111 protein-coding genes, 3 pseudogenes and 1 riboswitch (1 of these 115 cut by a window edge) are annotated in these 112,727 nt (G+C 64.1%); of the genes and pseudogenes, 62 read left to right on the top strand and 52 right to left on the bottom strand.

Going from position 1 to position 112,727, the window contains the following annotated elements; genetic code table 11:
- Positions 1–93: 93 nt before the first annotated feature.
- From ACS5PJ_RS17930 to ACS5PJ_RS17875, 12 genes are all read right to left on the bottom strand, one after another.
- On the bottom strand, positions 94–618 hold the full coding sequence (locus ACS5PJ_RS17930) for a GNAT family N-acetyltransferase (protein WP_439436211.1): 525 nt from the start codon (positions 616–618) through the stop codon (positions 94–96).
- Positions 619–654: 36 nt separating this feature from the next.
- Positions 655–1,068 (bottom strand): Hpt domain-containing protein, encoded by a 414-nt coding sequence (locus ACS5PJ_RS17925; RefSeq protein ID WP_354146462.1) that lies wholly within the window; start codon positions 1,066–1,068, stop codon positions 655–657.
- Positions 1,069–1,101: 33 nt separating this feature from the next.
- The gene (locus ACS5PJ_RS17920) at positions 1,102–1,923 is read right to left on the bottom strand and encodes a GAF and ANTAR domain-containing protein (protein WP_439436210.1); all 822 of its coding nucleotides are present in this window, start codon (positions 1,921–1,923) and stop codon (positions 1,102–1,104) included.
- Between the two features lie 147 nt (positions 1,924–2,070).
- On the bottom strand, positions 2,071–3,003 hold the full coding sequence (locus tag ACS5PJ_RS17915) for an ADP-dependent NAD(P)H-hydrate dehydratase (RefSeq protein WP_439436256.1): 933 nt from the start codon (positions 3,001–3,003) through the stop codon (positions 2,071–2,073).
- Positions 2,981–3,757: a histidine phosphatase family protein gene (locus ACS5PJ_RS17910; RefSeq protein ID WP_439436209.1), complete on the bottom strand. Its 777-nt coding sequence runs from the start codon at positions 3,755–3,757 to the stop codon at positions 2,981–2,983. Before ACS5PJ_RS17910 ends, ACS5PJ_RS17915 begins: the two co-directional genes overlap by 23 nt.
- A gap of 128 nt (positions 3,758–3,885) precedes the next feature.
- Entirely contained in the window at positions 3,886–4,992 is a 1,107-nt protein-coding gene (locus ACS5PJ_RS17905) for an LCP family protein (protein ID WP_439436208.1), read from the bottom strand.
- A 134-nt stretch (positions 4,993–5,126) separates the two neighbouring features.
- The gene (locus ACS5PJ_RS17900; protein WP_439436207.1) at positions 5,127–5,792 is read right to left on the bottom strand and encodes an arsenate reductase/protein-tyrosine-phosphatase family protein; all 666 of its coding nucleotides are present in this window, start codon (positions 5,790–5,792) and stop codon (positions 5,127–5,129) included.
- A gap of 188 nt (positions 5,793–5,980) precedes the next feature.
- Positions 5,981–6,454: a GNAT family N-acetyltransferase gene (locus tag ACS5PJ_RS17895; RefSeq protein WP_439436206.1), complete on the bottom strand. Its 474-nt coding sequence runs from the start codon at positions 6,452–6,454 to the stop codon at positions 5,981–5,983.
- 83 nt (positions 6,455–6,537) lie between these two features.
- A complete protein-coding gene (locus tag ACS5PJ_RS17890) occupies positions 6,538–7,164 on the bottom strand; it encodes a DUF305 domain-containing protein (RefSeq protein ID WP_439436205.1) in 627 nt (208 codons plus the stop codon).
- A 61-nt stretch (positions 7,165–7,225) separates the two neighbouring features.
- A complete protein-coding gene (locus tag ACS5PJ_RS17885; RefSeq protein WP_439436204.1) occupies positions 7,226–7,693 on the bottom strand; it encodes a hypothetical protein in 468 nt (155 codons plus the stop codon).
- A gap of 80 nt (positions 7,694–7,773) precedes the next feature.
- Complete coding sequence (locus tag ACS5PJ_RS17880; RefSeq protein WP_439436203.1) at positions 7,774–10,032, bottom strand: heavy metal translocating P-type ATPase; 2,259 nt, start codon at positions 10,030–10,032, stop codon at positions 7,774–7,776.
- Positions 10,029–10,241, bottom strand: a complete 213-nt coding sequence (locus ACS5PJ_RS17875; RefSeq protein WP_439436202.1) for a hypothetical protein — start codon at positions 10,239–10,241, stop codon at positions 10,029–10,031. The genes ACS5PJ_RS17880 and ACS5PJ_RS17875 overlap by 4 nt, the downstream gene beginning before the upstream one ends.
- A gap of 281 nt (positions 10,242–10,522) precedes the next feature.
- On the opposite strand from ACS5PJ_RS17875, the gene ACS5PJ_RS17870 reads away from it, so the two are divergent.
- Genes ACS5PJ_RS17870 through ACS5PJ_RS17860 form a run of 3 tightly spaced genes read left to right on the top strand, consistent with a single transcriptional unit; the run spans position 10,523 to position 12,696 of the window.
- Entirely contained in the window at positions 10,523–11,191 is a 669-nt protein-coding gene (locus tag ACS5PJ_RS17870) for a PAS and ANTAR domain-containing protein (RefSeq protein ID WP_439436201.1), read from the top strand.
- Between the two features lie 12 nt (positions 11,192–11,203).
- Entirely contained in the window at positions 11,204–11,578 is a 375-nt protein-coding gene (locus ACS5PJ_RS17865; protein ID WP_439436200.1) for an ArsR/SmtB family transcription factor, read from the top strand.
- Positions 11,575–12,696: a cation diffusion facilitator family transporter gene (locus tag ACS5PJ_RS17860; protein WP_439436199.1), complete on the top strand. Its 1,122-nt coding sequence runs from the start codon at positions 11,575–11,577 to the stop codon at positions 12,694–12,696. The genes ACS5PJ_RS17865 and ACS5PJ_RS17860 overlap by 4 nt, the downstream gene beginning before the upstream one ends.
- On the opposite strand, the gene ACS5PJ_RS17855 is transcribed toward ACS5PJ_RS17860, so the two are convergent.
- Entirely contained in the window at positions 12,693–12,917 is a 225-nt protein-coding gene (locus ACS5PJ_RS17855) for a PLDc N-terminal domain-containing protein (RefSeq protein WP_439436198.1), read from the bottom strand. The genes ACS5PJ_RS17860 and ACS5PJ_RS17855 overlap by 4 nt on opposite strands.
- A 180-nt stretch (positions 12,918–13,097) precedes the next feature.
- Here ACS5PJ_RS17855 and ACS5PJ_RS17850 point away from each other — a divergent pair, with 180 nt between their 5' ends.
- From ACS5PJ_RS17850 to purU, 10 genes are all read left to right on the top strand, one after another.
- Complete coding sequence (locus ACS5PJ_RS17850) at positions 13,098–13,799, top strand: SMI1/KNR4 family protein (protein ID WP_439436197.1); 702 nt, start codon at positions 13,098–13,100, stop codon at positions 13,797–13,799.
- A 384-nt stretch (positions 13,800–14,183) separates the two neighbouring features.
- Positions 14,184–14,281: riboswitch (glycine riboswitch) on the top strand.
- 160 nt (positions 14,282–14,441) lie between these two features.
- Positions 14,442–17,294, top strand: coding sequence for an aminomethyl-transferring glycine dehydrogenase (gene gcvP / locus ACS5PJ_RS17845; protein WP_439436196.1), 2,853 nt, complete (start codon positions 14,442–14,444; stop codon positions 17,292–17,294).
- Between the two features lie 11 nt (positions 17,295–17,305).
- Positions 17,306–18,418, top strand: coding sequence for a glycine cleavage system aminomethyltransferase GcvT (gcvT, locus tag ACS5PJ_RS17840; protein ID WP_439436195.1), 1,113 nt, complete (start codon positions 17,306–17,308; stop codon positions 18,416–18,418).
- Positions 18,419–18,645: 227 nt separating this feature from the next.
- Entirely contained in the window at positions 18,646–19,029 is a 384-nt protein-coding gene (gcvH, locus tag ACS5PJ_RS17835) for a glycine cleavage system protein GcvH (RefSeq protein ID WP_354146446.1), read from the top strand.
- Positions 19,026–20,336, top strand: coding sequence for a serine hydroxymethyltransferase (glyA, locus tag ACS5PJ_RS17830; protein WP_439436194.1), 1,311 nt, complete (start codon positions 19,026–19,028; stop codon positions 20,334–20,336). Before gcvH ends, glyA begins: the two co-directional genes overlap by 4 nt.
- A gap of 209 nt (positions 20,337–20,545) precedes the next feature.
- Positions 20,546–21,943 carry an L-serine ammonia-lyase gene (locus tag ACS5PJ_RS17825; RefSeq protein ID WP_439436193.1) on the top strand — a complete coding sequence of 466 codons (1,398 nt, stop codon included), beginning with the start codon at positions 20,546–20,548 and terminating at the stop codon, positions 21,941–21,943.
- Between the two features lie 31 nt (positions 21,944–21,974).
- On the top strand, positions 21,975–22,985 hold the full coding sequence (lipA, locus tag ACS5PJ_RS17820; protein WP_439436192.1) for a lipoyl synthase: 1,011 nt from the start codon (positions 21,975–21,977) through the stop codon (positions 22,983–22,985).
- A 37-nt stretch (positions 22,986–23,022) separates the two neighbouring features.
- The gene (locus ACS5PJ_RS17815) at positions 23,023–23,874 is read left to right on the top strand and encodes a methylenetetrahydrofolate reductase (RefSeq protein WP_439436191.1); all 852 of its coding nucleotides are present in this window, start codon (positions 23,023–23,025) and stop codon (positions 23,872–23,874) included.
- Complete coding sequence (gene cycA / locus ACS5PJ_RS17810) at positions 23,864–25,342, top strand: D-serine/D-alanine/glycine transporter (protein ID WP_439436190.1); 1,479 nt, start codon at positions 23,864–23,866, stop codon at positions 25,340–25,342. The genes ACS5PJ_RS17815 and cycA overlap by 11 nt, the downstream gene beginning before the upstream one ends.
- Complete coding sequence (gene purU / locus ACS5PJ_RS17805; RefSeq protein WP_439436189.1) at positions 25,343–26,197, top strand: formyltetrahydrofolate deformylase; 855 nt, start codon at positions 25,343–25,345, stop codon at positions 26,195–26,197.
- A 112-nt stretch (positions 26,198–26,309) separates the two neighbouring features.
- On the opposite strand, the gene ACS5PJ_RS17800 is transcribed toward purU, so the two are convergent.
- The 4 genes from ACS5PJ_RS17800 to ACS5PJ_RS17785 all read right to left on the bottom strand — a co-directional run bounded on the left by ACS5PJ_RS17800 (position 26,310) and on the right by ACS5PJ_RS17785 (position 28,635).
- The gene (locus ACS5PJ_RS17800) at positions 26,310–27,137 is read right to left on the bottom strand and encodes an ANTAR domain-containing protein (protein WP_439436188.1); all 828 of its coding nucleotides are present in this window, start codon (positions 27,135–27,137) and stop codon (positions 26,310–26,312) included.
- 108 nt (positions 27,138–27,245) lie between these two features.
- Positions 27,246–27,626: a VOC family protein gene (locus tag ACS5PJ_RS17795; protein ID WP_439436187.1), complete on the bottom strand. Its 381-nt coding sequence runs from the start codon at positions 27,624–27,626 to the stop codon at positions 27,246–27,248.
- Positions 27,627–27,652: 26 nt separating this feature from the next.
- Complete coding sequence (locus tag ACS5PJ_RS17790; protein WP_439436186.1) at positions 27,653–28,387, bottom strand: GAF and ANTAR domain-containing protein; 735 nt, start codon at positions 28,385–28,387, stop codon at positions 27,653–27,655.
- Positions 28,388–28,395: 8 nt separating this feature from the next.
- Positions 28,396–28,635: a hypothetical protein gene (locus ACS5PJ_RS17785; RefSeq protein WP_439436185.1), complete on the bottom strand. Its 240-nt coding sequence runs from the start codon at positions 28,633–28,635 to the stop codon at positions 28,396–28,398.
- Between the two features lie 327 nt (positions 28,636–28,962).
- Here ACS5PJ_RS17785 and ACS5PJ_RS17780 point away from each other — a divergent pair, with 327 nt between their 5' ends.
- Positions 28,963–30,330 (top strand): phenylacetate--CoA ligase family protein, encoded by a 1,368-nt coding sequence (locus ACS5PJ_RS17780; RefSeq protein WP_439436255.1) that lies wholly within the window; start codon positions 28,963–28,965, stop codon positions 30,328–30,330.
- A gap of 339 nt (positions 30,331–30,669) precedes the next feature.
- On the opposite strand, the gene rbsD is transcribed toward ACS5PJ_RS17780, so the two are convergent.
- Positions 30,670–31,053: a D-ribose pyranase gene (gene rbsD / locus ACS5PJ_RS17775; RefSeq protein ID WP_439436184.1), complete on the bottom strand. Its 384-nt coding sequence runs from the start codon at positions 31,051–31,053 to the stop codon at positions 30,670–30,672.
- Positions 31,050–31,991: a ribokinase gene (locus ACS5PJ_RS17770; RefSeq protein ID WP_439436183.1), complete on the bottom strand. Its 942-nt coding sequence runs from the start codon at positions 31,989–31,991 to the stop codon at positions 31,050–31,052. The genes rbsD and ACS5PJ_RS17770 overlap by 4 nt, the downstream gene beginning before the upstream one ends.
- A 212-nt stretch (positions 31,992–32,203) precedes the next feature.
- Between ACS5PJ_RS17770 and ACS5PJ_RS17765 the strand changes: the two genes are divergently transcribed.
- From ACS5PJ_RS17765 to ACS5PJ_RS17720, 10 genes are all read left to right on the top strand, one after another.
- Positions 32,204–33,220 (top strand): zinc-dependent alcohol dehydrogenase family protein, encoded by a 1,017-nt coding sequence (locus ACS5PJ_RS17765; RefSeq protein WP_439436182.1) that lies wholly within the window; start codon positions 32,204–32,206, stop codon positions 33,218–33,220.
- A gap of 53 nt (positions 33,221–33,273) precedes the next feature.
- Positions 33,274–33,924: a DUF2291 family protein gene (locus ACS5PJ_RS17760; RefSeq protein WP_439436181.1), complete on the top strand. Its 651-nt coding sequence runs from the start codon at positions 33,274–33,276 to the stop codon at positions 33,922–33,924.
- The gene (locus tag ACS5PJ_RS17755; RefSeq protein ID WP_439436180.1) at positions 33,921–35,459 is read left to right on the top strand and encodes a sugar ABC transporter ATP-binding protein; all 1,539 of its coding nucleotides are present in this window, start codon (positions 33,921–33,923) and stop codon (positions 35,457–35,459) included. The genes ACS5PJ_RS17760 and ACS5PJ_RS17755 overlap by 4 nt, the downstream gene beginning before the upstream one ends.
- 2 nt (positions 35,460–35,461) lie before the next feature.
- On the top strand, positions 35,462–36,580 hold the full coding sequence (locus ACS5PJ_RS17750; RefSeq protein WP_439436179.1) for an ABC transporter permease: 1,119 nt from the start codon (positions 35,462–35,464) through the stop codon (positions 36,578–36,580).
- Between the two features lie 48 nt (positions 36,581–36,628).
- Entirely contained in the window at positions 36,629–37,615 is a 987-nt protein-coding gene (locus ACS5PJ_RS17745) for a D-ribose ABC transporter substrate-binding protein (protein ID WP_439436178.1), read from the top strand.
- Positions 37,616–37,745: 130 nt separating this feature from the next.
- Positions 37,746–39,479 carry a dihydroxyacetone kinase family protein gene (locus ACS5PJ_RS17740; protein ID WP_439436177.1) on the top strand — a complete coding sequence of 578 codons (1,734 nt, stop codon included), beginning with the start codon at positions 37,746–37,748 and terminating at the stop codon, positions 39,477–39,479.
- Positions 39,472–39,942 (top strand): ribose-5-phosphate isomerase, encoded by a 471-nt coding sequence (locus ACS5PJ_RS17735; RefSeq protein ID WP_439436176.1) that lies wholly within the window; start codon positions 39,472–39,474, stop codon positions 39,940–39,942. The genes ACS5PJ_RS17740 and ACS5PJ_RS17735 overlap by 8 nt, the downstream gene beginning before the upstream one ends.
- 30 nt (positions 39,943–39,972) lie before the next feature.
- Positions 39,973–40,761 carry a triose-phosphate isomerase family protein gene (locus ACS5PJ_RS17730; protein WP_439436175.1) on the top strand — a complete coding sequence of 263 codons (789 nt, stop codon included), beginning with the start codon at positions 39,973–39,975 and terminating at the stop codon, positions 40,759–40,761.
- Positions 40,762–40,803: 42 nt separating this feature from the next.
- Positions 40,804–41,673, top strand: a complete 870-nt coding sequence (locus ACS5PJ_RS17725) for a DeoR/GlpR family DNA-binding transcription regulator (protein WP_439436174.1) — start codon at positions 40,804–40,806, stop codon at positions 41,671–41,673.
- On the top strand, positions 41,670–42,713 hold the full coding sequence (locus ACS5PJ_RS17720; protein ID WP_439436173.1) for an NAD(P)-dependent alcohol dehydrogenase: 1,044 nt from the start codon (positions 41,670–41,672) through the stop codon (positions 42,711–42,713). The genes ACS5PJ_RS17725 and ACS5PJ_RS17720 overlap by 4 nt, the downstream gene beginning before the upstream one ends.
- Here ACS5PJ_RS17720 and ACS5PJ_RS17715 read toward each other — a convergent pair.
- Both ACS5PJ_RS17715 and ACS5PJ_RS17710 read right to left on the bottom strand, forming a co-directional pair.
- Positions 42,700–43,170 (bottom strand): hypothetical protein, encoded by a 471-nt coding sequence (locus ACS5PJ_RS17715; protein ID WP_439436172.1) that lies wholly within the window; start codon positions 43,168–43,170, stop codon positions 42,700–42,702. The genes ACS5PJ_RS17720 and ACS5PJ_RS17715 overlap by 14 nt on opposite strands.
- Complete coding sequence (locus ACS5PJ_RS17710; RefSeq protein WP_439436171.1) at positions 43,170–43,427, bottom strand: hypothetical protein; 258 nt, start codon at positions 43,425–43,427, stop codon at positions 43,170–43,172. Before ACS5PJ_RS17710 ends, ACS5PJ_RS17715 begins: the two co-directional genes overlap by 1 nt.
- A gap of 591 nt (positions 43,428–44,018) precedes the next feature.
- On the opposite strand from ACS5PJ_RS17710, the gene paaA reads away from it, so the two are divergent.
- From paaA to galU, 7 genes are read left to right on the top strand one after another with little or no spacing between them, the layout of a single operon-like run.
- Entirely contained in the window at positions 44,019–44,993 is a 975-nt protein-coding gene (gene paaA / locus ACS5PJ_RS17705) for a 1,2-phenylacetyl-CoA epoxidase subunit PaaA (protein ID WP_439436170.1), read from the top strand.
- Positions 44,990–45,304, top strand: a complete 315-nt coding sequence (paaB, locus tag ACS5PJ_RS17700; protein ID WP_439436169.1) for a 1,2-phenylacetyl-CoA epoxidase subunit PaaB — start codon at positions 44,990–44,992, stop codon at positions 45,302–45,304. Before paaA ends, paaB begins: the two co-directional genes overlap by 4 nt.
- On the top strand, positions 45,301–46,176 hold the full coding sequence (gene paaC, locus ACS5PJ_RS17695; protein ID WP_439436168.1) for a 1,2-phenylacetyl-CoA epoxidase subunit PaaC: 876 nt from the start codon (positions 45,301–45,303) through the stop codon (positions 46,174–46,176). The genes paaB and paaC overlap by 4 nt, the downstream gene beginning before the upstream one ends.
- Entirely contained in the window at positions 46,173–46,703 is a 531-nt protein-coding gene (paaD, locus tag ACS5PJ_RS17690; RefSeq protein WP_439436167.1) for a 1,2-phenylacetyl-CoA epoxidase subunit PaaD, read from the top strand. The genes paaC and paaD overlap by 4 nt, the downstream gene beginning before the upstream one ends.
- An 11-nt stretch (positions 46,704–46,714) precedes the next feature.
- Positions 46,715–47,941, top strand: a complete 1,227-nt coding sequence (gene paaE, locus ACS5PJ_RS17685) for a 1,2-phenylacetyl-CoA epoxidase subunit PaaE (protein ID WP_439436166.1) — start codon at positions 46,715–46,717, stop codon at positions 47,939–47,941.
- Between the two features lie 32 nt (positions 47,942–47,973).
- Positions 47,974–48,753: an enoyl-CoA hydratase/isomerase family protein gene (locus ACS5PJ_RS17680; RefSeq protein WP_439436165.1), complete on the top strand. Its 780-nt coding sequence runs from the start codon at positions 47,974–47,976 to the stop codon at positions 48,751–48,753.
- 36 nt (positions 48,754–48,789) lie between these two features.
- Entirely contained in the window at positions 48,790–49,680 is an 891-nt protein-coding gene (gene galU / locus ACS5PJ_RS17675) for a UTP--glucose-1-phosphate uridylyltransferase GalU (protein WP_439436164.1), read from the top strand.
- Between the two features lie 21 nt (positions 49,681–49,701).
- Here the strand turns inward: galU and ACS5PJ_RS17670 are convergent, their stop codons facing one another.
- From ACS5PJ_RS17670 to ACS5PJ_RS17645, 6 genes are all read right to left on the bottom strand, one after another.
- Positions 49,702–50,148, bottom strand: coding sequence for a VanZ family protein (locus ACS5PJ_RS17670; protein ID WP_439436163.1), 447 nt, complete (start codon positions 50,146–50,148; stop codon positions 49,702–49,704).
- A gap of 251 nt (positions 50,149–50,399) precedes the next feature.
- On the bottom strand, positions 50,400–50,978 hold the full coding sequence (locus ACS5PJ_RS17665) for an LPXTG cell wall anchor domain-containing protein (protein ID WP_439436162.1): 579 nt from the start codon (positions 50,976–50,978) through the stop codon (positions 50,400–50,402).
- A gap of 171 nt (positions 50,979–51,149) precedes the next feature.
- Positions 51,150–52,343 carry a DUF4012 domain-containing protein gene (locus tag ACS5PJ_RS17660; RefSeq protein WP_439436161.1) on the bottom strand — a complete coding sequence of 398 codons (1,194 nt, stop codon included), beginning with the start codon at positions 52,341–52,343 and terminating at the stop codon, positions 51,150–51,152.
- Positions 52,344–53,059: 716 nt separating this feature from the next.
- Complete coding sequence (locus ACS5PJ_RS17655) at positions 53,060–54,484, bottom strand: sugar transferase (RefSeq protein WP_439436254.1); 1,425 nt, start codon at positions 54,482–54,484, stop codon at positions 53,060–53,062.
- Between the two features lie 239 nt (positions 54,485–54,723).
- Positions 54,724–55,947 (bottom strand): flippase, encoded by a 1,224-nt coding sequence (locus tag ACS5PJ_RS17650; protein ID WP_439436160.1) that lies wholly within the window; start codon positions 55,945–55,947, stop codon positions 54,724–54,726.
- 144 nt (positions 55,948–56,091) lie between these two features.
- Positions 56,092–56,316, bottom strand: coding sequence for a DapH/DapD/GlmU-related protein (locus ACS5PJ_RS17645; RefSeq protein WP_439436159.1), 225 nt, complete (start codon positions 56,314–56,316; stop codon positions 56,092–56,094).
- Positions 56,317–56,391: 75 nt separating this feature from the next.
- Between ACS5PJ_RS17645 and ACS5PJ_RS17640 the strand changes: the two genes are divergently transcribed.
- Positions 56,392–56,676, top strand: a complete 285-nt coding sequence (locus ACS5PJ_RS17640) for a hypothetical protein (RefSeq protein ID WP_439436158.1) — start codon at positions 56,392–56,394, stop codon at positions 56,674–56,676.
- Positions 56,677–56,789: 113 nt separating this feature from the next.
- On the opposite strand, the gene ACS5PJ_RS17635 is transcribed toward ACS5PJ_RS17640, so the two are convergent.
- The 8 genes and pseudogenes from ACS5PJ_RS17635 to ACS5PJ_RS17600 all read right to left on the bottom strand — a co-directional run bounded on the left by ACS5PJ_RS17635 (position 56,790) and on the right by ACS5PJ_RS17600 (position 65,363).
- Complete coding sequence (locus tag ACS5PJ_RS17635; protein ID WP_439436157.1) at positions 56,790–57,899, bottom strand: glycosyltransferase family 4 protein; 1,110 nt, start codon at positions 57,897–57,899, stop codon at positions 56,790–56,792.
- Entirely contained in the window at positions 57,896–59,095 is a 1,200-nt protein-coding gene (locus tag ACS5PJ_RS17630; RefSeq protein ID WP_439436156.1) for a glycosyltransferase family protein, read from the bottom strand. The genes ACS5PJ_RS17635 and ACS5PJ_RS17630 overlap by 4 nt, the downstream gene beginning before the upstream one ends.
- A gap of 70 nt (positions 59,096–59,165) precedes the next feature.
- Positions 59,166–60,239, bottom strand: coding sequence for a glycosyltransferase (locus ACS5PJ_RS17625; RefSeq protein ID WP_439436155.1), 1,074 nt, complete (start codon positions 60,237–60,239; stop codon positions 59,166–59,168).
- Positions 60,236–61,429, bottom strand: a complete 1,194-nt coding sequence (locus tag ACS5PJ_RS17620) for an O-antigen polymerase (RefSeq protein WP_439436154.1) — start codon at positions 61,427–61,429, stop codon at positions 60,236–60,238. The genes ACS5PJ_RS17625 and ACS5PJ_RS17620 overlap by 4 nt, the downstream gene beginning before the upstream one ends.
- Before the next feature lie 198 nt (positions 61,430–61,627).
- On the bottom strand, positions 61,628–63,169 hold the full coding sequence (locus ACS5PJ_RS17615; RefSeq protein WP_439436153.1) for a tyrosine-protein kinase domain-containing protein: 1,542 nt from the start codon (positions 63,167–63,169) through the stop codon (positions 61,628–61,630).
- A 929-nt stretch (positions 63,170–64,098) separates the two neighbouring features.
- A pseudogene (locus ACS5PJ_RS17610) lies at positions 64,099–64,454 on the bottom strand (transposase); the annotation flags it as partial.
- A 52-nt stretch (positions 64,455–64,506) separates the two neighbouring features.
- Positions 64,507–64,740 carry a hypothetical protein gene (locus ACS5PJ_RS17605; protein WP_439436260.1) on the bottom strand — a complete coding sequence of 78 codons (234 nt, stop codon included), beginning with the start codon at positions 64,738–64,740 and terminating at the stop codon, positions 64,507–64,509.
- A 146-nt stretch (positions 64,741–64,886) separates the two neighbouring features.
- A complete protein-coding gene (locus ACS5PJ_RS17600; protein ID WP_439436152.1) occupies positions 64,887–65,363 on the bottom strand; it encodes an Lrp/AsnC family transcriptional regulator in 477 nt (158 codons plus the stop codon).
- 148 nt (positions 65,364–65,511) lie between these two features.
- Here ACS5PJ_RS17600 and ACS5PJ_RS17595 point away from each other — a divergent pair, with 148 nt between their 5' ends.
- The 11 genes from ACS5PJ_RS17595 (at position 65,512) to ACS5PJ_RS17545 (ending at position 77,837) form a co-directional block, all read left to right on the top strand.
- On the top strand, positions 65,512–66,729 hold the full coding sequence (locus ACS5PJ_RS17595; protein WP_439436151.1) for a thiamine pyrophosphate-dependent dehydrogenase E1 component subunit alpha: 1,218 nt from the start codon (positions 65,512–65,514) through the stop codon (positions 66,727–66,729).
- Positions 66,726–67,832, top strand: coding sequence for an alpha-ketoacid dehydrogenase subunit beta (locus ACS5PJ_RS17590; RefSeq protein ID WP_439436150.1), 1,107 nt, complete (start codon positions 66,726–66,728; stop codon positions 67,830–67,832). The genes ACS5PJ_RS17595 and ACS5PJ_RS17590 overlap by 4 nt, the downstream gene beginning before the upstream one ends.
- 2 nt (positions 67,833–67,834) lie before the next feature.
- Positions 67,835–69,268, top strand: coding sequence for a dihydrolipoamide acetyltransferase family protein (locus ACS5PJ_RS17585; RefSeq protein WP_439436149.1), 1,434 nt, complete (start codon positions 67,835–67,837; stop codon positions 69,266–69,268).
- Positions 69,269–69,712: 444 nt separating this feature from the next.
- Positions 69,713–70,951 carry an IS30 family transposase gene (locus ACS5PJ_RS17580; RefSeq protein ID WP_439436253.1) on the top strand — a complete coding sequence of 413 codons (1,239 nt, stop codon included), beginning with the start codon at positions 69,713–69,715 and terminating at the stop codon, positions 70,949–70,951.
- 308 nt (positions 70,952–71,259) lie between these two features.
- Complete coding sequence (locus ACS5PJ_RS17575; protein ID WP_439436148.1) at positions 71,260–72,348, top strand: IS110 family RNA-guided transposase; 1,089 nt, start codon at positions 71,260–71,262, stop codon at positions 72,346–72,348.
- Between the two features lie 897 nt (positions 72,349–73,245).
- A complete protein-coding gene (locus tag ACS5PJ_RS17570; RefSeq protein WP_439436147.1) occupies positions 73,246–73,821 on the top strand; it encodes a WxL domain-containing protein in 576 nt (191 codons plus the stop codon).
- 168 nt (positions 73,822–73,989) lie between these two features.
- Complete coding sequence (locus ACS5PJ_RS17565; protein ID WP_439436146.1) at positions 73,990–75,006, top strand: DUF916 domain-containing protein; 1,017 nt, start codon at positions 73,990–73,992, stop codon at positions 75,004–75,006.
- 361 nt (positions 75,007–75,367) lie between these two features.
- The gene (locus ACS5PJ_RS17560; RefSeq protein WP_439436252.1) at positions 75,368–76,105 is read left to right on the top strand and encodes an EAL domain-containing protein; all 738 of its coding nucleotides are present in this window, start codon (positions 75,368–75,370) and stop codon (positions 76,103–76,105) included.
- 243 nt (positions 76,106–76,348) lie between these two features.
- The gene (locus tag ACS5PJ_RS17555) at positions 76,349–76,654 is read left to right on the top strand and encodes a hypothetical protein (RefSeq protein ID WP_439436145.1); all 306 of its coding nucleotides are present in this window, start codon (positions 76,349–76,351) and stop codon (positions 76,652–76,654) included.
- 47 nt (positions 76,655–76,701) lie between these two features.
- Positions 76,702–77,148: a hypothetical protein gene (locus ACS5PJ_RS17550; RefSeq protein WP_439436144.1), complete on the top strand. Its 447-nt coding sequence runs from the start codon at positions 76,702–76,704 to the stop codon at positions 77,146–77,148.
- A 227-nt stretch (positions 77,149–77,375) separates the two neighbouring features.
- Positions 77,376–77,837: a M23 family metallopeptidase gene (locus ACS5PJ_RS17545; RefSeq protein ID WP_439436143.1), complete on the top strand. Its 462-nt coding sequence runs from the start codon at positions 77,376–77,378 to the stop codon at positions 77,835–77,837.
- Between the two features lie 516 nt (positions 77,838–78,353).
- On the opposite strand, the gene ACS5PJ_RS17540 is transcribed toward ACS5PJ_RS17545, so the two are convergent.
- A complete protein-coding gene (locus ACS5PJ_RS17540; protein WP_439436142.1) occupies positions 78,354–79,022 on the bottom strand; it encodes an ArsR/SmtB family transcription factor in 669 nt (222 codons plus the stop codon).
- Here ACS5PJ_RS17540 and ACS5PJ_RS17535 point away from each other — a divergent pair.
- Complete coding sequence (locus tag ACS5PJ_RS17535) at positions 79,021–79,344, top strand: YegP family protein (protein WP_439436141.1); 324 nt, start codon at positions 79,021–79,023, stop codon at positions 79,342–79,344. The genes ACS5PJ_RS17540 and ACS5PJ_RS17535 overlap by 2 nt on opposite strands.
- Before the next feature lie 169 nt (positions 79,345–79,513).
- Here the strand turns inward: ACS5PJ_RS17535 and ACS5PJ_RS17530 are convergent.
- Positions 79,514–79,795 (bottom strand): annotated as a pseudogene (locus ACS5PJ_RS17530) (diguanylate cyclase domain-containing protein); the annotation flags it as partial.
- A 596-nt stretch (positions 79,796–80,391) separates the two neighbouring features.
- Here ACS5PJ_RS17530 and ACS5PJ_RS17525 point away from each other — a divergent pair.
- From ACS5PJ_RS17525 to ACS5PJ_RS17505, 5 genes are all read left to right on the top strand, one after another.
- On the top strand, positions 80,392–81,159 hold the full coding sequence (locus tag ACS5PJ_RS17525) for an EAL domain-containing protein (protein WP_439436140.1): 768 nt from the start codon (positions 80,392–80,394) through the stop codon (positions 81,157–81,159).
- Positions 81,160–81,273: 114 nt separating this feature from the next.
- On the top strand, positions 81,274–83,724 hold the full coding sequence (locus tag ACS5PJ_RS17520) for a sensor domain-containing protein (protein WP_439436139.1): 2,451 nt from the start codon (positions 81,274–81,276) through the stop codon (positions 83,722–83,724).
- Positions 83,725–84,259: 535 nt separating this feature from the next.
- Positions 84,260–84,676, top strand: a complete 417-nt coding sequence (locus ACS5PJ_RS17515) for a DUF7793 family protein (RefSeq protein ID WP_439436138.1) — start codon at positions 84,260–84,262, stop codon at positions 84,674–84,676.
- A gap of 327 nt (positions 84,677–85,003) precedes the next feature.
- A complete protein-coding gene (locus ACS5PJ_RS17510; RefSeq protein WP_439436137.1) occupies positions 85,004–86,332 on the top strand; it encodes a sensor domain-containing phosphodiesterase in 1,329 nt (442 codons plus the stop codon).
- A gap of 653 nt (positions 86,333–86,985) precedes the next feature.
- Complete coding sequence (locus tag ACS5PJ_RS17505; RefSeq protein ID WP_439436136.1) at positions 86,986–88,170, top strand: acyltransferase family protein; 1,185 nt, start codon at positions 86,986–86,988, stop codon at positions 88,168–88,170.
- Between the two features lie 40 nt (positions 88,171–88,210).
- Here the strand turns inward: ACS5PJ_RS17505 and ACS5PJ_RS17500 are convergent, their stop codons facing one another.
- The 4 genes from ACS5PJ_RS17500 to ACS5PJ_RS17485 form a co-directional block, all read right to left on the bottom strand.
- On the bottom strand, positions 88,211–89,185 hold the full coding sequence (locus ACS5PJ_RS17500; protein ID WP_439436135.1) for a hypothetical protein: 975 nt from the start codon (positions 89,183–89,185) through the stop codon (positions 88,211–88,213).
- Between the two features lie 87 nt (positions 89,186–89,272).
- Complete coding sequence (locus ACS5PJ_RS17495; protein ID WP_439436134.1) at positions 89,273–91,249, bottom strand: APC family permease; 1,977 nt, start codon at positions 91,247–91,249, stop codon at positions 89,273–89,275.
- Between the two features lie 150 nt (positions 91,250–91,399).
- Positions 91,400–91,654, bottom strand: a complete 255-nt coding sequence (locus tag ACS5PJ_RS17490) for an ester cyclase (RefSeq protein ID WP_439436251.1) — start codon at positions 91,652–91,654, stop codon at positions 91,400–91,402.
- A gap of 20 nt (positions 91,655–91,674) precedes the next feature.
- Complete coding sequence (locus ACS5PJ_RS17485; protein ID WP_439436133.1) at positions 91,675–91,824, bottom strand: hypothetical protein; 150 nt, start codon at positions 91,822–91,824, stop codon at positions 91,675–91,677.
- Between the two features lie 280 nt (positions 91,825–92,104).
- Between ACS5PJ_RS17485 and ACS5PJ_RS17480 the strand changes: the two genes are divergently transcribed.
- Positions 92,105–92,536 carry an SRPBCC family protein gene (locus ACS5PJ_RS17480; protein WP_439436132.1) on the top strand — a complete coding sequence of 144 codons (432 nt, stop codon included), beginning with the start codon at positions 92,105–92,107 and terminating at the stop codon, positions 92,534–92,536.
- Positions 92,537–92,553: 17 nt separating this feature from the next.
- On the opposite strand, the gene ACS5PJ_RS17475 is transcribed toward ACS5PJ_RS17480, so the two are convergent.
- A complete protein-coding gene (locus ACS5PJ_RS17475; RefSeq protein WP_439436131.1) occupies positions 92,554–92,694 on the bottom strand; it encodes a hypothetical protein in 141 nt (46 codons plus the stop codon).
- Positions 92,695–92,768: 74 nt separating this feature from the next.
- Between ACS5PJ_RS17475 and ACS5PJ_RS17470 the strand changes: the two genes are divergently transcribed.
- From ACS5PJ_RS17470 to ACS5PJ_RS17455, 4 genes are all read left to right on the top strand, one after another.
- Complete coding sequence (locus tag ACS5PJ_RS17470; RefSeq protein ID WP_439436130.1) at positions 92,769–93,629, top strand: SGNH/GDSL hydrolase family protein; 861 nt, start codon at positions 92,769–92,771, stop codon at positions 93,627–93,629.
- A 79-nt stretch (positions 93,630–93,708) separates the two neighbouring features.
- Positions 93,709–94,524 (top strand): MBL fold metallo-hydrolase, encoded by an 816-nt coding sequence (locus tag ACS5PJ_RS17465; protein ID WP_439436129.1) that lies wholly within the window; start codon positions 93,709–93,711, stop codon positions 94,522–94,524.
- A gap of 26 nt (positions 94,525–94,550) precedes the next feature.
- Positions 94,551–95,294 (top strand): ABC transporter ATP-binding protein, encoded by a 744-nt coding sequence (locus ACS5PJ_RS17460; protein WP_439436128.1) that lies wholly within the window; start codon positions 94,551–94,553, stop codon positions 95,292–95,294.
- 5 nt (positions 95,295–95,299) lie between these two features.
- Positions 95,300–96,076, top strand: a complete 777-nt coding sequence (locus tag ACS5PJ_RS17455; RefSeq protein ID WP_439436127.1) for an ABC transporter permease — start codon at positions 95,300–95,302, stop codon at positions 96,074–96,076.
- Positions 96,077–96,143: 67 nt separating this feature from the next.
- Here the strand turns inward: ACS5PJ_RS17455 and ACS5PJ_RS17450 are convergent, their stop codons facing one another.
- From ACS5PJ_RS17450 to ACS5PJ_RS17425, 6 genes are all read right to left on the bottom strand, one after another.
- Positions 96,144–96,449 (bottom strand): hypothetical protein, encoded by a 306-nt coding sequence (locus ACS5PJ_RS17450; protein WP_439436126.1) that lies wholly within the window; start codon positions 96,447–96,449, stop codon positions 96,144–96,146.
- A gap of 559 nt (positions 96,450–97,008) precedes the next feature.
- Positions 97,009–97,458 carry an SRPBCC family protein gene (locus tag ACS5PJ_RS17445; protein WP_439436125.1) on the bottom strand — a complete coding sequence of 150 codons (450 nt, stop codon included), beginning with the start codon at positions 97,456–97,458 and terminating at the stop codon, positions 97,009–97,011.
- A 41-nt stretch (positions 97,459–97,499) separates the two neighbouring features.
- Positions 97,500–99,968 carry a putative bifunctional diguanylate cyclase/phosphodiesterase gene (locus tag ACS5PJ_RS17440; RefSeq protein WP_439436124.1) on the bottom strand — a complete coding sequence of 823 codons (2,469 nt, stop codon included), beginning with the start codon at positions 99,966–99,968 and terminating at the stop codon, positions 97,500–97,502.
- A 93-nt stretch (positions 99,969–100,061) separates the two neighbouring features.
- A complete protein-coding gene (locus ACS5PJ_RS17435) occupies positions 100,062–101,297 on the bottom strand; it encodes a multidrug effflux MFS transporter (RefSeq protein ID WP_439436123.1) in 1,236 nt (411 codons plus the stop codon).
- A 17-nt stretch (positions 101,298–101,314) separates the two neighbouring features.
- Positions 101,315–102,205 carry a hypothetical protein gene (locus ACS5PJ_RS17430; protein WP_439436122.1) on the bottom strand — a complete coding sequence of 297 codons (891 nt, stop codon included), beginning with the start codon at positions 102,203–102,205 and terminating at the stop codon, positions 101,315–101,317.
- Complete coding sequence (locus ACS5PJ_RS17425) at positions 102,165–103,196, bottom strand: type IV toxin-antitoxin system AbiEi family antitoxin (RefSeq protein WP_439436121.1); 1,032 nt, start codon at positions 103,194–103,196, stop codon at positions 102,165–102,167. Before ACS5PJ_RS17425 ends, ACS5PJ_RS17430 begins: the two co-directional genes overlap by 41 nt.
- Positions 103,197–103,298: 102 nt before the next feature.
- On the opposite strand from ACS5PJ_RS17425, the gene ACS5PJ_RS17420 reads away from it, so the two are divergent.
- The 5 genes from ACS5PJ_RS17420 (at position 103,299) to ACS5PJ_RS17400 (ending at position 107,904) form a co-directional block, all read left to right on the top strand.
- Positions 103,299–103,907, top strand: coding sequence for a TetR/AcrR family transcriptional regulator (locus ACS5PJ_RS17420; protein ID WP_439436120.1), 609 nt, complete (start codon positions 103,299–103,301; stop codon positions 103,905–103,907).
- Between the two features lie 13 nt (positions 103,908–103,920).
- Positions 103,921–105,165: a glycosyltransferase gene (locus ACS5PJ_RS17415; protein ID WP_439436119.1), complete on the top strand. Its 1,245-nt coding sequence runs from the start codon at positions 103,921–103,923 to the stop codon at positions 105,163–105,165.
- Between the two features lie 63 nt (positions 105,166–105,228).
- Positions 105,229–106,050: a hypothetical protein gene (locus tag ACS5PJ_RS17410; protein ID WP_439436118.1), complete on the top strand. Its 822-nt coding sequence runs from the start codon at positions 105,229–105,231 to the stop codon at positions 106,048–106,050.
- Between the two features lie 79 nt (positions 106,051–106,129).
- Positions 106,130–106,267 (top strand): hypothetical protein, encoded by a 138-nt coding sequence (locus ACS5PJ_RS17405; RefSeq protein ID WP_439436117.1) that lies wholly within the window; start codon positions 106,130–106,132, stop codon positions 106,265–106,267.
- 200 nt (positions 106,268–106,467) lie between these two features.
- Positions 106,468–107,904 carry a MinD/ParA family ATP-binding protein gene (locus tag ACS5PJ_RS17400; RefSeq protein ID WP_439436116.1) on the top strand — a complete coding sequence of 479 codons (1,437 nt, stop codon included), beginning with the start codon at positions 106,468–106,470 and terminating at the stop codon, positions 107,902–107,904.
- Here ACS5PJ_RS17400 and ACS5PJ_RS17395 read toward each other — a convergent pair.
- On the bottom strand, positions 107,901–108,071 hold the full coding sequence (locus tag ACS5PJ_RS17395) for a hypothetical protein (RefSeq protein ID WP_439436115.1): 171 nt from the start codon (positions 108,069–108,071) through the stop codon (positions 107,901–107,903). The genes ACS5PJ_RS17400 and ACS5PJ_RS17395 overlap by 4 nt on opposite strands.
- Before the next feature lie 239 nt (positions 108,072–108,310).
- Between ACS5PJ_RS17395 and ACS5PJ_RS17390 the strand changes: the two genes are divergently transcribed.
- Positions 108,311–109,345: a metallophosphoesterase gene (locus ACS5PJ_RS17390; protein WP_439436114.1), complete on the top strand. Its 1,035-nt coding sequence runs from the start codon at positions 108,311–108,313 to the stop codon at positions 109,343–109,345.
- Positions 109,346–109,353: 8 nt separating this feature from the next.
- On the opposite strand, the gene ACS5PJ_RS17385 is transcribed toward ACS5PJ_RS17390, so the two are convergent.
- From ACS5PJ_RS17385 to ACS5PJ_RS17375, 3 genes are all read right to left on the bottom strand, one after another.
- A complete protein-coding gene (locus ACS5PJ_RS17385) occupies positions 109,354–110,109 on the bottom strand; it encodes an SDR family oxidoreductase (RefSeq protein ID WP_439436113.1) in 756 nt (251 codons plus the stop codon).
- A 10-nt stretch (positions 110,110–110,119) separates the two neighbouring features.
- The gene (locus tag ACS5PJ_RS17380) at positions 110,120–110,872 is read right to left on the bottom strand and encodes a GAF domain-containing protein (RefSeq protein ID WP_439436112.1); all 753 of its coding nucleotides are present in this window, start codon (positions 110,870–110,872) and stop codon (positions 110,120–110,122) included.
- A 104-nt stretch (positions 110,873–110,976) separates the two neighbouring features.
- Entirely contained in the window at positions 110,977–111,300 is a 324-nt protein-coding gene (locus ACS5PJ_RS17375) for a hypothetical protein (RefSeq protein ID WP_439436111.1), read from the bottom strand.
- Between the two features lie 171 nt (positions 111,301–111,471).
- On the opposite strand from ACS5PJ_RS17375, the pseudogene ACS5PJ_RS17370 reads away from it, so the two are divergent.
- Positions 111,472–112,245 (top strand): annotated as a pseudogene (locus ACS5PJ_RS17370) (universal stress protein); the annotation flags it as partial.
- A 163-nt stretch (positions 112,246–112,408) separates the two neighbouring features.
- Positions 112,409–112,727, top strand: the start of a protein-coding gene (locus ACS5PJ_RS17365; protein WP_500690907.1) for a sensor histidine kinase. The gene runs 1,169 nt beyond the window's last position; only the first 319 of its 1,488 coding nucleotides appear in the window; the start codon lies at positions 112,409–112,411; its stop codon lies off the right edge, out of view.

The following is a 112,727-nucleotide window of genomic DNA, read 5'->3' as shown; positions in this document are numbered from 1 at the left end:
CAAGGTTAGGCTTACCTAAAGGTAGGTTACCGAGATTCGGGAATTAAGCAACTTTAGTGTGCGCTAATTGATTTGTGTGACATCTTCAGCCGGTTACCCCTTGGCCGGCTCCACCCAGTAGCGGCGTTTGCCGTTGCGTGTGTCCTCGTAGTGGCCGCCGTTCTTTTCGATGGTCGCCCGGGAACCGGCATTGTCCTCATCGCAGGTCACCAGGACGCGGGAGATTCCCAGGTCCCGGGCGATCGGCAGGGCCGCGGCCAGCGCGGCGGACGCGTGGCCGCGGCGCCTCGCGGAGGGCCGCACGCTGTAGCCGATGTGTCCGCCCTGTTCGAGGAGGAATTCGTTCAGCCGGTGCCTGATGGCCAGCGAGCCAAGGAACGTCCCGCCCTCCACGATCCACAGGTAGGTGCACGGCACGAGCTCCGGTTTCCGCGGGCTCTCCGGCAGCGCGTCGTTGACGAGGGTGTCAACGAAGCGGCGGAACGCCCTGGCATCTTTGAGCTCGTCCAATGGCCAGCCGTCTGCTCCCGCGCCGTCCTGCCGGGCGCCGTCGAATTCCGCGGCCCCTTCCAGCCATGAGGAATGGAAACGTACGTCGGGAGCTATCAGGAGAGGCATGACAAAAGCGTATTCGAAGGCTCCGCGTTTCTGCGCCTAATGCTTGCCTTTGCGGGGCTGAAGGTAGTCCAGCAGGAGATACGTGGTCTGTCTGGAGCACTTCGTGATCGGGCGCAGGTGCTCTGTCGCCAGTCTGGGAAGGACCGTGCCGGGTTCGTTGTCCCGTGTTTCGTCGCGGAGGGACAGTTCCAGGTCGAAGGCAAGTCCAGCCAGGCGCTCCGCACCCACCATCTGGCTGGAGGTCTTGAGGCTGAGGACCGCATCCAGGGCACCGGTCAGGTCACCGGTGGTCAGGGCCATGCGGAGTTTCTCGATCCTCTGGGGCAGGGCCGCGATGAAGTTCTGCACGAACACCTTCCAGACCCCTTCATCGTCGTCGAGCTCTTCGCGCAGCCGGCTGAGCACGGACGAATCAAGGAGGGGCGCGACGTTGCCGTCATTCTGCGTCATGGCCGTCCTTCCCAGAAGGCCCCAGTTGCTGCTTCATCCCTTGAAATGGGTGGCGGGAGGTCCGCCTGGAAGGTCCTTCAGAATGGTGTCCGCGACCACCCGGGCCTTGACGTTCCGGTGGCTGGACGCCCTGGCAAGGATGTTGAAGGCATCCTCGTACGAGCAGCGGTTCTGCCCCATGATGACCCCGCACGCGACGTCGATCGAGGTGCGGCCCTCCATGGCCGCGCGCAATTGGCCGGCCGTGGTGAGGGCTGCCCTGATCTCTGTCGCCATCCGGAAACTCCTGCCGGCAAGGTGGCTGAAGGCCATGACGTCGGCCAGGACGGCAGGGGTAAAGCGGTTGGCATCCCCGGCCAGAAGCGTCAACGCCGCGGAGCATCCGGGCTCCAGCGCCAGCGGAACAGAGACCGCGGACCGGTACCCGGCGTCACTGAACGGCGCCTGGAATCCGGGCCACCGCGGATCCCGGGAATAGTTGTTGGCGATGATGGCCAGCCGCCCGGTCATGGCCTGGGAGACGGGGCCGACCCCATGGCTTTGATCCCACCTGGCGAGGCTGGCCGCGCCATCGGTGGTCCCCACCGTCAGCGGTGTCAGTCCTGGGCGGGCCACTGACAGGGCACAGTCCAGGGCCGGCCCGGCACCCCGTGCGAGGGCAGCAACTGCGGACGAGGCCAGAAGACGCAGCGATTCGTATTCACTGTCGGCCCGGAAGTCCAGCAGGAACTCCGGGCCCTGGGGGCCGGGATCGATCCACGGCTCGCGGATGCCCCCATGGGGCTGGACGTGGCCGGACTGGCCGCCGGTCCCGGTCCGCTGGCGGGAACGGACCGTGCCTTGTTCCGAAATCATGGGCCGCCCCCCGAAAGTCGTGGTGCGCAGGATTACCGCACTGTTCCATGAACGCTACGGCGCAGGGGAGAAGCAGGGCATGCGTAGCGTGTACTCGACTTTCAAGGGGGCGACACTTGGAATCCGACAGCGTGGCGCAGTCGAAAATCAGGTATTCAGTTCCAGCATCAGGGCGGGCAGCTGGTCGGCCAGTTCGCGGGCCAGGAACCCCAGCGGGCCCAGCCGGCTCGCCAGCCTGTCGGCGGCGGCCGCGTGGAGGTGGCTGCCCCAGCAGGCGGCCTGCGCATCGGTGGTGCCCCGGGCGCGGAGACCCGCGATGGCTCCGGCCAGCACGTCGCCGCTGCCCGAGGTCCCCAGCCCGCCATAGCCCGTGGTGATCTCCCACAGCGAGGTGTCTTTAGGGCCGTCGCCGCCTGCGCCGGAGCCCGCGGCCTCGCCGCCGGGCGGCCTGGCGACGAGGCCCTGGCAGCTCACCACGGCCTGGTAGCGGCGGGCGACCTCAACGACGTCGGCCCTCAGGTCAGCGACGTCCCGCCCCAGCAATACCCCGGCCTCCGTGGGGTTCGGCGTCAGGATCAGCCGGCCCCGCCACGGGTCCAGCCGGTCCTCCAGCTTCGGCAGGCAGCCCAGGGCGAAGGCGTCCAGGACGATCGCGGCGTGGCCGGAAACGGATCCGTCCCGCAGCAGGGCGGCCAGCAGTTCCCCGGTGAGATCGAGGTCGTCCAGGCCCGGCCCGACCAGCAGGGCGTCACACTTCCCCAGGTCTGCGGAAAGCCGGTCCAGCCCGTCCGGTCCCAACGAGCCCTGGGGGTTCTCCGGAAGTCCCGTCACGCCGGCTTCGGGCAGCGCCACGGCCAGCTGCACGGCCACCGATTCCGGAACGGCCATGACCAGCTTCCCTGCACCGGCGCGGAGGGCTGCGGTTCCGGCCAGCAGGACAGCCCCCGGGGTTGACCGGGCGCCGCCGATCACCAGGACGGAGCCGCGGGAGTACTTGTCCTCCCCGGGGGCAGGCAGCGGCCAGGAGCGCAGCAGCGACGGGGTGACCGGGGTGGCGTCACTGGGGATGGACACTGGCATCTCCGGCATGCTCGGTGACCTCCACGCCCTGCTCCCTCAGGTGGCTGGCCACGTTGAAGCTGTCCAGTTTCCACGGGCCGGCGCCGTGGGGGCGTACGTACCTGGTGATGGAGGCGTTGAGGATGGTGGTTCCGGCGGCGAGATCCAGGAGCTCCTGCTCGCTCATCCCTTCGAGCACATACCGGCAGAGCAGGATCAGCGCATCGTGGCAGACCAGCATGACGCGGTGGCCGGTGTCGAGGCCGTTCAGTTCGCTGAGCACCGATCGCAGCCGCAGCACCACGTCCGCCCACGATTCGCCCCCGGGCGGCCGGTAGTAGAACTTGCCCAGCCACCGCCGTCGTTCGGCTTCTTCGGGCAGGCGCTGCTCCACGCCGAACCGGGTGAGCATGTCCAGGACGCCGAGTTCACGGTCCCGCAGCCGTTCATCCGTCCGTACGGTGACCGGCCAGCCGGCCGTTTCCACGGCGATCTCAGCCGTCTGGCGGGCGCGGACATACGGGGACGACACCACGGCGTCGGGCCTTAACTCCTCGGCGATCCCGGCCAGTGCCCTGCCGAGCGCCAGGGCCTGGTCCTGCCCGGTGGTGGACAGCGTGACGTCGGCATCGCGGGCGGGCACCGGAATCACCTCGACGCCGGCCAACGACGCCTCCGTGGCTGCCACATTTCCCTGGCTTTCGCCGTGCCGGATCAGGATGAGCTCCACCGCGCCGGGTGCCCGGACAGCCTGTGTCATGCCATCGTTTTCCATCAGCGTCCATCCCGTCGTCCACTTTCCGCGTCCCGGCTGCATGCCGGATGCGCGGGCATCACTAGGGCGTTACCCACATCTGCGGGCAAAATAACGGACGACGGCGGCACCCGCCCCGGGAGCGCGGCTTACGGCACAGCGTACTGTCCGATGGTTCCGTCCCGCAGTGCGGCTCCCACGGCGTTGATGCCGCCGTAGTCAGGGAACACCACGGACTGTCCGGCGGCGAAGCCTGTCCCTGCGGTGGGCAGGGTCATGGTGCCGATGGCGTTCACGTCTAGGTTCCGCAGGCTGTAGGCCAGGATGGCAACCTGCACGGGATCGAAACCCTTGTCCACGGTGAGGCAGCACGCCGCGAACCCTGCGAGGGAGCGGACGGCATTGACATCGTTCAGCGCGCCGCCGGCGGTCAGCTTGGCCAGGATGGCCCGGAGCATGATCCGCTGGTTCTGGACCCGCTGGAAGTCGCCGTCGGCAAACGCGTAGCGCTCGCGGCTGAACTCCAGCGCGGCCTGGCCGTCCAGGTGGTTCACGCCGCCGGAGAACACATGCCCGGTATCGTGCGTGGACTGGAAGGGGAAGGGCACGTTCACGTCGATCCCGCCCAGCCCGTCGGTGAGGGCCCTGAAGCCGTTGAAGTCCAGCATCAGGGTGTGGTCGACGTGGATGCCAAGCAACGACTCCACTGTCTGCGCTGTCAGGTCGATGCCGCCGATTTCCAGGGCCGCGTTGACTTTCGAACCGCCGTAGCCGGGGATTTCCACCCACAGGTCACGCATGATCGAGATGACGTAGAGGGTGCGGCGGTCGGCGGGAACATGAACCACCATGAGCACGTCCGAGCGGTGGTCCTGCGACTCACCGGTCGCTGCGGTGTGGGCCGCCTGGTCCCGCGCGTTGTCCCGGCTGTCGCTGCCGATCACCAGGATGTTCATCGTCCCGGCCGGAAGCTCCGGGATCGGTTCGGGCGGCGGCGGAGCCACCGGTGCCGGCGGGGGCGTCGTCTCCGACGGGGTGGGCGTGGCGGTGGCCGTGTCAGAGGGACTGGGCGCCGGGGCCGCAACCTCCGCCGTCGGACGCGTGAAGATCAGGGCGGACACCGCGACGACGGCCACGAGCACCGCGGCCAGCACCAGCGCGACGATCTGCCGGCGTTTCAGGCCGGCAGGTGCCGTGGGATCGGGACCAGACCGTCCTGGACCGATGGGATCATGACCGCCCGGGGTGCTCACCATGACTTAGTGTCCGCCCACGGGACGGGTCGTGGCTACATCATGGACTGTGTCGTTTCCGCAACGTTTCCACAAGAATGACGACGGCGGACGCACGGGCCCGGTGGGCCGGCTCGCCGGGGAAGCAGGCGGGGAAATCAGGCCGGGAGGTTCACGCGGGCGTGGCGCAGAACGGACACGATAGCGGGGGCCAGTTCGTCTTCCATCTGGCGGTAGACATCGGGGCTGCGCCGGTAGGGGTCGATGATGTCGTTCTCCGAGGAATCGGCGGGCAGCGACAGGTGGCGGACGGACGCTGCCCGGGCGGGGAGCCCCCGCCAGAAGGCGGTGTTGGCACTGAGGGGATCGCCGCCGTCGGCCGCTGCAGGACGTTGCGCGGCACTGTCCGCTGCAGTGCCCGCTGCAGTGTCTGCACGGTCGTCCAGGACGTCGAGCATGCGCGCGAATTCGCGGATGGTGAAGGTGCGTTTGAGCAGGGAGGCGTCCAGCTGGAGGACCTCGCCGCGGTGGCCGGAGGTCATGGTGAGCACCAGGTCCACGCCGCGCAGGATCTTGCTGGTCAGCTGCCGGGACACGAAGCCGTCCGGGTTCCCGCCGTAGGTGCGGACGATGTCGCCGGACAGCGGCTGCATGGGGTCGCCCACCATGGCCCGGGTTCCGGCGCTGGTCACCACGAACCCGCCGGGCATCACCTGGTCCAGCCCTGCCTGCAGCAGCCGTTCGGCCACGGGGGAGCGGCAGATGTTGCCGGTGCAGACGGTCAGGATCCTCACTGGTGCGGGGGCAGATGCGGTGGATGCCACGGAGCTTCTCTTTCCAGCCGGGACGGCCGACCGGTGCGGCCAGACGTATCTTTCAACTTAACACGCCTCAACACGCCCGGCGCCCCACACCCTCCCCCCAACCCCGACCCTCTGGCACTTCCTGTCGCCTTTTCCCTGACGCTCTGGCAGGTCCTGTCGGCTCTTTCGGGACGCTCTGGCAGGTCCTGTCAGAGCCGGAGTTCCATGAAGACGCTGTTCGGATCCGGTACGTAGTCGGCAAAGGGCGGGCAGGGGGTGAATCCGTTCCGGGCATAAAGCCGCCGTGCGGGAGCGAAGTAGTCCTCGGTCCCCGTCTCGAGATAGATGTGCGCGAAGTTGCCGCCTCGAGCTTCCTCGAGGATGTGGTTGAGCATGAGGGTGGCGACGCCGCGTCCGCGCGCACCTGCTGCGGTGCGCATGGACTTGATCTCGCCGAGTTTGCCTGCACGTTGAGGGGAATCGAGCAGCTTGAGGGCGCCGCATCCCAGAAGTTCGCCGTCCTCCCGGGCCGTCCAGAAGGTGATGGACGGTCCGGACAGCGCCGAAGGGTCCAGCGCGTGCACACTTTCGGCCGGCGAAGTGGCAAACATATCTGCCAGATGCTCGCTCAGGAGTTGGTAAACGTCCTCGCGGGGAGGGTGGTCACGGTCGATGATTATCACCCCCAGAAATTTACCCGACCCTCTCGCGGGTAGTGCCAGAGGGTCGGGCAAAAGGGACAGGAAGTGCCAGAGAGTGGTGGGGGTCAGAGGCCGGCGAGCAGCGCCTTCATCTCCACGATCTCCGCTTCCTGCGAGGTGACGATGTGCCGGCAGAGTTCAATGGCTTCCGGGTACTTGCCGGCCGAGATCTCCTGCTGTGCCATGGTGATGGCGCCCTCGTGGTGGCCGATCATCTGGGTGAGGAACAGCCGGACAGCTTCCGTGCCGGAGGCTGACTTGAGCTTGGCGATGCCCTCCGGATCCACCATGCCGCCCATCGAGTGCCCGGGCATGGCGGTGCCGCCCATCATGCCGGTGGGCTGGTTCCAGGTCTTCAGCCAGCCAGTCATCGTCTTGATTTCAGGTGCCTGGGCGTCCTTGATCCTGGTGGCGAGGCTGGTGACGTCGGCCGGGATGCCGGGTTTGGCCAGCATGATGTCGCTCATCTCCACCGCCTGGGCGTGATGCGGGATCATCATCTGGGCGAACATGATGTCGGCCTGGTTATGGTCGGCGTTGGCGTCCGGCATCATGCTGGCCATGGGGCTTGAGCTGCCGTGCATGCCGGGCATGGTGTTCCCGCCGGGGGTGGAGCCGGCCGCGCAGCCGGCAAGGCCGAGCGACGCCGTCAGGGCAGCGGCGATCGAGATGTTGCGAATCTTGGTGTTCATCGAAGGTCCTTCAAAACGTAGGGGACTGTGCCATGGGTGGTTCGTGGTGGCGCAGTCCGGTCTACGTCCGGCTGATGGACAATTCGCAGGGCGTTGGGCTGGGTGGAGTGAAGGCTTCCGCTCTGGCCAGGCCGCTGGGTGTTTCCGCGACGGAGCGGAAGGAACCGCTGGTCTCGTGAGGAGGGAAGACCGTGAGTGAGCTTGTATTCGCGGACGGGACGCAGGCCCCGCCGGACTCCTGGAGATCCGGGCAGGAGCCCGCGCAGGAGTCGGAGACGAAGGAAGGTGCGGTGACCGCGCCAGCCCCGGAATGCTCGGAATGGCCGGTGTGCTCGGAATGGCCCGCATGGGCCGAAGCGTCCGCATGCGCCGCATGCCCGCCGGCACCCTGGTGCACCCGATCCACCGACGCGGCCGCCGCATGGTTGCCGCCGGAGCCGTGCACGCCATGGTTCCCGGTCATCACGTGCATGCCGAGGATTCCGGCGATGATTGCCAGGAGCCCAGTGATCAGGGCGCCCCGCTGCAAGAGCGTCCGGGAAAATCCCGCAGGATGTGAGAGAGCGTTGGCAGGAAAGCTGCAGGATGTGAGAGAGCGTCTGATGGGGGTCAACGGACTTCCGCCGGGTTGAGTTTCACTCTACGCAGCAGCTGGGCGTTGAGGGCCACCACGATGGTGGAGAGGGACATCAGGACCGCACCGGCGGCGGGGGAAAGCACCACGCCGGCGAAGGTCAGGACGCCGGCGGCAAGCGGCACGGCCAGGATGTTGTAGCCGGTGGCCCACACCAGGTTCTGCCACATCTTCCGGTAGCTGGCGCGGGACAGGTCCAGCATGGACAGGACCGCCCGCGGGTCGTTTCCGGCCAGGACCACGCCTGCCGATTCCATCGCGACGTCGGTTCCGGCGCCAATGGCGATTCCCACCTCGGCCCTGGCGAGCGCGGGGGAGTCGTTGACGCCGTCGCCCACCATGGCCACTTTCAGGCCGCGGGCCTGGAGCTCGGCCACCTTCTTGTCCTTGTCTGCGGGCAGGACCTCGGCGAAGACCTCGTCGATGTGCAGGTCCGCCGCGACGGCCCGGGCCACCTGGCGCGCGTCACCGGTGATCATGGCAACCTTCACGCCGCGGTTCTGAAGGGCTGCCACGGCCTGCCGCGACTCGGTCCGTACGGCGTCCTCGAGACTCACGGCACCCAAGACGCGGCCGCCGTCGTCGATTACATGCAGCACCGCGGCACCGCGGTCCATCCACGCCCGGGTGGAAACGGCAACAGTGTCAGGCTCGACGACGCCGAGCTCGCGCAGGAGCGCGGGTCCGCCGACGTGGACGGTGCGTCCGTCCACGCTGGCGAGGACGCCGCGTCCGGTCAGCGAGCTGAATCCGGTGGCCGGCGGGAGCGTGAGGTTCCGCTGGCGGGCGGCCCGGACGATGGCCCGCGCCACCGGATGTTCGCTGTCGGATTCGACGGCGGCGGCGAGGGCCAGCAGGGTGTCCGGGTCCACGCCCGGTGCCACGGCGACGTCCTTGAGGTCGGGTGCGCCGGTGGTGAGGGTGCCGGTCTTGTCGAACAGCACCACGTCGACGGTGCGCATCCGTTCCAGCGCCATCCGGCTCTTGATGAGGACACCTGCCCGGGCCGCCTGCTCGGTGGAGATGGCGATGACCAGCGGAATGGCCAGGCCCAGGGCGTGCGGGCAGGCGATGACCAGCACCGTGACGGTCCGGGTGACGGCTTCGGGAACGCTGCCCAGCATGGTCCATACGATGAACGTGATGACACCAGCGCCGGCGGCGAAGTAGAACAGGAACGCGGCTGCCCGGTCGGCCAGGGCCTGGGCCCTCGACGAGGAGGCCTGCGCTTCGGCGACCAGGCGCTGGATCCCGGCCAGTGCCGTGTTTTCGCCGACGGCGGTGACCCGGACGCGGACGCTGTTGTCGGTGGCGACGGTCCCTGCCACCACGGAATCACCCACGGTGCGGGGGACGGTTTTGGATTCGCCGGTGATCATGGACTCGTCGAATTCGGCCTGGCCGTCCACCACTGTGCCGTCGGCCGGCATCCTGGCCCCGGAGCGCACCAGGACGGTGTCGCCTTCGCGGAGTTCGGAAACGGGAACGGTCTCGGTGCCGTCGGCGGTGACGCGGTCGGCTTCGTCGGGGAGCAGCGCGGCGAGGGCATCAAGGGCGCCCTGTGCCGAGCCGAGGGCCCGCATTTCGATCCAGTGCCCCAGCAGCATGATGGCCACCAGCAACACCAGTTCCCACCAGAAGTCCAGATCGAATCCGCCGATTCCCAGGCTGGTGACCCACGATGCCACAAACGCCACGGTGATGGCCATGGCGATCAGCAGCATCATTCCCGGCTGGCGCTCCTTCAGCTCCCGGACGCCTCCCTTGAGGAACGGCTGGCCGCCGTAGAGGAAGACGACGGTTCCCAGCACGGGCGGGATCCAGGCCGAACCGGGGAAAACCGGCGCCATGTAGCCCAGGATGTCGCCCATCATGGGGCTGAAGTAGACCACCGGAACCGACAGGACCAGTGTGAGCCAGAACCGGTTCTTGAACATGGCTGTGCTGTGGCCTGCATGCTGCCCATGGCTGTGGACGGCGTGGTCGTCGTCGGGGGCGTGGCCGTGCGGGGGCTCGTGGCCACCGTGGTGCGCGTGCATGGTGGTTGGGGATGGTGCCTTTTCGGCAATCTCGGCGGAAGCGTCGGGTGCCATGGTTCCGTGCCCGGCGTGCGCGTGGCCGGCGTGGTCGGCGCCGCTGCCGTGCCCGGCGTGGCCGGCATGGACGGCGTCGCTGCCGTGCCCGGCGTCGCCGGTATGCCCGGCGTGACCCGTGTGGTCTGAGGGGTGAGTCATGATTGCGCCTCCACGCCGCTTCCGGAGAATTGCCCGACGGCGGTGTCCGCCTCAGCCGGGATCCCGGCGTGGTTCGTTCCCACCGAAGCGCGGGAGACGCCGGCGTTCCCCGCGGGGGAGCAGCAGCTGCAGCCCGCGACGGCAGTCCCCAACAGTGGCAGCAGGGCCCGGTCCGGCCGATTGTCGGTGCGGTGTTCAGTTCCACGCATGTCAGTTCCATTCCTTGGGAGCGGATCAATGGGTGCTGGGGTTGAACGGCTGTGAAGGCCGGCGCCTGGGCGCCCGCCGGGACATACCACGTCACTGACAACACCTTGAGGATACCCCCAGGGGGTATGCAAGTCAAGGACTTTAAGTGTCTCGCGGGCCCAGGGAGCTGCAAATGAGGATCGGCTGGCTATGAATGCGAACAGCTTCGTGTCCATACTGGGTGGATTGCTGCACGCTGGCTGCCAATGGCGGTGGCCGGATACTGTTTGGAGGCGCCCATATGGCTGAGCTCAGTAGCCCCGTGACCTATTCCAGTGCCCTCGGGGACGCTTCATGCCTGGCCGGCACTTTCAAAGTGAAGTTTCCCTCGTTGACGGTGGAGTGGTCGGATGGAATGTATCAGGTCCACGGATACCGGCGCGGCGAGGTGGTGCCCACCCTGGACCTGCTCTATTCCCACAAGCATGCCGACGACAGGCAGCATTGCCAGGAGATCGTGGCAAAGGTTTTGCAGACCGGCGGTTACTTCTGCATGTATCACCGGATTGTCGATGCCCGGGGAGTAACCCGCCATGTCCTCACCTCCGGCGATGCGATCCAGGGCGAGGATGGCCAGGTGACTGCGCTGGAGGGCGTCATGCTGGACTTATCCTCCACGCTGCGGCGGGAAACGGAGCACATTGCCCGCGCCGCAGTGATGGCGGCCACGGCAACCCGCAGCATCATCGACCAGGCCCGCGGCATCCTGATGGGCAGGCTCCTGATCGGTTCCGAAGCGGCCTTCCAGCTGCTCGTCACCCACAGCAGCCACCGCAACCTCAAGCTCGCCGTGGTGGCGGCCGAGATCCTGCGCCTGGCCGGGCTACCGGAAGGACCTGCCGAGCTGGATGCGGCCATCCGGGAGATGCAGGCGAGGGCGCTGAAAGTTGAGTCTTCCCGCCGCAGGTGACAGTATCTGCGTATGAATGCAGATACGAAAGCTCAGGAACTTGGCCCCGACAGCCAGTATGTTGAACTGGCGGTGGAGGTCTTCGCCATGCTCGCCGACGCCACGCGGGTACGCCTGATCCTGGCCCTCCGCGACGGCGAACTGTCCGTCAACGCGCTCGCCGGGATCGCCGGCAAGTCGGCCCCGGCGGTGTCCCAGCACCTGGCAAAAATGCGGCTGGCACGCATGGTGTCCACCCGCCAGGAAGGCACCAAAGTCTTCTACCGGCTGGAGGACGGGCACGCCTGGCAGCTGGTGGCCGACGCCATCCACCAGGCCGAACATGCACTGGGAACAGCGCCGCGTCACGGAATGACGCCCCACGCACGGCCGGAGGCAGGGAAATGAGCCACCGGCCGGCGGATACCGGCAGCCATGTGCACGGGCACGGTGAAGCGGACGACGGCGGCCATCACCACAGCCACGACGGCCACCCGCACGACGGCCACTCGCACAGCCACGACGGTCACTCGCACGACGGCCACTCGCACAGCCACGACGGTCACTCGCACGACGACGCCCACGTCCACGCCACGGGGTTCAAGGGCTGGCTCAAGGAACTGTTCATCCCGCACTCCCACGATTCCGCGGACTCGGTGGATGATGCCCTGGAGAGCAGCGCCCAGGGCATCCGCGCCGTCAAGGTCTCGTTGCTGGGCCTCGGCGCAACCTCACTGTTCCAGCTGGCCATCGTCCTGATCAGCGGCTCCGTGGCGTTGCTGGCGGACACGGTCCACAACTTCTCCGACGCCCTGACCGCCGTCCCGCTCTGGATCGCGTTCGTGCTCGGGCGCAGGCCGGCTTCCCGGACGTTCACCTACGGCCTGGGCAAGGCGGAGGATCTGGCGGGCCTGTTCATCGTAGCCATGATCGCACTCTCGGCGGTGGTGGCCGCCGTCGAATCCATCCGCCGCTTCTTCGAGCCGCAGCCCGTGCACAACCTGGGCTGGGTGCTGGCTGCCGGCCTGGTGGGCTTCGCCGGCAACGAGCTGGTGGCGATCTACCGGATCAGGGTGGGCCGCCGGATCGGCTCCGCTGCGCTGCTGGCGGACGGGATCCATGCCCGGACGGACGGCTTCACGTCGCTGGCTGTCGTGGCCGGCGTCGTCGGCGTCTGGCTGGGATTCCCGCTCGCGGACCCCATCGTCGGGCTGCTCATTTCCGCCGCCATCGGCGTCCTGCTGTGGGGCACCGTCCGCGACGTCGGACGTAGGCTCCTGGACGGCGTCGATCCTGCCCTGTCGGAACGGCTCGCCGCGCTGGTTACGGAGAGCGCGCCGGAGGGGAGTACCTCCCGGCTGCGGTGGAGCGGCCACCGCCTGCACGCGGAAATCACGGTACCGGCCGACGGCGGCACGCACCTGGCGGAGTTCGCCGTCGTCGTTCGCGGGCTGGAGGAGAAGGTGCGCGGCTCACTGGGCAACCTCGGCTCGGTCACGGTGGTTCCGTTGGTGAAGCGGCCCTAGTTCCGTCGTGGCGACGACGGGTGTACGGGCCGTCCTGCCATCAGCCAGGCGATCGCTCCCAGGGCATTTCCGAAAATCAGGATCACCAGCCACACGGGCCTGGTGAAAGTACGGATCTGCCGCTCGTCCGTGCCCGCGAAGTCAACCAGTCCGTAGGCCCAAACGACTATCGCCGCGGCAAGGACAATGAAAGGGAACCAGAAGACAAGTGCGTCGCCCATGATCCAAGTATGCGCCGGTATCCTGGGTTTCCGGCCGCCCGGAACATGACGGCCGACGGCGGAGCGGCAACGAGCCGGCTCCCCGCTGAAGGAATAGGCTTCCGGCATGGGAATGGTCATCACGCTGCTTGGTATGTGGCTTGTTCTCTTGGTCCAAGGCTTTCGGCCTGAGCCCGCGTGATGGGTGTCGAGGAGAGCTGGGCAGGAATCGCCGGTTGGCTGAATGGCAACGCCCCGGAGACGGCGAACGCCATACGGCCGCCTGCCGCTGAGTCCTTGATCCGCTCGTTGGAAGGGGAGTCGCCGAACGGCTGGCCCGGCGGGCTGTCCACCCTTTACCGGCTGGCTGACGGCGCGGAACGCTCGACGGCGGGCTACATTTACCCGGGGTATCGGCCACTTCCACTGGAAGAAGCCGGGAGGACGCGTCGGATGCTGCTCGGCATCGAGGCGCAGATCGGGGAGGCAGCGAACGCCGAGTTCGATCGGCAACGGAACTCGCCCCTTTACCGGAACCTGAGGGCTGTCCACCAGGCCGGCAGCGGTGTCCCTCTGCCGGAACCTCAGAAACCCTATGACCCGGCAAAGGCTGAAGCCGACGACGCCGGTACCAGGGCTTCCATGTTCATCCCGCCCTTCCTGCCAATCGCCGAAGACGGTTCCGGCGACGTTCTGTTCGTCGACCTCAGGGCCGGGCATCAGCACGGCTGCGTTGGCGAGTATTTCAAGGGCGAGGCCGACTGGCGTCCCGCGATCTGGCCCTCGGTCGAAGTGCTCCTGGACGAGACGCTGGCCAGCCTCGAATCCGGGCAGGCCGCCCTGTCCCGCAACCCCGGAGTGGTAAACGGCGCGCTGACGTGGGAGTACTCGGCTGGCGCCTGAGGCGGCCCAAAAGCGTGCAGGGCGTGACGAGTGCCGCCGTCGTCCGCCCTGCCCAAACGCTCTGGCACTTTCCGCGGCTTTTTTTGAGCAACGCTCTGGCACCTCCTGTCGCTTTAGGCGCAACGCTCTCTCACTTACGGACGCTTTTAGAGCAACGCTCTGGCACCTTCGGTCGAATCCGGACGTGCCAGAGCGTTGGGGAAAAAGCGACATCAAGTGAAAGAGCGTCGGGGGAAAGGCGGCGGGAAGTGCCAGAGGGTGTGACGGGTGGGGTGGGGTGGGGACCGGGGGGACTGTGACGATGATCCCGGCCGGAAGAATTGCGGGCCGGCCGGAACCCCGCTAAGCTGTGAGGCGTGTCACGGATGACGTGACACATGCTTTTGATCTGCGGCGGGAGAGTCCTGCCGGTACGTTCAGCAGGCGCCGTAGGAGCAAACCCTCCCCAGGAATCTCTCAGGCACACGTACCGCCGCGGTTAGGCAACTCTGGAAAGCAGTCCGGCAACGGGCTCACCGACGGTGCAAGCAGCACCCTGCGAACAGCAGGTGCCGCGGAAACTCTCAGGTCCAATACAGAGCGGGGAGGAACCCGAATCAATGTGGCGTACCCAGCACGCCACCTGAATTATGGAGTTCCTTCATGACAGTCCAGTCGTCCCCCACCACCTTTGCCGATCGGCATATCGGTGCCCGCCGCCAGGCCGACATCGACACCATGCTCAAAGCCGTCGGCTACGACACCGTTGACGGCCTCGTGGACGTTGCCGTTCCCGACTCCATCCGCCAGGAGTCCCCCCTCAGCCTGGACAGCGCACTGAGCGAAGTCCAGGTCCTTACCGAGCTCCGTAAGCTCGCGGGCAAGAACAAGACGGCCGTGCAGATGATCGGCCAGGGCTACTACGACACCGTCACTCCCGCCGTGATCCGCCGGAACATCCTCGAGGCCCCGGCCTGGTACACCGCATACACCCCGTACCAGCCCGAAATCTCCCAGGGCCGGCTCGAGGCCCTCCTGAACTTCCAGACCATGGTCCAGGACCTCACCGCGCTCCCCGTGGCCAACGCTTCCCTCCTTGACGAAGCCACCGCCGTCGCCGAAGCCGTGCTCCTGATGCGCCGCGCCAACAAGAACAAGACGGCCAAGGACGGCAAGACCGTCCTGGACGCCGACTGCCTCCCGCAGACCATCGCCATCGTCCTCGGCCGCGCCGAGGCACTCGGCTTCGAGGTGGAGGTCGCCGACCTCTCCAACGGCCTGCCCGAGGGTGAGATCAACGGTGTGGTCCTCCAGCAGCCCGGCGTTTCCGGCCGCGTCTGGGATCAGTCCCCGGTCATCGCCGAAGCCAAAGAGCGCGGCGCCCTGGTCACGGTCGCAGCCGACCTCCTGGCATTGACCCTGATCACGGCTCCGGGGGAGCAGGGCGCGGACATCGCCGTCGGCTCCACCCAGCGCTTCGGTGTCCCGCTGTTCTTCGGCGGACCGCACGCCGCCTACATGGCCGTCCGCGAAGGCATGGAACGCACCCTCCCCGGCCGCATCGTGGGCGTCTCCAAGGACAACGCGGGCGTCCCCGCCTACCGCCTTGCCCTGCAGACCCGCGAGCAGCACATCCGCCGCGAGAAGGCCACCTCCAACATCTGCACCGCGCAGGCCCTCCTGGCCATCGTGTCCTCCTTCTACGCCGTCTACCACGGCCCGGACGGGCTGAAGGCGATCGCCGAGACCGTCCACAACAACGCCCGCACCCTCGCCGCCACACTGAAGTTCGCAGGCCGCGAACTGGTGAGCGACTCCTTCTTCGACACCCTGACAGTCAAGGTCCCCGGCAAGGCCGCCAAGGTCATCTCCGCCGCCGAGGCCCGGGGCATCAACCTCCGCCTGATCGACGCGGACACCGTTGGCGTGTCCGTTGATGAAACCACGACGCCGCAGGTCCTCTCCGCGGTGGCAGTCGCCTTCGGCGCCGGTCCCGTTGGGGAGGCGGAAGGCCTCGAGCTGCCCGCGGCCGTGCTGCGCACCTCCGAATACCTGCAGCACCCGGTGTTCAACACGCACCGTTCCGAGACTCAGCTGCTCCGCTACATCCGGAAGCTCTCCGACCGGGACCTGGCACTGGACCGCACCATGATCCCGCTGGGCTCGTGCACGATGAAGCTGAACGCCACCGCCGAGATGGAAGCCATCTCCTGGCCGGAGTTCGCCTCCATCCACCCCTTCGCCCCCGATTCGCAGACCGTGGGCTGGCGCGAACTGATCACCGGCCTGGAAGCTGACCTGGCGGAGATCACCGGCTACGACCAGGTCTCCATCCAGCCCAACGCCGGTTCCCAGGGCGAGCTCGCCGGCCTGCTGGCAATCCGCGGCTACCACCACTCCCGCGGTGACGTCCAGCGCAACGTCTGCCTGATCCCGGCCTCGGCGCACGGCACGAACGCCGCGTCCGCCGTCCTGGCCGGCATGAAGGTGGTCGTCGTCGCCACGGCCGCCGATGGAACCATCGACCATGCTGACCTGCAGGCCAAGATCGAGACCCACAAGGACGTTCTCTCGGCCATCATGATCACCTACCCCTCCACGCACGGTGTCTACGACGCCGATGTCCGCGAGGTCTGCGACGCAATCCACGCCGCCGGTGGCCAGGTCTACGTGGACGGCGCCAACCTCAACGCCCTCGTGGGCCTCGCACAGCCGGGCAAGTTCGGCGGGGACGTCTCGCACCTGAACCTGCACAAGACCTTCTGCATCCCGCACGGCGGCGGCGGACCCGGCGTGGGACCGGTCGCTGCCAAGGCGCACCTGGCACCTTTCATGCCCGGCGATGCCAACAAGGCCGCACACGAAGCAGGGCACGGCGTTGCCATCTCCGCGTCGCGCTTTGGCTCGGCAGGGGTCCTGCCGATCTCCTGGGCGTATGTGAAGCTCATGGGCGGCCAGGGCCTGACCGAAGCCACCAAGTCGGCACTGCTTGCGGCCAACTACATCGCGGCCCGGCTCAACGACTACTTCCCGGTCCTCTACACCGGTGAAGGCGGACTGGTTGCGCACGAGTGCATCCTGGACCTGCGCGACCTGACCGCCAAGACCGGCGTGACAGCTGAGGATGTGGCCAAGCGCCTCATCGACTTCGGCTTCCACGCCCCCACCCTGTCCTTCCCGGTGGCCGGCACCCTGATGGTGGAGCCCACCGAGTCCGAGGACCTGGCCGAGATCGATAGGTTCATCGAGGCCATGGTCATCATCCGCAAGGAAATCGACCAGGTCGCTGCCGGTGACTTCACGGTCGCGGAGTCGCCGCTGCGGAACGCACCGCACACCGCGGCCGCCGTGATCAGCACCGAATGGGACCGGACCTACCCGCGCGAACAGGCAGTCTTCCCGGTCCACACGCTCCGGCAGGACAAGTACTTCCCGCCCGTAGGCCGGATCGACGGCGCCGCCGGCGACCGCAACCTTGTCTGCTCCTGCCCGCCGCTGTCCGAATTCGAAAACTGAAGGGTTTTGACATGACTGAGAACTACACGGCTCTCTACGAAGAGCACAAGAAACTCGGCGCCTCCTTCACCGATTTCGGTGGCTGGCAGATGCCCCTGAAGTATTCCTCCGAGCTGGCAGAGCACCACGCGGTCCGCAAGGCCGCCGGCCTGTTCGACCTCTCCCACATGGGCGAAGTCTGGGTCACCGGCCCCGAAGCCGGCGCGTTCCTGGACTACGCCCTGGTGGGCAAGCTCTCCGCGATCGCGGATGGCAAGGCCAAGTATTCGCTCATCTGCAACCCCGACGGCGGCATCATCGATGACCTCATCGTCTACCGGTTCGGGGACGGGAAGTACCTCGTGGTCCCCAACGCGGGCAACGCCCCCACCGTCGCCGCCGCCCTCGCCGAGCGCGCAGCCAACTTCGACGTCACCGTCAGCGACGTCTCTGCCGAGACATCGCTGATCGCCGTACAGGGCCCGAAGGCCGAGGCCATCCTGCTGAAGCTGACTGCTGAGGCCCAGCACCCGCTGGTGACGGACCTGAAGTACTACGCGTTCAACGAACTCACCATCGCCGGGCACCGCGTCATCCTGGCCAGCACCGGCTACACCGGCGAGGACGGCTTCGAGCTGTTCATCCCGAACGCCGACGCCGCGGACCTGTGGGCGAAGGTCGCCGAAGCCGGGGAAGAGTTCGGCATTATTCCGTGCGGCCTCGCCTCCCGCGACTCGCTCCGCCTCGAAGCCGGCATGCCGCTCTACGGCAACGAGCTTTCGCTCGAGCGTTCACCGTTCGACGCCGGCCTCGGCCCCGTAGTTGCGCTCAAGTCCAAGGAAGGCGACTTCGTGGGCCGCGCCGCACTCGAAGCCGCCAAGGAGGCCGGTCCCAAGCAGAAGCTCGTGGGCCTCAAGGGCCTCGGACGGCGTGCAGGCCGCGGCCACTACCCGGTCCTCAAGGACGGCGTCCAGGTGGGCGAAGTGACCTCCGGCCAGCCTTCACCTACGCTGGGCTACCCGGTCGCGATGGCCTACGTCGACGTCGCCTACACCGAAATCGGCACAGCCCTGGACATCGATCTCCGCGGCAAGGCAGAGCCGTTCGAGGTCGTCGCCCTCCCGTTCTACAAGCGCGCTAAGTAACCTCTCGCGCCCTGGGTCCGGAACCGGGACCCGGAGTTTTCACGCGTGCTGCTCCTCCGTCGCTCTGACGCACGCTTTCGAAAACCCCGGCCCGCCGGTTCCTCGGGGGGTCCGCGGTATCCGGCAGCATGCGTCAAAGCGAGGAACGAGCAGCATGCAGAGGATACCGGGGACCACCCGGCCCAACCCGACCACCCACAGATTTCTAAACTTAAGGAAACACACACATGGCCAAGGTTGCCGCTGAACTGAAGTACTCCGTCGAGCACGAGTGGATCTCCACGGATGGCGACGGTCCGTCCGTGATCGGCGTGTCCGCCGTGGCCGCAGAGGCACTGGGCGACATCGTGTACGTGGACCTGCCCGAGGTTGGTTCCACCGTGACTGCGGGGGAGACCTGCGGCGAGATCGAGTCCACCAAGTCCGTCTCGGACCTGTACTCACCGGTCACGGGCGAGGTCACGGAAATCAACGACGACGCCGTCGCCGATCCCGCCCTGGTTAACAGCGACCCCTACGGCGCCGGCTGGCTCTTCAAGGTCTCCGTGACCGAAGAGGGCCCGCTGCTCTCCGCCCAGGAATACGCAGAAGCCAACGGCGGCGAACTGTGACCGCCCCCGCGGACGTCAAAGTCTTCGAGCAGGTCATCTCCCCGTCCCTGGACGCCGACCTGTCCGTGCTGGACCCCGAGATCGCCGTCAAGCTCGACGACGAACTCACCCGCCAGCGCAACGGCCTGGAGATGATCGCCTCGGAGAACCACACCGCCGTCGCCGTCATGCAGGCGCAGGGCTCAGTGCTGACCAACAAGTACGCCGAGGGCTACCCGGGCAAGCGCTACTACGGCGGCTGCGAGCACGTGGACGTCACCGAGCAGCTGGCCATCGACAGGGTCAAGGCCCTGTTCGGTGCCGCGTTCGCCAACGTGCAGCCGCACTCCGGCGCCCAGGCCAACGCCTCGGTCATGCACGCGCTGATCAAGCCGGGCGACACCATCATGGGCCTGAACCTGGCCCACGGCGGGCACCTCACGCACGGCATGAAGATCAACTTCTCCGGCAAGCTCTACAACGTGGTCCCGTACCAGGTCCGCGAAGACACCCACACCATTGACATGGCCGAGGTGGAGCGCCTGGCGCTCGAGCACAAGCCGCAGCTGATCGTCGCCGGCTGGTCCGCGTACGCCCGGCAGCTGGACTTCGCCGAGTTCCGCCGGATCGCCGATCTGGTGGGCGCCTACCTGATGGTGGACATGGCCCACTTCGCCGGTCTGGTGGCAGCAGGCCTGCACCCCAGCCCGGTGCCGCACGCCCACGTTGTCACGTCCACCACGCACAAGACCCTCGCCGGTCCGCGCGGCGGCATCATCCTCTCCAACGACGCCGACATCGCCAAGAAGATCAACTCGGCGGTGTTCCCGGGCCAGCAGGGCGGGCCGCTGGAGCACGTCATCGCCGGCAAGGCCGTGGCCTTCAAGATCGCCGCGTCGCCGGAGTTCAAGGAGCGCCAGGAGCGTGTGCTGCTCGGCGCGAGCATCCTGGCCGAGCGCCTGGTCCAGCCGGACGTCACCGCCAAGGGGATCAACGTGATCTCCGGCGGTACCGACGTGCACCTGGTCCTGGTTGACCTGCGCAACTGCGAGCTCGACGGACAGCAGGCCGAGGACCGCCTCGCCGCGATCGACATCACCGTCAACCGCAACGCCGTCCCGTTCGACCCGCGCCCGCCGATGGTGACCTCCGGTCTCCGTATCGGCACCCCGGCGCTGGCCACCCGCGGTTTCGGCGAGGCTGCCTTCCGTGAAGTTGCGGATATCATCGCCGAGGCCTTAACGGCCGACGCCGATGCGGACCTTTCGGGCCTGCGTCACCGGGTGGAGGCACTCGCCGCCGCCCACCCGCTGTACCCGGGGCTCTAGTCGCCTCCGGTGCCGGCGGACCGGAGTTTTCACGCGTGCTAGTCCCCACCGTCCCCCTAGCCTCGCAAGCTCGGCCAGGGAACCCGGACGGTGTGGGCCCAGTTCCTCGCTTCTGACGCACGCTTTCGAAAAGCCCGGCTCCGGCCGGCACCTCGTGCAGCACCGTACTGCGGTGCCGCATCATGAAAATTAGTTAGTTAGGAACCTTCATGGCTGTTGGAGTCTTTGATCTCTTTTCGATCGGGATTGGGCCGTCGAGCTCTCACACGGTGGGGCCCATGCGTGCTGCTGCGGTGTTCGCCGAGGAGCTGAAGTCCTCCGGCGCGCTGGAGAAAGTGGCCGGGCTGCGGGTTGACCTGTACGGGTCGCTCGCGGCCACGGGCCATGGCCACGGCACCATGACGGCCATCCTGCTGGGCCTGGAGGGGTTCCACCCGGAGAAGATCCTGCCGGCCGAGGTGGAGGAGCGGCTCGCCGCCATCTCCGAGACGGGGACCCTCCAGCTGGCCGGTTCCGTGCCGCTGCCGTATGGCGTCACGGACATCATCCTGCGCCCGCTGACCATCCTGCCGCGGCACACCAACGGCATGACCTTCACCGTCAGCGACCAGGAAGGCGAGGTCCTGCACAAGGCCACGTTCTTCTCCGTGGGCGGCGGCTTCATTGTCCGCGAGGGCGAAGAGGACGCTGCCCTGAAGGAACTGGACGAGTCCAAGAAGGAGCTGCCGCTGCCGTTCCGGACCGCCGCCGAGCTGCTGGGCAGGTGCCAGTCCAAGGGCCTGTCCATCGGTGAGGTGATGTTCGTGAACGAGCGGGCCTCCCGCTCCGAGGAGGAGATCCGTGAGGGCCTGCTGCACATCTACTCCGTCATGGAGGAATGCGTGCAGGTCTCCCTCAAGCGCGAAGGTTTGCTGCCCGGGGGACTGAAGGTCCGCCGTCGTGCGCCCGACTGGCATGAGCGGCTCGAAAAGGAAGATAAGGACCGGGACCCCAAGTACTGGCAGGAATGGGTGAACCTGATCGCCCTGGCCGTGAACGAGGAGAACGCGTCCGGCGGCCGGGTGGTCACCGCGCCCACCAACGGTGCGGCCGGGATCATCCCGGCGGTCCTGTACTACGCGCTGCATTTCGCGCCCGGCATGGACAAGGCAACGCAGGAAGACCGCGACGACGTCGTGGTCAAGTTCCTGCTCACCGCGGCGGCCATCGGGGTGCTGTACAAGGAACAGGCGTCCATTTCGGGTGCCGAGGTGGGCTGCCAGGGCGAGGTGGGATCGGCGTCGTCGATGGCGGCCGGAGCCCTCGCCGAGGTCATGGGCGGCACACCGCAACAGGTGGAAAACGCCGCGGAGATCGCGATGGAGCACAACCTGGGCCTGACCTGCGATCCGATCGGCGGGCTGGTCCAGGTCCCGTGCATCGAACGGAACGCGATCGCCGCGGCGAAGGCCATCAACGCCGCGAAGATGGCGCTCTGGGGCGACGGGACACACCGGGTATCGCTGGACGAGGTCATTGTGACCATGCGCGAAACCGGCAAGGACATGTCCTCCAAATACAAGGAAACGGCCATGGGCGGCCTCGCCGTCAACGTGGTCGAATGCTAGGCGACTGCAGAATGCTAAGGGAAGAGAACTGATGACACTGGCACCAGAAGGCCGCAAGCTGCTCCGGGTTGAGCAGCGTAATTCGGCGGTTCCCGTGGAGCGGAAGCCTGAGTGGATCAAGGCGAAGGTCCAGATGGGCCCGGAGTATGTGCAGCTGAAGAATTTGGTCAAGAAGGAAGGCCTGCACACGGTGTGTGAGGAGGCTGGCTGCCCCAACATTTTTGAGTGCTGGGAGGACAAGGAGGCCACGTTCCTGATCGGCGGGTCCGAGTGCACCCGGCGCTGTGATTTCTGCCAGATCGATACGGGCAAGCCCTCCCCGGTGGACATGTTCGAACCCACCAAGGTGGCCCGCTCGGTCCAGGCCATGCAGCTGCGCTACGCCACCGTGACCGGGGTGGCCCGGGATGACCTGGCCGATGAGGGTGTCTGGCTGTACGCGGAGACGGTCCGGAAGATCCATGAGCTGAACCCGGGCACCGGTGTTGAGCTGCTGATCCCTGACTTCTCCGGCAAGCCGGAGCACATCGCGGCGATCTGTGATTCCAAGCCTGAGGTGTTCGCGCACAACGTGGAGACCGTGCCGAGGATTTTCAAGCGGATCCGGCCCGCGTTCCGGTACGAGCGGTCCCTTGATGTGATCACGCAGGGCCGGGCCCTGGGCATGGTGACCAAGTCCAACCTGATCCTGGGCATGGGTGAGACCCGCGAGGAAATCTCCGAGGCCCTGAAGGACCTGCATGAGGCCGGGTGTGACCTGATCACCATCACCCAGTACCTGCGCCCGTCCGAGCGGCACCTGCCGGTGGACCGCTGGGTCAAGCCGCAGGAATTCGTGGACCTCCAGGACGAGGCCACCGAGCTCGGCTTCCTCGGCGTCATGTCCGGTCCTTTGGTCCGGTCCTCCTACCGTGCCGGCAGGCTCTGGGCCACCGCGATGCGGAAGAAGGGCTGGGAAATCCCCGCCGAACTCGCCCACATCGAGTCCTCCGGCAGCACCCGCCAGGAAGCCAGCTCACTCCTGGCAGCCCGGGCCAGCTGACCGGCGGACCAGGATCGATATCCAGAAAGGACCAAAGGTGTTCCCTACGAGAATCGAAATCGTCCCGTCAACAGGGATCCTTGAGCAGGTCCGCGCCCATGTTCCGCTGACCACCACGCTCACCGTGACGTGCCTGCCCCACCACGGCATCGAACGGACCATCCGCGTGGCGGTGGAGCTGGGCGGCCTCGGCTACACCGTCATCCCGCACCTCGCGGCGCGCAGCATCCATGACCGGGCCGAAACGACGCGGATCATGCGGGAATGCGACGCCGCCGGCATCCGCGAAGTGTTTGTGATCGGCGGCGACCGGAAGCAGCCGGCAGGCTCCTACGAACACACCCTCCCGCTGCTGGAGGACATCGCGCAGTACACGGGCGGCCGGATGCGCGCCGGCGTCGCGGGTTACCCGGAAGGGCACCCGAAGGTGCAGCCCCTGGACCTGCTCGACGCACTGCTGGCCAAGCAGCACCTGGCCACGTCCATCGTCACCCAGATGTGCTTTGCCGCGCCCAAAATCACCGACTACGCGGCGCTTTTGCGCCGTGAAGGCGTCAAGCTGCCGGTCTGGGCGGGAGTGGCGGGGTCCGTCCCGCGGACCAGGCTGGTCTCGCTGGCCACGCAGATCGGCGTCGGAAGTTCCCTGAAGTTCCTGAGCAGGAAAGGCCCGTTGGCGCGCAAGCTGCTCAGCGGTGACCGCTACTCGCCCGCCAGCCTGGTGGCCGAGCTCGAAACCACCAATACCACTAGTCCTGAAACCGGCAACCTTGCCGGCATCCACCTTTACAGCTTCAACAACCTCGATGCGGTCCCCAACGAAGCGGGCCCCGCGTCATCCCCAGCAGCACTCCAGCCAGCATTGATTCGAGGAGCAGCACGTGAGCAGTAAAACCGTCACCACCCCCCAAACCCCGCATCTTGAACGCCAGCTCAGCAACCGGCACATCCAGCTGATCGCCATTGGCGGCGCCATCGGCACGGGCCTGTTCATGGGCTCCGGCAAAACCATCTCCGCAGCCGGCCCGTCCGTCATCTTCGTCTACATGATCATCGGCTTCATGCTGTTCTTCGTCATGCGGGCCATGGGCGAACTCCTGCTGTCCAACCTGCACTACAAGTCCTTCAGCGACTTCGCCGCGGACCTGCTGGGCCCCTGGGCCGGATTCTTCACCGGCTGGACCTACTGGTTCTGCTGGGTGATCACCGGCATCGCTGACGTGATCGCGATCGCCGGCTACTCGGAGGAACTCTGGCCGGGGCTGCCCCTGTGGATCCCGGGCCTGGTCACCGTGGCCATCCTCCTGCTCCTGAACCTCGCCACGGTGCGGGCGTTCGGTGAGACCGAGTTCTGGTTCGCGCTGATCAAGATCATCGCCATCGCGGCGCTGATCATCGTGGGCCTGTTCATGATCTTCAGCGGTTTCCAGTCCGACGCCGGCCCTGCCACCTTCTCCAACCTGTGGAGCCACGGCGGATTCTTCCCGAACGAATTCATGGGCTTCGTGGCCGGCTTCCAGATCGCCGTGTTCGCCTTTGTGGGCATCGAACTGGTGGGCACCACCGCGGCCGAGGCCAAGGACCCGGAGAAGAACCTGCCCAAGGCCATCAACTCCATCCCCATCCGCGTCCTGCTCTTCTACGTGGGCGCCCTCATCATCCTGATGTCGGTCACCCCCTGGACCCAGTTCCAGGCCGGCCACAGCCCGTTCATCGCCATGTTCTCCCTGGCCGGCCTCGGCGCCGCCGCCACCGTGGTGAACCTGGTGGTCCTCAGCTCGGCCATGTCCTCGGCCAACTCCGGCATCTACTCCACCTCCCGCATGGTCTACGGCCTGGCCCAGGAAGGCGACGCCCCCACCATGTTCAGCCGCCTGTCCCGCCGCAAGGTCCCGCAGAACGCCCTGTTCCTCTCCTGCGTCCTGCTGCTCTCCGGCGTCATCCTGATGTACGCGGGCTCGGACATCGGCAAGGCCTTTGACATGGTGACCACCGTCTCCGCCGTCTGCTTCGTGTTTGTCTGGTCCATCATCCTGGCCAGCTACCTGAAGTTCCGGACCCGCCGCCCGCACCTGCACGAGGCCTCCAAGTACAAGATGCCCGGCGGCATCCCCATGGTCTGGGTGGTCTTCGCGTTCTTCGCCTTCGTGCTCTGGGCTCTGACCACGCAGCCGGACACGCTCCTGGCACTGCTGGTCACACCCATCTGGTTCATCGTGCTCGGCGCCGCCTGGTTCATCATCCGCCGCCGCCCGTCCCACCTGGCCCGCTACGCGGAGTTCCAGAAGGATCTGGCCGGCGAGCAGGTCGTGGCCGAGGAGAAGGCCGCCGCCCACGAGAAAGCCCTCCGGGGGAACTAAATGGCCACCGAACACGTCCTGACCGTCAACTGTGCGGAGTCCCCGGGCATCGTCCACGCGGTCACCGGGTACCTGCTGGACCACGGCTGCGACATCATCGACACCAAGCACTTCGGCGACCGCCAGGCCCGGCAGTTCTTCATGCGCATCCACTTCGAATCCGGTGCCAGGGAGTTCAGCACCGACGAGCTGCGCAGCGACTTCGCGCCGCTGGCCGAAACGTGGGCCATGAACTGGCAGCTGGAGCCGCACGGCCGCAAGCGCCGGGTCCTGGTGATGGTGTCCAGGTTCGGGCACTGCCTGAACGACCTTCTGTTCCGGGCCCGCACGGGCGATCTTCCCGTGGACATCGTGGCCGTGGTCTCCAACCACACGGACCACGAGGAACTGGTCAAGTGGCACAACATCCCGTTCTTCCACCTGCCGGTCACCAAGGAGACCAAACCGGCGCAGGAGGCGCGGCTGCTGGAGCTGGTGGACGAATTCGATGTCGAGCTCGTGGTCCTGGCCCGCTACATGCAGGTCCTCAGCGATGAGCTGTCGGCGAAGCTCACCGGTAAAACCATCAACATCCACCACTCGTTCCTGCCCAGCTTCAAGGGCGCGAAGCCGTACCACCAGGCCTATGACCGCGGCGTGAAGACCGTGGGTGCCACGGCGCACTACGTCAACGCGGAGCTGGATGAGGGCCCGATCATCGCCCAGCAGGTCATCGAGGTGGACCACACGCACACGGCGGAGGACCTGGTGCGGGTGGGCCGGGATGCCGAGTGCAAGGCGCTGAGCAACGCCGTGCGGTGGCACTGCGAGGGCAGGGTAATGCTCGACGGCGGCAGGACAGTCATTCTCCGCTGACAGTTCATGCTGCACTCGCTTCACAGAGATGGCAGATGGCGCTGATGTTTTCTATCAGACGCCATCTGCCATCTCGCGTTTACGCCTGAGGCAAGGACCCAGCCCCCTTGCCTCAGGCCTCCTGCATCACTGCGGGCTGCTCCAGGTGCGTGGCCGCATCCGCGTGCGTGGCGGCGTCGGCGTCCGTCTCCGCAGCCGCCTGCGCAGCCACAACACTGCCCGAAGCCGGCACGTCGCCGGCCAGTGAAAGAATGATGCTTTGTGCCACCCCGCGGATGCCCAGGCTCCTGGCTCGCGCCGCCTGGGTGAGGGAGCCAAGAGCTTCGTCGTAGGAGCACTGGTCCTGCGCCATGATCACGCCGCAGGCGGTGTCGATCTCGGTGCGGCTGGCCAGGGCCGTGCGGAGTTCCGCGGAGAGGACCAGGTCCGCCCGGATCTGCAGTGCCAGTGTGAGGCTGTTGGCCGCGACGTCGGAAAAAGCCAGGAGACGCGCGGCGACGGCAGGGCTGAACACGTTCCCCGCGGCGGCATAGAACGTCAGGGCCGCACGGTATCCGCGTTTGAGCCCCAGCGGCATGGCGACAGCGGACCGGAAGCCGGCACTTCTCAGGCTCGCCGCGTAGCCGGGCCAGCGGGCGTCCTTGCAGTGCTCGTTGAGCATGATGGACAATCCGCCGTTCAGCGCCCGTGCCGTGGGGCCCCGCCCGGTGCGGTGCTCCCAGCGCGAAAGTTCGCCGGCGCCGTCGTCCGTTGCTGCCGTGCAGGGTGTGGCCTGCGGCCGCAGGAGTGTCACTGTGCATTCCACGGGTGAGCCGGCAACGTCACTGGCCATCGTGGCCGCGATCTTGGCAAGCGAGAACGCCAACGCGGCCTCGGAGTGCCCGCGGATGTCCAGTAGGACGCCTGTGTCCCGCCGTTCTGACTGAGATGCAGTTTGCATGGTCCAACCCCCAGAGTCGGTATCCATTTATTGTATGAATTCCGTCAAGAGGACACCCGAGTAGTGAGTACTCGCTTTTTCAGGCGACCCTGGAGGCGCCGCACGCGGTCAGTCCGAGGGACCCTTCGGCGGGATCTCCTGGATGACCCAGCGGTTGCCGTCAGGGTCGCTGAAGTGGGCGAACATGAACCCGCCGAGGTCCTGGGCCTCGCTGATGGGGGCGCCGCGGCCGACGAGTTCGCTGCGCGCCCCGGCCATGTCCGGCACCACCAGCTGGAGGCCTTCAAGGCTGCCCGGCACCATACCGTTCATGCCCGTGCCGATGACGATCGATGCCGCGGATCCGGGCGGGGTGAGCTGGACGACGCGCATCCCGGGGATGTGTTCGACGTCGTGATCAAGCACGAAGCCGAGCTGGTCGGTGTAGAAGGCCTTGGCGCGGTCGACGTCGGACACAGGCACCTGAACAACTTCAAGTCGGAGTTCCATGCCGCCAATCTACGGCACTGGCCGGACTATTTGTCGAAGTAGGTGACCGGCTCTTCGCCTGAGACCTTCAGGACGATCTCCTCGGCTATGTCCCGGAGTTTCTGGTTCCGGTGGCTGGAGACATTGATCAGGATTGCCATGGCCTCGGCCTGGCTGCACCGGTTCTGGCCCATGACGATGCCGCAGGCGAGGTTGATGGCCGTGCGGCTGGTCATCGCCTTGGCCAGGTCATCCGCTGCGCCCTCCGCGGTGCCGATGCGGACGGCCAGGCGCACGGCCCGGCCGGCGACGTCGGCGAACCGGGCCGCCTCGGCGATGGTTTCCTCGCTGAACAGGCCGGTGGCAGGCGCGAAGAAGTTCAGGGCTGCGCTGGCGTCTTCATTGAGCTGCATGGGCACGCCGAGGACGCTGAAACAGCCTTCCTCGATCAGTGCCTTCTGGTAGCCGGGCCAGCGCGGATCGGTGCGGGCGTCGGCCATCAGGACCGGCTTTTTCACCTTCAACGCCAGGATGCACGGGCCGTCGCCCACCCGCTGTTCGATCATGTCCAGGTGCACGGCGCGTTCAGTGCTTCCGCCTACCGTCGCGGTTTTCTTGCCGTGCTTGAGCGTGACGCCGCATTCAATGTCGGCCCCTGCTGACCGGCTGATCGAGGAAGCCGCAATGACGGAGAGCCCGCCAAGGAAGTCCGCCACCGAATCCGTGCCGATAATCAGGTCCTGCAGCTCAAGGAGCAGCTCATGCTCAGGCGAAACAGTCATCCCTCATTCTAGGCAGAACCCGGTTCAGCCATCTGCTGGACGGCGGCCGGATCCTGGGTAATCACGATCTCCAGGGCCTCCGGGTCCAGCAGCTTCCGCGTGCCGGTCCGTGCGTCCCTGATCCAGATCAGTTCCAGTGAACGTACGACGTCGGTGACCCGGCCCCGGTGGAACAGCTTCCCGTTGTGCCACGCCTCGATGTAGTCGCCCGGCTGGAGCTTTACCTTCTGTGCCTGCTGTGTGCTCATGCTGTGCCCCCTGCTGATGATGTCCCCGTAGTCACAGCATGCCCGGGGCAGGTTGCCGGGGTGTTTCAGCGCGGTGATTTTTCCGTGACGGCTTCGGGCGGCTCCGGCCTTGCCCGTCCCCGCCGGTGCTGGGACTTGCGGGGACTAAAGCCTCTGACACCGGAAGCCCTCCGGGACGAGAATGGATTCAGGGGTATGGCGGGCCGGCAGCGGGGAAGCAGTGATGATGTTCTGGGACGGGCATATGGGTGGCTATGACGGGGGCGTACCCCGTTACCGCCTCGCTGAGGACCGCCTCGCCGCGCTCCGCCGAGGCCGCGGAACGTGATGGACCTCCGCCTCGTCTCCCGCGTGCTGTTCCTGCGGGCGGCCTGGCGCAGGCGGGACCACTGGGACGCAGCCCGGATCGCCCACCACCAGGAGCAGGCCCAGCAGGAACTGCGCCGGGCAGCCTATGCCGGCTCGGAGTTCTACCGCCGCCATCACGCCGGACTGTACGACGCACCCCTGGACCAGCTGCCGCCCGTGACGAAGGCGGACCTGATGGGCCAATTCGACGAGGCAGTCACCGCACCGGACCTGCGGCTGGCCGATCTGGAGAAGCACTTGCATGCCCTGGTTGAGCGCGGGGGAGACCCGGGTGTGCCGTGGAAGGGCCGCTGGTGGGCTGCGGCCACGGCAGGGACAACAGGCCGGCGCGGAACCTTTGTCTGGGACCGGGCCGAGTGGGCGACCGTCCTGGCCTCCTATGCGAGGGCGAACGACTGGGCCGGCATTTCCGCGGGGCCAACCCACCCTCCGAAGGTGGCCATCATCAGCACCCTGGTCCCCACCCACCAGTCAGCGGTCCTGGGCGCCTCCCTCCGCTCCAGGCTGGTTCCCACCCTCCGCCTGGACGTCACCGCGCCCTTGGCGGGGACGGTGGCTGCGCTGAACCGGTTCCAGCCCAGGGTCCTGGTGGGCTACGCCTCAGCCCTGAAACCGCTCGCGGCCGAGCAGCGGGCCGGACGGCTGCACATCTCCCCGCAGGGGGTGATGTCCGCCTCCGAAGTGCTCAGCCCGCACACCGCAGCCGAGCTGGAGGCGGCGTGGGGGAGCACGCCTTTCGATGTGTACGCGGCCACCGAAACGGCCGGCATCGCTTCACCCTGCATTTACCGGAACCGCCACGTCTATGAGGACCTGCTGATTGTCGAACCCGTGGACCGGGACGGGAAACCCGTTCCGCCCGGGACCACCGGGGCAAGAGTCCTGGTCACTGTCCTGTTTTCGCGGACCCTTCCGCTGATCCGCTACGAAATGTCGGACACCGTGCGGCTGGGCGGGCGGGGCTGTGCCTGCGGACGCTCCTTTGCCCTGCTGGAGGACATCGAGGGCCGGATCGAAGACGTCCTGCACCTGCCGGGCACAGCCGGCACCGTGGATGTCCACCCGATGGTGTTCCACGATGTTCTGGACCAGGCGGCCCGCGCAGGATGGCAGGTCATCCAGGAACCTGCGGGCCTGAGGGTGCTGCTGGTGGGCCTTCCGCCGGGCAGGTCGGTAGAGCAGGTGAGGGCTTCAGTCGTTGAAGCCCTCACGAGGGCCGGCGTTGTGCAGACCGCAGTGGACCTTCATCTGGTGGACACGCTCGAACGGACACCCCTCGGCAAAGCGCCGCTGGTGCGTGGCCTGAAGAAAGACTTTCGTGGCTGACGAGGCGCCCCGGCGGTAGAATTCAACCGGCCGTCGTCGGGCCGCCCCTCGCAAAGGCCTGGCGCTAGGGACTGGACGAAATCATGCTCAGAAAGCTGCTTTGCACGTTGAACGTGGGGCACCACTGGCTGGCCGAAACGGACCAGGACGGGACGCTGCGCCGGCACTGCATCCATTGCGGAAAATACGATCACAGCGGCGCCAGATGGTCTGGACGGCGGGTCGCAGGCGACTATCCGGCCGAGCCAGGCGGGACCGACTTCCCGGCCAGCCCCTTTAGCTGATAGTCGTCCTGCGCCGAAGTGCTTCCCTTTGGCGCTGGTCTGTGGGATTGCTCCGTCAGAAAGGGACTCCGCAGCGCAGGATGACGTTGGCATAGGGCGTCGCTTCGCCGGAGCGGACCACCACCTTGGCAGAGGCGACAAGGTCCTTGAGCTCTTCATGCGAAACGTAATCCACGCCAGGGAATCTCTCGGTTATCCACCCGCCCGCTGTTTTGCCAATGGCTTCGGAGGCGGCAACGCACCCTTCGAAAACCACGTCCTCACACAGGGCATCGAGTACCTCAGTGAACCGAGGCACGCCAAAGACCAGCGCCAGGTCCACCGTGGGCGTGCCCAGGGGGATGGGCAGGCCGCAGTCGGCAACTACCACGAGGTCCCCATGACCGAGCCTCGATATATGGCCATTGAGTGAAGCATTCAGAATGCCGGTTTTCTTCACAGGGTCACCACCGGAAGTGCGTCGGCAGCAGTGGGGTAGGAAGCCTGGGTCCCGGAACGTTGGACCGAATAGGCCCCCACCCGTGAAGCAAACTCCACGGCCTTACCTAACGTTGAGCCCACAGCAAGGGCTGCCGCAAGTGCGCCGACAAAAGCATCTCCGGCGCCCGTGGTGTCCACTACTTCCACCCTCGGGGCAGGAACTGATTCGACCTTGCCGTCCTCTGTGTACATAGCCCCCAAGGATCCTCTGGTCATGATCACCGAGCGGGGACCGACGGCGGCCAGCACGGACAGCAGTTCCGCATGGTCAGCCGGAATCGGGTGGTCAGGGTTCAACTGGTGAAGGACCAAGGCGGCTTCATGTTCATTCACCACCAGCGGGTCCGCCGCCTTTATTGTTTCCAGGGCCACATGGATCACCGGTGCGAGGTTCAGGATCACCCTTCCGGTCGCGAGGGCAACCGCTGCCTCAGTACCGGTCCGGGGGATTTCGCCCTGAACCACGAGTATTCCGGCATTGGCTATGGCATCCCTGTGCCGAAGAATGGCTTCTCTGTCGGTGACCGCGTTTGCTCCCGGGATGACGACGATGGTGTTCTCACCGTTGGAATCAACCGTCACAAACGCCGTTCCGGTGGCTCCCTCCGTGGCACCGATGCCGGAGACGTCCACACCTGAGTCCCTGAGCAATTGCAAAGCCAGGGCAGCATTAGGGTCCTGCCCCACAGAACCGATAAGGACGACGTCGGTCCCCAGACGTGCGGCCGCCACCGCCTGGTTCGCCCCCTTGCCTCCCGGCACAACGTGGGACTCCCGTCCGGCCACGGTCTCGCCGGGCGCCGGCAGCCTGTCAACACTTGCCAGGTAGTCCACGTTGATCGAGCCGACCACCGCGACGTGGAGCTTCGGCGTCGCGCCTTTTTCCTCTGACTTCATCGAATTCACTCCCTGTTGGAACGGACTGGGCCCGTGGTGTTGACAGTGTTATATCTCACAGCTACGTTTATTTGTAACACGGTTCAGCCCCAAGATCACATAGTTCTAACATGCTGACCACACCGTTTCCTCCCGAAACACCGGCGGAAACAGCAAGAGCACCGAATCAAAGCCGAGCCGGTGCGTCCTAGGAAACAGGAGCGTCAAGGTAGATGCGCGCAATAGTCTTTGAAGGTCCAGGAAAACTCGGGCTCCGTGAAGTGCCGGACCCCGTCCCCGGGCCAAAGGAAGTGGTTATTGAAGTTGCCGCAGTGGGTATTTGCGGCACTGACACCCATGTCCTGGACGGCGAGTTTGAGGGGACCGTGTTCCCCCTCGTCCCGGGCCATGAAGCCTCCGGTACAGTGACCGCCCTCGGTGAAGGCGTCACCAACCTGGCCGTCGGTGACCGTGTGGCGATCAATCCCAGCACCACCTGCGGTGAATGTGAGTACTGCCTCACGGGCCGCGGAAACCTGTGCCGCAACTGGAATGGCCTGGGCGTTGTGGCCAGCGATGGGGCTGCAGCGCAGTTCCTGAAGGCGCCGGTGAGCAACGTTTTCAAGTTAAAGCCCGAAACGGATCTCTACCAGGCAGCCCTCATTGAACCGTTGGCCTGTGCGATCCGCGGCTACGACATCCTTCCCCGCAAGATGGGCGAGCACTACCTCGTCTACGGTGCCGGCACCATGGGGTTGCTCATGGCACAGCTTGCACCCCGCGCCGGGGCGGCCAGCGTCACCATCGTCGACCTGAACGAAAGCCGCCTGGATGCCGCCCGCGAAGTCGGCATCGAAAATGTTTATGCATCAGCCGACGACGCCGACCGCGACCTGTGGGACGTGGTGATCGACTGCACTGGCGTCATCCGCGCCATCGAGGACGGACTGCCCCGCGTCAAGGCAGGCGGCACCTTCCAGCATTTCGGCGTGGCTCCCGTGGAAGCAAAGGCCGGTTACTCGCCGTTCCGTGTGTACCGCGACGAAATCAGCATTGTGGGCACCATGGCGGTACTGAACACCTTTGGCCGCGCGGTCGAAATGTTCGAAGCCGGCGCCATCAAGAGCGTCCCCATGATCAGCCACTCCTTCACCCTCGATGACTACAACGAGGCCCTGGACAAGTTCCGCCAGGGAACCGGGCGGAAGCTGCAGATCCGGCCCAACGACGCCAGGTCCCAAGTCCTCTAATGGAAGCACCCACCAACCTCTCCCAAGAGGCCGACAAAGCAAAGTCTGCACCCATGAGCACTCGCAAAGCACCAGCAAAAAAGCGCGGCCGGCTGATCTTCGGCGGCGCAGCATTGGTCCTGATCATCCTGATGTTCCTGAGCACCAAGATCGTCTCCACCTCAGACAGCACCGGCACGGCGGCCGGCACGTTCAGCCCACAGCAGTTTGCTGAGCAGAAGTACGAAAGCGAAATTGCGCCGGACATTGAGTCCCGGGCTGAGGACATCGCCGTGGTGAGCAAGGCCCTGACCGCCGATCCGGCAGCCGCGGCCAAAGAGTTCGGTGTGGTCTCCGGGTCCTCCCCGGCCGTCTATTCGGTCAAGCTGAAGGGCGTCGCCGGCCAGCCCGACGCGAACGGTCTCCTTCCGGTCCAGGTCGAAGGTGTACCGGCGGAGGTCAAGGTCTTCGTCCAGATGGGCCCGGCCGTCAACGGCACCGCCATCCGTGACGCCACCGGCAAGGTCGACTTTGCGCAGTTCAAGAACCAGATCGAATACCAGAACGTCGGCGCCGAACTGAACAAGCAGGTCAAGAAGTTTGTGCTGGACAAGATGGACAAGGCCACCCTCGTGGGGAAGACCGTCTCGGTGACTGGCGCGTTCCAGCCGATCAATCCCGCGGCCTACATCATCACGCCGGTGAAGATCGAGGTGACGCCATGACCGGCAATATCATCCTCCGGGCCACCAACGTCGCCAAACGCTACGGCGGAACCCAGGCCCTCAAGGGTGTTGATTTTGAGGTCGTGGAAGGTAAAGTCACCGCGCTCTTCGGTGAAAACGGCGCCGGCAAATCCACCCTGATGAAGATTCTCTCCGGCATCGAGGCGCCCACCTCGGGCGGCCTTGAGCTGAGGGGCGAGCCGGTCCAGTTCGCGAACACCGTTGAAGCCCGCGATCAGGGCATCTCGATCATCCACCAGGAACTGAGCCTGTGCCCGAACCTGAGTGTGCGGGACAACATCTACATGGGCCGGGAGATCATCGGCCGGGCCGGCGGCGTTGACTACGCCACGGAACGGAAAAATGTCCAGGAGCTGATGGTGCGGCTCGAGGAGCAGATCGATCCGGACACACTGGTCGCGGATCTCCGCCTTGGACAGCAACAGATCGTTGAAATCGCCCGGGCAATATCGGTCAACGCCAATATCCTCATCATGGACGAGCCCACCTCCGCACTCAGCGCCAGCGAAGTGGAAGTCCTGTTCAAGGTCATCCGCGACCTCACCGCCGCCGGTGTCTCGATCGTCTACATCTCGCACCACCTCGAAGAGGCCATCGAGATCTCCGATTACGCCACCGTCCTCCGGGATGGGCTGATCGTTGCCCATGAGGAGACCCGTAACGTCGACCTTGACTGGATCGTGGGCAACATGGTGGGGCGCAACTTCGATCTGGGTCAGCCTCCGGCCAGGACCGACTTCACTGACGCTGCACTGGAGATCGACGACGTCCAGGTCGCCGATCCCTCCAACCCCGGGCGGCTCGCGGTCAACGGGGTCTCACTGACCGTTCACGCCGGTGAGATCGTCTGCATCTACGGGCTCATGGGGGCCGGCCGAACAGAGATGCTCGAAGCCGCAGCTGGGCGGGTGCCCCTTGTCGGCGGCCAGGTAAGGGTCCAAGGCAAGGACCTCGCGAGCCTCACCATCGCCGAACGGATCGGGGAGGGCCTGAGTCTGGTCCCGGAGGACCGGCAGCGTGACGGACTGGTCCAGACCATGACGGTGGGACGGAATCTGTCCCTCGCCAGCCTCGGCTCGTTCATCAAGCGGGGGATCCTCTCCAACACGGATGAAAACAAGCTCGTCAAGCAGGGAATCCAGGACGTCAGGGTCAAAACCGCAGGTCCGGGTGCCGCCATCGGGTCCCTCAGCGGCGGCAACCAGCAAAAGGTGGTCATCGCCAAGATGCTTGCCACCAACCCCAAAGTCATCCTGCTTGATGAGCCAAGCCGGGGGATCGACGTCGGGGCAAAGGCGGAAGTTTTCGGCCTGTTGGCGGAGCTGGCGGAGAAGGGCCTGGCAGTCCTTTACTCAACATCCGAGGTGGGGGAGTGCCTGAGCATCGCCCACCGGGTCATTGTCATGAGTAAGGGCAGGATCTCTGCCGAATTCGACGCTTCCACCACCACCAAAGAACAAATCATGGCGGCCTCCGGTGAATCCGCCACTGCTTCGACCACGAACGGACACTAGACATGAGCTCCACACGCACGCCGGCCCAGAGCCGGCCAGGATGGCTTTCCGGGGGTTTGGACATCCCCCGGCTGCTGCTCGAAGGCCGCGCATTCATCGCCCTGATCGTTATTACCGTGGTTTTCTCGATCCTGTCGCCGAACTACCTGAGCGTCAATAACCTCCTGACCATGTCCGCGCACGTTGCGGTCTTCGCAATCCTTGCCGTGGGCATGCTGATGGTCATCCTCAACGGCGGCATCGACCTTTCGGTGGGTTCCACCGTGGGACTCGCCGGCGTCATCGCAGGCTTCCTGATGCAAGGGGTGCCGGTACCCGCCTTGGGCGTCACCCTGTACCCGCCCGTGTGGGTAGCGGTGCTGGTGGCGGTGGGCGTGGGCGCACTGGTGGGCTGGATCAACGGCACCCTGGTGTCCAGGTTTGGCGTCGCGCCGTTCGTGGCAACACTGGGAACCCTTTACGTGGTCCGCGGCGCAGCGCTGCTGATCACCGGCGGGCTGACCTATTCCAACCTCCGCGGCAACCCGGCGCTGGGCAACACCGGCTTCGATGCCGTCGGCTTCAACCGGATCCTGGGCGTTCCCACGGGTGTTCTGGTCATGATCGTCATTGCTGGCATCGGCAGCCTGGTCCTCGCCCGCACGGCGTTTGGCCGGTGGCTCTACGCCTCCGGCGGCAACGAACGGGCCGCGGAGCTCTCCGGCATCCCCGTGAAGAAGGTCAAGGTCAGCATCTACGTCATCTCCGGCGTGTGTGCTGCGATTGCCGGCGTCATCATTGCCTCCGAACTCACCTCAGCGAACCCCACCACCGGTAACTCCTTCGAACTGACAGCCATTGCCGCCGTCGTCATTGGTGGCGCCGCACTCTCCGGCGGCCGGGGCAACATCCGCGGCGTCCTGCTCGGTGCCTTCGTCATCGGCTTCCTCTCCGACGGCCTGGTCATCATCGGCGTCTCCGAATACTGGCAGATGGTCTTCAAGGGCGCCGTGATCGTTGTCGCCGTGATGCTCAACCGCCTCGAATACCGGTCCACAAAGGTTAAGGAAGTCAAGGGTGCTGCAGCGCCGCCCACCAAAGAGAAGATGCCGGGCGACTCAGTCAACGAGCCAGTGTCTTAGTTCCAGCCAGCAATACATCACAACGCAAACACTACGAAGGACATCATCATGAAGCTAAAAGCTGCAGCCGTTCTGGCTGCCTCCACTGCGATCTTCGCCCTCACCGGTTGCGGCGGCTCGCCGGCACCTTCCACCACGGGGTCGGCATCCGCAGGCGGCGGCAGCAACCTCATCACCGTGATCGTGAACAACCCGGCCAACCCGTACTGGTCCACCGAAGGCGCAGCGGCCAAGGCCGAGGGCGAGAAGCTCGGGTACAAGGTTGACGTCACCTCCCACAAGGGCGACACCAAGGCCGAGAGCGACCTGGTGGACGCGGCTATCACCAACAAGTCGGCCGCGATCATCCTTGACCCCGCCAATGCCGATGGTTCGATCGGAGGCGTACAGAAGGCAGTCAGCGCCGGCATCCCGGTGTTCCTGGTCAACGCCGAAATCAACGAGCAGGGCCTGGCGAAAGCGCAGCTGGTGTCCAACAACGCCCAGGGAGCTGCCCTCGGTGCCCAGGAGTTCGTGAAGGCAATGGGCGGGAAGGGATCCTACGTCGAACTCAAGGGCGCGCCGTCGGACAACAACGCAGCCACCCGCTCCAACGGTTACGCCACGGTCCTCTCCCAGTACCCCGACCTGAAGCTCCTCGACGCCCAGGTTGCCAACTGGGACCAGAAGGAAGGCCACGACAAGACGCAGTCCATGCTGCAGGCGCACCCTGACCTTCAGGGCGTGCTCGCGGGCAATGACCAGATGGCCCTCGGCGCCATCGCCGCGCTGAAGGAAGCCGGCAAGCTGGCATCGGTCAAGGTGGGCGGCTTCGACGGCGCACCGGACGCAGCCGAAGCCGTCAAGGCAGGATCCCTCTCGTACACGGTTCTTCAGCCGGTTGCCGAATTCGCCAAGAAGGCCGTTCAGCAGGCCGATTCGTTTATCAAGACCGGCAAAACCGGCGCCAGCGAGGAAAAGCAGGCATTTGACTGCACGCTGATCACCAAGGACAACGTTTCCAAGTTCACGTCCCCGTTCACCCTGTCAAAGTAGGCCTTTCGCACCAGGCAGCTTAGGGCAGGACACATGAGTCGGGCTGGCCGCTGGCCGGAAATTTGCTGAGCGGCCAGCCCGACGCCAAGCCAAGCAACCACAGCCCTCCCGGGCAAGAAACAAGGAACCCATGGCATATCTGTTCAACAACCCGCTCGACTTTGCCGAGCAGCTCACCGAGGGACTCGCCGCGGCCTATCCCGGGTGGATCCGCCAGGTTCCTGGCGGAGTGGTCCGCAGCAACGGCACCGCCCCGGGCCATGTCGCCGTCGTCACGGGTGGGGGATCCGGCCACTACCCGGCGTTTGCAGGGCTTGTTGGCCCGGGACTCGCCCACGGTGCGGCGATGGGGAACATCTTCGCCTCGCCCTCCGCACAGCAGATCTACTCCGTGGCCAAAGCTGCCCACGCGGGCGGCGGGGTCCTGCTGACCTACGGCAACTACGCCGGCGACGTCCTCAACTTCACCCAGGCCCAGGAACGATTGAACGGTGAAGGGATCCGGACCCTGATGGTGGCCGTGACCGACGACATTTCCAGCGCGTCAGCAGCCGAAACGGGTAAGCGGCGGGGTATCGCCGGAGATTTGGCCGTCTTCAAGACGGCCGGGGCCTGTGCCGATGCAGGGGCAAGCCTCGATGAAGTCTTCCGCGCAGCCACCCACGCAAACAGCAGAACCCGATCGTTCGGAATCGCCTTCTCCGGGTGCACCCTGCCCGGCGCGGGGGCTCCGCTGTTCAGTGTGCCTGAAGGACGCATGGCCGTGGGGATGGGAATCCACGGTGAGCCCGGCATTGGTGAACAGGACATTCCCACAGCCGACGGCGCCGCGGAGTTGATGGTGCGTGCCCTGCTCGCCGAAGCGCCGGAAGACGTGACCGGCAGCAGCGTCGGACTCATCCTCAACGGACTCGGAGCCGTGAAATCCGAGGAACTCTTTGTGGTCTACAGAAAAGTCGCACAGCTCCTGGACTGGGCAGGAATCACTGTTATAGAGCCCGAAATTGGCGAGCTGGTGACAAGCTTTGAAATGGCCGGCGTGTCCCTGAGCCTTTTCTGGCTGGACGATGAACTCGAAAAGTACTGGCGTGCCCCTGCCAGCACCCCGGCCTTCCGGAAAGGGTCTGTGGCTGACGCGGGTCCCAGTTATGCGACTGCAGAAACGGGCCTATCGGCGGGTGAAGAAATGCCGCCTGCATCGGAAGCATCCAGGCACGCGGCAGAAACCATCCAGGCCCTCCTGGATACAGCCCAGTCCGTGATCGATGAAAACGTGGACGACCTCGGCGCCCTGGACGCCATTGCAGGCGACGGCGACCACGGCATAGGTATGCAACGCGGCGTCCGGGCCGCCGCGCAGGCCGGAAGAATGGCGCTCGGCGCTGGTGCCGGGGCGGGGACCCTGCTGTCCCTGGCCGGTGACGCCTGGGCCGACCGTGCGGGCGGAACCTCCGGGGCACTGTGGGGCGTCATCATCAAGGCCCTTGGCGAATCTTTGGGCGACAACGACGTTCCCGATGGCGGGAGTATCTCCCAAGGCATCTCCCAGGCGGGTAAGCGGGTCATGGACTTCGGCAAGGCTGAACTCGGTGACAAGACCCTCGTGGATGTCCTCATTCCGTTCGGCCACGCCTTCACCGAGGGGACCAGCTCAGGGCTCTCATTGGATGAGGCGTGGCACAAAGCAGCGGATGCCGCTGACCACGCCGCCGAGGCAACGGCCTCACTTGTTCCGAAGATCGGCCGCGCGCGTCCGCACGTTGAGAAAAGCATGGGAAGTCCGGATCCGGGCGCCGTGTCCATGGCAATGATCATCAGGGCGATCGAAAACGCCCTGGCCGCAAAGGAGAAGGCAAATGACTAACAAGCTGCGAATTGTTGTCGGCAGCGACGATGCTGGCTACGAATACAAGGAGGCGCTCAAGGCCGACCTCGAAAAGAGCGACCTGGTCGATTCCGTCCGTGATGTCGGCGTCGATGAGAACGGGCACACCGCTTACCCGACCATCGCGATCACCGCCGCAGAAATGATCGCCAACGGAACGGCCGACCGGGCGTTGCTGGTCTGCGGGACGGGCCTGGGCGTCGCCATCGCGGCCAACAAGGTCGACGGCGTCCGCGCCGTGACAGCGCATGACAGCTATTCCGTTGAACGGTCTGTCCTCAGCAACAATGCCCAAGTACTCACCTTCGGCCAGCGCGTGGTTGGCCTCGAACTTGCCCGGCGCCTCGCACGCGAATGGCTCACGTACACGTTCGACGACGGCTCACCCTCTGCGGAGAAGGTCCGGCTGGTGGAGGCATACGAGGCCGACCGCGATGCATGACCGGGGGACTGGTAACTCCGCGGTAAAAACATGAGGGACGGATCAAAACCCGCGCTGCTGGGGGTCAGTCTCAAGCTTTATTTCGGCCATACGGAAACGTTGGAGTGGTGCACGGAGGTGGCCCGCATGGCCCGCCACCACCAGGGGCTGCAGGATGGGGACGTAAAACTCTTCGTGCTCCCTAGTTTTCAGGCCTTGGTTCCCGCGGGGGAAATTCTTGCTGACACTCCGGTGCTCGTGGGGGCGCAGAACCTGCACTGGCAGGACAGGGGGGCCTACACGGGCGAGGTCAGCGGATTGGCTTTGAGCGAGGCAGGCTGCCGGTATGTCGAGGTGGGCCATGCGGAGCGACGGCGCCATTTCGGAGAGGACGATTCCGTAGTGACCGCCAAGACAGCGGCGGCCTTGCGGAACGGGCTCATACCTGTCATCTGTGTCGGCGAAGTTGAACGGGGGTCCGCCGCGGACGCTGCAGCAGTCTGCGTCGACCAACTCCGGTCCGCACTCGCGGAGACTGGCGGGTCAGACGTTCCCGTCGTCGTCGCCTATGAACCCGTATGGGCGATCGGCGCGGAGCACCCCGCCTCACCAAAACACATCGGAGCAGTCTGCACTGTCCTTCGGGAGTGGCTTGGCGGCCAGAACCGTTTCCTCGACTGGTCCGTGATCTACGGCGGAAGTGCAGGACCCGGACTCCTGACAGAACTGGGTTCCGACGTCGACGGACTGTTCCTGGGCAGGTTCGCGCACAACGTCGATGCACTTTCGGACATCATTAGGGAAGCGGCCAATCCACTGCGGATCACCAGGATCCAATAACACAGGGATGTAACGGTATCGCCATAAGGTTCAGGAGAACACATGAAATCTGGGGCCGAGGCTCACGAATCGCGCCTTTCCCGCCGGGGCGAAAGGCAGCGCGCGATCTCCGAGGCTGTAATGGCCGAAGGTGCAGTGCGAATCGATGAGTTGGCTGAGCGCTTCGGGACCAGCCAGATGACCGTTCACCGCGACCTGGACGAGCTGGAAGCCAGGGGCCTCCTCCGGAAATCCAGAGGGATGGCCACGGCCCTCTCATCGAGCCTCGTCGAATCGAGTGATGTCTTCCGCAGCGGGCAACAGCGATGGGAAAAGCGGGAAATTGCCCGTGCGGCCATTGAGTTTGTGGAGGCCGGACAAGCGATCTTCCTGGACGATTCAACGACGGTACTCGAGATGGCCAGGCTGATTCCGTCACGAACCCCGCTGACGGTCATCACCAACGTGCTCACCCTGATCAACGAGCTGAAGGCCACGAGGGGAGTCTCGCTGGTGGCGTTGGGTGGAAGCTACTACAACTGGTGCAGTTCCTTTATGGGGGGCACCACTATCGAAGCCATCAACAGGCTCCGGGCAGATGTTTTCATCATGTCCACCGCAGCGATCACGGACGATATCTGCTTCTTCCAAAGCCAGGCGACAGTGGACATCAAGCGGGCAATGTTCAATGCGGCAGCGAAAAGAATCCTTCTGGTCGATCACACAAAATTTGAGCGACGGGCGCTCTATGCCCTGGCACCCCTGTCCGACTTCGACGTCGTGATTGTGGATTCCAAAACGGGTCCCGATGTCATCAGCAGGCTTAAGTCCCACAACGTGCACGTCGTCGTCGCTGCCGGCCATGCCGGCAATGGCGAAGGAAGTGTTCCAAATCCATCCATCAACCCCAACGCGGAGGAATCCACGCCATGACTGAAGCAGGCACCATCCAAACCCCCCGGACCATGCGGGCCAGCGTACTGGTCCGCCCCGGCACCGTGGAAGTGCAGGACGTCCAGGTCCCGGTGCTGAACTCTCATCAGGTCCTGGTCAAAATCTCCGCCGTCGGTGTCTGCGGATCGGACACGCATTTCTTCCAAGAGGGCCACATCGGCGACATGGTGGTCAAGGAGCCGCTGATCCTCGGGCACGAATCAGCGGGCACCATCGTGGCTGTGGGAGCCGATGTCCCCGCTGACCGCATAGGGGAGCGCGTTTCGATCGAACCGCAAAAGCCCTGCCGGGTGTGCGAATACTGCAAGAGCGGCCAATACAACCTGTGTCCGCAGATCGAGTTCTATGCGGCTCCTCCCATCCACGGTGCATTCGCCGAGTATGCGGCCATTGAAGCCGATTTTGCCTACCCTGTCCCCGATCATGTCAGCGATGAGGCGGCGGCGCTGATGGAGCCGCTCTCGGTGGCGATCGCCACGTGCCGCAAAGCCGCAGTGCGGCCCGGGGCAAGGGTGCTCATTGCCGGTGCCGGGCCCATCGGGGTTCTGGTGGCAAAGGTCGCCGGGATCTACGGGGCTGCCGAGATCGTGGTGTCGGATCCGGCCCCGCATCGGCGCGAGTTCGCTGTGGAAGCAGGCGCAACACGGGCTGTGGACCCCATGAGTGGCGAACCCGCCACCGCCGGTCCGCTTTTCGACGTTTTCGTGGACGCCTCAGGTGCTCCGGCTGCCATTCAGGCCGGCATACGCGCCGTGAAGCCGGGTGGAAGAGTCGTTCTCGTGGGGATGGGGGCCGATGACGTGATGTTGCCCGTGTCGCTCATCCAGAACCGTGAAATCGAACTGACGGGAATATTCCGGTACACGAACACCTGGCCCATGGCCATCAACCTCGTGGCATCCGGCCTGGTTGATCTCGACTCGCTGGTCACACACCGCTTTGGCCTCGACAACGTCGAAAAAGCGCTGCTGACCGGCAGTACCGATCCCCACGCAATCAAGTCCGTCATCCTCCCTTAGCCCTGTCCAGCTGGAGGTTGGGGCGGTCCGGGATCTCCATCTGGAAGCCGCAGCGGCACCGGAGGACCTTGGTGGCCAGGTAGACGCTCAGCGCCTCGGGGATCAGCCGGTCCGAGTAGCTTCCGTTGATGCTGCGCAGTTCGCTGCCCACGGTGTTCATGGGCTGGCCGCAGTGGATGTAGTGGCCCCCGAACGCCAGCACACCGGAGGGGTTGCCCGGGCGGTTGAGGATCCGGGCCACCTCCGCGACGTCCGCGTCCCGGGTATCGGGCGCGCCGCATCCGGTGCAGGTGAACGTCACCGCCACCATGAACGGGGAGCCCGCGAACGGGGAGCCGGCGTCGAGCGCGTCTATGTCGGTGATCTTCAGGGTGTCGCCGTTCCAGCAGGTTCCACACCTCAGCGGGTCCGGCGGCGGACTCTGCGACAGGGTGTCGTCGTCCGCCCTGACGCTCATCAGGCCACTGCCGGGTAGCTGGCCAGGATGTATTCGGCCGCGGCCGGACCATGCATCATGAGTTTGCTGTCATCGATGTCGATCCCAAGCCGTTCCAGGGCGGCACCGAACGCCGCGTCGGACTGGGGTTGGAGATCGCTCAGGAGGCACCAGCTGACATACAGCCCGTACAGGCAGTCAGGGCCCAGAGGGCAGTCGCTGGTGGGGTCGAGAATCGTTGCTTCATCAAGAAAACGCTGGTAATGCGAGGTGGACATTGTGGCTCATTCCATGCCTGCATCCTGTGCTGCCGCGATGCTACAGCAGCTTCCCGCGGCCTATGCAGAGGGACCGGGTACCGGGACGCCGTTTGCGCGGTTAAGTCCCGTCCACCGAATTTACATCCACAGCGCGGGGCTTGTACAGAGCCCGGGCGGCGAATGAGGGCCGCCCCTGGTCAGTGCAGGACCCTCTCATGCACTCGCCTCGGACTCCGGCCCGAGGGACTTGCCCCAGATGCCGGCAAGTAAGGCCAGGACCAGAATGCCGGGCGCCCCGTACGTGAAAATGTTGCGGACCACGGGCTCCTGAACGGCCCTGTGGTCCGGAACGAGAGGCTGCCGTCCGGCTTCGCTGTCGCTTCGGTGACGCGGTGCGTCTCGACCCGGTGGTCCTCGACGGGAATGTGGTAGGTGATGATGTCCCCGGGCCTGATATCACCGGTGGGTGCGGGCTGAGTCCAGGCCTGCCAGGCGTCATTCTGAGCCCGCCGTAATCCCGTTTGCTTGACGCCTCCAGCGGCTTCCACATATCCTGAACGAACGGTCGGTAAATAATTCAGCCCACGATGACCGTGCATAGGAGCAATCATGGAAGCCACCGCCCTGCGCGACGCCGAAGGCCAGGCCAACTTTGACCGCGTGATCGCCGAGGATTCACGCATTGAACCAAAGGACTGGATGCCGCCGGCCTACCGCAAGACCCTCCTGCGCCAGATCTCCCAGCATGCCCATTCGGAGATCATCGGCATGCAGCCGGAGGCCAACTGGATCTCCCGCGCACCGAGCCTGAAGCGCAAGGCCATCCTCATGGCCAAGGTCCAGGATGAGGCCGGCCACGGGCTGTACCTCTACTCCGCGGCCGAGACCCTTGGCCAGAACCGCGACGACATGATGGACGCGCTTATCGCCGGCAAGGCCCGCTACTCCAGCATCTTCAACTACCCCGCCCGCACCTGGGCGGACATGGGTGCCATCGGCTGGATGGTGGACGGCGCCGCGATCGCCAACCAGGTGCCCCTGTGCCGTGCCTCCTACGGCCCCTACGGCCGCGCCATGGTCCGGGTCTGCAAGGAAGAGTCCTTCCACCAGCGCCAGGGCTTCGAGATCCTCCTGGAACTCGCCAACGGCACCCCGGCGCAGCGTGAGATGGCGCAGGACGCCGTTAACCGCTGGTACGCACCGGCCCTGATGATGTTCGGCCCGCCGGATGACGATTCGCCCAACTCCAAGCAGTCCATGGCCTGGAACATCAAGCGCTTCAGCAACGATGAACTCCGCCACCGGTTCGTGGGCATGATGGCCGAGCAGGTCAAGGTCCTGGGCCTCAAGCTCCCGGATGACCAGATCCGCTTCAACGAAGAGACCAAGAAGTGGGAGCACGGCCCGCTGGACTGGGACGAGTTCCACGAGGTCCTGGCCGGCCGCGGCCCCTGCAACGCCCAGCGGCTCGAACGCCGCAGGGAAGCGCACGACGACGGCGCCTGGGTCCGCGAGGCAGCCGCCGCCTATGCGGCAAAACAGCAGGCAAAACAGTCAATGGAGACGAAGGAATACGCAGCATGAGCGAGAACACCGAGACCCCCGTCAGCCACAGCCAGGGATGGGGGTTGTGGGAGGTCTTTGTCCGGTCCAGCCGCGGCCTGAGCCACGTCCACGCCGGTTCCCTGCACGCGCCGGACGCCGCCATGGCCCTGCGCAATGCCCGCGATCTGTACACCCGCCGCAACGAGGGCGTGTCCATCTGGGTGGTCCCGGCCGATGCCATCGCCGCCAGCGATCCCGACTCCAAGGGTGCGTTCTTCGAGTCCCCGCAGGGCAAGGACTACCGACACGCCACCTACTACACCAAGAGCGAAGGGGTGAAGCACCTGTGAGCGGCCACGGCAACATCTCCACCGGCGTGGCAGGCGACAGCAACGCCTCCGCCACCCGCATCACCCCCGGCAACGCCCTCCGCCCCGAGGACATCGCCCTGGAGGTCCGCACCGGCCTGGCCAGGCCCACCGAGGACGTGGCCGAGTTCGCCCTGCGCGTCGGCGATGACGCCCTGATCCTGGCCCAGCGCCTGGGCCACTGGATTTCCCGGGCCCCCGAGCTGGAGGAGGACATCGCCCTGGGCAACATCGCCCTGGATCAGCTGGGCCACGCCCGCTCCTTCCTCACCTACGCCGGCGGTGCCTGGGACAAGACCGAGGACGAACTGGCCTACTTCCGGAACGAAACCGAGTACCGTTCCATCCAGATCTTCGAGCAGCCCAACGGCGACTTCGCGGCCACCATCGCCCGGCAGTTCATCGTGAGCTACTACCAGTACGAGCTGTACCGCAGGCTGACCCAGTCCACCGATGCCACGCTTGCCGCCATCGCAGCCAAGGCCGTGAAGGAAGTGGACTACCACCGGGACCACAGCGCCCAGTGGGTCCTCCGCCTGGCCGGCGGCACGGACGAATCCCGCCGTCGCATGATCCATGGCCTGAAAATGATGTGGCCCTACGTTGCAGAGCTCTTCCGCGACGACGAGCTGACGGCCCGCCTGGCCGAAACCGGTGCCGCCGTCCAGCCTTCCTCCCTGCGTGCCGAGTTTGACCGGCTGACCGGAGAGATCCTCGCCGAAGCCGAGCTGGAGGTCCCGGACGTGCCCCCGGCACCCGGCGGCGGCAGGCGCGGTGACCACTCCGAGCACCTGGGCTACATCCTCGCCGAGATGCAGCATCTGGCCCGCGAGCACCCCGGAGCGAACTGGTGACCGCCGTGGCCATCGAGCAGGCAACGCAAAGAAGCGCTGCCGACCAGAAGGCCTGGGACATCGCGGCCACGGTCTGCGACCCGGAAATCCCCGTGCTCACCATCGCGGACCTGGGGATCCTCCGGGACATCCACGTGACGGACCACAATGAAGTCACCGCAACCATCACGCCCACGTACTCGGGCTGCCCGGCCATGGATGCCATCCGCGACGACCTCAAGATGGCCTTCGCCAAGGAGGGCTACGCCAGCGTCGAGGTTGACCTGGTGCTGGCCCCGGCCTGGACCACGGACTGGATGACCGAGGAAGGTAAAGCCAAGCTCAACGAGTACGGCATCGCCCCGCCCACGGGAAAATCCGACGCCGCACGGCACGCCGGCCCCATCCGCCTGAAGATGGCCGTGAAGTGCCCGCAGTGCTCGTCCCTGAACACCAAGGAACTCACCCGCTTCGGTTCCACGTCCTGCAAGGCGCTGTACGTCTGCCAGGACTGCAAGGAACCGTTCGACTACTTCAAAGTCCTGTAAGGAAGCCCCCCATGCCTGTTGTCCGCCAGACCGCCGCCGAGACGGCGCAGGCCACCGGCCGCCGTCGTCCGTCCTTCCACACCCTCACCGTCTCCGAGGTGCGCCGGCTCACCGAGGACGCCATCGAGGTCACCTTCGGGGTACCAAAAGAGCTTGCCGGCCAGTTCGACTACCTGCCCGGGCAGTACGTGGCCCTGCGCACCACCCTGCCGGATGAGAACGGCGAGCCGCACGAGGTGCGCCGCAGCTACTCCATCTGCGCCGAGCCGCGCAGCTTCCCGGACGGCAGCAGCGAGATCCGGGTGGCCGTGAAGAAGGACCTGGGCGGGCTGTTCTCCACCTGGGCCAACTCCGAGCTGAAGGCCGGGGACACCCTGGAGGTCATGAGCCCCATGGGCGCGTTTGTGTCCAAGCACGGCCGCGACGGCAAGCCGGTGGACCAGAACGTCATGAACTCCATGAACCATCCGGAGGACCTGGCGGGGGAGCCGGGCAGCTTTGTGGCCATCGCCGCTGGATCCGGCATCACCCCGGTGATCGCGATCGCCCGGACGCTGCTGGCCGCCAGCCCTGAGACCCGGTTCGACCTGATCTACGCCAACAAGGCCGCCATGGACGTGATGTTCCTGGAGGAGCTCGCGGACCTGAAGGACAAGTACCCGCAGCGGCTTGCCATCCACCACGTGCTGTCCCGCGAGCAGCGGATCGCGCCGCTGCTCTCCGGCAGGATCGATTCCGAGAAGCTCCAGCAGCTCCTGGGCACGGCCATCCACGCGGACGATGTGGACGAGTGGTTCCTGTGCGGGCCGTTCGAGCTGGTGCAGCTGTGCCGGGATACCCTGGCCGAACGCGGCGTGAAGCCGGAGCATGTCCGGTTCGAGCTGTTCACCTCCGGCAAGCCGGACCGCCCCGAGGGCAACGCCGGCCGCCCAGTGCTGGTGGACGAGTCCAAGGAGACCTACAAGATTACGTTCAAGCTGGACGGCCTGCAGGGCGAGGTGGCCAGCCCCACGCACGCCCGCGAGTCCATCCTCAACGCAGCGCTGCGGGTCCGGCCGGATGTGCCGTTCGCGTGCGCCGGGGGAGTGTGCGGTACCTGCCGCGCCAAGCTGGTCACCGGCACCGTGACCATGGATGAGAACTACGCACTGGAGCAGGATGAGCTGGACAAGGGCTACGTCCTGACCTGCCAGAGCCACCCCACCAGCAAGGAAGTCACCGTCGACTTCGACGTCTAAGAAGACCCCTTCGCCCACAAACTAGGAGCCCCATGATTTCCCTCTCCATCGCCAACGGCGTCGCCGAAGTGGTCCTGAACGCCCCGCACAAGCTGAACTCACTCGACGAGCAGGCGCTCGCGGATTTAACCCAGGCGTACGACGACGCCGCTGCCGCCGCCTCGCGCGGTGAGGTGCGGGCGCTGCTGCTCAGGGGAGAGGGCCGGGCCTTCTGCGCGGGCCGGGACATCCAGAACGTCACCCCGGAAAGCGACGACGCCGAAGCGTACCTGGCGGGCCTTGTGCAGCCGCTCCTGCAGAAGATGGCAGCCTTCCCCGCCCCGACCTTCGCCGCCGCCCAGGGCGCCTGCCTGGGCGTGGGGCTGGGCCTGCTGCTGGCCACGGACGTGGTGTACGTGGCGGAGAACGCGAAGTTCGGCTCGCCCTTCGCCAAGCTGGGCGCCACGCTGGACTCGGGCGGGCACTGGTACTTCACCGAGCGGCTGGGCATGCACCGGACGCTGGACCTGATCTACACCGCGGAACTGATCTCCGGAGCCGAGGCCGTGGCGCAGGGGATGTTCAGCCGGGCCATGCCCGCGGATGAACTTCTGGACAACACCCGGGACATTGTGTCGAAGGTGGCCACCGGGGCAACGGGTGCGTTTAGGGCGAGCAAGGTGCTCGTGGCGCACATCCGCGACCAGCGGCTGGGCCTGTGGGCCGCCATGACGGAGGAGAACGCCGAGCAGGCGCGCCTTTGCAAGTCGGACGACTACGCCGAGGGCTTCCGGGCTTTCCAGGAGAAGCGTGAGCCAAAGTTTACTGGGTAGATTGCTATCGTGGTGGCTGATTTGTAGGGTTCACCTATGACACTGGGGAAATCTATAACCAAGGCCGTCATTCCTGCTGCCGGCCTGGGGACTCGCTTCCTGCCCGCCACCAAGGCGATGCCGAAGGAAATGCTGCCGGTGGTTGACCGTCCGGCCATCCAGTACGTGGTTGAGGAAGCGGTCCACGCTGGCCTGACCGACCTGCTGATGATCACGGGACGCAATAAGCGCGCCCTTGAGGACCACTTCGACCGTGAGCCAGGTCTGGAGCAGGCGCTTGAAAAGAAGGGCGACCAGGGCCGCCTGGACCTGGTGCAGGAGGCGTCCCAACTTGGCCCCATCCACTATGTCCGCCAGGGCGAGGCCAAGGGCCTGGGCCACGCCGTGCTGTGCGCTGCCCAGCACGTGGGCAACGAGCCTTTCGCGGTCCTGCTGGGTGACGACCTCATTGACGAGGCCGAGACCCTGCTGAGCACCATGATGGAGGTGCAGCAGAAGACCGGCGGTTCGGTCATCGCGCTCATCGAGGTGGATCCTACCGAGATCACTGCCTACGGCTGCGCGGACATCTCAGCCATCGAGGGCGAGGACTACGTCCGCGTGAACAGCCTGGTGGAGAAGCCGGCCGCAGGCGAGGCACCCTCCAACCTTGCCGTCATTGGCCGGTACGTGCTGCACCCGTCGGTGTTCGGCATCCTGGAGACCACGGAGCCGGGCCGCGGCGATGAGATCCAACTGACGGACGCGCTCCAGACCCTGGCCGCCGGCGAGGGCGAGGGCTCGGGCGTGTACGGCGTGGTGTTCCGGGGCCGCCGCTTTGATACCGGCGACAAGCTGAGCTACCTCAAGGCAGTCATTACTCTGGCGTCCGAGCGGGTGGAGTTCGGCGAGGACCTGAAGACCTGGATGAAGGCTTTCGTCGGGTAGCCTCTGAAGCTTCTGTGTTGGCTACAGGCCTTCCGCTGGCACGCGGGAGGCCTGTATTCGTTTAAGAGCCTCAGCGGCAAGCAGAGCGCCTATGACAGCCCCGACTGTGTTTGTGACAAGATCCTGAAGGCTCGCGAATCGGTCGTGAAGAAACAGGAACTGACCCAGCTCCATTGCCCCGGATGCGGTCAGGCCCAAAGCACCGATCTGCCACCAGCGCTTTTCGACGAACGCCAGTGATGCCACTGCGCCCAGCGGAATAAAGAGCACCACGTTGGCAGACGCCTCTACGAACTGGTAGTTGAACCAGCCAGGAACTCCGCGGGCGTGAAGGAATCTCAGGAGGCTGGTGATCTGTCCTTGTAATGGCTGATCGATCGGGCTGGGCCAAAAGGCAACGACCGCCAGTGGAATCAGCATGGCCAGCAGGACGGTGCGCCAGAGCTTGCGGTTTCCGGGGTAGCTCAAGGGGCGTTCAGGATGTTCGCAGAAGTGCCAGAGCGGCCAGTCCCAGCGCGGCGGCGGCCAACAGCCCTAAGAGGATATAGGGAAGTGACTGGGGGCGGGGGAGGGGTATGGAGTAGTCGAACTGCCACGGTGCTCTTCGCCAATGTCTCCCCATAGCTCTAATAGATACCACACGTTAAATGCAGAGGGTGGGTGGTTCTCCGGTTTCCCGGAGAACCACCCACCCTCTTTGGTGCTTGTAGGTGCTACGGTTACGCTGCTGCCTCGGTCTTGGCGCGGCGGCGTACAACAACAACAGAGGCTGCGCCGGCCGCAAGTGCGCCAGCTCCAACCAGGGTCCAGAGGATCAGGCCTGAGTCGGCGCCGGTGTTGGCAAGGCCCGTTCCGGTGTTGGCAAGTGCAGCGCCGCCCGTGTTGGCCAGTGAAGCAGCAACCGTAACCGTGACGGGACCGACGGTGACACCGGAGGTGTTACCTGTTGCAGTGATGGAGTAAGTGCCTGCTTCGCTAATGACGAGCGGGACAGAAATCTTGCCTTGAGCATCTGCCGTTGCACCGAGTGTCTGCGCCTGGTAGACAGGGATCTTTGCGGAGACAGCAGTTCCACCGGTGTTCGCGGCACCTGTGGTGGTGAGCGTAATCGTGATGGTCACGGTTTCGCCGGGCAAGAAGCCCTGTGCAGTGAAGACGAATTGCTCGCCGGGTGCAACAGTGGCATCGTTGACGCCGGCTGCCGGCGCCAGCGGCGGGTAGTTAGCTGCCATTGCCGGCGCAGTGCCGACTAGTGCGAGTGATCCTGCGAGAGCGAGTGCTGCGAGCGTTTTTTTCATTGTTGTCCCCCCGGAGACGTTTAAGTTTTGATGTACCCGAATTGAGGAGGTTTCCTCACCGCACGAGACCTGTGCAGAAATCCCGGATAGATATCCCAAAACAGACCGTATCATCAGAATCCGCTGTGAGCAATCTCAATCCAGTCGGTTTACATAGTGTTAACGGGCCGTCTATGTAGAAGGGCTGCATTCAGAGATTTGTGTGGGCTGAATCACATCATTTACACCCTGAACGGTGGGCGTGACAACCACATTAGGTTCAGAGTGTTGAACTATCTTTCCGAAAGTAAATTCCGCTGTCTTGCTTTCGCCAGGGGCTAGTCTCACTGCCAGGACCCCTACTGGTCTGTTGGCATGGAGATACGGCGCGAAATCCGTTCTCTTACCGTCCAGCTTGGCCGTCTCTACGTGCGCCTGAACGGGCCCATAGGCAACGATATTCGTTTGGACCGAACCTGCTGGAACACCGAAGATTCCGTTTCCCGTTACATAGGCAGGCAGGGAGGTGGCCGCGTCGGCGGGAGCGGTGTTGGTACTCGTGACGCGGACTGTCGTCTGCTGGTACCCGTCTTTGGCGCATTCCTTGACCAGTTGCACTGTGCGCTTGACGTAGTAGTCCATTTTTGCCCCGGTGCCGTCGTTGAAGTAGACGCCGAACTGGGCCGGTGCAACGCTGGATCCCGAAATAGAGCCGCTAATTGGATAACGAGCTAGCTCGGCTTGTTCCAGAGCCCTGTTGGACCAAAGCAGGATCCGGCCTTCTCCCGCGCCACGTGTAACGCCAGCAAGTACCTTTTTTGAGTCACCTTTGCCGGATGATATGGCGGCAAAAATTTCCTGCGCTACGCCAGCAAAGTAGGCATCCTGCTGGGCTGGTTTTTCAACCATCGCGTAAATATCCGAGAGTAAGGTCTGGACGACGTTTGAGCTATTGAGTTCATTGGGCAAGCCAGAATTCGCAAAGTAAGCTAGCTGCGGAGTGTCGTAACGGACAGGTCCCGTCGCTTCGAGAATGTATGACAGTGCTATCGGGTCAACGGAGATGACGCCATCCACGGTGAGTCCTGTCTTGTTCTTCCACATGGACTGAGCAGTAGTCGCTGCTGTAGGGAAATCAGGCGTGAGGTTGATATCTTGGACAAATTTTCCAAGTCTAGTCGAATAAATGTGTTCTTGATCGGGGTCAACAACCAAGGCCGGAACCATTACATCCAAACCACCGGCACTGATTTGATTGCTCAATGACAAGGTTCCATTTTCCATCGTTAGCATTGCCAGAGCCCCGGGGATTCCGCCGGATGCCCGCGCTTCGGCGTTATTTTGGATCATAAGTAGGTAATGGCGGGTGCTGTCCTGAGCCAGCATAGGCGGAGCTAGTCTGGCGACCGCCGCAGCCGCGTCCAGCCCCCCCCGTAACGATCTCAGCTCTTCCCTGGCACTAGTTAAGGGTTGTCCCACTTGTTCCCATAGTTCGTCGCTCCTAATGCTGTCCAGGCGATCACTAGACGAACTTACGGCGTAGGCGGCCGACGTAATTGCGGACTCCACGCTGGCCACGCCCCTAACATTCACCGTTCCTTCACTAGGGATTAGCGCGTCCCAGTCCAGCGACTGAAACGCGTCCGCCAAGGGTCCCGCTCCTAAGGTCGCCACATCATCAGCGGCTGTGGCTACTTCGGAGGCTGCCTGGAGGTTGGGACCTATCCAGGGGAGGGAAGCCCCTACTGTCCATATTGGACTGTTGGCGGCGGCGCGGGCACTGCCGGTGTGTCCCTGAATTGCACGCACCGTATTGCCTAGGGATTCACCATCGGTCCTAGCCACTTCGCTTTTCAGGCGGGGTACTAGCTCTTGGGCTGCTTCGAGTTCGGATTTTATGGTTGTCGCGGTGCTGAGTAGCCACGCCGAGGCGCCAGCGCCAACAAGAACCGTAATTCCGACGATCAGAAAAAACCTGATTACCTTGCCGCGTTTATTCCGCCGAAAGGCATTCAAATTTTCCGTTCGAAACATTCGGGCGGAGCGAGGCGGTTTGGCTTCCATTATATCTTTCGTTGAGTTTGATTAGGGCTGGAATTCTGTTAGACAGCGCCGGTGCTGGCGAAAACGGCTTTGAAGGTCTTGAAGAGGATGAGGATGTCGCCCATGAGGGACCAGTTTTCGACGTAATACAGATCCAAACGGATACTCTCTTCCCAGGTCAGGTTTGAGCGACCGCTGACTTGCCATAACCCGCTCATACCGGGGCTGACATATAGCCTCCGATGGGCAGCGTCATCGTAGAGGGCGACCTCCCCTTCGCGTTGAGGTCTAGGGCCTACAAGACTCATACTTCCACCGAGAACATTCAACAGTTGAGGAAGTTCATCCAATGAAAACTTACGCAAGATGCCACCTATCGAGGTGACTCGTGGATCATTTTCTACCTTGAAAAGAGGTTTTCCGTCTGAACCCTGAGTCCTTAGGAGACCAGCTAATTCAGTATCAGCATCAACCTTCATCGACCTAAACTTCAGCATTCTAAAGGTTGTGCCTCGAAGGCCAACACGTTCTTGTTGATAAAAAATTGGTCCCGGGCTTGTCAACTTGACCCCGAGCGCGACAGCGATAAATACCGGAACAAGAAACGCAGTTAGCAACCCCGCGCAAGCAACGTCAAAGGTGCGTTTCGCAACCTTTTTGCCACCAGTCAACTTTGGGGTCGAGACATGGATGAGGGGGAGCCCTGCTACTGGCTGTGTGTGAATTCGCGGTCCTGCCACGTCCGTGAGGGCGGGTGCCAGGATCATGCCGATTTCTCGTGCTGCAAGCTCCCACCCGAGCTTCCGCAAATCCTCGGGGTTCATGCCGACGCCCGCGGATATCGCGACTGCATCAATTTGCGTTTCGTCTATGACCCGCAGGATTGACAGTAGATCGCTTTCCACCCCGGTAACGGGAATATTCAGTTCTCGGAGGACAGAATTCGGGCTGAGAGCGCCCGGAAGGTGGACAGCGGCAGGCAGATATCCGGCCGTTGGTTCGCTACGCAGAGATCGAACTAAGTGGGCAGCAGAATGAGGTCCCCCAACAATGAGGACCCTTGAAGCGCTTTGCCCGCGACTTCTCTCAAGGGCTAAGTGCTGCCGAACAATCCAGCGCGCAGCCAATAGCCCTAAGGCCCCAGCCGGGAACGCCAACCCCACGAAGCCGCGTGCGGTGTCGATTCGCAGGGCGTAAGAGAAGATCGCCACGAAGCCAAATAACCATGCCGAGGAAGCTAAAACACGTTTGTACTCCTCGGACCCCGAACCGAGGATCGTAGGTTCCCGTGATCCCCAAAATCCCAGCATGATCCACCAAGCAACGGTGAGAGCTCCCGACAGCAGGAGGTAGTCGACCTCCCTAGAGTTGTCGCTGCTTAGATCTGTCAATCCGAACCTGACGCCAAAAGCGCCCGCGACTGCCCAAACAATTACGCCGGCATCTAAGGCACGGAGGCGGCGCGAGTAGCGAGAACGCCACATCCTGTTAGGTCTAACCGCAATACTCGCCACGCCTTCGCCCTCATGGCTCAAGGTCCCCACGTTCACTCCTTGATATTCCCAAGTCTTCGTTCACAGATGTTACCCGTTCTCAGCACGGCCGGAATCGCAAGACCGTTCGTAAGAGGAATTGAGTTGCGCATAGCAGGCCCAAGGCGAGAGGTGTCTCACGTCGGAGCGAAGTGAAGGGGACTGTGTATTCTACACACGAAAACAATCCCCTACTCACGACTGAAGACGGCGTACAAAATCATGGTTAAGACGAGGAGACCCTCGGCAACTATTACGGACCAGGCCATGCCCACGCCCCCGAGTTGCGGAACGAGTATCAACATCGTCACGATGCTGGCGAGCGCGCTTGACACTACTAGGGTGTTGAAGGCCTTTTCGCGTCCCTTAGCCAGCATCCACTGAATCCCCAGGACATTGCTCGCCGCAACGAGGGGCAGAGTAAGACACAGAATCTGGAAGATTGGGATGGTGACACCGTAATCGGGTCCGAAGAAAAGTGGTAATAACCAAGGAGAGAGAAATATCCCGGCCGTTGCAGCTAGTGCAAATGGGACCGTTACACCAACTAAGCTCTTCATCATGAGTTTTTTCGCGTCCGCAGGGTTTTCCGCGTGAAGACGACTGATTTTCGGAAACATTACTTGGCCTACTGGGACGACCAAGCTCTTAGCCGCTGTCGTCAGTCGATCGGCATTGGCGTAATTACCCGTTTCGATGCTGGTAGAAATGCCACGCAAGACAGCGGTGCTACCAGCAGAGTAAATTGTGACCACGGCCCTGTATAGGAATAGGGGAAATCCCTCAAGTAAAGACTTCCCCGCACGACTCATACGGATAGTCGGTAGGCCGGCACCGCGCATCATCCGTGAGATATTCCAAGCCGTTGCCGCAGCAGTTAGGCACGCTTGAGCTCCAAGGACTATCACCGCATCGTTGGGTTGGCGCACAGCTACGAAGATCCAAACAGCGCTGAGCACTTTCGAGGCTACGTCGATGGCCGCTGCGGTCTCCAGCCGTTCTACTCCTTGGAAATACCATAAAGGCGACCAGCCCAAGATGATGGCGTATATCGTACCAGCGATGAAAAGGGCGCCTGATTCCTGAAATGATGGAACGAGAAAGTACAATCCGATTGCTACTAGAATTGCTACAAGACTCAAGATGATTTTTGCGCCAAAGACGTCGCCAATGATTCCCTTGACCTTATCGGGGGAATCCCTTGCCAAGCTGACTGACCGGGTGGCCGTGTACTGGTAGCCATATTCAACGATGATGGCAAGCGTGATCGCCAGAGCCTGAATTGCAGCCAGGTGCCCCCAAGAGGATGGGCCTAGAACGCGTGTCAGGAACGGCATGGTCGCCAATGGGACCGCCAAGGCCGAAACTTGAATCAGCAAGAGAAGGCCTATGCTTTTGCCGGTTTTTAAGGGCATCGACTTGCCGAGTTGCGTTCTGTGTCGACGTTGTCCGTTACGGACTGCGAGGCCGCGCTCGTCAGGCGTATGCATAAGTATGGGTACCTATCCGGTAATAAAAATTCGCATGAAAGGAGTCAGCGTTCGCGGCAAAATCAAGGCTTAGTGGGTTCGCCCGTTTTCGACCACGACCTTTGCTGGCACCCAGGTTTTAGACGATTCCTGAAAGGACTTAATTACGCGGGCGGGAACCCCCGCCACCATCCGCATAGGTGGAACATCTTTCGTCACGACCGAATTGGCCGCCACGACCACTCCGTCCCCAATTTCTACCGGGCCTAAGATGATAACGTTGTCGCCGATCCAGCAGTTTGACCCAATACGCACGTCTCCCTGATTTCCAAGCGGCCGGGATGCCGGAGCTGAGCGGGGATCACTGGCTGAATTATCGCCATAAGAACCATGAGCATGATCGCCAATAAAAACCGAAGAACCAACGAGGCAGTCGTCGCCTATTTGTATGTTCCCGATGGCAGATATGTGGAGTCGATCCGATCCTCTGAAACCTGCTCCAATGGAAATCTTGGGACAGAACGTGTCTTCCCCATAATCATGTATGGCTTCTATCCAGGCAGGGCCATGGACCTGGAAATCCGGGCCTATTGTGATACCGCGAAGTCCGGAAAGTTGACTGCCCAGGGGCAAATGACCGTCAAAGCCATGAAGCTTTGCGTTAACCGCGCCTAAAGCTTTCGTGACGGAACGTATCAGAAGTCGTGCGCTTCCAATTCCAATGCCGTCCCGGTTTGTCGCGCGACGTGCTCGTTTTAGCATTTTTCCTCCGGGCCTATTCTGGTGATCTAAAGAAAGCGTTCACTTATTATCTTTAGCGGCAGCAATGGGTCGATAGATGATTCGCGCATCCTAACGTGGAGTCGACCCTTCGCTGACAGGGACTCCCTTAACCCAGGTGTTTGGATGACTTTCAGTATTGACTCTGCGATGCTTGAAGCCTCAGTTGGATCAAAGTATTGCGCTGCGTGCCCGCATGTTTCGCGCAGGGAAGCGATGTCAGACGCGAGCACCGGCGTGCCAACTGACATCGCTTCGAGGGGCGGAAGGCCAACCCCTTCGTAGAGAGAGGGCATGACAAGACAAACTGCACCTCCTACAGCATTCCTCAACTCTTGGAAAGACAAATTGCCCATCAGATGGACACGCCCTTGGAGCGTCCTCAAGCGTCTAAAAACCTCTTTGTCCTGGTTCTTGACGTTGGCAGCACCCCCAGCCAGTACCAGATCAACATTGATCTTGTCTTGGATCATTGCGAAGGCATCCAAGAGGCCAACCAAGTTTTTATGCTTTTTTACGTTACCTACGAACAGAAGATAGTCTTTTCCGGGGCGCCGCCGCGGGGAGAGAACCGCTCCCTCGGCCTGAAGCCACGCACTCCCGATTCTCATGGGTGCAACATGAAGATTACTAGACACACCGAAAAGCCGCTGGACTTCGACCTTGGTCGACTCTGAAGGGACGAAAACGCCCGCGCTGCGGTCAAGCGAAGTTCTGAGCATGCTTTTGGCATATGCCCCTTTGGCTCCGCCGTGGCCCCCCTCAGTGCGAGGTAGTGCGTGCAGAACATCGTGTACCGTCACAAAAGTACGGGTGTGTAATGAGAGGGCAGGATAGGGATAATGCGGCGTCCAGAACGCCCTTGGTCGGGTTTGACGAAGGATTTTTGCAACTATCAACTGCTCCCGCAAGGAGTACATCGGAGCACGCTTCGAACCCGTTGACACGACCTCGAGTTGACGAACCGTCTGGCCGAGTTCGTCAGGAGCGCCGAGGACAGCGGCCCGCACCCCATTGTCCTTGGCCCAAGAGCCCAAGTGCCTAATCTGCTCACGTGAGTAGATGCCGATACCGCTCGCTCGGATGTGACGACCGTCAAAAAGTAAGTCAATAGTCATCGTCTAACTTTCGATGACTCGAGCAACTTCCTACGCAAATTACTTGCTAGCCGAGGCAGACGCTTCTTGACAAATTGAAATTCGTCGGGAAGCGCGTACTTTGCGGCCAGAGCAACATCCGCAAATGTAATCTTGACGCTACGAACAAACGCTTTGCGCCGCCATACGTTGAAATCATTCCGCTCGGACACTAGGAAGGGACTGGGCAAGCCAATGCCGTTCTTCTCCAGAAGTTCACTGCGGTATGTTTTCCTGAGGCGTTTGGATATCAAGCGGCCGTTTGTGTCAGAGCCGTATTTGTATACGGGAATTAGGCCAAGTCTATCCCGCGCAATCAAAACCGCGTCAGCATATTTTCTTGACAAGATTAGGAACTCCTCGTTGACGCCGTCAGCGTCTTTTAGCGAAATTGATAGCCTCACACTTATGGCGCTCGGATCGTTGGGATCGAAACCGCTAAAGTGTACGAGACGAAGGGGATGACCGGTTGAGGAGATTACAAGGCCTTCATCACGGCTAACTATCTCGCGTTCATGTAGGTTCCACGGGCCCACGTTATAGCCGGCGTGCAACCATGAATGGGCGCCAAATAGGACAGATCCGATGTCAGTCCATTTTTGATCTACAAAAATGGACAGTAGCGGGTATATGAGGCACTCGCGGCGAAGGTGTGACCACCACCATTTCAAGAACGGCCGACTTGTCCGGTTGAAAGCGCAGAACCCGAGGTTGTGAACACCGACCGTAAGACTGTGCACCTCTGAGACTATCCCGGAGCCCGGCTCGATAGGTCGGAGAAAGTGAGGCGTGAACACAATTCCATGCTCATCGACAACGTCTGGAAGTTCATCAAGGGGGGCAATCAGAAATGTGTCTGGATCAAGATAGACGACACGTTCGTATTCGTTGAGCAACTCTAGGAAAAACAACGGCTTAATAGAGGTAGAAAACTCGACCACGTCGTATATGGCAGCGAGGTCCAGGACTTCTCGTTGCTCTAGGTTGAGAAAGTCGAGACCCACGATGCGCAGATTTGCTGGCTCACTCCCGAGGTCTTGCCTATCGCCGTCTACTACCATGACGACTAGTTCTATATCAGGGGAGTGTTCTTGGATGCTGCCGTGCAGTGCGAGTGCCTGCGGGAGATAATTCTGAGCTACCACGGTGCAGTATACGGTGGAACCGTCAATGGTCATGGATTATCACACTTTCTAAATAGCCAAAGCTGGTAAGAGAAGTTTCAAAAGTGGGAACAGCAGCCTTAGCCTAAATTGACATGGCAACCGCTCTTAAGCGTTCACGAAAACTTCGCTCGTTAAACCCTGCTGCGTGGGCCTTGATGAATTCTGAATCGAAAGAGGATTGCTCGAGATCTAGGATGGCTTTAGCCAACTCATCCGGACCGGAGAAGTCATACAGGACTCCAGTCTCTGAATTAACGCTATCCAACACGCCGCCTTGGCCGAGCGCGACGACGGGAGTGCCGTGTGTCATTGCTTCGACCGGAACTATCCCGAAGTCCTCCAATCCAGGGAACAGCAATCCTTGAGCATTGGCCAACCATGTGGCCTTTTCTGTCTCACTAACTTGGCCGACGAACTCTATGGTTGGGCCTGATATGGAACGAAGGGCGACTTCTGCCGGGCCCACACCTGCGACCACGAGTCGCCGTCCGAGTTTATTGCAAGCCAGTATGGCGTGGTCAATTCTCTTGTAGTCGACGAGTCGGCCAAAGCACAAATAGTACGGCGAGCCTGCACTCCTAGTAGTGTTCTGGGTCGGTGCCGCCGGCTCTACCGGGGGGTGCAGGATTTCGGAGTCGCAGCCGTAAAAGTCTCGAATACGCCGCTGTGTCTCCGAAGAATTCGCAAGACGTCTCGTAGCTTTTGATGCCGGAAGCCGATCCAAATATTGGATCGCGGGGATGAGGAATCGGAGAATCTTCGCTGTGCTCGATCGCACTCGGTTTTTCTCAAGGTCAAACTTCCAGGCAATCCGCATGGGAGTGTGGTAGTACACAACGCTTTTGCCGACGACGCGGTGGCACGCTTGATGCCCAGCAAAGTGGCTACTAATGATAACGACATCAGCATCTATTTTAGCGAAGCGCCAAGCCAGCCAGAGTAAAGGCGCATAGTACTGCCACTTATTTAGGATTCCGGGCAGTTTTGGGCTGAGTAAGGAGCGAACTGATCGGCCCGGCAAGATTTTGCTCGTGAGATCTGTGTTAGCAACTCCGACGACTATATCGGCCTCCGGAAAAGTTTTCGCCATTTGGAGGAGAACTTTTTCGGACCCAGCTAAATTTGTTAGCCATTCATGAACCAAGACGACCTTCATGACCTACTATTCCTTCGTCTTCTGATATCTAGAGTTGAACCCAGTGCAATAACCGCGCTAGTTATGGTGAGAAGCACAAGAAAAACGGAAATGCCTTGGCTAAACAGGAAAAGCCGCCAGAATTCTGCGAAGCCATAACCAATCACTCCCGCACCGGCGGCATAAACGCCACCTACTCGGGAAAAAATACCAAAAAGAAGCGACATGCTGGCTAGCAGGACAAGTATCGCGACGAGGCCCCACCAGCCATACTTTGCATAGGTGTCTGCAAAAGCAGAATTTGTGTTCAGATTCGGCGCAATGTCGACATTGTAACCGTAGATGGCCGGGTCAGTCGTCGCAGACTTATCTGCTTTTTCCGCTCGTAGAAAGGTCGGTATGACTGCTTCGACCGCTGAGGCCGCGGGAACTTGCTTCCCGAACTTTCCGTTGAATATTGATGAGGCGACGCCCAGCGACACCTGACCTGGAGCCCCGACGTAGGCCATTATCTGGTAGACGTTCATTGCTATCGGATTATCCACGCCGAAGAGGCGGTAGTAATTGCCGTTTCGCACGAAGTTGAATATAGTCAATGCGGCGAAGATAACTAGACCGGCAAAAGCTATTCCCAACGGTTTAAAACGCCTTGATGAGTCCTCGTGAGCCATAAGAAAGAAAAATACGACGATTGCCATGACTAATGAAAGTCGCGATGTTAGAAGGGCGTTCATTATCAAAAGCAGGCAGTTGATAACGACACTAAAAAGGGAGACTTTCCGTTTTCGGTATAGATAGAGGCCGACAGGTGCAGCCATGGCGGTTGCATAACGGAGCGTGGCAAGGCTAGAGCCATCTGCCAAATGCTCTGAGAGTACATTCGCAGAGCTCGTAGATAGGGCATCAACAATTGAAACCGAACCGCTAACTGCAGAGTAAGCTGCCACCACGCCGACCAGGCCTGAAAGGCTGATTACAAGGTAAAATCGTTTTTCAACCTCGGTGGAGCGAGCTCTCACTAGACCGTCGCCAGCGATTAAAGACTTACCTAGTGCTGCAAAACTTACAGCGACAAAGACCACCGTGGCGTAAAACGCCAGTAGGAGAAGAACTCCGCCTAAATTCACATCGGCCCTGTCCCCAAAGCCACGAAGGTACAGCGACTCGCCGGGAATGCTCCAAACGACAAGGCTCAGGATGATCGGAACCAACAGAAGCTTGCTCGGTGTTAGGAGGCTGGATAAGGAGACTTTCGAGCCGCTCCCCCCTACTCTTGCTTCCGAAAGTCTTCCAGGCGTTTGTCGATCTTTAGCACTCGCTAAGGGTTCCATATCATGCGCTTCGTCGCTCGTGTGAGCACCATGGCAAGACATTGGCGCACCCGCGGTTTGAGTTTGATCACTGTCGCACTAAGCCCTTGGTCTTAAGGTCTGGGCGGGACGACGAGGTGCAGGAGCAAGTAGTTCGTCGAACTCGTCAACGGACTGATCCCGAAAATCACTTTTTGTTGGTGATTTAGCGTACTGGGGTTGCCGGTGATCATCTTCGTGTCGGTAGTAACTGTATGCGTAGGCGTCGGGCCCCTTGGACGGGAGCCGATTGACGACAATTCCAAGAAGGTTGGCATTGACCATCTCAAGGCCCTGAAGTGCCTTATCGAGGTCTTGTTCTCTTGCCTTCTGTGCTCCAACAATCAGAACCACGCCCCCAACGTGCTGGCTCAATACCGCCGCATCAGTAACTGGCAAGAGGGGAGGGGCATCTATGATGACGACGTCGAAAGCCTTCTCTAGCTCTTGCAGAAGTTGGCTCATCTCCAGGGAACCGAGGAGTTCGCTCGGGTTAGGGGGAATCCGGCCAGAAGTTAAGACGTATAGGTTATCTTCACCCCACTGCTGCAGCAGATCGTTTATGTGGGCATCGCCGACCAAAGCGGTGGTTAGCCCAGCATTTCGTTCTAATCCTAGATACTCACCTACCATCGGCCGCCGAAGGTCTGCGTCTATAAGACAAACGTTCTTACCTGCCTGCGCCAAAGATATGGCTAGATTTGTCGCCGTCGTACTTTTTCCTTCACCTGGGAGCGAGGAGGTCAATAAGAGCGTCTTGGCGCGGCCAGCGATATTTGCGAACTGCAAATTCGTACGGATCTGGCGGAAAGATTCGGCACGCGGACTTTGATCGGTTGACTGGCTTAGGAGGGGCCGCTCGGTAGCGTCCGGATCGAAGGCAATTCCGCCCAGTAGGGGAGCGTCCGTCACCCTTCGTACGTCTGCTTCGACTCTTATTCGAGTGTCGAACGTGTTCCTGGCAACGGCCAGCCCCAAGCCCAATGCGATCCCGACAAAGAGGCCAAGTGCCAGATTCAAGCGGGTGTTCGGTGCCGACGGCGTAGCAGGAGCAGCGGCAGGTGTGATTATGGAGAGGCTTACCGGCGAAGTATCGCCCGTTCGTGGTCTTTCGAGTGTGTCCACGGCTTTGATGAGGCTGTTGGCTACCGCTTGCGCCGTAGCGGCGGCTTGGACAGGAGAGTCATCATCCACGGAAATGTTAATTATGACTGTATTTAGATCGGTACTCGCCTGCACCCTGCCCGCGAGCTGACCAGCCGTTTCTTGGAGGCCTAGGCTGTCGATGACGGGCTGCAAAACTACAGGAGCGGTAACAGTTCGAACGTAAGATTGAACTCTCGCCTGACTGAATGTGTTTCCTTGCTGAAGTTCAGACACTGTACCGGAACTCTGAATCGCCACGAAGAGTTGCGTATTGGCTGTGTAGGTGGGCTGAGTCAGAACGGAAGACAGCCCTCCCGTCAGAAGTCCTAGCGCTGTGAGCGCCGTTATCGAGATCCAACTACGTCGGATTATTCGCAGGTAGTCGCGTAGATCCAACTTAGGTCCCCCTGTATTTTTGCCGGGGGCGGCCGAAGGCACCCACCAGAACGGCACCATTCATGCGGTTAGGGCAATTATACCCGGCGTTTATGGCACTCGCTCACAGTGGCTTGGACGCAGTGACTTAATGATCCGATGGGAACTCAGCAACGGCATCGGCCACGACCTAGGTGTCCCCGCCACTCTTTGATGTCATGTCCTAGACCTTCGAAAGCTGGATGGCTGTCTAGCTGGACAGACCAACCTGTGATTAGGGAGTTGCGGCTTTTCTCTGGGATCGGCAGCGCCAGAACCCTCCCACGGCATCTCCCGAGGGCGACATTTGTCATCGATTCGATCCACCGTTAAGCCTGAAGGGGACGTTGAGATACAACGGTTAGGGCCTGGCTGGAGATTCTATCTTCGAGGGCTGCTGTGGTTGCCGCTTTGATCTCAGCGGACGTGATAGTGGGGTGGATGATTCTCAACGAAGCGGCATGAGACCCGCATTATGTCAGGGCAACGTCATTGGCGAGCCGGAATCCGTTTGTGGATGTGCTGAACTCGCGCCGCCGTAGGAAACCGACTTCTAGTTCTATCATCGCTTGGTTGTCTGCTTCTGCAAGGAAAGGGTCTTGCACCATTTTCCAATGTAGCGGTCAAACGTTCAGCCGTTGGTCGACATGGGGCGAAGCAAACGGTTATCCCGTTCAGCGCTGGGAAGCAGCAGAAGGTAAAATCACCGCAACGCCGCGCGTTTGTCAGCGACCTTGGTATCACCCGGGGACTTGGCGCTCTTGGTAACCGGCCTCAAATTGGACAATGCCACTTCCTAACCTCGATTTTTCCTGATGGTCGGGTCGGCTGCCGGGTCTTTGTTTGAGTCGTGTCCGGCCTGATTTCGTGGTTTTGGGCGCGGCGGCGGGGCCAGTTGTCGCTGGCTGGGCGTTGGGTTCCACGGCTCCGATGGGTGATTCTGGTCGTTGTTGGGTCTGGCCGGGTGCTTTTCAGGCCAGGAGGCTGGTCTTCAGTTCGGCGATGGCGGCCAGGATTGTAATGATGGTGCCGGCTTCCGGGGCTTTGTCAGGGATCAGCAGCCGGGTCCGCCGGGCCCTGGTGATGAGTTTCCCGGCGGTCGCGAAGAGCCTGTAGCGCCACCGTTTCATGTCCCACCCCGGGCTTTATGGCCGGTGGGCAACGCGGTTAGTTGCAGCCAGGAGACCAGGTTCATGGCCAGGGCGGCGAGGTTGGCCCAGACCTGGTTGGCATGAAAGTCGAAGAACGGCAGCTTCCCGAGCCCGGTGTTCTTCAGCGTTTTGATCCGGTTCTCACACCGTCCCCGTGCCCGGTGCCGGAGATCCAGGGCTGAAGGGACGCTCCCGAAGATGCCGGCACCGGTCCGCAGAATGTCCAGATCAGAGACGTGTTTCCCCGCCGCCGGCGAGCATGACCGCCAACGAGCCCAGGATCGTGCCCGGCCCGTGACGGGCCCCGGCAGGGACGAACTGGCCCAAACGGTCCTCGCACAAACCCCGGAACCCGAGCGCGTCAACAAAGGACTTCACCACGTTCAGCACGGCATGGGAGACCAACTGCTGTTCCGTCGTGGCGACAGGAAGCAAGGGAAAAACCCGGGTATTCTTAGACATCAGAAAGGTGCTTCTTTCAGCCGGTAGAAAAGTGCGTAGACAACACTATTTTCCCAGCTCAGAAGCACCTTTCGTCGATTAACCACACCGGACTAGCGCCACCCTCATGAAATCCCCGGGCTAAGATCCGGTCCGCAGGAAACTCTTCAACGAGTATCAACATCCTCAAACACCAGAAAGGTCTGCGTGTCCAGCACACCAGGCATTGACTGCAACTGATCGAAAATCACGCGCCGGAGATCGGTGTTGTCGATGGCGCGCACCAGCAGGATCACGTCAAAATCGCCTCCCACTAAGGCAATGTGATGCACCTCCGGGATGGACCTGAGCTCTTCCCGCAGTTCACGCCACGAGTGCTGGCTCACCTTCAGCGTCACGTAGGCAGAGGACTTCAGGCCAGCTTTGATGGGGTCCACCAGGGCCGTGAACTTGGTCAGCACACCCTCACCCGTCAGCCTGGCGATGCGCGTGTAGGCGTGCGCCCGGGAGATATGGACGTTTTCGGCCACCTGCGTCACGGACATCCGCCCGTCCCGGGTGAGTTCGGAAATGATCCTGCGGTCCACGTCGTCCAGCGGCACCTCGCCGTTGTCGCCTTCACGTCCTGCCAATTCGTCCACCATTCACACTCGTTGTCCAGATCACACTTACGATTTGTCTTCCAGACTAGGCCAACTCAGCGGGACCTTCCACGATTCGACGAACTACTGGATACGAAACACGCCTCGGGACCATACTGGGAATGACTAGTGGCTACAGAAGGACTGACCAATGACGATCTCCGCGGACCACTCTGCGCCGGACCAGGCGCAACGGCTGCAGGCCGAAGATGCCGTATCGGAAGCGGTGCGGAAGTTCGGCATCACTGCCGAGGACTACATGCTTCCCGCCCACCACCAGATTGAAATGGTGGGCCCGGACGGACGGCTCAAGGCCGAAAGCGAACAGGGCACCGAGCCCGGCCACGAGTACCCGCTTCCCGCCGACGAAGAACTGCTGGCCGCCTACGAGCAGCTGGTCGTCGGGCGCCGGGTCAACGACCAGAATTCGGCGCTCGTCCGCCAGGGGCGCATGGCCGTCTACCCGTCCAGCCACGGCCAGGAAGCCTGCCAGGTGGCAGCAGCACTCTGCCTTTCCGAGGGCGACTGGATCTTCCCCACCTACCGCGACGCCGTCGCGGTCATGGCTCGGGGAGTCGATCCCGTGGAGGCCATGACCATCTTCCGGGGTGACTGGCACAGCGGCTACGACCCCGCCAAGCACAAGGTGGGCATCCAGTGCACCCCGCTCACCACCCAGCTCCTGCACGGCGTGGGGGTGGCCCATGCGGCCAAGCTCCGCGGCGAGGACACCGTGGTGCTGGCAATGTGCGGCGACGGCGCCACCAGCGAAGGCGACTTCCACGAGGCCCTCAACTTCGCCGCCGTCTTCCACCTGCCCGTGATCTTCTTCGTCCAGAACAACAAGTACGCCATCTCCGTGCCGCTGTCGCAGCAGTCCGTGGCGCCGTCGCTCGCCCACAAGGCGGTGGGTTACGGTATGGCCGGCGAACGCGTGGACGGCAACGATGTGGTGGCCCTCCTCGCCGTCCTGGACCGGGCAGTCAAGCTTTGCAGGAACGGCTCGGGGCCGCTCCTGGTTGAAGCGAACACCTACCGGATGCAGGCACACACCAACGCCGATGACGCCACACGCTACCGGCCGGACAGCGAAGTGGCCGAGTGGCTGGCCAAGGACCCCCTCAGCCGGATGAAGACCTACCTCACCGACCGGGGCCTGCTGGACGACGACGGCGGCGCACGGATTGCCGCGAAGGCGGAAGCGGTTGCCACCCAGCTCCGCGAAGGCCTGAGCGAGGACGTTCCAGTGGACCCGCTGGAACTCTTCCGGCACGTCTTCTCCGCACCCACACCCCAGCTGAAGGAACAGTCCGCCATGCTCGCCGATGAGCTGGCCCGCGAAGCATCATCTGAGGAGTCCAGCAAATGAGCCCCACCGTGACCACCTCCTCCGAAGCGAACGGCAACGTCAGTTCCGCCACCGCGCGGGCTGCCGCCGCGGCTGCCGAAGAAGCAACAGGACCGCAGGCCATCACCATGGCCAAAGCCCTCAACACCGCCCTGGCTGATGCCATGGAGGCAGACCCGTCGGTCCTGGTCTTCGGCGAGGACGTGGGCCTTCTGGGCGGCGTCTTCAGGATCACCGACGGCCTGACCAGGACATTCGGCCAGCAGCGCTGCTTCGACACCCCGCTGGCTGAATCCGGCATTGTGGGCATGGCCGTAGGCATGGCCATGAACGGGATGCGCCCCGTGGTGGAGATGCAGTTCGACGCGTTCGCGTATCCGGCATTCCAGCAGATCGTCAGCCACGTGGCCAAGATGCACAACCGCACCAAGGGCGCCCTGAAGCTGCCCATGGTCATCCGGGTTCCGTACGCGGGCGGGATCGGGGGAGTGGAGCACCACTGCGACTCCTCCGAGTCCTACTACGCGCACACTGCCGGCCTGAAGGTGTTCACGCCGGCTACCGTCGCCGATGCCTACCGTATGCTCCGGGAAGCCATCGATTCGGATGACCCGGTCATGTTCATGGAACCCAAGAAGCTCTACTGGTCCAAGGACATGGTGGACCTCGCGGACCTCCGGACGCAGCACGCCGCCAATACGGCAGCCGGCACGTCCTCCGAAGGCCGGGCCGCCGTCGCCCGTCCCGGGACCGACGCAACGCTGATCGCCTACGGACCGTCCGTCCCGACGGCGCTGGCCGCCGCTGCTGCGGCCGCCCAGGAAGGGCGCTCTCTCGAAGTCATCGACGTCCGCTCCATCGTCCCCTTCGACGACGAGACCGTGTGCGCCTCCGTCCGCAAGACCGGCCGGGCCGTGGTGATCGCGGAAGCGCACGGCTTTGCCTCCGTCTCGTCCGAGATCGTGGCGCGGGTCCAGGAACGCTGCTTCCACTACCTCGCAGCGCCGATCCGCCGTGTGACAGGGTTCGACATCCCTTACCCGGCTCCGAAGCTTGAGCACTACTACCTGCCCGGCGTGGACCGCATCCTCGACGCCGTTGACGACCTCCAGTGGGAGAACTGACCATGACCTCAGCACTGCAAGTATTCATGCTTCCCGACCTGGGCGAAGGCCTCACCGAAGCCGAGCTGCTCAACTGGCTGGTGGCCGTGGGGGATGAGATCCGGGTGGACCAGCCCATCGCCGAAGTGGAAACGGCCAAGTCCGTGGTTGAGGTTCCCTCGCCGTACGCAGGCACCGTCACGGTCCTCCACGGCGAACCCGGACAGACCCTGGAGGTGGGTAAGCCGTTCATCTCGGTGGCTCCTGTGGGCGCGCCGGTTCCTGCGGCTGAGGCCGCGGCCGAGACGTACCGCGAGGAGGAAAAGGCCGGTTCAGGGAATGTGCTGATCGGGTACGGGACGCCGGGCGGCAGCGGCGCCACCGGACGGACCAGGGCGCGGCGCAGCAGCGTGGCTCCGAGACCCGACAACGGCACGACGCCGCCGGTGCCTTCTGACGCAGAGAAAGCTGCCGATGACCTGCTGCTGCTCCGTACAAGGGTCCCCGGGAAGCTCGGTGCTGTCATCTCCCCGCTGGTCCGGCGGATGGCCCGGGAACACGGTGTCGACCTCGGAGCGGTGCACGGCTCCGGTGACAGCGGGCTGATCATGCGCAGGGATGTTGAGGCTGCGATCAGCAGTCCGGCGCCGGCTGCCGCAGGCCCTGCCGCCGTGGAGACGCCGGTATCCGCACAGGCCCCATCACCCACGCCGACACCGGCTGCCGAAGGCACCGATTCCCGCACAGGCCTCGGTATTTCTGCCCGGACACCGGTGAAGGGTGTCCGCAAAGCCGTCGCCGCCAACATGGCGCGCAGCCGTTCGGAGATCCCGGAGGCAACCGTCTGGGTGGACGTGGACGCCACCGCCATGGTTGAGCTCCGGGCCGGCCTCAAGAAGTCCGATCCGCACAAGACCCCGGGCCTCCTCGCCTTCATCGCCCGTTTTGTCACAGCAGGGTTAAAACGGTTCCCCGAGCTGAACACCCGCATCGAAACCACCTCCGAAGGCTCCCAGGAGATCGTTTCCTTCGCCGGGATCAACCTTGGCTTCGCGGCCCAGACCGACCGCGGCCTGATGGTCCCCTCCATCCGCCACGCGGACCGACTCAGCGCCCGCGAACTGGACGGGGAGATCCGCCGGCTCACCGCCGTCGTACGCGACGGCAAGGCGACTCCCGAGGAACTGGGCAGCGGCACCTTCACGCTGAACAACTACGGCATCTTCGGGGTGGACGGTTCGGCGGCCATCATCAACTACCCCGAGGTTGCGATCCTCGGCGTGGGACGCATCATGGACAAGCCCTGGGTGCTTGACGGCGGACTGGCTGTCCGCAAGGTCACCGAGCTGACGCTCACCTTCGATCACCGCGTCTGCGACGGCGGCACTGCGGCCGGATTCCTGCGGTTTGTGGCCGATGCGATCGAAAACCCGGGATCGGTGCTGGCCGACCTGTAATTGAGCGACCTTGCCCAAACCTGCTGGAAACCTGATGAGGGGCTGGGGATAACTGCCGGAATCCTTGAGCGTGGACGCTCACTTGGATGCGCCTATATTGGTCAAGCAAGGGCTTGTTGGACCGGTTGGGGAGCGTGAGCCTCGCCGCCAAGACGATGGGCATCAACGTCCAAACCTGCTTCCATTGGGCCTACAAGGCTGGCGCAGTCACCCGCAAACCCCGCACAAATCCGGTGGCCAAGCAGTCTGCCACCCCAGAGCAGAAGGACGAGTTCTTCGCCGTAGTCGCTCGTGTGGGCAGTGTCAGCCTGGCCGCCCGGGGAGCTCGGTCTGGCGAGATCGCAGTGCGTGAGCTGGGCCCGTCACGCCGGAATCAGGTCCATCCACCCAGGGGTCGGGAAACGCGCCGAATTCCTGCGGTTGCGCGAAGCGGGCGTCGGCCGGATGGAAGCCGCCGCCACCGCCGGCGCGAGCCGCAAAAGCGGGTACCTGTGGGAGAACGAGCGGGATATGGCCAAGGGCCGCGCCGTTGGCTCCAACGCCCCGGAAGTGCCGTATAAACAGGAAGTGATTACCGCTTTCGCCGAACCGTCGGCCCCCGTTACGGCACCGGAAGCCCCGCCGGAGCCGGTGCCGGCGGTGCTACCACCGCCGGCGGCTCCGGTGGCTTTGGAAGCCCTTGAGCAGCCCGTCAGCGCCCGCTTCCTGTCCCTGCCTGAGCGGGAGAAGATCGCGGACCTGCGTTCCCACGGAACCTCTATGCAGGCGATCGGCAGGGCGCTGGGCCGCTCCGTAGGTACCATCAGCCGGGAGATCAAACGCAACAGCCACCCCGTGCTCGGCTATCAGCCCTACGGCGCCCACCGCACCGCCACGGCGGCCCGGGCACGGCCCAAGGACAGTAAGCTGGCAGCAGCCGGAGGCTTGCGCGACTACGTGACGGACAAGCTGCGCATCCACTGGTCCCCGGAACAGATCTCGAAGCTGCTGATCAAGGACTTCCCCGATGACGAGCAGATGCGCGTGAGCCCCGAAACGATCTACCAGGCCCTCTACTTCCAGGCCTGCGGCGGACTAAGACGCGAGGTCAAAGAGGCCCTGCGCACCGGAAGGACACGCCGCAAAAAACAGAAAAGCCCCGAGGAACGCACCAGTCGTTTCCGGGACCCGATGATCAACATTTCCGAACGCCCCGCAGAGGTCCAGGACCGCGCGATCCCGGGCCATTGGGAGGGCGACCTCATCACCGGGGCACACAACCAATCGGCCATTGCGACTCTGGTCGAGCGCACCACCCGCTACGTGATGCTGGTACACCTACCGGTGGACCACACCGCCGAATCGGTCCGCGACGGGCTCATCAAGACCATGGGTACCCTTCCGGCGCATCTGCGCGGTTCCCTGACCTGGGACCAAGGCGTCGAAATGGCCAAACACAAGGCGTTCAGCATCGCCACCGACATGGACGTCTACTTCTGCGACCCGGCCAGCCCCTGGCAGCGTGGATCCAACGAAAACACCAACGGGCTACTGCGTCAGTACTTCCCCAAAAGCACCGACCTGAACGCCTACGGCCCCGAGGACCTCGAACACGTCGCCCAGGAACTCAACGCGCGCCCCCGCAAAACACTCAACTGGAAAACCCCAGCCGAGTCACTTCGTGATTTACTGATAGCCAGCTGACCTCGGGTGTTGCAACCGTGAGACTTGCTTGTAGCTGGTCTGGAACTGGCTGGCAGGATTGGTACCGGCCGTTCCACCGGTGGAAGTGACTCATGTTGCAACTGACCCTCAGGGTGTCATTGGGTCGACTTGTCCGTCCACGGGGCTGGGTGGCCGGTACCCGTCCGGCCCACCTCGGTAGCTTGATTAGAAGATTGTCCACCCCATGGGGCGTGACCCATCACAGTGCTGTTCCGACGTGATTCCTACCCTGACTGGTACCGGCCTGCAACGGCCGCCACCCAAGTCCATCACAAAGGAAAAGTACGGTGACCGCCTTGTCTATCGTCGCGCATTCTCACCCATTTGTCGTGGGTGTCGACACTCACGCCCGCAACCACGCCTATGCCATCCTCGACACCACCAACGGTGCGCTGCTGGATACCCAGCAGTTTCCCACCACTACGGCCGGGATCAACCGAGCCATCAAATGGGTCGCACGCCGCACCAACGCCGACGCCGATACCCTGTGGGTGATCGAAGGCGCCGCCTCCTACGGTGCGATCCTCGCCGGCACCGTGGCAACCCATGGATTCCCAGTCGCCGAAGCCCCGCGCATGGATGCCAAGAAGAACCGCGGCGTCGGTAAAACCGACGCCTTGGACGCCCACCGAATGGCCATAGCAGCGCTACCTCTACCAGTTGAAAAACTGCGTCGTCCCCGCGTGAATGAAGGGATCCGCCAGGGTTTGCGGATCCTAGTCACCGCTCGCGAATCCATGAGCAAGGACCGCACCCGTTCGATCAATGCCTTGAACGCTTTGGTACGCAGCAACGACCTCGGTATCGACGCCCGCAAGAAGCTCACCCCAGTCCAGATTGAGGAGGTCTCCCGGTGGCGAGAACGCGAGGAAGAACTGGCTTTGAGTATCGCCCGCGCCGAGGCGGTCCGCCTAGCCAAGCACATCCTGGACTTGGAGGGACAGCTGAAAACCAACGAAAAGCAGTTGGACGAGCTGGTCAAGGTTAGCGAGGCCGCACCTCTGCTTGAGGAGAAGGGCTTCCAGGCGGTGACCGCGGCGAAATGTTTGGTGGCGTGGTCGCATGAAGGACGGGTCCATAGCGAAGCTGCCTTCGCCTGTCTAGCGGGCGTGAATCCCATCCCTGCATCGTCGGGGAACACGGTTCGGCATCGGCTGAACCGTGGAGGCGATAGAAGGCTCAACAGTGCCCTTTACATGGCTGCCATCACCAGGATGACCTACGACTCTGAAACGGGTGAATACGTCGAGAAACGTCGTGCCGAGGGCAAAACTGACAAAGAGATCCGACGTTGCGTCAAGCGATATCTAGCCCGTCGTGTGTTCCGGATCTTGAATGCCGCGGCTCTGGAGAAAAAGGTCCAGGAAGCGGCTTGACAGACATAGAAGAGTCGACCCCTGGAATTCGCCTCAGCGGGCACATCAACTGGCCGCCCACGGGCAGAACGTAATGGCCAGAGACAGTCTTGGGACGGAGCAGGACTCCCATCGCGCGATCGGGCTGGGCTTCCGCGGCCTTGCCGTCGGCTTTCCCTGCAACACCCCGGTCACGTGCGTCGGGACCTTAACAGCATGCTAAGTCCGGCGTGCTTGATGATTTTTCGGCTGACCTGGACGGTGTAATCCGTGTTGGCGTGAGTATTCACAGCCTTAAGCCAGCTTTTGCACAGGATTGAGCATGAATCGTATTTCAAAACGGGCTTTGAGTTTAGGCTCATGAGGGAAAGGTAAAGACGTCCCCGGGGCCGGATCGTTTGGGTTCCCGCGACCTGTGGGGGGTTGGTCTTTTCGTATGCATGCCGGTTCTCCGGCGTGTGGCCCCGGATGTGCTTGATGATTCGGGTTTTCGCCAAGGTCTCAACCAAAGGTTTCAACCTAATGATTTCTCCTTCCCCGCTGGCCCTCGCTTGCGTAGCCGCGCTTGAAAACGCCGGGTGCCGTGATGATGCCAGCGGTGTTCTCGGCACATTCGTCCAGAGCCGTCGCTACTCACCATGGGAACTGGCGCAGAGGATTGCAGCCAGTTCCCATGTTGAGTCTTGGCGTATCAGCTCCCTGAGGGGCCTGATTGAACCAGCACTGTTTGAGTGCTTCCCTGACCGTTGTCACCAACCCTTGAGGGCTGGCTGACGCGTACAGGCCCCCAGCTCCGCTGTCCCTAGTGGGCGCGGGGGTGGTGCCTGGTCATGCATACCCGGTTCCGTCGGGTTGTGCATGTGTTATCCCATGCAGTACCTGTCCTTTTAAACCCATATGTCAATCACAGGAATGAAAATGCGAAAAATTTCCAAGGTCTCAGCCCTTATTGCCGTTGTCGGTATTTCCCTCGCGGCCGGTCTCGCCCCGGCCTCGGCGGACACGGTCAACTCCACGGTTTCCGGTGCCAGCCTGTCGGCCACGACCGCGGCGCCGGCGCTGTCGGCGGTGACCCTGAACGGCACCAGCACGCAGACCTCCACCGGCACGTCCACGGCGTGGAGCCTGACCGATGCCCGCGGTACCGGCGCGGCCTGGACCGTTTCGGCCAGCGCCACAGACTTCACCAGTGCCGCCGGCACCACCGAAACCGTGGTCCGTACAATCACGGCCCCTAACCTGACCATCACTCCTGGTGCGGTTACCGCAGCAGCGGGCGCTGATGCCGCGACCGGAATCACCGCCCCGGCACTGGTCATGTCCACTGCGTCCCAGGCGCTGATCTCGGCTACGGGCCCGCACAAGGGCACATATAACCTGACGCCGTCGTTCAGCCTGGCGATCCCGGCAAACGCCTACCGGTCCAACTACACCACAGGATCCACCGGTGCGCTGAACCCCTACACCTCCACCCTCACCTACACGATCGCCTGATAAAGGGCGCCAACCCTCGCCGCGTCCCTTGCCCTGCGCCCGCTCCCGCGGGAAGGCCGGGACAGGGGCGCGGCGGAACCCAATGCCATACCCGCGCCTCGCCGCATGCTCCGCCCCTGATCCTGGTTTTACTTTCCCTGGGTCTGCCTAATCGAAGGATTCCTTGTTGTGACCCCGTCATCCCTTCTCCGCCCCGGCCGCGGACCCGTCCGCATGATTCTCTGTCTGGCCCTGCTGGTCCTGGCGGTTTTCCCGACCGCCGGTCAGGCATTCGCGGTCGATGACGGCACCGTGGGCATCCGCCCGGCCAACGAATCTGATTTCTTCCACATCTCCCTCTACCCGGGGGCGGCAATTGACTCCGAAGCGGTCGTCGCGAACCACTCTCAGGCGCCGGTGACCCTGCTGAACTACCCGGTGGACGGACAGACGACCCCCCAAGGCGGCTTTGCACTGGCCTCCCAGACTGATCCCCAAAAAGGAATCGGCGCCTGGATAACCCTCAAAGCCGATCACCTGACCATCCCCGCCAACTCGGAACTAAAAGTCCCCTTCCGCCTCACCGTGCCCGCCGGCACGCCGCCGGGGGACTACGCCGGCGCCTTGATCATCCAGAGCCCGCCCGTACAGGGAAAGACATCAACGGTCAACGGTGACACCGCGGTCCGCATCGACGTGGTCCAGCGCCAAGGGGTGCGGATCTACCTCAACGTCGCCGGTACCGCCGTCAAATCCCTCACCCACGGGAACCTATCATGGCAGCAGAACGGCAGCGACCTGGCCCTGACCCTTCCTGTACGGAACACGGGCAACACGATCCTGCATCCTACCGCGGAACTCGCGCTCACCGGCTGGCCGACCAACGACACAAGTGTGAAATTCGATACCCCCGAAAGTCTCCTGCCCGGCAGCAGCATCGACCTGCACGCCACCGTGACCCAGGTCCCCCCAGCGATGAACGCCGATGCCCAGGCGCGCCTGAATTCCGAGGCCGGCAGGGACCAAGCCAGCACTCATATCCTTTACGCACCCTGGCTCATCCTGGGCCTCGGACTGCTGGTCCTGGCCGGCATCTCTTACGGAGTGTGGCGGGGGATCCGCCTCGTTCGTTCCGCCCGGGCCGTCCTGGCCCAAACCCAAACCGCTTCCGAAGCGGTCGCGGGGCGCCACCGCCAGGACGCGTGAATCCAGACCGCCGGCACACGAGCGAGGGCAAACCTGATGCCCGTCCTCCAGCCGGGGATGTGCTGGGAACGCTTCGCCGGTGATCTTGACCGGAAGTTGATCCAATAACCGCGAACCCTTGAGGGAAGGAGACGACAATGGACGCTGCCAGGAATGAGACCTTGGCAAGGGGAACAGGACAGGGCCCGTCCTGTTCCGGAGAGTCCCCGGCCCTAAAGCCGGGGACTCTTGCCCCCTCAGCGTCCCGGACCCGGCACGCGCCGGCCTGGATGCCGCATTCATGGTGATGCTTGACAGTGGTCTGGCTGAGGTCCTGTAGTGCCGGCGCCGGCAGGACCAGAAACACGCACTCGTCGCGGGGATACTCGACGCGGAGTCGGTCCTGACCATGTTCCAGCCGATCGTTGACCTGCAGGAGCACCAGCGGTGTGGGGTGGAGGCGCTCACCCGTTTCCCTGCCGGAACCGGGACCCCGGACACGGTGTTCCAGTCCGCGCACGCTGCGGGCCTGGGCACAGCGTTGGAGGCGCTGGCCGGGCACCGTGCAATCAGTTTCCTGCCGCTGATCCCTGAAGGACAGTACCTAGCGGTGAACTTGAGCCCCACGACAGCCTTTGACCTCTCAGAACGGGTCCTGGACGCCGCGGACGTGGACCTGACCCGGCTGGTCCTTGAACTGACCGAAGAGACTGCGGTTGATTACGATCCCGCAATCCGGACCCGCCTGGCACCCTGGCGGGAGCGGGGATTGCGTCTGGCCATCGACGACGCCGGCGCGGGCTATTCCTCGCTGCTGCCCATCGTGGAACTTCAACCGGACATCATCAAGATCGACAAGTCACTGATCAGCGGCATCGCCACCGACCAGTACCGCCGCAGCGCCATCCGGGCGCTCGTCAGCCTCGCCCGGGACCTCGACGCGGCGACGGTGGCCGAAGGTATCGAAACCGTCGCCGATCTGAACACCGTCCGCGACCTGGGCATCTCCTGCGGCCAGGGCTATCTGTTGGGCCGTCCCAGCCCTGACCCCGCCGCACTGAACTCCGGGACACGGTCACAGGCACCGCCGGCTCTCACGGCTTCCCAGATCTTCCGGTAACCACGGGTACCGACCGCACGGGAATAAGCGCGCACTGTTCCCCCGGGCCGCGTGACCCCTGGTTTATGCTGTTGAAAGCCCTCAAAAAACTGTCGGGTTCACGAAAGCCTGCACTTCGGGCCAACGCCCCGGTCTTTGCGTCCAGGCCAGTAACAACGCATTCACTGCAACGGAGGTACCGGCCGGGAATGAAACCGTCACCGTGCAGGTCATGAGCCCTGCACAGGAACAGAACGAGGAAAGATGTTGCCCAGACCCATGCCCGCCCCCGAGGCGCACACGATTGTCCGGTACGCCCACGGAATCGTTACCGTGATCGCCGAGGACCCGGACGCCGTCCAGCATGGTTTGGACCGTGCCGTGGAACAGATCCGTGCCGCTGCCGGCCGCGGGGACCAGCGCGGAATCCTGATCACCCGCCGGAGCCGGTCCCTGTTCACCGTGGAGGCCACCCCCGACGTCCCGTACGGGCTGACGATGGAGAAGGACCGCTGGTACCGCCCGGCCCCGCCTTCTGCCGCGGCCAGCAGCAACGGCAAAGACCTGTGAGCCGCGGCCCGGACCAGGGCGCCGGGGACGCTTGGTGGACCGACCCAGTGACGCTGCGGGACGTTGTCCTGGACCGTGAGGCGATGGAGGCCCGCCTGTCCGCCTGCCCGGCGCTGGAGCGGGTGTGGATCCTGGCTCTGCTGGACCGGACCCAGGAAGCTATCAGGGAAGGCCAGGCACTCCTTGACGCTTCACCGGACCGTCTGCGCCCCCTGCTGGTGCTCGCCCAGGCCCACCAGCGGCAATACTCCTGGCCCGCCGCCGCCCGGCTGCAGGAAGAAGCCCTGCGGCTGGCCCGCACACGCGCCCGTGAAGCCCTGGTCCGCCACCAGATCGGCCGCCGGCTGTTTGATGAAGCCCGCTACCGGGAAGCAGCAGCAGAATTAGAATGGGCCCGTGACCTCTACCGCAGCACCGGGCAGCGCGAACACCTCGTCAGTGCCTGCCAGCAGGCACTCAACAGAGCCCATGAACTCAGTGGCACAACACCTTGAGCGGCGTGCCCTGTGAGGAGGCTTTGAAGGATAAGGAAGCTGGCAAAGGCCCAAATATCGTTCACCAGACACGGTGCGGCTCTTGGCCGGCTGTGGCAGGTCCTGGCCGCTGCAGGAGGCCAGGAAGCCTGGCTTCCGACCCGACGGCCGCCTCGGGAGATGACGTCGGCGCGTTTGTTCGCGTCGTCTCGGCGTCGTCTGACGCACTGGTGTTCTACAGCCGTTCCGTGGTCGTCACCGGAACGATCGAGGGCACCGGGAAACTCAACGCCGCCTCAGCCCAGCTGCGCCGCCCCGCACCCGGGCCACTGATGGCGCCGCTGGGAGAACTGGTGCCCAGCTCGCCCTACGGCCGCGGGACCAACCCGGTAACAGGAGACAAAGGCCAGTTTCACAGGGGCCTGGACTTCTCCGCGTCCTGCGGAACACGCGTCCACTCAGCCGATGCCGGCGTCGTGCGGGAAGTGGGATGGCACCAGTGGGGCGGAGGCAACCGGGTGGAAGTCGACCACGGCAACGGCCTCATCACCAGCTACAACCACCTCGAAGGCATAGCCGTCAGGAAGGGCCCGCCGGTGCAGGCCGGCGAAATCATCGCCAACATGGGGACCGCCGCCGGCGCGTCAACAGGATGCCACCTGCACCTGGAAACGATCCTGAACGGCAGCCTCACCGATCCTGCGAAATAGACCCTGCAGCCGCTGCGCCAGTATGAGCCCGCCGACGACCTCACGATGACGGACTATCACGCGCCAGACAGCCCGGCCGGGGTGCCCGCCTGGGCTGTCCAGGTGACGCAGACCCATGACCATGACGGGGATAAGGGAGGGGGCAGTGCCCCCGCCCCTGCTCCGGCCCCTTCCCCTTCGCCCGCGCCGGCTGTGGCGCCGGTCCAGACAATGGTCCCGGTCTCTCCGCCCACTGCGGCCCCGGCTCCTTCACCGATCGGGACCGCAACACCGGAGCCCGTCAGGGAACCTGGCCCGGAACCGACGGCCGTGCGCGTTGTAAAACTGCTCGAAAATAACGAGCAGGCCGTCTTCACCGGCGAGGTGCCGGGCTGACCGCGCCGGCCGCCGTCGTCGTCAGTTTGATGACTTCACTCCCGCGGTAGCACAGGTGCTTTGCCGTGGAGCAGCAACAGGTCCCACTATCGGCCGCAGTGGCGGTAGGTGGGCAGGGCGTGCACTGTCCCGGCCCCCGACTCAGTAATCCATCCATGCCCGTGCTTTTTGGCTAGGGTGGCTCTGCATCGGCGATTTCGGCCAGTTCGAGGCGCGTCGACTGGAGGTTGTTCCGCAGCAGCGCGCCACGCTGAATAACGTCAACACCTCGCGGGAGCTGAGCTGGTAGCGGATCTGGCCATCAGTCCGCAAGGAGGTGATTAGCCGCTGCCTGCGCAGGACGCTGAGATGCTGGGACAGGTTCGAAGCTTCCAGATCGGTGGCCCGCCGGAGCTCGCTGACAGGAACAGGGCCATCCGCCAGCAGCTCCAAGACCCGGATCCGCACGGGATGCCCGAGGGACCTGAAAAGGTCTGACTTCGCTTCCGGCAACCCAGGCACTCTGATACCTCTCGACTGTGGCTGAAACCCACCCTTAAAGCGGGTCCAATCTGGGGAGGACAGACTTGTCTGTCCTGATGAAATAGCATACGCCAAGTGATGCGCCCAGCCGTAGCTTTTGTATGCCGGCCATGAGGGATCGCCCCCAGCCCCTTGCGGGAAGCGGGGACGTGGGGAACACTCTTTAGTTTTTGATGAATTTCTAAATTGCGAATTCCGCGAACCATCGGGAACAGACGCAATGGCGCGTCTACGGCTCCCCGCGGCAACGATGCCGAGGGGAGGCCCCCCAACCGGAAGGACACCCATGGCCGGAATTTTCGAACTGTTTCTAGACGCGGAGTCCCACTTCCGGTTCCGGATAAAAGCACCCGATGGAACCGTGATGGCGGTTTCCAAGGCCTTTGCGGACAAGACTTCAGTCGTTGCCGGCATCGCCGCCGTACGGGAGTACGCAGGGATGGGCCTCGTCGCAGACCTCACGCCGTCGGCCAGCCGGACGCCGCCGGCGATACATAGTTCAAGTGCTCCGGCGCACGAAGTCCGTAGCATTTCCGCGGCCGAAATCCACGCGCATTCCAGGCCGGCCCGTGGAGCGCCGAACGGTTCACGGTGGGCTGACACGGCCTGAACCATCCTGTTTGTCTCATGTCCGGTAGCAGGCCCGCCGCCGTCGTCCTTCCGAGAGTGGGTTGCGTGGTTGGTACAGGTTGGTGGCAATTACGGTCCGGTTCAGGGGCCACTACGGCCCGGTTCCGGTCCGGCCGGCGGCCTTGGCCCGGTGCGGGCTTGTCAGCTGCAAGGATGAGCTGTTTGGGTGGGAATGGCAGGACGGCGGTGGTGCAGGAAATTCCTGCGATGAGGGTCAGCAACCCCACGCCGGAATTGCCCGTGTGGGTGGTTTCCAACGCCTGCACAGCGGCCAAGGCGCCTTCAACAGAGGTTTGGGCCGTTTCCGGGCTCTGATCGGGCAGGACGAAGAGGAACTCCTCGCCGCTGAAACGGTCGACGCTGTTGCTTTGACGGGCCTGACGGGCGAGGTCAGCGCTCGTGTCCCCAGACCCGAAGATGAGCGCAAGCATTCCGCTGATGCGCCCGCATGGTGCGCGACGGAAACGCCGAGTATTTTCGTCCTCTGCGCGTGATGATCATGGCCGTAGATGAGGCAACGGCCCCGTTGGAACTAAACCGGTGCAGCCCTGATGGGAAGCCGGCTTTGAATAACAACGGGATTCATCGAATGTCGTTGTATTCTGCTGTCAGGCCGATGATGCTGCGCTTCAATGCCGGCGCTGCGCAGGTGAGGCCTGGTGCCGGGCTCAGCCGGTACCCGCAGCACATAAAGGAATAGCCGATGTCCAAGGACGAGTCCTCTAGTCCAGCAGCCAGCGGCGCAGGGGAGATGCCGGGTCCAGGGGGACCTGCTCTACCGCCCCCGGTGGCGGAGACGGCTACTCTGCGCGGTCAGGTGCTGGAGTTGATCAATGATGTTCTGGCTGACCCCGAGCCGGAAGGGGAATGGGCGAGATCGCAGTTGAGGGGCCATCTTGCGTCCCACCCGGATGAACCGGAACGGGCCCTGCTGGAACACTTGACGGGAACTAGGAGCCTCACCGGTCCAAAGGATCGGCTCCCTGGCCCCGTCGGGCCGGTCGTCCCGCAGCGGTCTTCGGTTCCTGTGCGTCAGCCGGTAGCCCTGGCCCGGGGCGTACGGAAAAGAATCCAGTCAGTACTCGGCAACAGGCTGCTGCTGACAGCCCTGCAGCCGGTACACGAATTACCCGGCGGGCACATCACAGGGTTTGAAGCGCTGACACGCTTCGTCAGCAGCGACGGAAAGGACGCGGATGCCTGGTTCCGGGAAGCCGACGCCGTCGGCCTTGGCCCCGAGCTGGAGTTAGCGGCGCTCCAATGCGCCATTTCCGCGGCGCAGGGGATCCCCGCCCATCTGTTCGTCGCGTTCAACCTCAGCCCCGCATCAGCCGCGGACATCCGGGTGCAGGGGCTTCTGGAGAACTGCGGACTGGCAATGGACAAGATCATTATCGAACTCAACGGCCGGGCAAGTAACGAACTGTGGAACGCGCTCATCCAGGCGCTGGTCCCCTTCCGGCAGCGGGGCTTGCGTGTGGCTGTGGACGGTTCCGGCGAGGGCTTCACACCTGCTGAGCAGATTCTCAGCCTCCGGCCTGACATCATCAAGCTGGACCGCACCCTCATCGAGGGCATCCTTGAGGAGCCGGATGAGCCTGCCGTGATCGGCCTCGCCAAGGAGGTCGGTGCGGTGCTCGCGGCCGAAGGAATTGAAACTGAGCCGGAGCTTGCGGCGGTCATTGAACTCGGCATGACCGCGGCGCAGGGCTTCCTCCTCGGCAGGCCCTCTGTGGATCCGCTGGAGTGGTCCGCATGGGTCATACAGGCCGAGGCGGCCCCCGCAGAGTCATAGACGGGCCTACCCCGGCGCGCCTTATACTTCACCCACAGGTGTAAGGCACGGCGGTACCGTTTCGGCTGGAAGTCGGGGGAAACAATGGCTGGGGAGCATCATGATGATCTGCTGATGCAGTCTTTACTGCTGGACGAAATCGGTCAGTCGGTGATCGGGATGGACAGCAACTGGCGAATCACCTACTGGAACCGTGCCTCGGAGCGTCTGTACGGTTTCGACGCTTCCGAGGTGCTGGGGCTGACACCCGTTGATCTGGGAATCGTCAGCAGTCTTCCCGCGACGGGTCCGGGGCCGGGCCTGACCGGTCAGGAGATCGCCGACCGGATAGCCCAGCAGCAGGACTGGTCCGGGGAGCTGTGGATGCGGCACCGGACCGGTCGGGAGTTTCCGGTCCACGGAACGGTCAGCCCGATCAGGGGCAGGCACACGGCGCCCGTGGACATCGTCGCTATTTCCAAGGACATCACGGACCGGAAGCACACAGAAGCCATCCTGCGCCGGTTCTCCGCCATGGTGGAGTCCTCCGGGGACGCGATCATCGGTGCTGATCTGAACGGGAAGATCACCAGCTGGAATGCCGGTGCCGCCAGAATGTTCGGCTGGAGTGCCGCGGAAGCCGTCGGGCAGACCCATCATCTGCTCACCACCCGTGACGCGGCGGACTTCGGTGACCAGGTCGCTGCGCGCATTCGCAGCGGAACCTTCGTCACCGGAGTGGAGGCCCGCTGGAAACGCCAGGACGGGTCCCTGATTGACGTTGAACTGACGGTCTCCCCGGTTTACGGCCAGGACGGTGAGCGGCTTGGGGCGTCCGCCATCGCCAGGGACATCACCGAGATCAAGCGGTTGAAGTCAGAAGCCGCGGCGGAGCGGCGCCGGCTCCTGGCGGCTCAGGAAATGGCGCATGTTGGAAGCGTCGAGCACACCGTCACCACCGGGGAGATCTGGCACTCGGAGGAATTTGCCCGGATCCTTGGCATGGGTCCGGGCGAGTCCCCATCGCGGGAGTGGATGCTGGAACGGACGCATCTTGAGGACCGTGACCGTGTCAGCCAGGTCTGGCGGAGCCTGGAGGCCGGCCTGGGGTTCGCGGACTTCGAATACCGGTTCATCAGGCCCGACGGCGGCCAGCGGTGGCTCCATTCACGGATCAGGGCTGTGAACGGCCCGGACGGCAAGCCTCTGCGGTTCCTGGACACGGTACTGGACATCACGGACCGCAAGAACGCTGAACAGATCCTTGAATGGCAGGCCCGCCACGATGCCCTCACCGGGCTGCCGAACAGGTACATGATCACTGAGGTACTGCAGAGCTTCCTTGACCGGGGCGCCCGGCCGGTGGTGATGTTCGTTGACATCGACCGGTTCAAACTGATCAACGACGGCATTGGCCATGGAGGCGGGGACAAGATTTTGATGCTCCTGGGGGACCGCCTGCTGAAGGCGGTCCGGGCCGGGGACACGGTTGCCCGGTTTGGCGGCGATGAATTCGTTGTGGTTTGCAAGAACATGCGGATGCGCGCCGCCAAGCTGCTGGCGGAACGGATCAGGGACTGCGTCCGGGCCCCTTTCGAAGTCGCTGGCCGGCAGGTTTTTCTTAATGTCAGTGTCGGTATTTCCCTGGCCGACCCGGAGGACACTGCCGAGACCATGCTGGGCGGGGCCGACACGGCAATGTACCGGGCCAAATCAACCGGCGGTGACGCGTCGGTCATCTACGACGCGCGGATGACCCGGCAGGCCAGTGGGCGTCTGGATCTGGAGTCCGATTTGCGTCAGGCCCTGGACCGGGGAGAACTGTGCCTGAACTATCAGCCGGTGATGGACCTCGATACTGAAGCCCCTGTCGGTTTTGAGTCGCTGCTGCGGTGGAACCACCGGGAACATGGCCTGATCATGCCGGACACGTTCATCCCCATCGCGGAGGAGACCGGGCTGATCCTCCCCATCGGCGCATGGGTCCTGGGGGAGACCCTGCGCCAGGTGCAGCAGTGGCGCGACGAGGTGCCCGGCGCCGGAGACCTTACCGCAGCGGTGAACATTTCCGGGCGCCAGATCGTGGCAAAGGATTTCCCCGACATCGTGGAGTCCGCAATTCTTTCCTGCGGCATCGATCCTGCGGCGGTGCATCTGGAAATAACCGAAACAGTGCTCATGGGCGAACCGGACCTGCCCAAGGAGAGCCTGCAGCGTCTGCGCCACCTGGGTGTGGGGATCTCGATCGACGATTTCGGCACCGGCTACTCATCCCTGGGCTACCTGAAGTGGCTCTCGGCGCGAACGCTGAAAATTGACCGCACCTTCATCCGCGAACTTGGAATCGACCCCCACGGGGGGACAGTGATCGAACTCGTCGTGGGCATGGCCAAAAGCCTTCGACTGGACGTCGTCGCAGAAGGTGTCGAAACCAGGGGACAGCTCGCCGAACTCCGCCGCCTGGGCGTCAATCTGGCCCAAGGCTTTTTATGGAGCGAGCCCTTGGCACCGGAACACGTCCCGGCTTGGCTCAACAAGCAGACCACACTTCCGCACCCGCGAGAATTCACACCCCGGCAGGCGTGAGCCCAGCATCGGACGGCGTCAGGGGCCGCTCAGGGCAAGGCAGACGACCAGGCCAGTAAGGGCTGCCAGGACAGCCAAGACGAGGTAGCCGATCCATTTCGGCCGCCGGCGGTGGGGGTTGATGTCGATGTAGGGCATGCGTCGGTCACTTCTCCCGTCCGGAGAGTGCCGGATCCCGGCGTCGGGTGTGTCTGAGCACTAGCAAATGTACGCACAGAAACAGTGCAAAGGAAACCCCGCAAAAACAGCCAGACCCGTGATGAAGCGGAATAAATCCAAAACCGGGGTCCCTTTCAGTAGGACGACCCGCCGATCCTAACCGAAAACGCCTCGTGGACACAGTCAAGTCCCAGCTGACCTCCAGGAACGCTCAAGGTTGGCCCCACCGGAAGGGCTACCGGAACTGCCGCGCGAGACAGACTGGTCTGTATCGGGTGCCGGGTTCCTTGCCATGCCATAGCATGTTGCTGAAGGGTCCCCCTTTCCGTCTGGGCGTTTGCCGCGGCTGGTCAGGGGATCGGTCGGGGGAGGCTGTGTGAGGAACCAAGCAGTTGACAGGGAACGGGCGGTGGAACTGCGCGGAGGCATCGTTCATCTGCGCTGGACCCGTGGTGCAGTGGTGACAGAGGCGGACGTCCGCGACGTGATGGCGGACGTCAGCGTCCTGTGTTCCGGACGCCGCCGTCCCCTGCTGGTCGACATGCACTGGATGGAGGGACTGGGTTCCAAGGCGCGGGATGCCTTCGCCGGAAGGTGGCCACTGACCCGCGTTGCCGTCGTCGGTACTTCGCCTGTGGACCATGTCATCCTCGTCTTTTACCTGGCCCGGCACCGGCCTGCCTGCCCGACCAGATTTTTCACCTCGGCCACCGACGCCATGGCATGGCTTAAGACACCGGCCGGGGCAGAGAAGCGGCCACCAGCGTCCGGCGCAGGAAAATCCCGTGCCTAAGTTGGGCAGCCCCTCCCTGTCTCCGTAAATGCGCAGATTTACCGCCGTGTTTGGCCAGTGTTCCGTCCTGGTCCGAGGCTTTTCACAGATTATTCCAAGGAACGGACAAATCCCGTGGGCCCACTGTTAGCGTCTAAGAGTCAGCGGGTGGTGCCGCTGTCGCCGCCCGCCGTCGTAGACGAAGGAGAACAAACTGTGTCCCGCGAGATCAGTGGAAGCCCCCGCACCCTGTTAGGTCTGGGTTCACCCCGCCCGACGCCGGCGACCGGGCTCGGCCCACGAGCTCGCCGGAAAATGCGGAACGAAACGCTCCGACGCACAGACATCATGTCCTTCATCGGAGGCCACCTTCTCCTCTGCGTCCTGTGTGTCCAGATCGCATTCGCCCTGGCGATCGCCGCAGGGATGCATCCAGGCGGTCCCGAGTACCCCGACTCCCCTGCAGCCGCCATCGTCCTTGGATCCGCCGCCGCGGGACTCATCCTGATCGCAGCCTGCACCGCTGTACGTGGTTGCCGTACCCAAGGCCGGCAACGCGACCACGGCAGGTTCCTCTCAGGGCTGCTGGAAACAGTCGCCGGCGCCGGCGACGAGTGGCTCTGGGCCGTGGACGACAACGGGATTTTCACCTTTTCGAGCCGGGCATCATCCTCCCTGCTCGGCTATGACCCCGCAGACCTGGTAGGCAAACACATCACCATGCTGGTCGACGACGACGACCTCGCCAGCGCACGACAAAACATCGCCGAGGCGCTCGATGGCCACACGACAGAGTGGGCCGGCATCATCCTCGCCCTCCGACACCGCGACGGAACGCCGGTCTGGATGGAAGCATCGGGTAAATCGCGTCGGCTCCCGGACGGAACCCGGCTGGGTTCGGAAGGCATTAGCCGGATGCTGCCAGGCCAGACCATCCGGACCATTCTCAAAGAACGCCTCAGGGACCGCATAGACACCACGGTCAGGAACGGGATGATCCTCACAGCCTTCCAGCCCGTCTGCGAGCTCGAAACCGGAAGTATCACGGGCGTCGAAGCCCTGGCACGCTTTCCGGACCACGATGACCGGAGCCCGGACCAATGGTTCAACGAGGCAACCAGTGTGGGCCTGGGCGACGAACTCGAATTTGCTGCCCTGGAAGCGGCGCTGGACGACGCCGTCCGCCTGCCCCGTCACCTCACCGTGGCCCTTAATCTGTCCCCCGAAACCTGCCTTGACCCCCGGCTGCCTGGCTACCTGAAAGAATCAGGATTAGCCCTTGACCGAATGGTTCTGGAACTGACGGAGCGCCTGCCGGTGGACGACTACGCGCCCCTGCTGGCCGCTCTCAGCCCCCTGCGGGAGGGCGGCCTAAGGATAGCGGTCGATGACGCCGGGTCCGGATTCTCCTCCATGCGCCACATCCTCCAGCTCAGGCCTGACATCATCAAGCTGGACCGGAGCCTCATCGCCGGCATAGACAACAACCGCGGAAAGCAGGCCCTCGGCGCCGCGATGGTCGAGTTTGCCAACCAGATCGGTGCCACAATCATCGCCGAAGGAATAGAAACAGACGCTGAACTCACCGCCGTCCGGAACCTCGGCATGACCTCCGGTCAAGGCTTTTTTCTTGGCCGCCCCAGAATAAACGTCGACTGGGACGTCACGAGGATTTGAACCGCGAGGCTAACAACTTACGCATCGCGGCAACATCAACGCTGCCGGTTGTCTCCTCGGCAAGCACTTTGGCCAGTCGCTTCGGCCAGAGTACGTGAGTGCCCCTCGTCGTGAATGCACCCCCGATGAGGGGCAGTCGGCTTCGACGAAGCACAGCGCCCCGGTGACGGGCACATCCCCGACGAGGTCGCGCACAACGTCGACCTGTTTGAGCACCCCGTCGACCAGTTTTGTGCAATCACGCCGGCCAACGAGGAGCTTCTCAACGCGTGGGCGAAGGATGCCACCCTCGATCGTCAGTTCAGGCCGTCCCTTGTACCGCTTGGCATCGATCACCCAGATTCCACCGGGCCTGATGGCGATAGGGTCGATGCTCTTCAGCGAGTACGACGGCGAGGCCACCTAATCGACCCCACTTATCGTGGAGTCTCTCCTCGGCCTTGGCCTTGGCCTTGGCACGGGGAAGCGCGGCACCGCACACCTGACATGCCCCGGCGTACCGGAGCCTCATCTGCTTAAGCGTTGGCATGGCCCAATTCTTACCCCGCACCGGGGGAATTCTGCGGACCACCGCACGGGGCCAAGGCCGCTTACCAAGGGTTCATCCAGCCTGCGCCCAGCGGGGTTATAGAAACGTTATGTAAGCTGGATGGGTGAATTCTTGGTCAAGTAGCGGAACTTTAACAACTCTGGAACGCCCTGTTGCGCCCGAAAACGGGCTCATTTCGGGGCGGAAACACGCCCTCGACGGGCTGCGGACCGTGGCGGTAGCGATGGTCTTCCTCTTTCATACGGTGACGGAACTGACCCCCGGCGGGTCCATCGGCGTCGACGTTTTCTTCACGCTCAGCGGCTTCGTGATCACCCTGCTCATCATGAAGGAGTACCAGGCCACCGGCCGGCTGCGCCTGGGCGTTTTCTACGCCAAGCGGCTCGCCCGTCTCTGGCCCGCGCTGCTGGCGGTCTGCACAGTCGTGGTGACCGTGGGCCTGGTCTTTCCCCGGTCAGGGTGGGGCGGCCAGGAAGCCAATGCCATCCCGGCGGCCGCCTACGTGATGAACCTGACGAACTTCGGCGCCTTCGGTTCCTCCACCGGCGGCAACGCGCTGAGCCCCACCTGGACCCTGGCCGTCGAGGAGCAGTTCTACCTGGTCTGGCCGGTCCTCCTGCTGGTCATGCTGCGGTTCTGGAAAGTCCGCACCGTCGCCTGGCTGACTGCCGTCCTGGCTGCCGGGTTCCTGGTTTCTCGGTCCCTCCTGGTATCCGGCGGGGCGCCGCTGGCCCGGCTGTACAACGGGCCGGACACGCGGGCCGACCAACTGCTGCTGGGGTGCACCCTGGCCCTGGTGTTTGCGTCGGTCAGCCACGGTTCCCGGGTCCACTCAGCCCTGCAGGCCGGAGCCCGCTGGGCCGGTCCGCTCGCGGGGCTCGCCCTGGTGGCCGCGGTGTTTGCACTGAAAGAGCCGGGTACCCCCAGTGCGTGGTTTAGTGTCTTCTGGTCTGCGGGCCCCACGGCGTTGGCGCTGCTGTCCGCGGTGGTCATCGGCTCGCTTGTACTCCGGCCGGCCGGCCCTGCCTCAAGAATCCTGAGCCACCCCTGGCTTGCCAACCCCGGCCGCGACCTGTCCTACGCCGCGTACCTGTGGCACCTGCCTGTCTACCTCCTGCTGATCCCGCTGGTCCCGTCCCTGTGGCTCCGCGTGCCGCTGGCGGCAGCCCTGACGGTGCTGATGGCGTGGCTGTCATTCCGGTTGGTGGAACGGCCCCTCCGGACCTGGGCCACCAGGAAGCTGGAGCCCGGCGACGGCGTGCCGCAGCGGGACGCGAGGCAGGGTTAATCGGAGGGGCTGGGGCGATGGCTGTCCGGAGACGTGCCGGCTACGGCGCGTCGACCATGCGGACGCCGTCGGTCAGTTCCAGCCACAGCTCCGCCTCGGTGGCAAGGCTGCCGGGGCATGCCAGGGCGAGCTCCATGAGCCCGTTGCTGCTGGCGGTGGCACGGACCGCCATCCGGTAGGTGACGTCCACGTCCTTGTCGTTCTTGAAGCGGAGCCGGGCTTCCTGGAGTTCGATGTCCTGGCCGCCGTCGCGCAGGCTGACGTAGGTTGATGCGGTGTCGTTGACCACTTCCACGGGCTTGCCGGCGGACTTCTTGACGGCCTCGATCTCCGAGGCCATGACCAGTGCCGTGGTGGCCTCATCGCCGTTTTCCCCGGTGGGCTGCAGGACTGCCTGGTAGGTGGTGAAGGTGCACTGCAGGCCGGCGTTCCGGTAACGCAGCATGCCGTCCTTGACCTCTTCCTTGGCCCAGCCCTTGGGCTCCTGGATGGTCCAGGCGGGCGGGGTGCTGAAATCGGACTCGTCGAACAGGTAGACGGCGCCTGCGGCGTCCGCCCCGGCACTGGGCGAGGCATCGGCCGACTCCCGGGCAGCGGCAGATTCGCTGACTGTGGGTGCTGGGGCCGGAACGGCATCCGGCCCCTTGCTTCCGCCGGAGAGGCCGTTGAACGCCAGCACGCCAGCGACCGCGATGACCGCCACCACGCCCACTCCGCCTGCCACCCAGCCCCAGACCGGCATGCCGGACTTGGGTGCCGGCTGGGTGAACTGGGGGGCCTGGCCAAACGGCTGGCCATACTGCTGCGGGTCACCGTAAGGCTGCTGGCCGTAGGGCTGGCCCGGCTGCTGTTGTCCGTACTGCTGGGACTGCGGAGGCGGCCAGCTCTGGCCCTGCCCGTGGTCCTGTCCGTGGCCCGGGGCCGGCGGAACGGGCGGATAGGCCGGGCCGTCCTCCGGCTGCTGCGGCTGGTTGCTGGGCTGCTGCGGCCATCCCGGCTGCTGGTTGTTATTCACTTGTTCCCCAATATTCGACGCGAAAGTACAAGCACCATCATGCCGTGTGTGCTGCGGGGGCCGCGATGGGGAGCGGTGCCCATGAAGTCAGCCCACGTGGACCCAGGGGCGTTTGGTGACGTCCGGCACCGCCTCGCGGAGCACCTCCCGGGTGACGGTGGCGATTTCACCTTCACCCAGGAATAGGAACTTCACGAGGTTGATGACAGGGTTCCCTTCGGTCCAGCGGAAGTAGATGTGGGGCATCAGCCCGGTGACGTCCCGGATGTGGAGCAGGACCGAGGCGATGGTGTTCGGGACCACCGGCCCGTGGACTTCGAGGATCCGGTAGCCGTGGCGGATCACTCCCTGGACGTGGAGTTCTGTTTCGAAGTCGGAGGAGTCGTCCACCACCACCTCCAGGAACACCGCCTCCTGCCCGAGCGGCAGGTGGCTGACCTCGATAGCTGACGCAAGTTTGTCGCGGTACGCCTCCGCCGACATCCGGAGCGGCTCGTGGGCAATGATCGCGATGGGGCCTTCGAGCGTGCCGGACATGAATTCCAGGGCCTGCCGGTCCAGATGGACGCGGGTGGCGTGCAGTTCGAAGGAGCGCCCCACGCGCGAAAGCAGCGAAATCACCACGATGCCCAGGATGAAGATCCCCGCGATCCTGATGCCCTCAGGGCGCTCGAAGATGTTGGCCACCGTGGTGTACACAAAGACCACGGCGATGGCGCCGAAGCCCACGGTGCGTTTGCGCTGGGCCCGGCGGCGGGCCGAGAGGGTGACCGCGACGGCCGCGGAGGTCATCAGCACCAGGACGCCGGTGGCGTACGCGCCGCCCTGGGCGTCGACGTCGGCGTTGAAAAGGAAGGTGATCAGGAACCCGACGGCGGTGAAGACGAGAACCAGCGGGCGCACGGCTTTGGCCCATCCCGGGGCCATGCCGTAGCGGGGAAGGTACCGGGGCACCAGGTTCAGCAGCCCGGCCATGGCGGAGGCGCCCGCGAACCACAGGATGGCGATGGTGCTGAGGTCGTAGACGCTGCCGAAGCCCACGCCGAGGTACTCATGGGCGAGGTAGGCCAGTGCGCGGCCGTTCGCCTGGCCGCCGGGCTGGAACTCCTGCTCCGGGATCAGGACCACCGTGATGAAGCTGGTGGTGATCAGGAATCCGCTCATGATCACCGCGGCGGTGGTGAGCATCCGCCGGGTTCCCCGGATCCGGCCCGCCGGGTTGTCGTCAGTGTCGTCCACGTCCCCCCGGACCTGGGGCATAACGGCCACCCCGGTTTCGAAGCCGGACAGTCCCAGCGCCAGCTTCGGGAAAACAAGCAGCGCGATGGCCACCGCCATCAGCGGGTCCCCATGCGAGGTCAGCAGGGCCGTCCACCAGCCGCCGACGGCAACCGGGTGGCCGAAGACCTGGACCAGCGTCGCAGCCACCACCACGGCGTTCAGGCCGAGGTACAGGACCACCAGGACGACGGCGACGCCGACGGCTTCCTTGAATCCGCGCAGGAACACGGCGCCCAGCAGGGCCAGCAGGAACAGGGTGACCGGGACCTGCTCGCCCTGCAGCCAGCCCGGGGCCACGGGGTTCTGGATGAGGTGTGCCGTGGCGTCGGCCGCGGAGAGGGTCATGGTGATCATGAAGTCCGTTGCGGCGAATCCGAGCAGGACCAGAACGAAGAGTTTGCCGCTCCAGCGGGGCAGCAGGCGCTCAAGCATCGCGATTGAACCCTCGCCGCGGTGGCTTTCGCCGGCAACGCGCCGGTAGACCGGCAGGGCGCCCAGCAGGGTCACCGCCACCAGCACCAGCGTTGCCAGGGGCGAGATGACCCCCGCGGCCAGGGCCGCGATGGCCGGCTGGTAGCCCAGGGTGGAGAAGTAGTCCACGCCGGTGAGGCACATGACCTGCCACCACGGATGCTGGTGGTGGCTGTCACCGCCGACGGCGCCGGGGCCCTGATGGGTGCCTTTGGCGTCCTGCAGCCCGAACAGCAGCCAGTTCTTCAGTGCCTGCGCGCCGCGTGGCCGGGGCGCGGAGTGATCAGCAGGGGGCCTGCTCAACGTGGTCATGGTGTCTTCCCCGCGCTGCGCCGTGCACCGCGTCCACTGCCGAAGCTAACACCGGCGCTGCACGGCGGATCTGGGAAGGGGTGTTTATTTGCGAATCCTTAACGCGCCCTCCACAGCCGTTGTCCGCGGGGGGAGGTTCGTGCCGATTTCTTACGTCCCAGGCAGCTGGATCACGCCGAGCTGCTGCATGAGTCCCAGGTCGTCGCGGTTTGACCAATGCTCGGCGATCTTTCCGTCTGCGACTCGATGGATGGCCACGGCCGTCTCCCGCAGCTCTGCTCCTGTGGCTGGGAGTGGTCCGGGAAGATCCCTCTCATGCCGACCGGTAGCGGTGAGCCTGGTTACAACCTTGTCCCCTTGGGCGATCTGGTCGTCGATCACATGCCGTCCCGGTGTTGCCTCCAGGAATATGAGGAATGCTTCTTTCAGGCCTTCCCGTCCTTCCGAAAGCCCCGGAAACGGCAGTTGTGATCAAGGTAGTCGGCGGCGACCAGATCGTCCATCGCAACGATGTTGCCCGCGTCGATTTCGGGGTAGGAACGGCGCACAAGCGCTTTGTTATCATCAGATTCCACTGTCGTGCCCTCCTGATGGGTACGGGGAATCCCGTGGGTAACCACACTCCGCTTCCGGCGGTTCGGATGTCCCTGGGAGGTCAGTCTAGACGTTTTGCTTCGGTGACGGCAGATGCGGGGTCCACCCACCAGACCATAGTGATTCGGATCTCGACAGCTGCCTGGCCCGCCCTGACAGCGCCAATCCACACCCATCCTCCATCGTGCTCATAGGCCGTAGGATGAAGTCGCATCAACCCGGAGACAGGGTCTCGTCCGGCGCCGAGTACGAGGAGGAGTCATGGTCAAATCTGCAGAGAGTGTCGTCATCGCCCGGCCGGCAGCCGAGGTCTTCCAATATGTCGCGGACCTCCGCAACGAACCGAAGTGGCATGTTGACATAGCCACGGTGCCTCCCGAGACGGATCCGGTTCCGCTCGTCGGCAAGACGTACGCCCTGAAATTCAAGCCCTTCATGGGCAAGACGGACGGCACGTTCACGGCACTCAAGGTCGAGCCCGGCGCGCGCGTGGAATATCGAGCGGACTTCGCCGGACTGCAGCCACGGATCACCTACACGATCGAGCAGGCAAGCGAGGGCACGCGGTTCACCCGGGATGTCGAGATGCGACTCAGCGGGCTCAAGATGCTCATGACCCCGATGATGGCGTTCATGGTCCCGCGCCGAAACAAGGTCTTTGTCCAGAATCTCAAGCGCGCTCTGGAATCCTGAAGGCCGCTCAGCTGAAGTCAGGCGGCAGCTTCCGCGTGTTCCGCACACCGGACGGTGGCAATCAGCGGTCCGCCGCCGTCGTCCTTCTGGTAACGGGTCACGTGGTTGGTGGCCTTGCCGCATGACGGGCAGAAGGTCTTGTGTTGTTTAGTCCCCATACCCAGAGTGTAAGGGTACGGAAGTTACGTGCAGGTAAATCCTGTGGACAGTGACGGGCCGGTAGATTTGGCGGGTGAAGAGAAACGGTGGGGGCATCGGCGTGACCAGGCAGGGGTGGATCACCTACGGCGCGCTTCTGGTGCTGGCCGTGGTTGCCTTCGGGGTGGCCGCACTTGCCCTGATGAATACCCGCGGAACCAGCGACGCCGCCAGCACCACGACGGCAACCTCGGCCGCGGCTACTGCCTCGGCGACGGCCTCCGCCGCGCCCTCTGCCATTGCCACTCCGGCACCCACCACGACCGCCACTGCGGTCACGGCCCAGCCACTGAAAATCCAGCTGCCCGCCAAGCCCGTCCTGCTGATCATGGGCGATTCGTACACGGCGAGTGACGGCGCGGACCGGCAAGACCAGGGCTGGGCGTACCTGGTGGCCGGCTCGCTCGGCTTCCCTACCAACATCGACGCCGTGGGCGGAACCGGCTTCGCGTGGGGCGGCGGCGCGCAGGATGACCGCGGCCTCGAATACGGTGGCCGGCTGCGGAAAATCGCCGCCACCGAGCCCGCCTTCGTCCCCAACCTCCTGATTCTCCAAGGCGGACAGAACGATGCCTTGTCCAACAACCCCGCTGAAATCGAGTCCGCCACCACGGAGACCATCGAATCGGCCCGCAGGCTCTGGCCGGGCGTCCAGGTGGTTGTCCTGGGGCCTTCCGCGCCGCAGCCGCTGGCTGAACGGCTCCGCGACGCGAACAGCGCCGTCCGTGCGGGAGCCGCAGCCGCCAACGCCCCGTTCATCGACGCGTACGGTGCCGGCTGGTTCACGGCCGCCAACAGCCCGGGGTTCGACGCCGACGGCGCCCACGTGAACACCGCAGGTCACCGCTATCTTGCCGACAGGTTCCTGGCGGCATGGAACACCCTGGTCCGATGAGCCGCCCTCCGCGAAGGGCCCGTGGGTAGAATCAAAGGCCAAGACGAACGCAAGTGCTTTCCGGAGGTACGGAGTAACAATGTCAGAATGGCTCGACGTCGGCGCGGACAACTACGTGCTGGTCACCGAAGGTTCACTGTTGAATACCGGCCTGATTGTGGGCTCGGAGCGGGCCATGGTGATCGATACCGGCTGCGGGCCGCGGCAGGGGAAAGAGATCCTGGCGGCGGTGCGGGAGAAGACGGACCTGCCGCTCGTTGTGGTCAACACCCACGCCCACTACGACCACTTCTTCGGCAACGCCGTGTTCGCGTCCGACGGCGTCACGGAGTTCTGGGGGCATGAGAACTGTGCGCGCGAGATTGAGGCGCACGGGGACCTGCAGCGCCGGTTTGTGGGAACGCTGGAGCCGGAGATGTCCACCGGCGAGGGCGAGAACGTGGAACTGGTGGTGCCCAACGCCATCGTCAAGGACCAGCCCGTGCTGGTGGACCTGGGCGGCGTGACCGCCACACTCTTCTACCTCGGCCGAGGCCACACCGACGGCGACCTGCTGGTGGGCAGCCCCACCACCCTTTTCGTGGGCGACCTCGTGGAGCAGGGCGCCCACCCGTCCTTCGAGGACTCCTACCCGGAGGAATGGGCCGATTCGCTCCGGCACATCTCGGCCCTGCGCCACCGCTACGAGTTCCTGGTGCCCGGCCACGGCGAGACCTGCAGCGACCAGTTCGTCAAGACCATGGCGAACACCATGACGACGGCCGTCCGCCAGGCCCAGCAGTCCATCCGCGAAACCCCCACCGACGCCACCAAGGCCATCCCGGTGCTGCCGTACGGCCCGGAGCAGTCGCGCTGGTTCATCAAGCGGCTGCAGGAGACCCGGCCGCTGCACTAGCCGCTGCAGCAGGGGAGAGGGACCGGATGGCACCGGCAGCAGCGATTCAGGCGGAGCGGGTGTCCAAAGCGCTGGGCGGCCTCCCCGTACTGGACGATGTGTCCTTGGACGTGGGGCCGTCCGAAATCCACGCACTGGTAGGGCTGAACGGCGCCGGAAAGACGACGTTGATGCGGATCCTGCTGGGAATGCTGAAGCCGGACCAGGGCTCGCCCCGGCTGGCGGGGCTCCCGGTTTCCGGCGCAGGGACTCAGGAATGGTCACGGGTGGGGCAGATGCTTGAGACCCCGTTCGCCTATCCGGAGCTGACCGCCCGCGAGAACGTGTACTGCTCCGCCCGCCTGCACGGCATGAGCAAGGACGGCGCAGGATCCGCCGCAGCACGGGCGTTGTCAGATCTGGGCCTGGAGCAGTATGCCGATCAACGCGCCGGGACCCTGTCGTTGGGAAACCGGCAGCGTGTAGGTCTGGCGGCCGCCCTGGTCCATGGCCCGGACGTGCTCGTCCTGGACGAACCGACCAACGGACTGGATCCCCGCGGCGTCATCGTTCTTCGCCGGCTGCTCCAGGAGGCATGCCGGGACAGGGGCGCCGCCGTCCTGGTCTCCAGCCATCACCTTGACGAGGTCTCGCGGATGGCCAGCAGGATCAGCGTGCTCCACCGGGGACGGATCATCGGCACGCTGCAGTCGGGGGCTGTGGACCTTGAACGCCGTTTCTTTGACCTGGTGCTGCAGTCCGACCTGAACGAACACGGGCCGGAGCAATGATGGGCATGTCCGGGCAGGCCATTGAATTCGAAGCCCTGAAATTCCGGCGCGCGCCGGTGGTGCGGACGGTCTCTGCACTGCTCGGCGTTGCCCTGCCGGTACTTGCAGCGGTCTTCATGGTTGCTGCGACCACCGACGGGTCCAGCCAGATCGGGCTCAAAGCCGCGGCCATGCTGACGGGTACTGGCTGGAACGGATATCTGGCGATGGTGGGGATGCTTGAATCCGTCGGGGGGCTGCTGGGGGTTGGCTTCGTGGTGTGCTGGTGCTTCGGGCGCGAGTTCACCGAAAAGACCCAGGCCTGCCTGTTCGCCCTGCCTGTCAGCCGGCGGCGGCTTGCCTACGCGAAGTTTTCGGTGATCGTCCTCTGGGCCCTGCTGCTGTGCCTGGTCAGCTTAGCGGTCGCCTTTCTTGCCGGCGCCCTTATCGGTCTGGGCATACCCGGGCCTGAGGATCTGTGGGGCGCCTGCAAGGCGTTGGCCGCCGGCGTCCTGGCGGCCCTGCTGGCTTGTCCCCTCGCGGTGGTGGCAAGCATGGCCCGCGGCTACCTACCCGGCGTCGGCGCACTGGTGCTCCTGGTGGTCATCACCCAGGTGGTGACTGCCTTCGGCGCCGGGGCGTGGTTCCCCTATGCCGCCCCGGGGCTGTGGATGGGCATGGGCGGCGCGGCGGCAGCCGAAACGGTCAACCCGCTGCAGCTCTTCCTTTGCGTTCCGGTCTCCGCGCTGGGCATCACCATTACCGGCCAATGGTGGAAGGGCATGCAAATCAGCTCCGGCTGAAAAAGGGCAACAACGACAAAAGCAGCTCCGGCCGTCTGGCCGGAGCTGCTTCTGGTGACGCGAGGTATCAGTTATTCACGATACGGACAGGGCCCGTAGCGGTGTCACAGATGGTTGCATCGTTGCCTGAGGCGTCCACTGCCTCGCCAAGAACGGCGATGGATCCGATGTCAGCGACATCGCAAAGGATGGCGGCGACGCCAGCTGCAACGTTGACATCAACAGCGTCCTTGACGATGACATCGCCAACGGTGACATTGACCAGGCCGTCATTGAGAGTGTTGTTGCCCACGGCCTGTGATGGTGCTGCGACGGCGCCAAGCAGGAAAAGAGTTCCGGCGGCTGCTGCGGTGGCTTTTTTGGTAAATGACATAGTTTTGCTCCCTCTTTTTGGGCCCGGTAAAGGGTCCTCGATTGGTTGCTTCTTCTGCGGCCGTGGAAACACGGCGGTGAAATCGGGCTAGCTCGCGGTTGCGGCAGTTGGTGGGCAATGACCCCGGATTCTTCCAACCACTATCGAATTACGTTGTCCGCGCAGCTACGTTCACCCAGAAGACTTTAATGCTAAGCATGCTTACTGTCAACTGTGGCTGCTGGCTGCTGGCTGGTTGCCAGCGAGAGGGCCTCGGTGCCCGCGCCGGGGAGGGTGATTTCTGCAGTGGTCCCCTCACCCGTGCTGCTGAACAGCGTGATGATTCCCCGGTGGTTTTCGATGAGGTAATGGTCCCCTGCCTCGCGTGACAGACCGATGGCCAGGCAGTCCAGCCCGGGGATGATCAGTACCGCCGGCCTGGGCAGCCGCTCCCACGGAACAGGATGTCCCCCAGCCCTGCCTGAATTCTGGCCTGGATTAGGAAGCCTACTGCCATTCCCGGGCTGGGCAGGGAACCCGGGCACCGCGACGCCTCAGGCGGCCATGTGGCCTATCTGGCCTATCTCGCCTCCATCCTCTTCAGGCCCATCCGCAGAGACCTCACCACCGGCGCACCATGTGTAGCCACGATCAGCAGCGCGGCAACCCGTCCCGCGAAGCTGGTCGGAGTCCGCTTCCAGGTCAGGTCGATGCGTGAGCCGCCTGACCCGTTCGGTCTGATCCGGGCTTTCACATAGCTGCCCGGTGCGCAGAAGTTGCTCTCGCGCACGGTCCAGGTCACCGATTCGGGATCTGACCAGTCGTAGTGTTCCTTGGCCCAGACAAGGCCGCCCGGCGCTTTGCTTCCCTCCCTGATGTCCGCGTAGGTGTCTCCCATTTCATAAACCTCGTAAAGGGGCTGATGGATGCCGGGCCAGATTTCGGGGCGGTGCGGGCCGAAATTCAGCAGGGCGTCCCGCACTCTTTCCGGCGGGACAGGGGTATCGATGACCGTTTCCACTTTGGGCATTTTCCGCTCCTTGCTTGATGCGTTTCAGTTGATGAGCCTGTTTAGGGAGTTCTGTCCAAGAACCCGGCGCCGATGCTTTTGAGGAGCCGCGCTTCGATTGCCTGGGCAGGAGCAGGGCCGCCCAGGAGGTAGCCTTGGCCCATTTGGCATCCCAGGTTCTGGAGTGTCTGGAGTTGACCAGGCTCTTCGATGCCCTCTGCGATGACATCCAGGCCCAGTTTGTGGGCGAGGCCCACAATGCCTTCGAGAATGGCGGTGGAGGGGTGGCCGGCGTGCGTGAGGAAGGAGCGGTCGATCTTCAGGATGTCCGCGGGCAGCGTCGCCAGGGTGCTGAGGGATGAGAATCCCGTTCCGAAATCGTCGATGGCTATGCGTGCACCTGATTCCTTGAGCATGCACAGCGCGGCGATCCCGCCGTCGATGTCCGAGGCGAGGGCTGTCTCGGTGATTTCCAGGATCACCTTGTCTGCTTCGCTGGCCTTGTCGGTCAGGATGTCCTTGAGGACCAGGAGACTCCGGTGGCTTGAGAGCTGGTGGGCGGAGAGATTGACCGACACCCACAGGCTGCTGAACTCACTGAAAGTGGCCCGCCAGTTGGAGGCTTGGCGTGCCGCTGTTTCCAGAACCCAGGATCCGATGGCTGCTATCTCGCCTGTCTCTTCGGCGATCGGTATGAAATCTTTTGGTTTCAGGAGGCCCAGTGAGGGGTGTTGCCACCGGACCAGTGCCTCGAGGCCGACGATGGCGTTCGTCTGCAGGTCGATCACCGGCTGATAGTCAAGGCGAAGTTGCCCGTCGGCAGCCGCTGCCGCGATGCCGGCCTTAAGGGCTGCGCGGTGCGCCATCCGGTCGTAGTCGTCAGCATCGAAGAGCTGGTACCGGGCCTTGCCCCCGTGTTTGGCCACGTACATTGCGAAGTCGGCCTGCCGCAGGAGTTCCTGGGCGTCTGTGCCTCCGCGGTGTCCCTGGGCGACACCCATGCTGACACTGACGGTGGCTTTGTTATTCCGGATGAAAAATGGGGACTGCAGGGCGTCATGGATGCGTTCGGCCGTTTCCCTGCTTGTTTCCCCGTCCTCATCGAGCACAATGATCGCGAACTCGTCTCCGCCGAGGCGGGCGGCCAGGTCATGGCTCCGGACGCAGCCGGTCAGCCGGGTGGCGAGCTGAGCCAGAAGCTCATCGCCGCCCGCGTGGCCGAGGGAATCATTGACGGCTTTGAAGTTGTCTATATCAATGAACAGCAGAGCAAGCGTGTCCGCATTCTGCCCGAGCGTATGGGTCAGGGTTTCTGTCAGGACCGCACGGTTTGGCAGCCCCGTCAGCGTGTCATGGCCCGCCCGGTAGGTCAGGGCCGCGTGGCTGTCCTGGACCGAGGCGGCCATCGCATTAAAAGATTCGGCAAGTTCGCCGAGCTCGTCGTGACGGGCTATCCGGATCCGGTGGTTGTAGTCGCCGGATTGAAGCTTCAAAGCACCCTGACGGAGCTCCCTGATGGGTTTCATCAGGTCATTGAGCATCCGCCGGCCAAAGTACGCGGTGGTGGCCAGCGCCAGGCCGAAGTATGCCGCGCGGACGGAAATCAGCAGTTGCTCAAGCCCTGCGGCGTCGGTAAGACCCTCGTCCATTTTCTTAAGCGTCGACCGTTGAGTGACCGCAAGGAGTGCGCGGACCCCTGCGCTGGAATCGGCGAACTCTGCCGGGCCTCCTTCCGGGATGGCCCGGCGCTGCTGGACCTGGCTGTCCCACAGGTCATGGGCCTGCAGACTTTCCTGCCAGGCGTCCCTGGTTTTCCGGAGGTCCGCGGCGGTCTCCTGGCCGGGCGGGAGGACTGCGGCCAGATCATCGAACATGTCCGAGACGCTGGCCTGTTGTTCGAGGAACGCGGAAGTATCGGTCCGGGCCCCGGTCAGGAGACGAAGTCCGGCCTGTTGGTGGGCGTCCAGGGCCGAGCGCAGTTCCAGGAGCCGGTCCGCGTCCTGGTGGAGCCGGGTGGTTGTTGTCTGGACGTCGTTCATGAGCGTCCTGACGCCGATGATGGTGACCGCCGCCCCGATCAGGAGTGCCGCGAGCATCAGGACGAACGCCACCGTCCATTCGCGCCGGAGGCTTCGCTTCCGGCCGTCAGGTGCTTTTACCGCAGGAGCCGGGACCGGGAGCGTCCTGCCATCGCCGTCTGATGGTGCGTGGTTTTGTCTGGTCCGTTCGGGTCTGGTGTCGAAAAGGCAGCCCCTGACGAACCCTGCGCCCCCGGAGTCCTGCTCATCCAGGCGGTGGCCGATGGCACGCTTTGCGCGGCGTACGGCTGCTTCGCGGCTGTACGCTTGGCCGTGCGCCTGAACTGTGGCCTCCTGGCCGGCGGCGAAGTCGGCCAGGGTCCCGTACCGGATGATCGCTCCCGTGCCGGCAGGTGTCTGCGCGTCAGGATAAATGACACGGCCCTGGCCTGCATCAATCCCGTTTCGCGTGAGGTTATCCCCGGCTATGCGCAGGTGGTCACCAAGTGTCATTCCAGTAACCCAGATGTCATAGTCGCAGGCTAACAGGGGTGCTTGGCCGCTGTCTCTAAGCCTCGGCCTGCGTCCCTAACTCAGAGCCGGCAGTCACTTCGAAGCCGTCAGCCGGCGTCCCACCAGCACCGCCCCCAGTGCCAGCGCACAGCACACGGCCATGGACACCGCCATCGGGACCGCGCTGTGCTCCCCGGCCACGCCGGTCAGCGGTGACACGAGCCCGCCCACGAGGAACTGGAGCAGGCCCAGCACCGCGGACCCGGCGCCGGCCCGCCCGGGGACGCGTCCCTGGGCGAGTGCGGTGGTGTTGCCCATGACAAAGCTGACGCACAACTGCGTGAGGAACAGGTGCACCAGGGTGGTCCAGCCGGTGATCCCGGCCAGGATCAGGCCCAGGCCCGCCACGTTGACAGCGGCCATGACCACCACCGCCGTTCGCAGGATCACCGCGGGTTCCACCCGGTCCACGAGCCTGGTGTTGACCAGCGCGCCCACGATCATCCCGCCCGCGTTGACGGCGAAGATCACCGAGAAACCCAGTGCAGAGTAGCCAAGCACGTTCTGCACCACAAAGGACGACGCCGAGATGTAGGAGAACAGGGCCCCGAAGGTGAAGGCGAAGGTCAGCGCATAGGCCATGAACGACGGCGTGCGCAGCACCGACCAGGACGCACCCACCACGGCACTGACGCCGCCGCGGTGGCGCTTGTGCGGCGGCAGGGTTTCCGGGACCACAAGCACTGAGCTTGCCAGCATCAGGGCTCCGAAGCCGGTCAGCGCCCAGAACACCGCCTGCCACGGTGCCACGGTGGCGATCACCCCGCCCAGGAGCGGTGCCACCACCGGTGCGAGGGAGGTGATGGTGGCCAGCATCGAGTAGAGCTTGGCAGCCTGCCGCCCGGTGGCCATGTCCGAGACCGCGGCCCGGGCAATCACCACCCCCGCGGCCCCGGCCGCACCCTGGAGCGCGCGCAGTGCCAGGACCACCTCGATGCTGGGCGCGAGGGCGATGGCAACCGAGCTGAGCAGGAACAGGACGTTCCCGGCGACCATCAGCCGGTGGCGGCCCAATACATCGGAGATCGGTCCCAGCAGGAACTGGCCCACGGCCATGCCCACCATGTAGGCGGTCAGGGTGAGCTGGACCGCGGAGGCGGACGTCCGGAAGTACTCCACCATGTGCGGCATGGACGCCAGGTACATGTCCGTTGCCATGGGGCTGACAGCACTGAGGATCCCCAGCGCCGCCACCAGGATCATCCGGTCCTTGCTCCCCGTGAGGTTCAGGCGGGACCGGAAGCGGTCCTCGTGGTGGGGAGAGTCCATGGAGTTCCTTCGGCGCGTTAGGGTTGCCTGCTGATTCTAATATTCCGGATACGGGGGTCAGCCAACCCGCGCACCAGGGCCTCATAACGCTCCCGTGCTGCATCGTTCTTGGCTGATGTGTTGGTGCGAAACAGCCCGCGGCGCAGTTCGCTGCTGAAGTCGCGGGCGTCAACGCGCAGTACTTTCTCCAACAACCGTTGATGTTGGTGGGTGTCCAGGAGCCCAGCAAGATGTTCCCCGAAAAGATGAGCCAGAGTGATGTCGACCTTGAGATCGTTGGCGATCAGGGCATCAAGATCCTGCTCATACAGCCAGGCCGCATCGCCCTCACTGGTTTCAAGCCAAAAAAGCGCCGTTCCGATGTCCTGAGCGTCTTTGTAGTTGAAATTCTGAGATCTGTCAGCCAAGGCTTCCAACTTCAGGATGACGTAGTACCACGGTGCGACAACTTTGAGGTTCCCTACGCCGGGTAGGACGAACGCGTCTGCAGCCGCAAAGGCATCGGTGTAGCCCAGTACATTGATGAGGTGACCATCGCCTGGAACCTCGACAATACCCTTGTCCGTTTCCACCCCGCCGAAGGGGATGACATCAACCGGCACGCGCGCAATGTTGAAGCGAATCGCTGATTTTGTACTGGCCATACGCTTGTACACGGGGGTGAGTTGATTAAAGCCATCCCACGACAGCATGGCCAGTGCCACGTCAACGTCATGCGTTGTGCTGAGATCGCCGACAGGAAGATTGAAGCTCCGGTGGAGCAGGTTCCGGGCCTCGGCACCGACAATCATGAACTGGTCCGGAGTAATCGAGGTTTCCGCAATGAGTGATCCGATGACGCTGACGAGCGGCTCGAACATGACCGGGTCAGAGCCACTGAAGTTCAGGTTCCTTTTGTAAGTAAACATGCGCCACCTCCCGTTCCCTCGGATCGTCCGACGTGAGGAGATCTGCGTAAACAAGGAGTGGGGGCGCCACCCTAATGGCGTCTGCACCCCAGGGCGCCGCGTCATCCCAGAAGCGCCGCCGGATGCGGACATTGGGCTGTGGGCCCCGTCTCAGCCGGTTGTCCCGTATCAGGTCCGGCTGGATTTCGGACACGTAAAGCGTGGAAACTGAAGGGCTTATAAGGTCCGGGACGGCAGCGCCGCCGCTGGTCACTGCGTAGGGGGCCTGAAGGGCTGATGGAGGTGGCCCCTCCAGAAAGTCGAGTTCCAATGAAGGACGCAGCCTGGCAGGATACGAAGCCAGCCAAGCCGCCGCAACTTCGCGGCGGCCGCGGGGAGTCCAGTGCCGCCGGCTGTCAACATTGCCCTCCTGGAGCAGATGCTGCATGGTCCGTGCCACCAGTCCCACGGAAACTCCGGCGGTGGCCGCGATTTTCCGCATGGGCGCGTGGAGAAGTTCCGGCCATGCCAGGAGTGCGAACACCAGTTGGGCAGACTTTGGAGAGAGGATGTCCACGGGGCGGGGGTGCGTCCGTTCACGTGGTGAGCTACCGGATGGAGACACTGCGGACATGTTGATTCCGCGTTCCGCCGCGGAACCTCTGTCCAATTCAAGCACCACGTTCCCTGCATGAACGGTGAGCCGCCCCAGCAGGTCTCCGTGGTTGACGCCAAGCTCCCTCAGCCGGGCGGACGTTTTGGCGTTCAGGGCCCGCGCGAGGAGAAAGTCAGAGTCGGAATGCTGGAGGATTGAAAGCACATCCGCGACTGCCAGCTTGGTGGAGTCAACTTCGGCAATGTGCAGCAGGACCTCTGCGGTGCCCAGACCCAGCCTGGCCCGGTAGGTCGACAACGCGGGGGCTTGGTGCTGCGGTTCGGAAGCGCCTGTGAGTTCCCACCCACGCTGGCGGCATAACTTTTGAAATTCGGTAAAAACTGCGCTGGGAACCATGTTCAATATTGTAGTTTGTTCAATCAGATTGAACAACGAGTCCGGTTGAACGACGCTGGCTTACCTCTTGACGCCCGCAAATTTGAAGTTAACGTTGTTAATATGAAAATGGTCGAGGAGACCAAACGGCCTTACCGGATGGGCGCCCGTTCCGAGTCCGCCGCCGCAACCGGCGAGGCCATCCTGGATGCCGTCACCGAAATCTTCTGGGAACAGCCGTCGGACCAGATCCGGCTCGATGAAGTGGCTGCAAGGTCCGGAGTCACCGTCCAGACCGTGCTCCGCCGGTTCGGAAACAAGGAGAAGCTCTTCGCCGCCGCGGCTGAACGCCAGTCCAACCTGGTCCGCCAGGCCAGGGCGAAGGTGACACCCGGAGACGTCGCCGGGGCCGTTGCCAACCTGCTGGACCACTACGAGCTTATGGGCGTCCGCGTACTGAGGATGCTTGCCGAGGAAGAGCGACTGCCCGCGATCAAGGGTCTGGCGGACGAGGGCCGGCTCTTCCACCGTCAATGGTGCGAGCATGCGTTCGCGCCGTTTCTGCCCAGCCGCCGTGGCTCCGTCCGTACCCGGCGGACCGCCCAGTTGGTGACCATCTGCGATGTCGACACCTGGAAGCTGCTCCGCCTCGACAGTGGGCTCAGCCGCCGCCAGACCGAGCAGGCCCTCCTGGAGATGCTTGCTCCCTTCACAATGAATGCTCCTTCATAAAGGACGTGACCTGATGTCCACCATCCTCGCCTACACCTCGCCCGCCATCGGGCATCTCTTCCCCATGACCCCGGTGCTCCTGGAACTGCAGAACCGCGGTCATCAAGTGCACGTCCGCACCCTCGCCAGCAAGGTGGGGCTGATGCGGGACCTCGGATTCACGGCCGTTGCCCTGGATCCCCGCGTCGAGGCCATTTCCCATGACGACTATCTGGTCCGGGGCCCCAGGCGCGGCCTGGCAGCCGCGGCCCAGACCTTCGCCGCCCGCGGCCGGTTCGACGCCCCCGCGTTCAAGGCAGCAGTGGATGACGTCCGGCCGGATGCTGCACTGGTGGACATCAACGCCTGGGGCGCCTGCTTCGCTGCCGAAGCGTGGGGCGGGCCGTGGGCGTCCTTCTCGCCGTACATCCCCGTGCTTCATTCGCCCGGTACGCCGCCGTTCGGTCCCGGTGTGCCTCCGCTGGGCGGTGTCGCCGGCCGAGTCCGGGACGCGGCGCTCCGCAGGCTGGTCCTGGGCGCGGTGGAGGGGGCACTGACGCCAGGCATCAACGCGTTGCGGGCAGACGTGGGGCTACCGCCCGTTGCATCCGCCGAGGAATTCCTGCGCAAGGCGCCGCTGATGCTGGTGACCACCGCCAAACCGTTCGAATACGCCGCCACGGACTGGGGACCCGGCGTCGTCATGATCGGCGCCTCCGCGTGGGATCCGCCGCAGAAGAACGAGGACTGGCTGGACGCCATCCGGCAGCCCATCCTCCTGGTCACCACATCCTCCGAGTTCCAGGGCGACGGCGTGCTGGTCCGGACGGCGCTTGAGGCCTTCCGCGATGAACCGGTGCACGTGGTGGCCACCATGCCCGCAGGCGTTGCTGCGGGCATGGACATTCCGGCGAACGCCACCGTGAAGGCCTTCCTTCCGCACAACGCCGTCCTGGACCGCGCCGCGGTGGCCCTCACCCACGGCGGGATGGGAGCGACCCAGAAGGCCCTCGCCCACGGGGTTCCGGTGTGCGTGGTCCCGTTCGGCCGTGACCAGCTGGAGGTGGCCCGCCGGGTGCAGGTCAGCGGCTCGGGCACCCGTCTGCCGCGCCGGAGGCTCTCTCCAGCACGGCTCCGCAAATCCGTTGCGGCGGCGATGGCCATGCGGACGGGAGCCGGGCGGGTGGCCGAAGGCTTCAGGGCGGCCGGCGGAGCTGTGGCTGCCGCCGACGCCATTGAATCGCACCTGTTGTCCGCATCAGCCGGCCCGGTGCGCTAGGCCGCTGGGATTGGGCACCCGCTACCCATTGACCAGTGCGGACACGCTGGCCACCATTGAGCCATGGCTACCGCAGCAGCCGCTGCCAACCAAGCCCGGGCGTCAGGACCGCGCAGGCTCCGCTTGGTGCGCATCCTGGCCTGGGTGATGGTGGCAGGAGCTGCGATCGGACTCTTCGGCCTTGCCGACCTCATGACGTTGCCGGGCTGGGTGGACCAGCAGTATGAATGGTCTGTTCCGATTGAGGCGAGCTGGGGCAGCCTGTTCACCTTCGTCGTCGCCGGTTCCTTTGCCAGCATCGGCCTGAAGCCGGACCGGCCCTGGCCCGGGGTTGTCCTGCTGTCCATCGCCATCGGGGCACTAGTGCTCGGTTCGATCTTCGGTCTGGACGGCAGGCCGGTGCCCGTGGCCGCACTGCTGGCCGCCGCACTTGCCCTGCTCCTGGTGCTTGGCGGGAAATACTTCGAACCCTTCCCGAGAGCCTGGGACCTGAGCTGGCAGTACCTGCTGATGGCCGTTGCGGGCGTTCCGCTTTGGCTGCTTTACGCCTCTCACGCCGTCGACATGTCCCGGCTGCACCCGCAGGCCGGCCACCTGACGTGGGACATTGAACACTGGCCGGTCCAAGGCGCCACCGGCATCGCCCTGGGCTTGAGTGCACTGGCCCTGACGTTCTGGGCCGCCGGGCGCCCACTCATGCGGGTGGCCACCAGCGTCTCCTCCGCCTATATTGGCGCGGCCATGCTCGCGTACCCGGAGCGGGCCGGTGCAATGGATGGGCCGATGTGGGGTGTTGCCATGGTTCTCTGGGGGACGGTGCTGGCTCTCCTGAAAATTCCGGCCGGATCCGGGGAAACCGGGAATTCGCCGACGGACACGGCCTGAGTGATTTGTCACAGGTGTGGCGTACCGCTACCGTGGCTTCTGATCACATGGGGGATCACTGCTACCAACGGAGGCCGCTGTGGCTCTCATTGACTATGCCCTGGCGCTCTGCGCGCTGCTTGGCACTTTGCTCATTCCGTTCGCCGCCATGTACCAGGTGCTGCGGCTCAAGCGGCGGGCAGTGCGGGTGCCCGCTACGAGGAGTAACCAAAGCTGACATGCCGTACGTCGATATCAACCCACACAAGGGCCGTCCCAAGTGGCAGGCCTACGCCGTGCTCGCCGTCCTTTTGCTCCTGACCGCCGGCGTTGTGGTGGCCGCCCTGACCCGGATCTGACCCCGCCGTTCCGCCAAGCACCTAGACTTGCAGTTCAGTAAGTGCCGCAGAACCGTTGCCGACGTCCGGGGGGACAGACATGCCAGATCCGGCGGATAAGAACGCACGCGCCATTGCAGACGATGCAGGGCACCCGCCCGCGCCCCTCCGACGCCGCGACCTTCGCCGCGCCGACGGGCCGCTGACGGATGCCCGGACAGGAACCATGCCAGCCGTATCTCCCGACCTTTCCGAAACGCCCGACGGCGGTACACCGGTTCCGCGCCGCAGCTCCTGGGCGGAAGCAGCGGCCGCCGCTGACCAGGCCGGCACACAGGCTTTCGTTCCCGCCCCCACCCGCCGGCCTGCCAGGCCGCCGGTGACACCCCAGCCGCTGGGCGGCACCATCGCTGCCGGGCCGACGGCGGAGGTGCCGGAGGCACGTCAGCCAGCCGACCCGACCCAGCCGGCCGACGCGGTGCCCGCCACCTCCACAACAGCGGACGACGGCGTGGAAGCCGCGCCGCCGTCGTCGTCCGTTCCAGGGGAAACACCGGCGTTCCGGCGGGTCCGGCCCACCGCTGCCGACGTCATCGCCGACAGCCCCATGCCTGACTTCATCAGCTCGCCGGGACTGTTCGTCCGGGAACAGAAGCCACGGCCGGTGGGCGGGGTCCGCGGCGCCATTTACACCATGACGGGCGGGGCCTGGAACATGGGGCCGGGCGCCAGGCAGCGCGACGAGGACGAGCTGGCCCGGCGCATCGCCCGCCAGCTGCAGGGCAGCTATAACACCGCGGTGCTGAGCCTCAAGGGCGGCATCGGCAAGACCTCCACCACGGTGGGCGTGGGCCTGACCCTGGCCGAATTCCGCGGCGACGCGCCGTGTGCCATCGACGCGAACCCGGACTCCGGCGACCTCGTGGAACGTGCCCTGGGTGAGGGGATCTACCAGCAGTCCAGCCCGCGCACCATCACGGACCTGCTCAACAACATCGAATCCATCGACTCCCTCACGGCGCTGGCCCGGTACATGCACCACGCCGGCCGGCTGCACCTGATCGCAGGGGAGCAGGACCCGGAGGTCTCGGACTCGCTCACCGCTGCCGAGTACCTGCGGATCCGCAAGCTGATCTCCAACTACTACTCCGTGGCCCTGACCGACTGCGGCACCGGCGTGACGCACAACGCCATGAGCGGGATCCTGCAGTCGGCCGACAACCTGGTGATCGCCGCCGGGTACGCCGTCTCAGGTGCCAAGCGGGCCCGCAGCACCCTGCACTGGCTGGCCAGCCACGGGTACGAGGACCTGGCCCGGAACGCGATCGTGGTCATCACGGACAAGGACGAGGTTTCCTCCCGCGTGGACAAGGACGCGATCGAGGAACACCTCGCCGGGATCTGCCGCCAGCTCATCGCCGTCCCGCACGACCGCGGCGTGGCCGACGGCGACCTGGTCACCCTGGACGTTCTGAAGCCGGAAACGCGGCGGGCCTACAAGGAGATTGCGGCGGCGATTGTGGACGGGTACCGCTAAAGGGACTGGGTGCCCAGGTGGTCTGAGAGCCGCATCGCGGGCCGGGGGCTGTCGTAAAGGGCGTGGCCGCCGCCCACATCACCGTGGACGGAAGACTCTGTGTGCTCAGCGCACTGGACGTGGGCAGTCAGTGAGCCGCCGGCGTCGTCCTTCAGGTAGTGGGTCACTTGGTTGGTGTTCCTGCCACACGTGACGCAATAGGTGAGGTGCTGTTTTGTCCACATGGATGAATAATACGCATTTCCATGTTTCGGGGAAGTAAGTTCGCGGGAAATTGTGGGTCTCCGCAATCCGCAGGGACTGCCGCAGGGGTACATCCAGGGTAGGGCCGGCGCGGGGCAACGGCGGTATGCTCAGTACATTCTGGTGGGGTCCGGAATGGGGTTGGTGAGGGAAGAGGAAGGCCTTGGCCACAACCTTCATGAAGCGTTGCCTGAGGGCGGCAGTGCCGGCGGTCCTGGTGTGCCTCGGTGCCGCAGGCTGTGACCCGGCGAGTCCGTCCGCGGACGGCGCAGGAGGCGGCGGACCCTCGGTGCATTTCACCGCGGCGGGGGATATTGGGCTCGGTACTGCCGCCGGGAACGTGCTCGACAAAATCGCCGAGCTGAAACCTGACCTCAATCTTGCCGTAGGGGACCTCTCCTACCAGGCAGGCTCCGAGGGGGCATTCTGCGGCATGGTCACCGCAAAGCTCGGCGAGGAGTTTCCCTACGAACTGATTGCCGGGAACCACGAGAGCGACGGCAGTGACGGGGACATCAGCAAGTTTGCCCGGTGCCTGCCCAACAAGCTTCCGGGGCTTCAGGGTGAGTACGGCAAACAGTGGTACGTGGACGTTCCCCAGGACCGGCCCCTGGTGCGGTTCATCCTGATCTCGCCGGGCCTGACCTTCCAGGACGGGGTGCAGCTTGACTACTCCAAGGGCAGCGAACGCCTGGCCTGGACCGAAGCCGCCGTCGACGGCGCCCGTGAGGCGAAGATCCCCTGGACCGTAGTGGGCATGCACAAACTGTGCTTCAGCATGGGCCGGTATGACTGCGACGTGGGCGAGGCCCTGACCAACATGCTCATCAGCAAAAACGTCGACCTCGTGGTCACCGGCCACCAGCACGCCTACCAAAGGACCCACCAGCTCCGGGTGGGTGACCGCTGCAGCTATATCTGGGCAGGGACGTTCAACCGGAACTGCGTGGCCGACACCGGCAACACCCATGCCCAGGGAAATGGCACCGTCTTCGTCACGGCCGGGACTGGGGGCTACGGCTTGCACGGCGTCAACGGCAACGACACCGAAGCCGGGTACTTCAAAACCTGGGCCGGGGCCAACAACGGCGGGGCATTTGGAGTCCTGGATGTCACGCTCAACAGGCAACGGATGGACGCGAAATACGTGCCGGCCCAGGGGTCCGGGTTTACCGACTCCTTTGTCATCCAACGCTGAGGAACGTTTTACCCAGGCTGGCTGGGCGTGGCGTGGAGCCACTGATGGAACGTCTGGCGTCCGACGGCGGCAGCCGGCCCCGGGAGCAGGTAACCCTTGCGCATCGCCTTGCCTACGGGCCCCGGGACCGGGACCTGCACCACCAGCTTCCGCTTGCCGGTGTTGCGGACGTAGGCACGGGCCAGGTTTGCCAGCAGCTCCTTGCCCGGGCCGCCCAGGTCAGTCAGGCGTCCGCGCGGTCGCGCCTCCGCCGCGTCCACCAGGGCCTCCGCGACCTCGGCGGCCGCCACCGGCTGCAGCAGCATGCGCGGAACCATGGCCAGCGGACCGGCCGACGTATAACCGAGCGTCATCGGCACGAACTCGTGGAACTGTGTTGACCGCAGGATGGTCCAGGGCACGTCCCCGTGGATGACGGCTTCCTCCTGCGCGCGCTTTCCGGCGTAGATGCTCGAAGGCGCCTTCTCGATGCCCACGGTGGAGAGCAGCACGTGATGCGTCACGCCGGCTTTCTTCTCCGCGGCCAGAAGGTTCTGGGTGCCGGTGGTGAAAAAGTCCACGTTCTTTTTGGTGGACAACTCCCGGATGCCGGACACATCCATGGCCACGTCCACGTTCTGGAGGGCTTCGTACAGGCCCTTGCCCTTGACCAGGTCCACGCCCTCGGCGCGCGACAGGCTGACCACCTCGTGGCCGCGTTCCCTGGCAATCCGGACCACATGGCGGCCCACCGTTCCTGTTCCCCCTGCGACAGCGATCTTCATACTTCGAAGTTTATGCCGGGTCAGGGTTCCGCAGGGAGGCATGGCGGGTCCCCGTGAGGATTTCCGCTATGACGCTGACCAGCGGCTTTCCGCTGGCCCTGGACCGGAGCAGCATTTCCTCAAGGGCGCGGTCCGGACTGAAACCGTATTGCTGCATCAGGACCCCTTGTGCCCGGCCGGCGTCGTCCCGGCGGTGCAGGGCAGCCCCCAGAATCTCCGAAAAGCGGCGCGGAGCCTCGGAGCCCTGAACGTTGTCCAGCAATGTTGATGCGGCAACGGCGAATTTCTCCAGGGTCCGGGCGGTGGCGGCGTCGAACGCTGCGGGCCGGGGTGAGTAGATTTTTAGTGACCCCAGGCACCTGGTGCCGACCGTGAGCGGCGTACTGACTACCGAGCGGACGGACAAACTGCTGACGGTCCGGGACCACAGCGGCCACCTGTCATCTTGGCCCGCGTCCCGGACCAGTACGGTGCGCCGCGTGGACCACGCCGTCAGGCAAGGGCCTTGGCGGAGTCCATACTGCGCTGCGTCGGCTTCCAGGACCACGGCATCCGTGGCACCCACGCTGGTCCCGCCGTCGTGTTCGTCCCCGCCTTCATCGTCCAGCAACGACACTCCGGCACCTGAACCAGGCGGGAGGGCGTCGCGGATCCCCTCGGTAAGCTGCCCGACTGCACGGTGAGCCTTTTCCCTGGTCAGGAGGAGGCCGTTGATGCGGGCAACAGTGAAGGTTAATTCGTTGAGCGGGAGACGCGGGGGCATGGGAGCAGACCTTCGGCATCAGGACACGGGTGTCCTGGTGGTTGCCCCCTGCTTGGGCCGGGAACGGGAAACTGCAGCCGCTCCGCAACCAGCATACCGAGAGATCAGGCGGCGATAAGAGTTGCCGCAGCCACCGGGTTCGCCCGCGGGGCGAGGACACTGACGTTGCACCGCTTCTGCTGGGGATCGATCTTGGACGGCAGGTGGTGGTTCCGGGAGCAGTCCTGCAACTGCTCCAGGGCTTCGTCATCGACCCAGGCGCTGCTGATGTCCAGTTCGAGGGTGAGCCCCTGCTTCAGTGAGTTGGCGCGTTTGACCACTACATAAAGGGCCTGGACGCTGTGTACGGTGATGTGGCCTTTGGCGACAACCTGGGCACGTGCGTGGTCAAGATCCACGCGGACAAGAATGTTGAGCTTCGAGTTCATGAGGTAAAGCCTTCCCCGGCATCGGCTGCGACGCTGCAGCCCTTGCATGTGGCCCGTTTGCATGAGCCTCGTCCAGAGTAGGCACCCCATGTGAGCTACGCAACACTACTGGCGGGTAGGTTACGGAAGGTGTGTCACGCCATCGTCGTCGGGGGAGTGAACAATGGAGGCATGTCACGAGGTAATCTGCGCATCTTCCCGGGAGCCGCGCCGGGAGAGGGGAAGACGCTGGCCCTGCTCGACGAGGGCCGCCGGCTCGCTGCCGGGGGCGCCGACGTGGTGGTCGGCGCTGCTGACGTGGGGCCGGAGGCCGGGCAAGGGGGCGGGACCGGGGCCGGCAGCGGGGACGTTGGTGGCGGCCTGGAATGGTGCCCGCCTCCTGGCGCCGTACGGGGAACCGGGCCGGCGCTCGACGTCGACGCGCTGCTCAGCCGCTCGCCCGGCGTCGTCCTGGTGGACGACCTCGCCGCAAGCGACGCCGGCGTTCCCCGCTGGCAGCAGATCGAGAGGCTGCTCGACGCCGGAATCGACGTCGTCTCCACCCTGGACGTCCGCAGCCTGGCGTCCCGGCCCGAACCGCGGGCCCTGCCCAACAGCAGCGGGCCGCGGAACACCAGCGGGGCCGTCCGCGAGCGGGTGGTCGTGGGGATCAGCGGAAAACCCGACGACGAGGCCTTGATCCGCCGCGGCGCGCAGGTGCTGGCCGCTGCCGCGGGCGGGGAGCTGCACGTGGTCCACGTCCGCACCGCCGGCGCCCGGGCCGTCCCCTCGGGCAAGGAACTGGATCAGCTGCGGACGGTGACGGCCGGCGTCGGCGGTGTCTTCCACGCCATCGGCGGGGAGGACATTCCGACGGCGCTGCTCCGGTTTGCGCGGAGCGTCACCGCCAGCCAGCTCGTCCTGGGGACGTCCCGGCCGCTTCGGGGCGGCCGGCTTCGGTTCCTGCAGCTGGCGGCGGGCCTGCCCGGCAGGGGCGGGACCGTGGCCGCCGTCGTCCGGAACGCCGGCAACCTCGATGTGCACCTCGTGGCGCAGAAGGCAGGCACTGCGGAACGCACCCGGCCCCGCCCCGGCCTGGGCCAGGCAACTGCCCGCCTTCGTCCTCGCCGTGGGGCTGCCGCCGGCCCTGCAGTTCGTCCTGGAACAGCTGCCGCACGACCAGCTGTCCACCGACATGCTGGTCCAGCTGACCGGCGTCATCGCCGTTGCACTGCTCGGCGGGCTCTGGCCGGCGCTGGTGGCCGCCGTCCTGGCCGGGCTGACCGTTAACTACTTCAGCGTCCGCCCCGTGGGATCGCTGACCGTGATCGACCCCGAACACGTCCTGGCCCTCCTGATTTTCGTGCTCGTGGGAGTGGCCGTCTCGCTGGTGGTGGACCGGTCCGCCCGGCTCAGCAAGGAAGCGTGGCGGGCCGGCAACGAAGCGT

Source organism: Pseudarthrobacter cremeus (assembly GCF_051857465.1).
Taxonomy (GTDB): domain Bacteria; phylum Actinomycetota; class Actinomycetes; order Actinomycetales; family Micrococcaceae; genus Arthrobacter.
This window is presented reverse-complemented; position numbering and strand designations above follow the sequence as displayed.

Coding starts and splice junctions, on each gene's coding strand:
- ACS5PJ_RS17860 (WP_439436199.1), top strand. CDS start 11,575: ATGAGCCACCGGCCGGCGGATACCGGCAGCCATGTGCACGGGCACGGT.
- ACS5PJ_RS17475 (WP_439436131.1), bottom strand. CDS start 92,694: ATGGGGACTAAACAACACAAGACCTTCTGCCCGTCATGCGGCAAGGCC.
- ACS5PJ_RS17795 (WP_439436187.1), bottom strand. CDS start 27,626: ATGGAACTCCGACTTGAAGTTGTTCAGGTGCCTGTGTCCGACGTCGAC.
- ACS5PJ_RS17450 (WP_439436126.1), bottom strand. CDS start 96,449: ATGTCATTTACCAAAAAAGCCACCGCAGCAGCCGCCGGAACTCTTTTC.
- paaE (WP_439436166.1), top strand. CDS start 46,715: ATGCCTGTTGTCCGCCAGACCGCCGCCGAGACGGCGCAGGCCACCGGC.
- ACS5PJ_RS17920 (WP_439436210.1), bottom strand. CDS start 1,923: ATGATTTCGGAACAAGGCACGGTCCGTTCCCGCCAGCGGACCGGGACC.
- gcvP (WP_439436196.1), top strand. CDS start 14,442: ATGACAGTCCAGTCGTCCCCCACCACCTTTGCCGATCGGCATATCGGT.
- ACS5PJ_RS17715 (WP_439436172.1), bottom strand. CDS start 43,170: ATGAGCGTCAGGGCGGACGACGACACCCTGTCGCAGAGTCCGCCGCCG.
- gcvH (WP_354146446.1), top strand. CDS start 18,646: ATGGCCAAGGTTGCCGCTGAACTGAAGTACTCCGTCGAGCACGAGTGG.
- ACS5PJ_RS17375 (WP_439436111.1), bottom strand. CDS start 111,300: ATGAACTCGAAGCTCAACATTCTTGTCCGCGTGGATCTTGACCACGCA.
- ACS5PJ_RS17880 (WP_439436203.1), bottom strand. CDS start 10,032: ATGACTCACCCCTCAGACCACACGGGTCACGCCGGGCATACCGGCGAC.
- ACS5PJ_RS17665 (WP_439436162.1), bottom strand. CDS start 50,978: ATGAAAAAAACGCTCGCAGCACTCGCTCTCGCAGGATCACTCGCACTA.
- ACS5PJ_RS17445 (WP_439436125.1), bottom strand. CDS start 97,458: ATGCCCAAAGTGGAAACGGTCATCGATACCCCTGTCCCGCCGGAAAGA.
- ACS5PJ_RS17890 (WP_439436205.1), bottom strand. CDS start 7,164: ATGAACACCAAGATTCGCAACATCTCGATCGCCGCTGCCCTGACGGCG.
- ACS5PJ_RS17435 (WP_439436123.1), bottom strand. CDS start 101,297: ATGGACTCTCCCCACCACGAGGACCGCTTCCGGTCCCGCCTGAACCTC.
- ACS5PJ_RS17585 (WP_439436149.1), top strand. CDS start 67,835: ATGACCTCAGCACTGCAAGTATTCATGCTTCCCGACCTGGGCGAAGGC.
- ACS5PJ_RS17430 (WP_439436122.1), bottom strand. CDS start 102,205: ATGTTTACTTACAAAAGGAACCTGAACTTCAGTGGCTCTGACCCGGTC.
- ACS5PJ_RS17615 (WP_439436153.1), bottom strand. CDS start 63,169: ATGGTGCCGTTCTGGTGGGTGCCTTCGGCCGCCCCCGGCAAAAATACA.
- lipA (WP_439436192.1), top strand. CDS start 21,975: ATGACACTGGCACCAGAAGGCCGCAAGCTGCTCCGGGTTGAGCAGCGT.
- ACS5PJ_RS17825 (WP_439436193.1), top strand. CDS start 20,546: ATGGCTGTTGGAGTCTTTGATCTCTTTTCGATCGGGATTGGGCCGTCG.
- ACS5PJ_RS17655 (WP_439436254.1), bottom strand. CDS start 54,484: ATGTGGCGTTCTCGCTACTCGCGCCGCCTCCGTGCCTTAGATGCCGGC.
- ACS5PJ_RS17510 (WP_439436137.1), top strand. CDS start 85,004: ATGTCCTTCATCGGAGGCCACCTTCTCCTCTGCGTCCTGTGTGTCCAG.
- ACS5PJ_RS17605 (WP_439436260.1), bottom strand. CDS start 64,740: ATGTCTAAGAATACCCGGGTTTTTCCCTTGCTTCCTGTCGCCACGACG.
- ACS5PJ_RS17440 (WP_439436124.1), bottom strand. CDS start 99,968: ATGACACTTGGTGACCACCTGCGCATAGCCGGGGATAACCTCACGCGA.
- ACS5PJ_RS17400 (WP_439436116.1), top strand. CDS start 106,468: ATGCCAGATCCGGCGGATAAGAACGCACGCGCCATTGCAGACGATGCA.
- ACS5PJ_RS17910 (WP_439436209.1), bottom strand. CDS start 3,757: ATGGAAAACGATGGCATGACACAGGCTGTCCGGGCACCCGGCGCGGTG.
- ACS5PJ_RS17785 (WP_439436185.1), bottom strand. CDS start 28,635: ATGAGCACACAGCAGGCACAGAAGGTAAAGCTCCAGCCGGGCGACTAC.
- ACS5PJ_RS17600 (WP_439436152.1), bottom strand. CDS start 65,363: ATGGTGGACGAATTGGCAGGACGTGAAGGCGACAACGGCGAGGTGCCG.
- ACS5PJ_RS17520 (WP_439436139.1), top strand. CDS start 81,274: ATGCAGTCTTTACTGCTGGACGAAATCGGTCAGTCGGTGATCGGGATG.
- gcvT (WP_439436195.1), top strand. CDS start 17,306: ATGACTGAGAACTACACGGCTCTCTACGAAGAGCACAAGAAACTCGGC.
- ACS5PJ_RS17650 (WP_439436160.1), bottom strand. CDS start 55,947: ATGCCCTTAAAAACCGGCAAAAGCATAGGCCTTCTCTTGCTGATTCAA.
- ACS5PJ_RS17635 (WP_439436157.1), bottom strand. CDS start 57,899: ATGACTATTGACTTACTTTTTGACGGTCGTCACATCCGAGCGAGCGGT.
- galU (WP_439436164.1), top strand. CDS start 48,790: ATGACACTGGGGAAATCTATAACCAAGGCCGTCATTCCTGCTGCCGGC.
- ACS5PJ_RS17630 (WP_439436156.1), bottom strand. CDS start 59,095: ATGACCATTGACGGTTCCACCGTATACTGCACCGTGGTAGCTCAGAAT.
- ACS5PJ_RS17710 (WP_439436171.1), bottom strand. CDS start 43,427: ATGTCCACCTCGCATTACCAGCGTTTTCTTGATGAAGCAACGATTCTC.
- ACS5PJ_RS17410 (WP_439436118.1), top strand. CDS start 105,229: ATGGCTACCGCAGCAGCCGCTGCCAACCAAGCCCGGGCGTCAGGACCG.
- ACS5PJ_RS17760 (WP_439436181.1), top strand. CDS start 33,274: ATGAGCACTCGCAAAGCACCAGCAAAAAAGCGCGGCCGGCTGATCTTC.
- ACS5PJ_RS17595 (WP_439436151.1), top strand. CDS start 65,512: ATGACGATCTCCGCGGACCACTCTGCGCCGGACCAGGCGCAACGGCTG.
- ACS5PJ_RS17865 (WP_439436200.1), top strand. CDS start 11,204: ATGAATGCAGATACGAAAGCTCAGGAACTTGGCCCCGACAGCCAGTAT.
- ACS5PJ_RS17925 (WP_354146462.1), bottom strand. CDS start 1,068: ATGACGCAGAATGACGGCAACGTCGCGCCCCTCCTTGATTCGTCCGTG.
- ACS5PJ_RS17640 (WP_439436158.1), top strand. CDS start 56,392: ATGAGCATGATCGCCAATAAAAACCGAAGAACCAACGAGGCAGTCGTC.
- ACS5PJ_RS17730 (WP_439436175.1), top strand. CDS start 39,973: ATGAGGGACGGATCAAAACCCGCGCTGCTGGGGGTCAGTCTCAAGCTT.
- ACS5PJ_RS17495 (WP_439436134.1), bottom strand. CDS start 91,249: ATGACCACGTTGAGCAGGCCCCCTGCTGATCACTCCGCGCCCCGGCCA.
- ACS5PJ_RS17415 (WP_439436119.1), top strand. CDS start 103,921: ATGTCCACCATCCTCGCCTACACCTCGCCCGCCATCGGGCATCTCTTC.
- ACS5PJ_RS17740 (WP_439436177.1), top strand. CDS start 37,746: ATGGCATATCTGTTCAACAACCCGCTCGACTTTGCCGAGCAGCTCACC.
- ACS5PJ_RS17580 (WP_439436253.1), top strand. CDS start 69,713: ATGGAAGCCGCCGCCACCGCCGGCGCGAGCCGCAAAAGCGGGTACCTG.
- ACS5PJ_RS17735 (WP_439436176.1), top strand. CDS start 39,472: ATGACTAACAAGCTGCGAATTGTTGTCGGCAGCGACGATGCTGGCTAC.
- ACS5PJ_RS17480 (WP_439436132.1), top strand. CDS start 92,105: ATGGTCAAATCTGCAGAGAGTGTCGTCATCGCCCGGCCGGCAGCCGAG.
- purU (WP_439436189.1), top strand. CDS start 25,343: ATGGCCACCGAACACGTCCTGACCGTCAACTGTGCGGAGTCCCCGGGC.
- ACS5PJ_RS17420 (WP_439436120.1), top strand. CDS start 103,299: ATGAAAATGGTCGAGGAGACCAAACGGCCTTACCGGATGGGCGCCCGT.
- ACS5PJ_RS17750 (WP_439436179.1), top strand. CDS start 35,462: ATGAGCTCCACACGCACGCCGGCCCAGAGCCGGCCAGGATGGCTTTCC.
- ACS5PJ_RS17930 (WP_439436211.1), bottom strand. CDS start 618: ATGCCTCTCCTGATAGCTCCCGACGTACGTTTCCATTCCTCATGGCTG.
- ACS5PJ_RS17770 (WP_439436183.1), bottom strand. CDS start 31,991: ATGAAGTCAGAGGAAAAAGGCGCGACGCCGAAGCTCCACGTCGCGGTG.
- ACS5PJ_RS17800 (WP_439436188.1), bottom strand. CDS start 27,137: ATGCAAACTGCATCTCAGTCAGAACGGCGGGACACAGGCGTCCTACTG.
- ACS5PJ_RS17680 (WP_439436165.1), top strand. CDS start 47,974: ATGATTTCCCTCTCCATCGCCAACGGCGTCGCCGAAGTGGTCCTGAAC.
- ACS5PJ_RS17465 (WP_439436129.1), top strand. CDS start 93,709: ATGTCAGAATGGCTCGACGTCGGCGCGGACAACTACGTGCTGGTCACC.
- ACS5PJ_RS17570 (WP_439436147.1), top strand. CDS start 73,246: ATGCGAAAAATTTCCAAGGTCTCAGCCCTTATTGCCGTTGTCGGTATT.
- ACS5PJ_RS17590 (WP_439436150.1), top strand. CDS start 66,726: ATGAGCCCCACCGTGACCACCTCCTCCGAAGCGAACGGCAACGTCAGT.
- ACS5PJ_RS17385 (WP_439436113.1), bottom strand. CDS start 110,109: ATGAAGATCGCTGTCGCAGGGGGAACAGGAACGGTGGGCCGCCATGTG.
- ACS5PJ_RS17455 (WP_439436127.1), top strand. CDS start 95,300: ATGTCCGGGCAGGCCATTGAATTCGAAGCCCTGAAATTCCGGCGCGCG.
- ACS5PJ_RS17745 (WP_439436178.1), top strand. CDS start 36,629: ATGAAGCTAAAAGCTGCAGCCGTTCTGGCTGCCTCCACTGCGATCTTC.
- paaA (WP_439436170.1), top strand. CDS start 44,019: ATGGAAGCCACCGCCCTGCGCGACGCCGAAGGCCAGGCCAACTTTGAC.
- ACS5PJ_RS17755 (WP_439436180.1), top strand. CDS start 33,921: ATGACCGGCAATATCATCCTCCGGGCCACCAACGTCGCCAAACGCTAC.
- ACS5PJ_RS17765 (WP_439436182.1), top strand. CDS start 32,204: ATGCGCGCAATAGTCTTTGAAGGTCCAGGAAAACTCGGGCTCCGTGAA.
- ACS5PJ_RS17850 (WP_439436197.1), top strand. CDS start 13,098: ATGGGTGTCGAGGAGAGCTGGGCAGGAATCGCCGGTTGGCTGAATGGC.
- ACS5PJ_RS17720 (WP_439436173.1), top strand. CDS start 41,670: ATGACTGAAGCAGGCACCATCCAAACCCCCCGGACCATGCGGGCCAGC.
- ACS5PJ_RS17915 (WP_439436256.1), bottom strand. CDS start 3,003: ATGCCAGTGTCCATCCCCAGTGACGCCACCCCGGTCACCCCGTCGCTG.
- ACS5PJ_RS17875 (WP_439436202.1), bottom strand. CDS start 10,241: ATGCGTGGAACTGAACACCGCACCGACAATCGGCCGGACCGGGCCCTG.
- ACS5PJ_RS17625 (WP_439436155.1), bottom strand. CDS start 60,239: ATGAAGGTCGTCTTGGTTCATGAATGGCTAACAAATTTAGCTGGGTCC.
- ACS5PJ_RS17855 (WP_439436198.1), bottom strand. CDS start 12,917: ATGGGCGACGCACTTGTCTTCTGGTTCCCTTTCATTGTCCTTGCCGCG.
- ACS5PJ_RS17380 (WP_439436112.1), bottom strand. CDS start 110,872: ATGCCCCCGCGTCTCCCGCTCAACGAATTAACCTTCACTGTTGCCCGC.
- ACS5PJ_RS17870 (WP_439436201.1), top strand. CDS start 10,523: ATGGCTGAGCTCAGTAGCCCCGTGACCTATTCCAGTGCCCTCGGGGAC.
- paaB (WP_439436169.1), top strand. CDS start 44,990: ATGAGCGAGAACACCGAGACCCCCGTCAGCCACAGCCAGGGATGGGGG.
- ACS5PJ_RS17535 (WP_439436141.1), top strand. CDS start 79,021: ATGGCCGGAATTTTCGAACTGTTTCTAGACGCGGAGTCCCACTTCCGG.
- ACS5PJ_RS17660 (WP_439436161.1), bottom strand. CDS start 52,343: ATGCTGGCTCAGGACAGCACCCGCCATTACCTACTTATGATCCAAAAT.
- ACS5PJ_RS17905 (WP_439436208.1), bottom strand. CDS start 4,992: ATGGTGAGCACCCCGGGCGGTCATGATCCCATCGGTCCAGGACGGTCT.
- ACS5PJ_RS17555 (WP_439436145.1), top strand. CDS start 76,349: ATGTTGCCCAGACCCATGCCCGCCCCCGAGGCGCACACGATTGTCCGG.
- ACS5PJ_RS17425 (WP_439436121.1), bottom strand. CDS start 103,196: ATGGTTCCCAGCGCAGTTTTTACCGAATTTCAAAAGTTATGCCGCCAG.
- ACS5PJ_RS17460 (WP_439436128.1), top strand. CDS start 94,551: ATGGCACCGGCAGCAGCGATTCAGGCGGAGCGGGTGTCCAAAGCGCTG.
- ACS5PJ_RS17780 (WP_439436255.1), top strand. CDS start 28,963: ATGGACCTCCGCCTCGTCTCCCGCGTGCTGTTCCTGCGGGCGGCCTGG.
- ACS5PJ_RS17725 (WP_439436174.1), top strand. CDS start 40,804: ATGAAATCTGGGGCCGAGGCTCACGAATCGCGCCTTTCCCGCCGGGGC.
- ACS5PJ_RS17540 (WP_439436142.1), bottom strand. CDS start 79,022: ATGGGTGTCCTTCCGGTTGGGGGGCCTCCCCTCGGCATCGTTGCCGCG.
- ACS5PJ_RS17790 (WP_439436186.1), bottom strand. CDS start 28,387: ATGACTGTTTCGCCTGAGCATGAGCTGCTCCTTGAGCTGCAGGACCTG.